Origin of the sequence: Pseudarthrobacter sp. YAF2 (assembly GCF_052113345.1) — a bacterium.
Lineage (GTDB): Bacteria > Actinomycetota > Actinomycetes > Actinomycetales > Micrococcaceae > Arthrobacter.
In genome coordinates this window covers 1-114,180 of record NZ_JBFRDA010000006.1, presented here as the reverse complement: position 1 = coordinate 114,180, position 114,180 = coordinate 1, and the positions used below count along the sequence as shown (strand labels likewise).

At 65.8% G+C, this 114,180-nt stretch carries 100 protein-coding genes and 1 pseudogene; 59 read left to right on the top strand and 42 right to left on the bottom strand.

Features of this window, described 5'->3' with window-relative positions:
- Positions 1-132 precede the first annotated feature (132 nt).
- Entirely contained in the window at positions 133-1,176 is a 1,044-nt protein-coding gene (locus AB4Y79_RS08205; protein WP_441860352.1) for a LacI family DNA-binding transcriptional regulator, read from the bottom strand.
- A gap of 44 nt (positions 1,177-1,220) precedes the next feature.
- Positions 1,221-1,754 (bottom strand): hypothetical protein, encoded by a 534-nt coding sequence (locus AB4Y79_RS08200; protein ID WP_441860350.1) that lies wholly within the window; start codon positions 1,752-1,754, stop codon positions 1,221-1,223.
- A gap of 148 nt (positions 1,755-1,902) precedes the next feature.
- Between AB4Y79_RS08200 and AB4Y79_RS08195 the strand changes: the two genes are divergently transcribed.
- Entirely contained in the window at positions 1,903-2,106 is a 204-nt protein-coding gene (locus tag AB4Y79_RS08195) for a hypothetical protein (RefSeq protein ID WP_441860349.1), read from the top strand.
- On the opposite strand, the gene AB4Y79_RS08190 is transcribed toward AB4Y79_RS08195, so the two are convergent.
- From AB4Y79_RS08190 to AB4Y79_RS08175, 4 genes are all read right to left on the bottom strand, one after another.
- Positions 2,103-2,384 carry a hypothetical protein gene (locus tag AB4Y79_RS08190; RefSeq protein WP_441860348.1) on the bottom strand — a complete coding sequence of 94 codons (282 nt, stop codon included), beginning with the start codon at positions 2,382-2,384 and terminating at the stop codon, positions 2,103-2,105. The genes AB4Y79_RS08195 and AB4Y79_RS08190 overlap by 4 nt on opposite strands.
- A gap of 39 nt (positions 2,385-2,423) precedes the next feature.
- Positions 2,424-3,341 (bottom strand): GGDEF domain-containing protein, encoded by a 918-nt coding sequence (locus AB4Y79_RS08185; protein WP_441860455.1) that lies wholly within the window; start codon positions 3,339-3,341, stop codon positions 2,424-2,426.
- The gene (locus tag AB4Y79_RS08180) at positions 3,341-6,733 is read right to left on the bottom strand and encodes a response regulator (protein ID WP_441860347.1); all 3,393 of its coding nucleotides are present in this window, start codon (positions 6,731-6,733) and stop codon (positions 3,341-3,343) included. The genes AB4Y79_RS08185 and AB4Y79_RS08180 overlap by 1 nt, the downstream gene beginning before the upstream one ends.
- A gap of 242 nt (positions 6,734-6,975) precedes the next feature.
- Positions 6,976-7,446 carry an ATP-binding protein gene (locus tag AB4Y79_RS08175; protein WP_441860346.1) on the bottom strand — a complete coding sequence of 157 codons (471 nt, stop codon included), beginning with the start codon at positions 7,444-7,446 and terminating at the stop codon, positions 6,976-6,978.
- 28 nt (positions 7,447-7,474) lie between these two features.
- Between AB4Y79_RS08175 and AB4Y79_RS08170 the strand changes: the two genes are divergently transcribed.
- The 6 genes from AB4Y79_RS08170 (at position 7,475) to AB4Y79_RS08145 (ending at position 13,413) form a co-directional block, all read left to right on the top strand.
- Positions 7,475-7,777 carry a hypothetical protein gene (locus AB4Y79_RS08170; RefSeq protein WP_441860345.1) on the top strand — a complete coding sequence of 101 codons (303 nt, stop codon included), beginning with the start codon at positions 7,475-7,477 and terminating at the stop codon, positions 7,775-7,777.
- A gap of 435 nt (positions 7,778-8,212) precedes the next feature.
- Positions 8,213-9,238 carry an ABC transporter substrate-binding protein gene (locus tag AB4Y79_RS08165; RefSeq protein WP_441860344.1) on the top strand — a complete coding sequence of 342 codons (1,026 nt, stop codon included), beginning with the start codon at positions 8,213-8,215 and terminating at the stop codon, positions 9,236-9,238.
- A complete protein-coding gene (locus AB4Y79_RS08160; protein ID WP_441860343.1) occupies positions 9,235-10,137 on the top strand; it encodes an ABC transporter ATP-binding protein in 903 nt (300 codons plus the stop codon). The genes AB4Y79_RS08165 and AB4Y79_RS08160 overlap by 4 nt, the downstream gene beginning before the upstream one ends.
- Positions 10,137-11,048, top strand: coding sequence for an ABC transporter permease (locus AB4Y79_RS08155; RefSeq protein ID WP_441860341.1), 912 nt, complete (start codon positions 10,137-10,139; stop codon positions 11,046-11,048). Before AB4Y79_RS08160 ends, AB4Y79_RS08155 begins: the two co-directional genes overlap by 1 nt.
- Before the next feature lie 74 nt (positions 11,049-11,122).
- A complete protein-coding gene (locus tag AB4Y79_RS08150) occupies positions 11,123-12,073 on the top strand; it encodes a TauD/TfdA dioxygenase family protein (protein WP_441860340.1) in 951 nt (316 codons plus the stop codon).
- Positions 12,070-13,413: an LLM class flavin-dependent oxidoreductase gene (locus AB4Y79_RS08145; protein ID WP_441860339.1), complete on the top strand. Its 1,344-nt coding sequence runs from the start codon at positions 12,070-12,072 to the stop codon at positions 13,411-13,413. The genes AB4Y79_RS08150 and AB4Y79_RS08145 overlap by 4 nt, the downstream gene beginning before the upstream one ends.
- A gap of 193 nt (positions 13,414-13,606) precedes the next feature.
- Here the strand turns inward: AB4Y79_RS08145 and AB4Y79_RS08140 are convergent, their stop codons facing one another.
- From AB4Y79_RS08140 to AB4Y79_RS08120, 5 genes and pseudogenes are all read right to left on the bottom strand, one after another.
- Complete coding sequence (locus AB4Y79_RS08140; RefSeq protein WP_441860337.1) at positions 13,607-14,209, bottom strand: TetR/AcrR family transcriptional regulator; 603 nt, start codon at positions 14,207-14,209, stop codon at positions 13,607-13,609.
- Between the two features lie 254 nt (positions 14,210-14,463).
- Complete coding sequence (locus tag AB4Y79_RS08135; protein ID WP_441860336.1) at positions 14,464-15,330, bottom strand: alpha/beta fold hydrolase; 867 nt, start codon at positions 15,328-15,330, stop codon at positions 14,464-14,466.
- Positions 15,331-15,376: 46 nt separating this feature from the next.
- Complete coding sequence (locus tag AB4Y79_RS08130; RefSeq protein ID WP_441860335.1) at positions 15,377-16,375, bottom strand: NADP-dependent oxidoreductase; 999 nt, start codon at positions 16,373-16,375, stop codon at positions 15,377-15,379.
- A 194-nt stretch (positions 16,376-16,569) separates the two neighbouring features.
- Positions 16,570-16,865: pseudogene (locus tag AB4Y79_RS08125) on the bottom strand (SDR family NAD(P)-dependent oxidoreductase); the annotation flags it as partial.
- Between the two features lie 46 nt (positions 16,866-16,911).
- On the bottom strand, positions 16,912-17,646 hold the full coding sequence (locus tag AB4Y79_RS08120) for a FadR/GntR family transcriptional regulator (protein WP_441860334.1): 735 nt from the start codon (positions 17,644-17,646) through the stop codon (positions 16,912-16,914).
- 155 nt (positions 17,647-17,801) lie between these two features.
- On the opposite strand from AB4Y79_RS08120, the gene AB4Y79_RS08115 reads away from it, so the two are divergent.
- Positions 17,802-19,208: a GntT/GntP/DsdX family permease gene (locus AB4Y79_RS08115; protein WP_441860333.1), complete on the top strand. Its 1,407-nt coding sequence runs from the start codon at positions 17,802-17,804 to the stop codon at positions 19,206-19,208.
- Positions 19,205-19,819 (top strand): gluconokinase, encoded by a 615-nt coding sequence (locus AB4Y79_RS08110; protein ID WP_441860332.1) that lies wholly within the window; start codon positions 19,205-19,207, stop codon positions 19,817-19,819. Before AB4Y79_RS08115 ends, AB4Y79_RS08110 begins: the two co-directional genes overlap by 4 nt.
- A 76-nt stretch (positions 19,820-19,895) precedes the next feature.
- Here AB4Y79_RS08110 and AB4Y79_RS08105 read toward each other — a convergent pair whose 3' ends face one another.
- The 4 genes from AB4Y79_RS08105 to AB4Y79_RS08090 form a co-directional block, all read right to left on the bottom strand.
- Positions 19,896-20,510, bottom strand: coding sequence for a carbonic anhydrase (locus AB4Y79_RS08105; protein ID WP_441860331.1), 615 nt, complete (start codon positions 20,508-20,510; stop codon positions 19,896-19,898).
- A 131-nt stretch (positions 20,511-20,641) separates the two neighbouring features.
- Positions 20,642-21,790 carry a hypothetical protein gene (locus AB4Y79_RS08100; RefSeq protein ID WP_441860330.1) on the bottom strand — a complete coding sequence of 383 codons (1,149 nt, stop codon included), beginning with the start codon at positions 21,788-21,790 and terminating at the stop codon, positions 20,642-20,644.
- 272 nt (positions 21,791-22,062) lie between these two features.
- Positions 22,063-22,572 carry a hypothetical protein gene (locus AB4Y79_RS08095; protein ID WP_441860328.1) on the bottom strand — a complete coding sequence of 170 codons (510 nt, stop codon included), beginning with the start codon at positions 22,570-22,572 and terminating at the stop codon, positions 22,063-22,065.
- A 179-nt stretch (positions 22,573-22,751) separates the two neighbouring features.
- Positions 22,752-23,267: a nucleoside kinase gene (locus tag AB4Y79_RS08090; protein ID WP_441860327.1), complete on the bottom strand. Its 516-nt coding sequence runs from the start codon at positions 23,265-23,267 to the stop codon at positions 22,752-22,754.
- A gap of 55 nt (positions 23,268-23,322) precedes the next feature.
- Here AB4Y79_RS08090 and AB4Y79_RS08085 point away from each other — a divergent pair, with 55 nt between their 5' ends.
- Together AB4Y79_RS08085 and AB4Y79_RS08080 are read left to right on the top strand one after the other, a co-directional pair.
- Positions 23,323-24,075, top strand: a complete 753-nt coding sequence (locus AB4Y79_RS08085) for a lytic transglycosylase domain-containing protein (RefSeq protein WP_441860326.1) — start codon at positions 23,323-23,325, stop codon at positions 24,073-24,075.
- A gap of 68 nt (positions 24,076-24,143) precedes the next feature.
- The gene (locus AB4Y79_RS08080; protein WP_441860325.1) at positions 24,144-24,680 is read left to right on the top strand and encodes a GNAT family N-acetyltransferase; all 537 of its coding nucleotides are present in this window, start codon (positions 24,144-24,146) and stop codon (positions 24,678-24,680) included.
- 57 nt (positions 24,681-24,737) lie between these two features.
- On the opposite strand, the gene AB4Y79_RS08075 is transcribed toward AB4Y79_RS08080, so the two are convergent.
- Genes AB4Y79_RS08075 through AB4Y79_RS08055 form a run of 5 tightly spaced genes read right to left on the bottom strand, consistent with a single transcriptional unit; the run spans position 24,738 to position 29,723 of the window.
- Positions 24,738-25,487, bottom strand: a complete 750-nt coding sequence (locus AB4Y79_RS08075; RefSeq protein WP_441860324.1) for a hypothetical protein — start codon at positions 25,485-25,487, stop codon at positions 24,738-24,740.
- The gene (locus AB4Y79_RS08070) at positions 25,484-26,428 is read right to left on the bottom strand and encodes a carbohydrate ABC transporter permease (protein WP_441860323.1); all 945 of its coding nucleotides are present in this window, start codon (positions 26,426-26,428) and stop codon (positions 25,484-25,486) included. The genes AB4Y79_RS08075 and AB4Y79_RS08070 overlap by 4 nt, the downstream gene beginning before the upstream one ends.
- Positions 26,428-27,366 (bottom strand): carbohydrate ABC transporter permease, encoded by a 939-nt coding sequence (locus AB4Y79_RS08065; protein ID WP_441860322.1) that lies wholly within the window; start codon positions 27,364-27,366, stop codon positions 26,428-26,430. The genes AB4Y79_RS08070 and AB4Y79_RS08065 overlap by 1 nt, the downstream gene beginning before the upstream one ends.
- A 9-nt stretch (positions 27,367-27,375) precedes the next feature.
- Positions 27,376-28,656, bottom strand: coding sequence for an extracellular solute-binding protein (locus tag AB4Y79_RS08060; protein WP_441860321.1), 1,281 nt, complete (start codon positions 28,654-28,656; stop codon positions 27,376-27,378).
- Positions 28,657-28,709: 53 nt separating this feature from the next.
- Positions 28,710-29,723, bottom strand: a complete 1,014-nt coding sequence (locus AB4Y79_RS08055; protein WP_441860320.1) for a hydroxyacid dehydrogenase — start codon at positions 29,721-29,723, stop codon at positions 28,710-28,712.
- A gap of 161 nt (positions 29,724-29,884) precedes the next feature.
- Here AB4Y79_RS08055 and AB4Y79_RS08050 point away from each other — a divergent pair, with 161 nt between their 5' ends.
- The 7 genes from AB4Y79_RS08050 (at position 29,885) to AB4Y79_RS08020 (ending at position 41,973) form a co-directional block, all read left to right on the top strand.
- Positions 29,885-31,894, top strand: a complete 2,010-nt coding sequence (locus AB4Y79_RS08050; protein ID WP_441860319.1) for a heparinase — start codon at positions 29,885-29,887, stop codon at positions 31,892-31,894.
- Positions 31,891-33,036: a LacI family DNA-binding transcriptional regulator gene (locus AB4Y79_RS08045; protein WP_441860318.1), complete on the top strand. Its 1,146-nt coding sequence runs from the start codon at positions 31,891-31,893 to the stop codon at positions 33,034-33,036. The genes AB4Y79_RS08050 and AB4Y79_RS08045 overlap by 4 nt, the downstream gene beginning before the upstream one ends.
- A gap of 68 nt (positions 33,037-33,104) precedes the next feature.
- On the top strand, positions 33,105-35,027 hold the full coding sequence (locus AB4Y79_RS08040) for a DUF2264 domain-containing protein (protein ID WP_441860317.1): 1,923 nt from the start codon (positions 33,105-33,107) through the stop codon (positions 35,025-35,027).
- Between the two features lie 188 nt (positions 35,028-35,215).
- Positions 35,216-38,962: a hypothetical protein gene (locus tag AB4Y79_RS08035; RefSeq protein WP_441860316.1), complete on the top strand. Its 3,747-nt coding sequence runs from the start codon at positions 35,216-35,218 to the stop codon at positions 38,960-38,962.
- A 178-nt stretch (positions 38,963-39,140) separates the two neighbouring features.
- Complete coding sequence (locus tag AB4Y79_RS08030; protein WP_441860315.1) at positions 39,141-39,920, top strand: SDR family oxidoreductase; 780 nt, start codon at positions 39,141-39,143, stop codon at positions 39,918-39,920.
- 113 nt (positions 39,921-40,033) lie between these two features.
- Entirely contained in the window at positions 40,034-40,927 is an 894-nt protein-coding gene (locus AB4Y79_RS08025; protein WP_441860314.1) for an SMP-30/gluconolactonase/LRE family protein, read from the top strand.
- Between the two features lie 14 nt (positions 40,928-40,941).
- A complete protein-coding gene (locus tag AB4Y79_RS08020; RefSeq protein ID WP_441860313.1) occupies positions 40,942-41,973 on the top strand; it encodes an aldo/keto reductase in 1,032 nt (343 codons plus the stop codon).
- 21 nt (positions 41,974-41,994) lie between these two features.
- On the opposite strand, the gene AB4Y79_RS08015 is transcribed toward AB4Y79_RS08020, so the two are convergent.
- From AB4Y79_RS08015 to AB4Y79_RS08000, 4 genes are all read right to left on the bottom strand, one after another.
- A complete protein-coding gene (locus tag AB4Y79_RS08015) occupies positions 41,995-42,237 on the bottom strand; it encodes a hypothetical protein (protein WP_441860312.1) in 243 nt (80 codons plus the stop codon).
- A gap of 10 nt (positions 42,238-42,247) precedes the next feature.
- On the bottom strand, positions 42,248-43,681 hold the full coding sequence (locus AB4Y79_RS08010) for a flotillin family protein (protein WP_441860310.1): 1,434 nt from the start codon (positions 43,679-43,681) through the stop codon (positions 42,248-42,250).
- Between the two features lie 232 nt (positions 43,682-43,913).
- Entirely contained in the window at positions 43,914-45,194 is a 1,281-nt protein-coding gene (locus AB4Y79_RS08005; protein WP_441860309.1) for a serine/threonine protein kinase, read from the bottom strand.
- 23 nt (positions 45,195-45,217) lie between these two features.
- Positions 45,218-46,750, bottom strand: a complete 1,533-nt coding sequence (locus AB4Y79_RS08000; protein ID WP_441860308.1) for a S8 family serine peptidase — start codon at positions 46,748-46,750, stop codon at positions 45,218-45,220.
- Between the two features lie 90 nt (positions 46,751-46,840).
- Here AB4Y79_RS08000 and AB4Y79_RS07995 point away from each other — a divergent pair, with 90 nt between their 5' ends.
- From AB4Y79_RS07995 to AB4Y79_RS07985, 3 genes are all read left to right on the top strand, one after another.
- Positions 46,841-48,013: a serine hydrolase domain-containing protein gene (locus AB4Y79_RS07995; RefSeq protein ID WP_441860306.1), complete on the top strand. Its 1,173-nt coding sequence runs from the start codon at positions 46,841-46,843 to the stop codon at positions 48,011-48,013.
- 157 nt (positions 48,014-48,170) lie between these two features.
- Positions 48,171-48,995: a DUF1206 domain-containing protein gene (locus tag AB4Y79_RS07990; RefSeq protein ID WP_441860305.1), complete on the top strand. Its 825-nt coding sequence runs from the start codon at positions 48,171-48,173 to the stop codon at positions 48,993-48,995.
- Between the two features lie 245 nt (positions 48,996-49,240).
- Complete coding sequence (locus AB4Y79_RS07985; protein WP_441860304.1) at positions 49,241-49,972, top strand: SGNH/GDSL hydrolase family protein; 732 nt, start codon at positions 49,241-49,243, stop codon at positions 49,970-49,972.
- 7 nt (positions 49,973-49,979) lie between these two features.
- On the opposite strand, the gene AB4Y79_RS07980 is transcribed toward AB4Y79_RS07985, so the two are convergent.
- Together AB4Y79_RS07980 and AB4Y79_RS07975 are read right to left on the bottom strand one after the other, a co-directional pair.
- Positions 49,980-50,681, bottom strand: coding sequence for an SCO1664 family protein (locus tag AB4Y79_RS07980; protein WP_441860303.1), 702 nt, complete (start codon positions 50,679-50,681; stop codon positions 49,980-49,982).
- The gene (locus tag AB4Y79_RS07975; RefSeq protein ID WP_441860302.1) at positions 50,663-50,842 is read right to left on the bottom strand and encodes a hypothetical protein; all 180 of its coding nucleotides are present in this window, start codon (positions 50,840-50,842) and stop codon (positions 50,663-50,665) included. The genes AB4Y79_RS07980 and AB4Y79_RS07975 overlap by 19 nt, the downstream gene beginning before the upstream one ends.
- Before the next feature lie 90 nt (positions 50,843-50,932).
- Between AB4Y79_RS07975 and AB4Y79_RS07970 the strand changes: the two genes are divergently transcribed.
- Together AB4Y79_RS07970 and AB4Y79_RS07965 are read left to right on the top strand one after the other, a co-directional pair.
- The gene (locus tag AB4Y79_RS07970; RefSeq protein ID WP_441860301.1) at positions 50,933-52,321 is read left to right on the top strand and encodes a sigma 54-interacting transcriptional regulator; all 1,389 of its coding nucleotides are present in this window, start codon (positions 50,933-50,935) and stop codon (positions 52,319-52,321) included.
- A 15-nt stretch (positions 52,322-52,336) separates the two neighbouring features.
- Positions 52,337-54,337, top strand: a complete 2,001-nt coding sequence (locus AB4Y79_RS07965; protein WP_441860300.1) for a vWA domain-containing protein — start codon at positions 52,337-52,339, stop codon at positions 54,335-54,337.
- Positions 54,338-54,341: 4 nt separating this feature from the next.
- On the opposite strand, the gene nrfD is transcribed toward AB4Y79_RS07965, so the two are convergent.
- From nrfD to AB4Y79_RS07940, 5 genes are all read right to left on the bottom strand, one after another.
- On the bottom strand, positions 54,342-55,286 hold the full coding sequence (gene nrfD, locus AB4Y79_RS07960; RefSeq protein WP_441860299.1) for an NrfD/PsrC family molybdoenzyme membrane anchor subunit: 945 nt from the start codon (positions 55,284-55,286) through the stop codon (positions 54,342-54,344).
- On the bottom strand, positions 55,283-56,110 hold the full coding sequence (locus AB4Y79_RS07955; RefSeq protein ID WP_441860298.1) for a 4Fe-4S dicluster domain-containing protein: 828 nt from the start codon (positions 56,108-56,110) through the stop codon (positions 55,283-55,285). The genes nrfD and AB4Y79_RS07955 overlap by 4 nt, the downstream gene beginning before the upstream one ends.
- Entirely contained in the window at positions 56,107-59,349 is a 3,243-nt protein-coding gene (fdh, locus tag AB4Y79_RS07950) for a formate dehydrogenase (RefSeq protein ID WP_441860296.1), read from the bottom strand. Before fdh ends, AB4Y79_RS07955 begins: the two co-directional genes overlap by 4 nt.
- A gap of 102 nt (positions 59,350-59,451) precedes the next feature.
- Positions 59,452-60,366 (bottom strand): sugar phosphate isomerase/epimerase family protein, encoded by a 915-nt coding sequence (locus AB4Y79_RS07945; RefSeq protein ID WP_441860294.1) that lies wholly within the window; start codon positions 60,364-60,366, stop codon positions 59,452-59,454.
- A 132-nt stretch (positions 60,367-60,498) separates the two neighbouring features.
- Positions 60,499-61,791, bottom strand: a complete 1,293-nt coding sequence (locus AB4Y79_RS07940) for a BNR-4 repeat-containing protein (RefSeq protein WP_441860293.1) — start codon at positions 61,789-61,791, stop codon at positions 60,499-60,501.
- A gap of 265 nt (positions 61,792-62,056) precedes the next feature.
- Here AB4Y79_RS07940 and AB4Y79_RS07935 point away from each other — a divergent pair, with 265 nt between their 5' ends.
- The 6 genes from AB4Y79_RS07935 (at position 62,057) to AB4Y79_RS07910 (ending at position 67,701) form a co-directional block, all read left to right on the top strand.
- Positions 62,057-62,995: a 5'-3' exonuclease gene (locus AB4Y79_RS07935; protein WP_441860292.1), complete on the top strand. Its 939-nt coding sequence runs from the start codon at positions 62,057-62,059 to the stop codon at positions 62,993-62,995.
- A 212-nt stretch (positions 62,996-63,207) separates the two neighbouring features.
- Positions 63,208-63,723 (top strand): flavin reductase family protein, encoded by a 516-nt coding sequence (locus AB4Y79_RS07930; RefSeq protein WP_441860291.1) that lies wholly within the window; start codon positions 63,208-63,210, stop codon positions 63,721-63,723.
- 135 nt (positions 63,724-63,858) lie between these two features.
- Positions 63,859-64,161: a hypothetical protein gene (locus AB4Y79_RS07925; protein WP_441860290.1), complete on the top strand. Its 303-nt coding sequence runs from the start codon at positions 63,859-63,861 to the stop codon at positions 64,159-64,161.
- Positions 64,151-64,738 carry a hypothetical protein gene (locus AB4Y79_RS07920; RefSeq protein ID WP_441860288.1) on the top strand — a complete coding sequence of 196 codons (588 nt, stop codon included), beginning with the start codon at positions 64,151-64,153 and terminating at the stop codon, positions 64,736-64,738. Before AB4Y79_RS07925 ends, AB4Y79_RS07920 begins: the two co-directional genes overlap by 11 nt.
- Before the next feature lie 44 nt (positions 64,739-64,782).
- The gene (hrpB, locus tag AB4Y79_RS07915; RefSeq protein ID WP_441860287.1) at positions 64,783-67,383 is read left to right on the top strand and encodes an ATP-dependent helicase HrpB; all 2,601 of its coding nucleotides are present in this window, start codon (positions 64,783-64,785) and stop codon (positions 67,381-67,383) included.
- Positions 67,384-67,536: 153 nt separating this feature from the next.
- The gene (locus AB4Y79_RS07910; RefSeq protein WP_441860286.1) at positions 67,537-67,701 is read left to right on the top strand and encodes a hypothetical protein; all 165 of its coding nucleotides are present in this window, start codon (positions 67,537-67,539) and stop codon (positions 67,699-67,701) included.
- A 4-nt stretch (positions 67,702-67,705) separates the two neighbouring features.
- Here the strand turns inward: AB4Y79_RS07910 and AB4Y79_RS07905 are convergent, their stop codons facing one another.
- Positions 67,706-68,383, bottom strand: a complete 678-nt coding sequence (locus tag AB4Y79_RS07905; RefSeq protein ID WP_441860285.1) for an alpha/beta hydrolase family protein — start codon at positions 68,381-68,383, stop codon at positions 67,706-67,708.
- 68 nt (positions 68,384-68,451) lie between these two features.
- On the opposite strand from AB4Y79_RS07905, the gene ligD reads away from it, so the two are divergent.
- Positions 68,452-69,474 (top strand): non-homologous end-joining DNA ligase, encoded by a 1,023-nt coding sequence (gene ligD, locus AB4Y79_RS07900; RefSeq protein ID WP_441860284.1) that lies wholly within the window; start codon positions 68,452-68,454, stop codon positions 69,472-69,474.
- 54 nt (positions 69,475-69,528) lie between these two features.
- On the opposite strand, the gene AB4Y79_RS07895 is transcribed toward ligD, so the two are convergent.
- On the bottom strand, positions 69,529-70,149 hold the full coding sequence (locus tag AB4Y79_RS07895) for an L-threonylcarbamoyladenylate synthase (RefSeq protein ID WP_308931052.1): 621 nt from the start codon (positions 70,147-70,149) through the stop codon (positions 69,529-69,531).
- 163 nt (positions 70,150-70,312) lie between these two features.
- On the opposite strand from AB4Y79_RS07895, the gene AB4Y79_RS07890 reads away from it, so the two are divergent.
- The 5 genes from AB4Y79_RS07890 to AB4Y79_RS07870 all read left to right on the top strand — a co-directional run bounded on the left by AB4Y79_RS07890 (position 70,313) and on the right by AB4Y79_RS07870 (position 73,904).
- The gene (locus tag AB4Y79_RS07890; protein WP_441860283.1) at positions 70,313-70,744 is read left to right on the top strand and encodes a VOC family protein; all 432 of its coding nucleotides are present in this window, start codon (positions 70,313-70,315) and stop codon (positions 70,742-70,744) included.
- 121 nt (positions 70,745-70,865) lie between these two features.
- The gene (locus tag AB4Y79_RS07885; RefSeq protein WP_441860282.1) at positions 70,866-71,552 is read left to right on the top strand and encodes a hypothetical protein; all 687 of its coding nucleotides are present in this window, start codon (positions 70,866-70,868) and stop codon (positions 71,550-71,552) included.
- 257 nt (positions 71,553-71,809) lie between these two features.
- Positions 71,810-73,063, top strand: coding sequence for an inorganic phosphate transporter (locus AB4Y79_RS07880; protein ID WP_308931049.1), 1,254 nt, complete (start codon positions 71,810-71,812; stop codon positions 73,061-73,063).
- Entirely contained in the window at positions 73,060-73,281 is a 222-nt protein-coding gene (locus tag AB4Y79_RS07875) for a hypothetical protein (protein ID WP_441860281.1), read from the top strand. The genes AB4Y79_RS07880 and AB4Y79_RS07875 overlap by 4 nt, the downstream gene beginning before the upstream one ends.
- A 56-nt stretch (positions 73,282-73,337) precedes the next feature.
- Positions 73,338-73,904, top strand: coding sequence for a dihydrofolate reductase family protein (locus tag AB4Y79_RS07870; protein ID WP_441860280.1), 567 nt, complete (start codon positions 73,338-73,340; stop codon positions 73,902-73,904).
- 1 nt (position 73,905) lies between these two features.
- Here the strand turns inward: AB4Y79_RS07870 and AB4Y79_RS07865 are convergent, their stop codons facing one another.
- Positions 73,906-74,370 (bottom strand): hotdog fold thioesterase, encoded by a 465-nt coding sequence (locus AB4Y79_RS07865; protein WP_441860279.1) that lies wholly within the window; start codon positions 74,368-74,370, stop codon positions 73,906-73,908.
- 217 nt (positions 74,371-74,587) lie between these two features.
- Here AB4Y79_RS07865 and polA point away from each other — a divergent pair, with 217 nt between their 5' ends.
- From polA to rpsA, 3 genes are all read left to right on the top strand, one after another.
- On the top strand, positions 74,588-77,230 hold the full coding sequence (gene polA, locus AB4Y79_RS07860; RefSeq protein ID WP_441860454.1) for a DNA polymerase I: 2,643 nt from the start codon (positions 74,588-74,590) through the stop codon (positions 77,228-77,230).
- Positions 77,231-77,303: 73 nt separating this feature from the next.
- Complete coding sequence (locus tag AB4Y79_RS07855; RefSeq protein ID WP_441860278.1) at positions 77,304-78,602, top strand: GNAT family N-acetyltransferase; 1,299 nt, start codon at positions 77,304-77,306, stop codon at positions 78,600-78,602.
- A 236-nt stretch (positions 78,603-78,838) separates the two neighbouring features.
- Positions 78,839-80,314, top strand: a complete 1,476-nt coding sequence (gene rpsA / locus AB4Y79_RS07850; RefSeq protein ID WP_255175508.1) for a 30S ribosomal protein S1 — start codon at positions 78,839-78,841, stop codon at positions 80,312-80,314.
- Positions 80,315-80,433: 119 nt separating this feature from the next.
- On the opposite strand, the gene AB4Y79_RS07845 is transcribed toward rpsA, so the two are convergent.
- Both AB4Y79_RS07845 and AB4Y79_RS07840 read right to left on the bottom strand, forming a co-directional pair.
- Positions 80,434-80,934, bottom strand: a complete 501-nt coding sequence (locus AB4Y79_RS07845) for a GNAT family N-acetyltransferase (RefSeq protein ID WP_441860277.1) — start codon at positions 80,932-80,934, stop codon at positions 80,434-80,436.
- Positions 80,918-81,607, bottom strand: coding sequence for an IMPACT family protein (locus AB4Y79_RS07840; protein ID WP_441860275.1), 690 nt, complete (start codon positions 81,605-81,607; stop codon positions 80,918-80,920). The genes AB4Y79_RS07845 and AB4Y79_RS07840 overlap by 17 nt, the downstream gene beginning before the upstream one ends.
- Positions 81,608-81,713: 106 nt before the next feature.
- On the opposite strand from AB4Y79_RS07840, the gene coaE reads away from it, so the two are divergent.
- Positions 81,714-82,937, top strand: a complete 1,224-nt coding sequence (gene coaE / locus AB4Y79_RS07835; protein WP_441860274.1) for a dephospho-CoA kinase — start codon at positions 81,714-81,716, stop codon at positions 82,935-82,937.
- Positions 82,938-83,018: 81 nt separating this feature from the next.
- The gene (gene uvrB / locus AB4Y79_RS07830; protein ID WP_441860272.1) at positions 83,019-85,118 is read left to right on the top strand and encodes an excinuclease ABC subunit UvrB; all 2,100 of its coding nucleotides are present in this window, start codon (positions 83,019-83,021) and stop codon (positions 85,116-85,118) included.
- 109 nt (positions 85,119-85,227) lie between these two features.
- On the opposite strand, the gene AB4Y79_RS07825 is transcribed toward uvrB, so the two are convergent.
- Complete coding sequence (locus AB4Y79_RS07825; protein ID WP_441860271.1) at positions 85,228-86,547, bottom strand: ABC transporter substrate-binding protein; 1,320 nt, start codon at positions 86,545-86,547, stop codon at positions 85,228-85,230.
- Between the two features lie 292 nt (positions 86,548-86,839).
- On the opposite strand from AB4Y79_RS07825, the gene AB4Y79_RS07820 reads away from it, so the two are divergent.
- Together AB4Y79_RS07820 and AB4Y79_RS07815 are read left to right on the top strand one after the other, a co-directional pair.
- A complete protein-coding gene (locus tag AB4Y79_RS07820; protein ID WP_441860270.1) occupies positions 86,840-87,868 on the top strand; it encodes a TerC family protein in 1,029 nt (342 codons plus the stop codon).
- A gap of 99 nt (positions 87,869-87,967) precedes the next feature.
- Positions 87,968-89,311 (top strand): MFS transporter, encoded by a 1,344-nt coding sequence (locus AB4Y79_RS07815; RefSeq protein ID WP_441860268.1) that lies wholly within the window; start codon positions 87,968-87,970, stop codon positions 89,309-89,311.
- On the opposite strand, the gene AB4Y79_RS07810 is transcribed toward AB4Y79_RS07815, so the two are convergent.
- From AB4Y79_RS07810 to AB4Y79_RS07800, 3 genes are all read right to left on the bottom strand, one after another.
- Positions 89,297-90,580 (bottom strand): alpha/beta fold hydrolase, encoded by a 1,284-nt coding sequence (locus AB4Y79_RS07810; RefSeq protein ID WP_441860453.1) that lies wholly within the window; start codon positions 90,578-90,580, stop codon positions 89,297-89,299. The genes AB4Y79_RS07815 and AB4Y79_RS07810 overlap by 15 nt on opposite strands.
- 64 nt (positions 90,581-90,644) lie before the next feature.
- A complete protein-coding gene (locus AB4Y79_RS07805) occupies positions 90,645-91,160 on the bottom strand; it encodes a GNAT family N-acetyltransferase (RefSeq protein WP_441860266.1) in 516 nt (171 codons plus the stop codon).
- 26 nt (positions 91,161-91,186) lie between these two features.
- Positions 91,187-93,730, bottom strand: a complete 2,544-nt coding sequence (locus tag AB4Y79_RS07800) for a DEAD/DEAH box helicase (RefSeq protein WP_441860265.1) — start codon at positions 93,728-93,730, stop codon at positions 91,187-91,189.
- 96 nt (positions 93,731-93,826) lie between these two features.
- On the opposite strand from AB4Y79_RS07800, the gene AB4Y79_RS07795 reads away from it, so the two are divergent.
- The 17 genes from AB4Y79_RS07795 to AB4Y79_RS07715 all read left to right on the top strand — a co-directional run bounded on the left by AB4Y79_RS07795 (position 93,827) and on the right by AB4Y79_RS07715 (position 113,183).
- The gene (locus tag AB4Y79_RS07795; protein WP_441860263.1) at positions 93,827-94,606 is read left to right on the top strand and encodes a trans-aconitate 2-methyltransferase; all 780 of its coding nucleotides are present in this window, start codon (positions 93,827-93,829) and stop codon (positions 94,604-94,606) included.
- A 141-nt stretch (positions 94,607-94,747) separates the two neighbouring features.
- On the top strand, positions 94,748-96,535 hold the full coding sequence (locus tag AB4Y79_RS07790; RefSeq protein WP_441860261.1) for an ABC transporter ATP-binding protein: 1,788 nt from the start codon (positions 94,748-94,750) through the stop codon (positions 96,533-96,535).
- Positions 96,532-98,343 (top strand): ABC transporter ATP-binding protein, encoded by a 1,812-nt coding sequence (locus AB4Y79_RS07785; protein WP_441860258.1) that lies wholly within the window; start codon positions 96,532-96,534, stop codon positions 98,341-98,343. The genes AB4Y79_RS07790 and AB4Y79_RS07785 overlap by 4 nt, the downstream gene beginning before the upstream one ends.
- Entirely contained in the window at positions 98,340-98,720 is a 381-nt protein-coding gene (locus AB4Y79_RS07780) for a GntR family transcriptional regulator (RefSeq protein ID WP_308931031.1), read from the top strand. The genes AB4Y79_RS07785 and AB4Y79_RS07780 overlap by 4 nt, the downstream gene beginning before the upstream one ends.
- 47 nt (positions 98,721-98,767) lie before the next feature.
- Positions 98,768-101,692, top strand: coding sequence for an excinuclease ABC subunit UvrA (uvrA, locus tag AB4Y79_RS07775; RefSeq protein ID WP_441860256.1), 2,925 nt, complete (start codon positions 98,768-98,770; stop codon positions 101,690-101,692).
- Between the two features lie 82 nt (positions 101,693-101,774).
- The gene (locus AB4Y79_RS07770) at positions 101,775-102,491 is read left to right on the top strand and encodes an HAD hydrolase-like protein (protein WP_441860254.1); all 717 of its coding nucleotides are present in this window, start codon (positions 101,775-101,777) and stop codon (positions 102,489-102,491) included.
- On the top strand, positions 102,478-103,146 hold the full coding sequence (locus AB4Y79_RS07765; protein WP_441860252.1) for a lysophospholipid acyltransferase family protein: 669 nt from the start codon (positions 102,478-102,480) through the stop codon (positions 103,144-103,146). The genes AB4Y79_RS07770 and AB4Y79_RS07765 overlap by 14 nt, the downstream gene beginning before the upstream one ends.
- A gap of 45 nt (positions 103,147-103,191) precedes the next feature.
- Positions 103,192-105,192, top strand: a complete 2,001-nt coding sequence (gene uvrC / locus AB4Y79_RS07760; RefSeq protein ID WP_441860250.1) for an excinuclease ABC subunit UvrC — start codon at positions 103,192-103,194, stop codon at positions 105,190-105,192.
- 68 nt (positions 105,193-105,260) lie between these two features.
- The gene (gene rapZ, locus AB4Y79_RS07755; protein ID WP_285246023.1) at positions 105,261-106,184 is read left to right on the top strand and encodes an RNase adapter RapZ; all 924 of its coding nucleotides are present in this window, start codon (positions 105,261-105,263) and stop codon (positions 106,182-106,184) included.
- Positions 106,184-107,203: a gluconeogenesis factor YvcK family protein gene (locus tag AB4Y79_RS07750; protein ID WP_308931025.1), complete on the top strand. Its 1,020-nt coding sequence runs from the start codon at positions 106,184-106,186 to the stop codon at positions 107,201-107,203. Before rapZ ends, AB4Y79_RS07750 begins: the two co-directional genes overlap by 1 nt.
- A gap of 9 nt (positions 107,204-107,212) precedes the next feature.
- A complete protein-coding gene (gene whiA, locus AB4Y79_RS07745) occupies positions 107,213-108,193 on the top strand; it encodes a DNA-binding protein WhiA (protein WP_015937022.1) in 981 nt (326 codons plus the stop codon).
- A gap of 99 nt (positions 108,194-108,292) precedes the next feature.
- A complete protein-coding gene (locus AB4Y79_RS07740; RefSeq protein ID WP_308931024.1) occupies positions 108,293-108,919 on the top strand; it encodes a superoxide dismutase in 627 nt (208 codons plus the stop codon).
- 258 nt (positions 108,920-109,177) lie between these two features.
- Positions 109,178-110,188, top strand: a complete 1,011-nt coding sequence (gap, locus tag AB4Y79_RS07735) for a type I glyceraldehyde-3-phosphate dehydrogenase (protein ID WP_285243102.1) — start codon at positions 109,178-109,180, stop codon at positions 110,186-110,188.
- 10 nt (positions 110,189-110,198) lie between these two features.
- Positions 110,199-111,425 (top strand): phosphoglycerate kinase, encoded by a 1,227-nt coding sequence (locus AB4Y79_RS07730; RefSeq protein WP_441860245.1) that lies wholly within the window; start codon positions 110,199-110,201, stop codon positions 111,423-111,425.
- A 103-nt stretch (positions 111,426-111,528) separates the two neighbouring features.
- Positions 111,529-112,344 carry a triose-phosphate isomerase gene (tpiA, locus tag AB4Y79_RS07725; protein ID WP_441860243.1) on the top strand — a complete coding sequence of 272 codons (816 nt, stop codon included), beginning with the start codon at positions 111,529-111,531 and terminating at the stop codon, positions 112,342-112,344.
- A gap of 48 nt (positions 112,345-112,392) precedes the next feature.
- Positions 112,393-112,650 carry a preprotein translocase subunit SecG gene (secG, locus tag AB4Y79_RS07720; protein WP_018761260.1) on the top strand — a complete coding sequence of 86 codons (258 nt, stop codon included), beginning with the start codon at positions 112,393-112,395 and terminating at the stop codon, positions 112,648-112,650.
- 137 nt (positions 112,651-112,787) lie between these two features.
- On the top strand, positions 112,788-113,183 hold the full coding sequence (locus AB4Y79_RS07715) for an RNA polymerase-binding protein RbpA (protein ID WP_441860241.1): 396 nt from the start codon (positions 112,788-112,790) through the stop codon (positions 113,181-113,183).
- On the opposite strand, the gene pgl is transcribed toward AB4Y79_RS07715, so the two are convergent.
- Positions 113,136-113,954: a 6-phosphogluconolactonase gene (pgl, locus tag AB4Y79_RS07710; protein WP_441860239.1), complete on the bottom strand. Its 819-nt coding sequence runs from the start codon at positions 113,952-113,954 to the stop codon at positions 113,136-113,138. The genes AB4Y79_RS07715 and pgl overlap by 48 nt on opposite strands.
- The coding region (locus AB4Y79_RS07705; protein WP_441860237.1) for an OpcA/G6PD domain-containing protein at positions 113,944-114,180 on the bottom strand (237 nt) is incomplete at its 5' end. The genes AB4Y79_RS07705 and pgl, both read right to left, overlap by 11 nt.

The following is a 114,180-nucleotide window of genomic DNA, read 5'->3' as shown; positions in this document are numbered from 1 at the left end:
GTGGTTCAGTGAGGTTGAATCACGAGCGCGAACTGCCTGGCCATACGCGGACGGCGTGCTCCCGCCGGGGGCAGGGATAGGACGTCCCTGTCATAATGTTTCGGCCAGGCGTTGAGGAAACTGTCCGCCAGGTTAGCCGGCCGGAACCGCTGCAGTGGACGCGCGCGGAATGATCCGGCAGGGCATGTAGAGAGTTCCTGCTTCCAAATCCTCAGCTGCCGGGACTTTTCCTTCGACCGCGTCCAACAGCAGGGACATGGCCGCTGCTCCGATTTCGGCGTGCGGAAGTGCCACCGTCGTGAGGGCGGGAACAAGGTTGGCGGCCAGGTTCTGCTGGTCGTCGTAGCCCACCACCGACAGATCCTCCGGTACGCGCAGTCCCGAGGCCGCGGCATACAGCAAAACACCGGTGGCAACCCTGTCGTTGGAGCAAATGATCGCTGTCGGCCGGTCTCTGCCACCCAGAACGGAGGAAGCGGCCCGGTAGCCGTCATCGATGTCCCATCCGGTCGCATGGACATGCTGTTGTTCGAGGCCCAGCCCCGCTTTGGCCATGGCCTCACGGTAACCCTGTTCACGCTGCGGGGCGGCGGGGGAGCTGAGAGTTCCGGTCAACAGGGTGATGCGGCGATGGCCCAGGTCAATCAGCAGCTGTGCTGCCGCTCGTCCGCCGTCGACCTCTGCCGGTATTACCGACTGGAGCTGCGAGCCGGCATCAGCGCAATTGGCCAGAATGGCTGGCAGGGTGAGCATGGCCGGCGGGGCGGTAATTTCACGCAGGCTGCCGGTGGCGTACATGATTCCGTCGACCTGCCGGTGCACGAGTTGCTGCGCCGCAGCGCCATCGCGGGCCGCGTCATGTTCTGTGTCGACCACCAGGACCATGTATCCGCGCGCCAAGGCCGTGCGTGAGGCGCCGCTGATCAGCCGGCCGGCGAAGGGGCTGGTGACGATGTCATCCGTGATGACGCCGATCGTCGATGTCTGCTGGTTGCGCAGGCTGAGGGCAACGGAGTTGGGCGTGTAATTTAGCTCCGCCGCGGCGCGGAGAACCCGCTCCTGGCGTTCAGCGGTGACGTTGCCGTTTGCCCTGCCGTTTAGTACCAGTGACACTGCACTGCGGGACACCCCTGCCCGCCGTGCCACGTCCAGTGCCGTCGCTTTACGTATGGCCATACCGATCCATCACCTGCCTTTCGGCTTAGCATACCTAACTCGTGTCAGGCTCTGAGGTGTCCCTGGATATTAAGGGTACGGGCAGCGCAGGCGCCGGTGATGACGAGCAGGCTGCCGAGCCAGCCCAGTGCCAGGAAGGACATGGTCATTCTGTCGGTGGCTTCGAAGGGTGCCAGGGACTGCCCTGCGACGACGACCTTGCCCGCCGCTTCCTTCGCGACGATGGCCATCCGCAGGTTCGGCTCTGGCTGCCAGGTCACGGTGTCAGTACCAAGGGACCTCGCGGTTTGGAGCACACCGTCGGGGACGGAAGGGACAGTGCCATGCAGGGTAACGGTAGTGGAAATTGGGACATCGCCAGCGTCGTAGACAATGAGGAAGATCCCGCTGTCCGGTGTCAGTTCCAACCGGGGCCCGGCCATGACGTCGGATCCCATGTGCTGGAGCTGGGCTGCGGCAGCAGCGGCTGGTGCCATGTTTGCCGTGTGCCGGCCGATTTGTTGGAACGCCACGTACACGCTCCCAAAGATGAGCGTGGTGACGATAGCGGCCGTCAAGCACCAAATGTTCCTGCGCATGGGCTAATCATGCGCCCAATTGGCCTTAAAAGGGGCGGACCCAGGGTTCTGCCCCCACGCCACCAATGGCGTTGGCGCCGTAGGAGCAAACCTCCCGAAGCGACAGTCTCAAGGAGTAGGGTGTGCCGTAGCCGACGAAGGGGTCACGATGAGCTACAAATATCGAACTGTTCGGGTTCGCGGTACCGAGCTGGTTGGAACAATTGCCAGAAAACATGGGGGTGCGCCTGAAGTCTACGAGACGTCCAAAGACCTGAGCACGTCAGTAGTTCCGGTGTTCTTCGAGGAAACGGGCGAGATCCGTTTCTTTGACAGGTCAGTGCTGGAGGACGTTGTGGCACCAGCCACCTAAACCGACTGGGCGTACCGGGGCGAGGGCCACGCTGGCCTGGGCGTCGACGCGGCGGCCGATCCAGTGGGCACGGACGAAACCGTGGGCGTGGTGGCGGGGTGTCGTGGCGCGCCGACCCGGTCCGCTGACTCACTCAGGTGGTCGAGTAGGGCCCGCAGGTGCGCGGGCGCATCCGCTCCAAGGCCTTCGGTAATGCTGCGTTCGACGTCGGCGATCACTTCGTCGGCCGCGCGCATCGCTTCCCGTCCGGCGTCGATGCGAACCAAAGGTGACGGCATCCTTTCCAAGGTCGGTGTTGGCTGAGCCCCAACTGCTGCTCAGCCCCGCCTTTCCGGAGCCAGCTCCACCCGGTTCCGGCCAGCTGATTTGGCGGCGTAGAGAGCGGCGTCGGCCTCACCCAAAACGCTGTCGGCCTCAGCGTGAAGCCCGGGGGTGAATGCCGAAATACCTGCGCTGATTGTCAGGTGACCCGTCGGAGCCCCCGAGTGGATGATGTCCAGCGTCCGGACCGCGTGCAATGCTCGTTTCAGCATGTCTTTGGCACCCTGTTGTGACTGCTTCGGGAGGACCAGCAGGAATTCCTCGCCGCCGTACCGGTACACCCCATCACTGCTGCGTGCCGCTTTGGCAAGAACAGCGCCCACGGCCCGCAGCGCCAGGTCGCCTGCCTGATGCCCGTAAATGTCGTTGTAGCTTTTGAAATTGTCCACGTCGCACATAGCCAGGCAATACTCCTCCTGGTAACGCTGGCTGCGGGCGTGCAACTGTTCCAGGTCTTCATTAAGCTTCAACCTGTTGTTCAGACCCGTCAGAGGATCGGTCCGGGCCTGCTGAGAGAGCACCTTACGATAGTGCGCCAAGTCAGCGTGCAATGTGGTGACCCGCCTTGCAACCAGCAGCCGGGCATGCAGGACGAAAGGGTCCAGCGGCTTGGTGACATAGTCGTCTGCCCCCGCCTCAAGCCCGGCGAGGACGTCGTTACGGGACCCTTGCGAGGTAAGCAGGACGATATAGGTGTACAAATCGGCGGCGCGCGCTCGAATGGCGCGGCATAATGCCAGGCCGTCCAGGCCGGGCATCATCCAGTCCGTGACCACCACGTCCGGCTGGTGCTCCAGATACATGGCCCACGCTTCGTCGCCGTTTCCCGCCGTGAGGCAATCATGACCTGAGCGTTCAACCGCTGCCTTTGCTACCAGGAGCGAGCCAGGATCATCGTCTGCCACCAGGACCATCACGGCGCACTGCCCAGGGCCTGATCGAGTTCGATATCTACTTGCGTAAGCGCCGCTTCCAATCGACTGACAAGGTGCAGGGCATCGTCCTGCTTTCCGGTCCGCCCAATGGCTTCCAGCTCGCCGCACAGGGCTGCGGCGGTGGTGGCGCCGATGTTGGCCGCGGCACCCCTGAGTGCGTGGGACGCCTGCGCCAGGGCCGGACCGTCGCTGTCATTGATCGCTTGATGCAGGGCGGCAATCCGGTCCGGGATGTCGTTTCGGAAAGCTTCTGCTGCCGCAGGCAGCAGGCCCAGACCGTCCGCAGGTCCAAGATCACGAAGAATGGCCAGCCGGCCCTTGTCGAGCCCCCGGATAGAATGCTCGCCGCCGGGGCCCTGATGTTCACCGCCCGTGACGGCCAGGGGTTGCCCGGGCAGGAAACTTGCCGTCTGATCAGGGACCCACCGGGACAGGGCTGCTTCGAGTTCAGAGGCGTCGACGGGTTTGGCGAGGTAATCGTCCATGCCGGCAGCGAGGCAGCGTTCCCGGTCCCCGTCGAGGGCACCGGCCGTCATGGCGATGATGGGTAGCCGGTTGTTCCCTTTCTCGCTCCGGATGATCCGGGTGGCTTCGAACCCGTCCATCACCGGCATGTGGCAGTCCATCAGGACGGCGTCATACCGTGTCTTTTCGACGGCGGACACCGCTTCGGCGCCGTTGCCGACGACATCCACCAGATAGCCGAACTTCGCCACTGTTGACCGGGCCACGAGCTGGTTGACTTCATTGTCCTCGACGACCAGGAGCCGTCCACGGACCAGACCCGTGTAGGAGGGTGCGGATACTGACCGCCCAGCCACAGCCGCGCTGGTCGTGCTCGTCAGACTTTCACCTGGCGGGCGTTTTTCGCTGGTGGACATCAGTCGGATCAGGCGGTTGTAGAACTCAGAGCTGCGGACAGGTTTCATCAGCCATTCCCGGACTCCGGCCTCGGCTATTGCTGATCCTTCGACCTGCATGGTTGACGTGAGCATGATCAGTTCGATGTGGTTCAGGGCCGGGTCAGCCTTGATGGCCCGTGCCAGTTCCAAGCCGTTCATTTCCGGCATGCAAAGGTCCAGTACCGCAAGATCGAACGGTGCTCCCCGCCCTGCCGCTTCCCGGGCCCGGGCGAGTGCGGTCTTAGCGTCCGGCACGGCGTCTGGTTGCAGCCGCCAGCCACGTAGCTGTGATTCCAGTACCAGGCGGTTGGTGGTGTTGTCGTCAACCACCAGTACCCGCATACCGGTGAGGACATCTGCGGTCGGCAAGGGATCTGTGGACGCGGGTGCCACCGGCAACGGGATACGGAACCAGAAAGTACTGCCTTCACCGGGCACGCTTCTCATCCCGATCTCACCGTTCATGGCTTCGGTCAGGCGGCTGCAGATTGCCAGCCCCAGGCCCGTGCCGCCATAGCGGCGGGTGGTGGAGGCGTCGGCTTGCGAAAACGATTCGAACAACCGGGCGTGTTGCGTGGGTGCGATACCGATTCCTGTATCCCGGACTTCAAAATAGACGCCGGCAGCGGATTCGGGCCCGGTCTCCGGTGTTTCGGTTCCTATTCGGAGGGCCACTTCGCCTTTGGGTGTGAACTTCACCGCGTTGGAGGCCAAATTCAGCAAGATCTGGCGGATCCTGCCTGAATCTCCGATCAGCCTGCCGGGAACGTTGGGCTCACAAAAGGCGATGAGCTCCAACCCCTTGGCTCGTGCCGGCTCTGCCAGCAACCCCGCGACTTCTTCCACCAGGAGGCGGGGATCGAAGGGGCGCAGGTCCAGCTCCACCTTGCCCGCCTCCAGTTTGGAAAAATCCAGGATGTCATTGATCAAGGCCAGCAGCGCATCGCCGGCGCCTTTGACCCCGTGGGCGTATTGCTTCTGTGTTTCATCCAAAGAGGTTTCGAGCAGAAGTGCCGTTAATCCCACAACGCCGTTCATCGGCGTACGGATTTCATGGCTCATGGTGGCCAGGAATTCGGACTTGAGCCTGCTTGCCTCCAAAGCGGCAGCCCTCGCGGCCCTCAGCTCATCCTCAGCGGCCCGGCGGAGCGTTATGTCCCTGGCGATGACTGCGACCCCACGAAGGTTCCCGTCTTTTTGGATCGGAGAGACCGTCACTGACACCGGGATGACCGTCCCGTCTTTCCTCACGTGTTCGGTTTCAAAGTTCATCGCGTCGCCGCTTTCCCGGAGCCGCTCGAATATCTCCTCGGTCCCATCGGAGCCGCCCGGCGGCAGGAGGATTCGTCCGTCCTTGCCGATGGCTTCCTCGGCAGGGTAACCGTATTGCCGCTCCGCTCCGGGATTCCAGCTGGTGATGACGCCCTCCGGGGTGGTGCTCAGGATGGCGTCCGTGGAGGAATTCACAATGGCGCCCAAACCCTCGAGCTCGGCAGTACGGACGGCCACTTCCTCCTCCAGTCCGGTGGCAAGAGTGATGTTCTGAACGACGATCAGCACCTGCCGGATCAGGATGAGGACCACAGTTGTTCTGGCCACTACCAGCAGGAAGGTACCCAGTTCCTGTACATGGGGGCCGGCAACGACAACCAGTGCCGCCAGGATGGGGGCGTAGGGGAGCAGCTCCAGGGCAAGTGCGAATGCCTTGCGCTCGGGTTGCGGTTTTTGCGCATAGGGGAGAAGCGGTGCAAGCGCAATCAGGAGGAAGGCGCCGATCCATCCCAGCGCAAGGGGCGAACCCGTGACGCCCGTGACGCCGTCGAACGTCAGCCTGACGTAAGTGCTGTCGGTGATGGTGAGGGCGAGCAGGCCGCTGCCGAAGCATAACCACGGAAGGCGCTCGCCTGGTTGCCGGCGCATTCCGAGGACCAGCACGAGGGATGACATAACCACGTCCACGACGGGGTAGGCGACGCTGACGAGCACGGTCAGGATGTCGCCTTCGGAGCTTAAAGCCGGCCCCAGTGCCGTGTACCAGCTGATCGCTAATACGGAGCCGGCAATCACCGAGGCATCGAGTGCCGACCTGACCCAGCCCACCTTTGTGGTGCCGGCCGGCCGCTTGAAGCTGAAAAGCGCCGCGGCGGCGGGGATGGAGTACGCGAGGAACAAGCCGTCGGCCGGCGAGGGAAAGGGGTAAGTGCTGTTGTTGGTCAGGCCGAAGTAGGTCCAGAGTGCCTGGCCCCCGGCCCACGTAAACGAGGCCACTGCCATGAAGGACCACGCCCGTGCGTTCTCACCGCGACGTGCGGCCATGCTGCAGCTGGTACCGGCCACCAGGGAGGCCGCCAGGATGAGGCAGTCGCCCGTGACCCTCGCGGGTGCGGTTCCGTTGTTCCAAACAAAATACAATGCCAGAACCGCCAGCACCACGGCGGCAGAAGCGATTAGCCCAGCCAGCCGGGCCATGCTTCCGCCAACCGGCCGTCGCGGTTCAAGGAGACCTCTCTGAGACACGTGCAGCCCTCCCAATAGGGCGCCCCTTGCCCGTAAGAAATTGAGACCCGGGCCGCCCGAAGACCCGGGCGGAGACGCACACCCAAAATATATCCCTCTTAACTCAATTCCGAGGGCATCGTGAACCTGGGATTCCGCGTTTCAGCCGGAGCCGGGATGGCCCATCGCGTCCATCTGGTCCCCGAGAAACAGGCTCACGCTCGTCCCTTCATCCTGGTTCCCTGCAATTTCAAGCCGCCCCCCGTGGGCTGCTGCGATGCGAGCACAAGTGGCCAACCCCAACCCGGATCCTGCCGGGCCCCCTCCCGGTGCAGACGCACGAGCGGTTCTACTACCCGGCCGCGGTCTCCCGCGGCGATTCCCTTACCGTTATCCGCTACGCACAACACGACTCCGGCACCGGTTCGCTGCCCCTGGACACGAATCACCGGACGAACTCCGGAACGGGCATAGGCGACCGCGTTCTGAATCAAGTTTTGCAGCGCTGTGCGCATCTGTTCCTCGTCAGCCTCGAAGACAAAGTCATCACACTCAATGACCGCGCCCGCCTGCCGTAACCCGAGGTTCAAGTCAACCGTAACCGCCTCCACCAGCTTCGCCAGCGAAAGTTGCCTTCTCTCCAAAGAACCACCGATGGAGGCGAATGCGAGAAGTTCCTCAACCATGAATTGTGGTCAACGGGGTACGGAGGTCATGGCTGACCCTTCCGGTAAAGGCAGCCAACCTCTCGTTGCCGACGGTTGCGGCACCCAAGGCTTGAGCCAGGTCGGCGTGCAGGGCTGTCACCCTGTGGGCGGCGAGGAGGCGGATATGCAGGAGAAAGGGATCCAGGGGCTTGGTGACGTAATCATCGGCTCCAGCCTTCATGCCGGCGAGGACCGCCCAGGTTCATGCGCCGACCAGCGAGGCGGCCGGGTCTTTCCCACAAACCGGGCCATGTGGATCACGAATACTGAAAACAGCGTTCAGGGTGATGATCGATCCTGTGACGGGTGAGACCTCTCGATCAGCAGGAAGCTTGCATGTAATCTTTCGTGCTCCCGTCGAAATTTTTTTTGCATCCCGGAAACGCCATTAATCGAACGGGTCGGCGCCGATGAAGCGTGTGCCCGCCGTGCGCCCGCTTCACATTTCGTCCTCGGACCGCATCCGCGGCAGGTGCTTAAGGCAAAAGTTGACGGCGAAAGACCGCGTACTTGTAAGTAGGTTTCAGTGCATTGCCCTGCGTGTCGCAGCGTGACCGTAAGCGTCCAGGTTTCTCCGGGCGACGCCGCATGAGCTGGCCGTTACTCCCGGTTTCCCAGCATGAACAGCGCCCTTCTGCCCGCGTTTCATCTCTGCTCTCATGGTGGACACAGCCCGGCCGGAGGAAGCGCCGGCCAACAGAATCCACACCGAAGCCCAGAAAGTCCCTTTATGAAAAATCCGCACATGTCCCGAAGAACCTTCTCCGTCCTCGGCGTGGCCGCGGCCATGTCCGTCTCCTTGGGAGTCTCCGGCTGTGGGGGACCGGCAACTGCTCAGAACGGCTCCGGAGCGCCCGAAGTCACGGAACTGCGCTACGAAGGAGCAGCCAACAGCGTCAGCCTTCCCGAGCTCGCTGAGGACCTCGGCTACTTGGGCAGCGTGAAGCTGAACTGGGTGGGAAACACCATCAGCGGCCCGGCCAGCATCCAATCGGCCGCGACCGGTGCCACTGACTTCGGTGGCGCATTCTCCGGCGCCGTCGTCAAGCTCATCGAGGCCGGCGCACCGGTCACGGCCGTCATCAACTACTACGGGGAGGACGAGAAGACTTTCAACGGCTTCTACGTCAAGGACGACAGCCCGATCCGGTCCCCGCGTGACTTGATCGGCAAGAAAGTCGGCGTCAACACCTTGGGTGCACACTCGGACGCAGTCCTGAACAGCTACCTGAAGAAGAACGGTCTAAGCCAGGACGACATCAAACAGGTCCAGCTGGTCGTGGTTCCCCCCAACGACACCGAGGAAGCCATCCGCCGCGGCCAGGTCGACGTCGGGGTCCTGGGCGGGGTGCTTCAGGACAACGCCGTCGCCAAGGGCGGCCTTCGCTCCCTTTTCAGCGATTTTGAGCTGTTCGGAACGTTTGCCGGCGGCCAGTACGTCCTGCGGAAAGACTTCATCCAGCAGAACCCGGAGACCACGAAGATCTTCACCACCGGCGTCGCCAAAGCCATTGAGTGGGAACGCAGCACCCCGCGCGATGAGGTCACCGCCCGCTTTACCAGCATCATCGAGAAGCGGCAGCGGAATGAAAGCACCGCGACGTTGAAGTACTGGAAAAGCGTTGGCGTGCCGGACAGGGGAGCCATCACCGACCAGGACTTCAGCCGCTGGTCAGACTGGCTGAAGGACACCGGCATCGTCACCGGCGACATCACACCGTCCAAGTACTACACCAACGAATACAACGGATTGCTGAAGGCCTCATCATGACGCAGAGTTCCGCACCCAAAATCAGCCTGCAGAACGTCGGGAAGACCTTCACCGTCAGGCCCACCAAGGACGCCCCGCCCGGTTCGACACTGACGGCCCTGGACGGGATCACCCTCGACGTCGCTGCCGGCGAATTCCTCACATTGGTGGGTCCCAGCGGGTCCGGGAAAACCACGCTCCTGGACCTGTTGGCCGGGCTGACCCGGCCAGATACCGGAAGGGTCCTGCTGGACGGCAAAGAGGTCACCGGGCCGGGCAAGGACCGGGCCGTCGTCTTCCAGCAGTACGCATTGTTTCCCTGGCGCACGGCCGCGGCCAACGTCTCCTTCGGGCTGGAAGGCCCAGGAAAGGACGGTAAACGGCTCAGCCGCAGGGAACGCGCAGAGAAAGCGCGCACCTACCTTGACCTTGTGGGCCTCGCGGGCTTCGAAGACCGCTACCCGCACGAACTCTCCGGCGGCATGAAGCAGCGCGTGGCCATCGCCAGAAGCCTCGCCTACGAGCCGGACGTTTTGCTGATGGACGAGCCGTTCGCAGCCCTCGACGCCCAGACACGCGAACAGCTGCAGGAAGAACTGCTGCGGATCTGGCGTACCACCGGAAAAACCATCATCTTCATCACCCACGGCATCGATGAAGCGGTCTACCTGGGTCAGCGCGTCGCCGTGCTCAGCTCACGCCCGGGACGGCTCAAGGAAATCGTCCCGATCAACCTCGGAGACCGGACCGGCGACCGTGACATCCGATCCGACGCGGCGTTCGTGGAGCACCGGCACAAGGTCTGGGCGCTCCTTCACGACGAAGTCCTCAAGGCCCGGCAGGCCGGTCACGCGAAGATCCTCCCCGATGGCACCGCCCCCGATGAAGCCCAGCAACCTCTCCGCGGAAAGGCAGCCTAATGAGCGCCCCAACCCTGACCACAGACATACACCCCACCGCCCACGCCCCCGCAACCGCGCCGGCAGCCGGTGAACCGGACCGGCACAGAAGCCCTGCCACCGCCGTCGGTCTTTCCCGGATCAAACGCGGAGCCCTCAGCGGCGGCCGGGCCCTCTGGAGGACCGGTGCGATCCTGCTGTTCCTGCTCTTGTGGGAATTCGGACCGCTCTACCTCGCCCCCGCCTCCACCCGGGTGTTCCTGCCGCCACTCCACGATGTCCTGGCCGCGCTGGGCTCATTGATCGCCAAAGGCCAGCTGCAGAACCACCTCGGCGCCAGCCTCACCCGGTCCGCGAGCGGATTCGGCATCGCCGTGGTTTCCGCCGTCGTACTTGGCCTGCTGGTGGCCTGGTACGGAGCCCTTGACCGGTTCCTGAACCCCCTGCTTGAAGTGTTCCGGAATACCGCCGCGCTGGCCCTGCTCCCTGTGTTCACCCTGCTGCTCGGGATCGGCGAAACCTCAAAGATCAGCATCGTCGCCTACGCCGCGTTCTTCCCGGTGCTCCTGAACACCATCGCCGGAGTGAGGACCGTGGATCCCTTATTGATCCGGGCGGCCCGGTCGCTCGGACTGTCGAACTTCACGCTCTTCCAGAAAGTCATCCTTCCATCAGCAGTCCCAACGATCTTTACCGGCATCCGAATGGCCGGCACTTCATCAATCCTGGTCCTCATCGCCGCCGAGATGGTCGGGGCAAAGGCAGGCCTGGGCTACCTCATCGTCAACTCACAAAGCAGCTTCCTCATCCCCGACATGTACGCCGGCATCCTGACCGTTTCACTGCTCGGCCTGGCCGTGAACTACCTGCTCGTCGCGGTCGAACGCCGATTCTCCCGCTGGCGCACCGCCGTCGGCTCCGGAAACGGCTGACCATACACGCAAGCACCATCCCCTGAACCACAAACGCACAGAACCAAACGTACTGAACTGCAAAGGAACCCATCATGGCCGCCATCACTGAAACCAAACTCGAATTCACCAAACTCGGCTCCCGCATCGGCGCGGAAATCCGCGGACTGGACCTCAGCGCCGATCTAAGCGACGCCACCATCGCCCAGATCCGCGACGCCTTGAACAAGCACAAGGCCCTCGTCTTCCGGGAAGCAAACGTGCTCGACGACGACGCGCAGGTCCGCTTCGCCAGCCGCTTCGGCCCGCTCACCAACGCCCACCCCACCGTGGCGTCCGTGGACGGCAAACCGGCCGTCCTCCCGGTGGACAGCGAAAACGGCAGCGCCAACAACTGGCACACCGACGTCACCTTCGTGGTCAACCCGCCCCAGGCCTCCACCCTGCGCAGCATCACCCTGCCTGCCTACGGCGGGGAAACCCTCATTGGGTCATCCGCCGGGGCCTATCAGGACCTGCCGGACGAGCTCCGTAATTTCGCGGACACGCTCTGGGCCATCCACACCAACGACTACGACTACTCGGTACCCAAGAACCTCGAACACGCCAGCGCCGAGGAACGCCGCAAAGAATTCACCCGCATCCTCTTCGAGACCGCCCACCCCGTCGTCCGCGTCCACCCACTGACGGGGGAGCGGGGCCTGTTCATCGGCGGGTTCGCCCAGCGGCTCAGGATCGTGGGCCTCTCCAACACCGAATCCAAAGACATCCTCCGGCTCCTCCAGGCCTACATCACCCGGCCGGAGAACGTGGTCCGGGTGAACTGGGAACCGGACCAGCTTGTCCTCTTCGACAACCGCATCACCCAGCACTACGCCCCCGACAACTACGACGGCCAGCCCCGCCAACTGAACCGGGTGACCGTTGCCGGCGACATCCCCGTGGGTGTGGACGGGCGCCACAGCACACCTATCAAGGGAGACTCGTCCTCCTACTCCGAAACCGTCGTCGTTGACGAGTCCGCGTTCACCGGGGCACAGCGATGACCGCCGGGCGCAGGCAGCTTCACCTCAACGCCTTCCTGATGAGCACCGGCCACCACGAGGCATCATGGCGGCTACCGGAAAGCGACAGCCACGCGGGAACCGATGTGGCCCATTTCCAGCGGCTGGCGCAGAGCGCCGAACGGGGGAAACTGGACTCCATCTTCTTCGCTGACTCCCCGGTGTTGCACGGCGACGTAACCCAACGGCCATACGGGAGCCTGGAACCGACCGTCCTGCTTGCGGCGATAGCCGCCGTCACGGAACGGATCGGGCTCATTGCCACCGCGTCCACAACGTACAACGAACCGTATAACCTGGCGCGGCGCTTTGCTTCGGTAGACCAGATCAGCGGTGGCAGGGCGGGATGGAACGTGGTCACCACAGCCGGGGACGCAGCGGCGAAGAACTTCTCCCTGGCCGGCCAGCCTGCACACTCTGAGCGCTACGAACGGGCCGCGGAGTTCCTGGACGTCGCCAAGAAGCTCTGGAACAGCTGGGACGAGGATGCCGTCGTAGCGGACAAGGCAGCCGGCGTCTGGGCGGACAACACCCGGGTGCACCCGGCCGGGCACGTCGGCCGTTACTTCCAGGTGGAGGGCGCCCTGGACGTCCCGCGATCCCGGCAAGGACACCCCGTGATCGTGCAGGCCGGCTCCTCGGAGAACGGCAAGGACTTCGCCGCCCGCTACGCCGAAGCGGTCTTCACCGCACACCAAACCCTCGGGGACGCCCAGGCCTTCTACTCAGACTTGAAGCAGCGGACATCAGAAGCCGGCCGGAATCCGGAAGCGATCAAGATCCTGCCCGGCATCGTCCCGGTCATCGCCTCAACCCAAGAGGAAGCGCGCCGGCTTGAGCAGGAACTCGATGACCTCATCCTGCCTGAATACGCCCGCAATCAGCTCGCAGGGGTGTTGCGGGTTCCGGGCGAGTCCCTGCAACTGGACGCCGAATTACCGGCCGGGCTGCCCTCGGAGGACCAGATCGAAGGTGCCAAGAGCAGGTACACCTTGATTGTGAACCTCGCCCGGAGGGAGCACCTCACTGTACGCCAGCTCATTGGGCGGCTCGGCGGCGGCCGCGGGCACCGGACCTTCGCCGGCACCCCCGACCAGGTGGCCGACACGATCCAGGAATGGTTCGAAGCCGGCGCCGCGGACGGGTTCAACATCATGCCACCCGTCCTGCCCTCCGGACTGGACATCTTCGTGGACCATGTCGTTCCCATCCTGCAGGACCGGGGACTCTTCCGGCGCGAGTACTCAGGACGGACCCTCCGCGAGCACTTTGGGCTGGCCAAACCAGCCAATACTTTCAGCCCAGTGCCGCTACCCGTCTAAACGAGAGGAGGTAACAACTGCACCTCCTAAAGCAGCGCGCGGAATACCGCGCACAGCTTGGGAGGTGCGGTCTTTTAAGAGGTCGTCAGATTCACGCCGCCGAGCTGGGAAGACTCATCTGGCTTTAGTTGGCTTGGATGGGTTTGGGGATTAGGTGGAGGTCGGGACCTGGCCTGTGGGAGCCCCTAACCCGTCAGCGGTTTAGCAGCAGGCTGACTTGTGTCTTGATGTCCTGCACCAGTGCTTCAAGTTCCAATCCGGCGTTCACGCTTGCCGCCATGCTGACGAACATGATCGCAGAGACGACGCGGGCCGTCGTCGCAGCATCGCCGGCATCGCTCACCCCGTCGCGGCCAAGTATGGCGGCAATGGCCTCTTCGGTTTGCCCAACGATGGAGAGAGCAGCGCTGTGGTGTGGCTCCGTAGGGTCGCCGAAGACCATTTCCCGCAGGTAGAAGCGTCCGTTATCAATCTGGATCCGGTTGCACTCCACGATCGGCCGCACCACGGCCATCACCGCACCGAGGGTATCCCGGATGCTTTCAGCATCAGCCCGGCCTCGTTCAAGAGCTTCGGCGTAGTGGGCGTTTTGAACGAGGAGGAGGAGTTCTCCCTTGGTTTTGGCGTAGAGGAATAGGGTTCCGGTGCCAATGTCGGCTTTGTCGGCGATTTGCTGGGTGGTGACGTCGTCGACCCCGTGTTCGGCGAACAGTTCGGTGGCTGCTGCTGTGATGCGGTCCAGCTTCTCCTGCTTGTTCCGCTCGCGCCGTCCGAGCGGCTGGGAGGTGGCAGGCATGTGGTTTCCTCTGGACGTAAACTGACTGAACTCAGTATTGAGTATAACGGAGGTGCGGTGATCAGGCCCTCCGGTTGGCGCCGCTACTTTTCGCGTTGGGGGAGGATCCGGCCACTCTTGACATACTTAGTGCTGCTTCGACGCCACATCTTCTGAATCCATGGCATGAAGGAGCGGAGGGAGTGAGAGTTTTCTTCTTGCGGTCCGGTTGTCGGGGGGTTCCCCTGAGTGCCTTCTTGTTGCGGGCGTGATGGTCAGGGGGCGAGGAATTCGACGACGGCGGGTGCGAGCCGGGTGTGGTGCTGGAAGATGCCACCGTGGCCGGAGTCGGGGTAGATGATCAGTTCGGATCCCTTGATGCGGCGATGTAGTTCTTCGGAGAGCACGGAGGGCACCATGCGGTCGTTATCGCCATTGGCGATGAGCGTGGGCTGACTGATGGTGGACAGGTTTGACGGGGCCGAGCGGCCGTACTTCTGGATTGCCTTCAGCTGGGTTCGAAATGCGCGGGCTGTGATCGGCTTGTCACGGTTCTCGGTTCGCTCCTGAAGGCGTTTGATGAACGCTTTCGCAGCGGTCTTGCCGGTGGGGTTGCGGTTGAAGAAGAGGAATTCCTTGGGGTCGGACCGGGTCAGGGTTGCCCGGAGGATGTCCCAGTAGGTGGTGCCGAGGACTTTGTCGATGTCTTTGCCTCCGCGCGGGCCGGTTCCGGTCAGGACGAGTTTTCGGACGAGGCTGGGATGTTTGATGGCCAGGTCCTGGGCGACCATGCCGCCCAGTGAGAAGGCGAATACATCTATCGTGTCGAATCCGAGGGCCTTGATGAAGGTGTAGGCGTCCTCGGCCATTGCTTCGATGCTGTTGGGAACTTGGCCGGTGGAAGCGCCGACGCCGGGCTGGTCGAAGGTTATGACGTGGCGGTTCTGGGCGATGGGATCGATAATACGGGGGTCCCAGTTATCAAGCGTGGCTGCCAGGTGCACTAAGAACACGACGGGGATGCCGCCTTTCGGCCCAAGCTCGCGGTAGGCGTAACTAACGCCTGCGGCGGTGACAGTTTTGGCTGGTGCTTTTGCGTACGAAGTGACCACTGGTTCGTTCTGGGGATCGGTGTTGTCCATGACGGTTGTTCTCCTGGATTGTGCGTGAATAGTGGCTGGCAATGGGTCAGTTGGTGACGGTGAGCACGGCTTTGCCCCGGAAGCCCCCTGCGGCCAGTGATTGCAATGCCTCCGGTGCCTGGTCGAAGGTGAAGACTTTGCCGACGATGGGGCGCAGCACGCCGGCGTCGACGAGGGTGCTGATCTGACGTAGTTGGTCGCCGCTGGCTCGCATGAAGAGGAACTCATAGCTGACGCCGAGCTTCCTGGCTTGCTTCCGTATTTTGCTGCTGAGCCCGGTGACTGCCAGGCGCAGCGCAGGGTTGAGGCCTGCCTTACGGGCGAAGGCTGGATCGGGTGGGCCGGCGATCCCGATCGCCTTCCCGCCGGGCTTGAGGATGCGCAGTGATTTCTGCAGGTTTTCCCCTCCGAGGCTGTCGAGTACCAGATCGTATCCGCTCAGGAGCTGCTCGAAGTCCTGGGCGCGGTAGTCGATCACGATGTCAGCGCCGAGGTCCCGTACGAAGCCGGCGTTGGAGCTGCTGGCGGTGGTTGCAACGGTCGCGCCAAGATGCTTGGCGAGCTGGATGGCGATGGAACCGACCCCGCCGGCGCCGGCATGAATGAGAACCTTCTGTCCCGGCTGCACATTGCCCTGCTCCACGAGGGCCTGCCATGCCGTAAGAGCTACCAGTGGCAGCGAAGCGGCCTCCTCCATGCTGGCAGATACGGGCTTGAGCGCAAGGTCTTCCTCGGCGATGGCAATACGTTCGGCAAAGGTGCCGATGCGGTCCTGGTGGGGACGGGCGTAGACCTCATCGCCGGGCTTGAACCCGTTCGCTTTTTCCCCGACGCGCAGCACGGTGCCGGCTACGTCGTTGCCGAGGATCAACTGGAGCTTGTAGGGAAGGATCTGTTTGAACTCACCCAGGCGGATCTTCTCGTCCAGCTGGTTCAGGCCGGCAGCCTGTACCTGCACGAGCACGTCCCGTTCACCGACCGCGGGCTCTGCAACCTCGGCTTCCCGCAGTGGTTCCTTGTACTTGTCGATAACGAATGCCCGCATTCCGCGATGCTCCTTTTGGTTGATGTCCTGGTATCTGGCCCCGGTTGCGACGATGGCCTCGCCCCGACCCGCAAGCATTCAGTGACTACAATCAATTATGACTACACTCATGTTAATGTCAAGGAGCAATAGGAAAGCGCCGTGGTGACGTGCTGGATCCGTCACCACGGCGCAGCCGCTTCTCTAGTACCCGGCGGGTCCATCTTGGGATCGGTGGCATGCGCGGCCATCGCAGTATCGACATAGCCGACATGTACGCCCGCCACATGTACCCCTTTGGGGGCAAGCTCCAGGCGCAGCGAGTTGGTGGCGGACCAGAGGGCTGCCTTGGTGGCACTGTAGATGCCGGCCACGGCGTACCAGCTCAAGGCGGAGTGGATGTCGATGATTGCGGATTTCTCCTTCGCTGACAGGATTGGGGCGAGGCGCGGGCGAGGAAAAGTGGGCCGAGGAAGTTCGTCTCCACGTTGGTCCGGATTTCGGCATCGGTGTCCCGGTTAGCAGCCACACGACTTTCGAACGATGAGCGCGGTGGATTACTTGGGGTCCGACCCGCTGTCCAAAATCGCGTCCATTTCCTGGCCGGCGATGTCCACAATGCGTTGCATGGCCGCATATGCCGCGGCCGGCTCGCTGGCGACAACGGCCCTCGCGACTTCGAGGTGCAGGCGCAGCGGCTCGGGTTCCGGCCGGTCGGGCATCAGCCCGTGCTGGGTTCGCCCTGTCAGGACCTCTCCGATCGCCGATTCCAGGTTGAGGAGCATCTCATTGCCCGATGCTTTAAGGATCAAGGCGTGGAATTGGATGTCCAGGGGAAGAAAGGCAGCCAGGTCGCCTGCTTCGGCTGTGATTTCAAGTCCCGAGGCAAGTTCCAGCAGTTGGCGCGCGTCCTCGGCAGCTATCCGCGTGGCTGCCAGTTTCGCGGCCAGCGGTTCGACGGCGGAGCGGAGCTCGGTCAGCGACCGAAGCTGGGCGGCCCTGCCAGAGCCGTTGAGGCGCCACCGGACCACGAGTGGATCGAAAACATTCCACTCGGCTTGAGGGCGGATGGATACGCCCACGCTGCGCCGGGAGGTCACCATTCCCAGTGTTTCCAGCACACGCAGGCCTTCGCGGAGCACTGACCGGGTGACCTCGTACTGTTGCTCCATATCTTCGGAGCGGAGCACCAGGCCCGTGGCCAGCTTGCCGGATGTAATGTCGCTGCCGAGCCGCTCGACGATCGCAGAATGCCTGCTGATATGTCGGGCGGTCCCCGGTTGATCAGACATTGCAGGGTCCCCCTTAGGTCAGGGGCACCCCAGTGTGCTGGCAGCGCCGCCCGGATTCCATAAATCGTATTTAGTGTGTACCGTGATCCACAGCATATTTGGAGGACCGGTCAAAAACAAAAAGTTCCCGGCTCCACCCCAACCCAAGGAAAACCATGACACCCCTTCTCCTTCCTGCGGCAGCGCAGCCCTGGAACGGCCACGACACCCAGCTTGTGGTGGTCGCCGCGATCGGCATCGCCCTCATTGTGCTGCTGATCGTCAAATTCAAGCTTCATCCATTCCTGTCACTGGTGCTCGGCTCCGCCTTTGTCGGGCTGGCGTCCGGCGTCGGCTTCGACAAGGTCATCAGCAACTTCGAAGACGGCGTGGGCAACACACTCAAGGAAGTGGGCCTGCTCATCGCCCTCGGCGCGATGCTGGGCAAACTGCTGGCCGATTCCGGCGGAGCAAACCGGGTGGTGGACACCTTGCTCGGCAAGGTCTCCCCGAAGCTCCTGCCGTGGGCCATGGCACTGGTCGCGGTGATCATCGGCCTCCCAATGTTCTTCGAAATCGGCTTGGTGCTGCTGTTGCCCGTCATCGTGCTGGTGGCCCAGCGCTCCGGTGGGAAACTGATGCGCGTCGCCATTCCGGCACTTGCCGGCCTGTCCGTGCTCCACGGACTGGTCCCGCCGCACCCCGGCCCCCTGGTTGCCATCTCCAGCCTGAATGCGCCGCTGGGCATCACCCTGGCCCTCGGCCTCCTGATTGCGATCCCCACCGTCATCATCTGCGGACCGCTCTTCGCGATCTACGCCGCACGCTGGGTTCCCGTGGACGCCCCAAAGCAGGCAGGTGGCATCGACACCGAACATACGCAAGCCGACCCGGACGCGAAACGCCAGCCGTCCTTCCTCATCACCCTGCTGACCATCGTCTTCCCGGTGGTGCTCATGCTCCTCAAAGCCGTCGTGGACATCGTGTCCCCGGACGCAAAGAACCCGAGCGCGGCACGCGTCTTCTTTGATTTCATCGGCGAACCCCTGGTCGCCATGACCCTCGCAGTGCTCCTGGCCCTGGTGACCTTCGGCTACGCCGTCGGGTTCTCCGGCAACAAGATCGGCGGCAAGATCGGTGCCTCCGTGGGACCGATCGCCGCAGTGATCCTCATCGTCGGCGCGGGCGGTGGGTTCAAGCAGACGCTGATCGGCGCCGGAGTGGGCGACGCCGTGGCGAAATGGGCCACCGGAGCGAACATTTCGGTGCTGGTCCTTGGGTTCCTCATCGCCGTGGCGATGCGCCTGGCCACGGGTTCAGCCACGGTGGCAACTGTCACTGCCGCCGGCATCGTCGCCCCTTTGGCCACGTCCCTCTCGCCGGCACACGCCGGCCTCCTGGCCCTGGCAGTCGGCGCAGGCTCGCTGTTCCTCTCCCACGTCAACGACGCCGGGTTCTGGCTGGTCAAGGAACTCTTCGGCCTTACCGTAGGCCAGACGTTCAAGACCTGGTCCGTGATGGAAACGCTGATCTCCCTCGTCGGCTTCGGCCTGGTGATGATTCTGTCCGTGGTGATTCCATGACGTCCCAGGACACCGCACCCGCCAGGTACGACCAGCAGCCTGTCCTCGTCATCATGGGCGTGTCCGGATCGGGCAAGTCCACGGTGGCGGGCATCCTGGCCGGCCAGCTTGGCTGGGACCTTGAGGAAGGGGACGACCTTCACTCGCCGGAGAACGTCGAAAAAATGGCGTCCGGCATACCACTGACGGATGAGGACCGCTGGCCCTGGCTCGACACCATTGCCTCCTGGATCATCGAGCACACCATGGCCGGAATACCGGGCATCATTACCTGCTCAGCCCTCAAGAAGATCTACCGCGACCGGCTCCGTGAAAAGAACGTAGTCTTCGTGCACCTTTCCGGTTCCAAGGAGCAGATCGCACGGCGCCTGACAGCACGCATGGACCACTACATGCCGGCCACCCTGCTTGACTCGCAGATCGCCACACTGGAACCCCCGGGACCGGAAGAAAACACCATCGTCATTGACGTGGGCCGCACTCCGGCGGAGGAAGCAGCCGAAATCGTCAGGCGGCTGGGCCTTTCCCCCGCCCCCGGCTCGTCGGCGCTCGGCCACCCCCGGCCGGGCAGTTCATCCGCCGACACGTCCACCCCAGGCAGCGGCGGCTGACACGCCCCCTCCGATCGAACACAATATGCAGCGCGCCAATGGCGCGCTGCATATTGCTTTGCCCACATTCTTCCTCTTAGAGGACGCCGGCTGTGGAGACGAGCTGCGCCCTGCCCTCTTCAAGTTGGTACGTGAGGCCAACGACGGCTGTGGAGTAGTTGTCAACCGCGTCGAAAACCACCCGGGAATTCTCCAGCAGCCGGCGCACGGTCTGTTTCACGTGTTCGATGACCATTTCGTTGACGTCCGTCTTGTCCTGACGCATCGTCTTCAGCACCGACGGCGTGATTCTTTCAACCAGGCCGCGGATGTGGCCCTGCGGCGTTGCGCCGGTTTCCACCGCTTCCTTCGCCGCCGTTACGGCGCCGCAGTTGCCGTGCCCCAGGACTGCGATCAGTGGAACATGGAGCACCGAGATTGCGTACTCGAGCGAGCCGAGAACAGCGTAGTCGAGCACGTGCCCCGCTGTCCGCACCACGAAGACGTCGCCGAGGCCGACGTCGAAAATAATCTCCGCGGCGAGGCGGGAGTCAGCACACCCAAAGATGACGGCGAACGGATTCTGGGTGGTCACCAACTCGCTTCGCCTTGCGGCGTTTTGGTTCGGATACAGGGAATCTCCCGTGACGAAGCGCTGGTTGCCGTCAAGCAGGAGCTGCCACGCCTCGTACGAACCGATTCTGTTGCCCACGTGCTTACTTTAAGGGCGCAGCGACGCGGAAAGGGAGTATCAGTCGCCTCCAATTCGGCTGATGCGGGAACTTCGGGCGCGGAGGCGCAGCCGTCCCGGTGAAGGACGTTCAGCTTGTAAACGTATTCCTGTCAGGACGTGGAGGTCGACGCCGGAAGGGCGGCGATGTCCCTGTAGAGCTCCGAGTTAAGCGTTGTATGGCCTTGGTCGTCGGTGACGTAGACCTCGAACGTGAAGGTGCTGTCGTTGTTGTCGAGAGTGAACTCGATCGTGGGGTCCTTTACGGAGATGGTGCCCTGCGAGACGATTCGGCCGTACTTCTGCTCGGGACCACTGAGCTCCGTACCGTGCTGCGCAGGGTCACGGATGAAATAACGAACTGTATACGGTGCTGATGGCAGCGATTTCACAATTGGGAAGAAAGTGAATTCCCTCGTGCCTGTGGCGGGATAGACCTTGGCACGCCACTGGTAGGCGGTGACGCCTGGAGTGAGAGCGTCGTCGAGGTCGCGGACGCCGGTGCGGTTTGTCTGGGTGTCGAAACTGGTGTTGTGCCCCAGGACTTTGGCGACGGGTCCGAGCCCAAAACCGAGGCTGAGGCCGAGGGAGACAGAGGCAACGGGGACCGCTATCGCCCAGATGCGCGAGCGTCGCTGCAGGCCGGTCCGGACGGCCTGCCGGTGCGTCGAGACATTCCCGGGGATGGCGTGCAAGTGCATTGCTCTGGAGTACGGGTTGCTACCAGCGCGGGCCCAGGCCTCAATGTAGCCAGCATGGGGAGGCAGCGAAGCTTCCGTGCCTCCGACAGGGTTCCAATAGGACAGGAACGGGATCGGCACGTCCCGGAGCCGATCGTACCAATCCCTGGTGGTTAGGGTGGGCACCATGCGGTATTGAGGACCTCCACTAGCCGGATACTGGTGGAGGTAGGCGTGGAAGTCTTCAAGCTGGGCGCGTTCGACACGGACATGGACGACGAACGCCCTCGTCAAAACCGCCGCGTCGGGTGTGAGCGTTACCCACTCCCCGGCACGCCAAAACAGGGCGGTGCCAAGAAACGACGAAATTACCGCTCCCGCCAGTATGAGCGCCTCGACCCAAAAGGGGATGATCGTGCCGTCGCTCTCATTTATGAAGATCGAACCGGCCACCGCCGCCATCGGGACCACCAGGAGGCCCGCGCCGAGTGCCACCCCTGCCCAGCCCGGCATCCGCAATGCACGAATCCGAGCCGGCAGATCAACCTCGCGATAAGGGTCACCGGTACTCGGAACAAACATCGCTACCCCCGCATCCGATAACAGAAAGACAGCAGGGCCGCCTTCATCTGCCAGGCTTGGGATGGCTGTGGGAAGCCCAGAAGGATGATGCTTCCATACGTGTTCACTGTCCGGATGTGTGCTTGGCGGAACCTTCGTAAATCTTTGGCGATCCTTGCGCTGTGGGCCGGTAGCCTCAGACGTCGGGGATCGCCTTGCAGCAGCGGGCGCCGGGGGATTGTTTCTTACGCGTCGACGTGGGAGTCCGCACACCTCCCTGTTCTACCCGCCAGTCAGCAGTCGTCGACTATCTTGCCGAGGACACCGCCGATGGCGCCGCCGACCGCCGCTCCGCCTGGACCCCCAAAGTATCCTCCGATGATGGCTCCCGCGCCGGCCAGGGTCCCTTGCCAGTTGCCGCCCGATTTCTTGTAGACCACTGTGGTTTGTCCCCCGGAGCTGGTTGGTACGTAGGATCCCATGGCGCCCGACGCATATGACAGTGCCACGGGGCTGGCGTTGCCGGCGACCAGGAGTTCCTCGTAGGCCTTCTTGACCTCGGTGTGGGCCTCCGCAGCGTCGTGTTTGCCGCTGGTGACGGCGTATCCCAGTTCGCAGACGCGCGTCAGTACGGTGAGTTCTGATTCAGTGATGAACTGGAGTTCAAGGAGTTTGTCGAGAACGATTTTGTCGGCCTTGAGACGGTCGCCGCCTGCTTCGGCCATGATCCTTTTGACTTCCCTTCCCGCGGCGCTTTGCATCTCGCTAACGCCTATCCCGAGGACAGGTTCGAAACTGGTCATTGGAACGCCTTTCTGCTGGATTGGGTGTACGCGGGCAGCCGCGTTCTCGAAGTTTGCTCCCGCCGGGCGCGCAATGGAAGACCGCACTGAAACTCCTCGGCGCTGATCAGGAGGCACAACCCGGCGCATGGCGCGGACCCCGGGTTACCGCCTTCCTCAAGCCGGCAACCCCGGGAAGATCAGGCCGAATCGGTCGCCCGGACCCGCCGCAGGATCTCGTCCACTACATCCTGGAGCGGTGCGGTGGCGTCGATCGCAATGCCGGCCGGCGGGATGTCCTCCCGTGTCCTGTGCAGGTGCTCAATCAGGGCCCGTTCCGCCGGTAGCCCACCCCATTCGTCACGGGGCCGCCCGTCAAGCCGTCGGTTCAACGTCTCCAGGTCCACCTCAAGGACGAAGACGCCGTCAAAGAGGTCGATGAACTTCCCGAAGTTCCTTGAGCCCCCGCAGAAGAACGTCACCTCCTCACTGCGGTCCGAGATGAGGGCTTCCACGTCGCCTACCCGCCAGATGTGGTGGTGATGCGCCGAGACGCCGGTGATGCCTGCTTGTGGTTCGCCGGTTTCCGGATCACCCTGATAGGCCAGTTCCCGGTCGCCGTTGATGGCGTGGAAGCCGCGCCGCCGCAATTCGTTGCACACCGCAGTCTTGCCGGTCCCTGAACCACCCTCCACCAGGTAATTCCTTCTGCCCATGCCTGATGGTACCCAGCCGTACGGCAGACGTGGCGGGGAATGGTTTGATTGGTCAGTGCTCCGTTTCAAACGCTACCTGGTTCTTTGCCTGTTCTTGGTGTGCGTCCTGACGGCATTGTCGTTCTGGGCCATCCGGCAGCCGGCCGCTGATGCCCATGGGGTCTTTTCGCCGCCGCCGCGGGCGGACGTGAAGCTTGACGTGTTGTCCGCCGGCATGACCACCGCGGTGAACGTGACCAGGACCCCGGATGCAGGGTGGCTTGAGGAGGCTGCCGCGCGGACCGGGATCCCAGCTTCCTCGCTCCGCGCCTATGTTGCGGCAGCCGCCACAGCCAACGATTCCAATCCGGGGTGCGGGATCGGCTGGAACACGGTGGCGGCCGTGGGCTTCGTCGAATCAGCGCACGGAACTTACGGCGGCGGGAGCCTGGACAACGAGGGCCAGGCATCCGGCCCGATTGTGGGCCCAAGCCTCAACGGCGCCGGCTTCGCCGCCATCCCGGACACGGACGGCGGCACCTTGGACGGCGACGCCCGCTGGGACCACGCCGTGGGACCGATGCAATTCATACCTTCCACCTGGAAGATTGCGGGCCTGGACGGAAATGGCGACGGCGTTGCGGACCCGTTCAACCTCGACGACGCCGCCCTCGCCGCCGCCACGTATCTGTGCGTCCACGGCCGGGACCTGACCACCCCGCAAGGGTGGACGGACGCCATTTACTCCTACAACCAATCCGATGCCTACATCCGGCAGGTACGCGCCCAAGCCACTGCCTATGCTGCGAAGACGGGCACTCCGAGTTAGCACGGGCACCGCGCAGTAACACCGGCCGACGAAGACCGGCAGACGCACCCGGCGGGTAGTCTGGGCGCGTGGACTTCTCCTGCGAACTCGCCAACGGCATCGTCCTCCGTCCCGTCCACTTGTCCGATGCCGCGCCGCTGGCCACAGCGTTCCAGGCCAACCGCGCCTACCTGGCACCGTGGGAACCGGTCAGGCCCGAGGAGTTCTACACGGTCCAGGGCCAGCATGAGGTCCTTACCCGGCGGCTGAAGGACCTCGACGACGGCACCGCACTTCCCATGGTCCTTGTGGGAGGCAATGCAGTTGTCGGCCTGCTGAACCTGAGCTCGATCGTCCGCGGCGCCTTCCAAAATGCCCATGTTGGCTACTGGACCGCCCAGGACGCCCAGGGGGGAGGACTCATGACGTCGGCGCTGGCCGCGGCGATGATCATTGCCAAGGCCCAACTCGGCCTGCACCGCCTCGAGGCCGCCACGCTGGTCCATAACAGGGCATCGCAAAGGGTGCTGGAAAAGAACGGCTTCGAGGCCTACGGCACCGCCCGGGCATACCTGCGGATCGCCGGCCAGTGGCAGGACCACCGCATGTACCAGCGGATCCTCTAACGACGACGGCCCGCGGCATCCGTCGCCGGCCTCCGCAGTTGCCTCCGGGCCAGGGACCTACTTTTCGTCCGGGCCAAGGTCCGGCAGGACGGAGGAATAGGTGTAGGCGGCGTTGCTCCAGGCCACGAACAGCAGCGGTGCCGGCGCCAGCGCCACGCCCAGCACCGGCTGCAGCAGGGCCGCGGAAGCAATGATCCCCAGCAGCACCAGCATGGCCAGGCTCAGGTACCAGCGCTGGACGGACAGGAAGAGCGACGCCTTGAGCAGGCTTTTCAGCCCGTTGCCGGGAAGGAGCACGACGCCGGCAATCGCCATCACGGCGACGTTCACGGTCATCGCGGCAGCCACCACGACCACCGGCAGCAGGAGTGCAGCGGCCGGCATGGACTGCACGATGGCCAGGTCCACGCCAAGGAACAGCAGCACCGCCACGGCCGCAAGCCCCATCGGGGCCGCACGCCGGAAACCGCGCCGGTAGCCCCGCAGGAAGGAAGCCACCGGTCTGGCCGCGGCGCCGTCGTCGTGCAATGCCTGGAAGGAGGCGAAGAGCCCGGCGAGCGACGGCGCGACGGTGACGGACAGCGCCAGGAAGAAGGGCCATGCTGCTGCCGGGTCCGCCACCAGGGCAAGGCACAGCACCAGCGGGGCGTTGGCGAGCGCCATGAGCACATTCCCGGCCAGGAACGTGTAGATGAAGCCGAAGATGCTGCCAAACGCGTCGAACCCGGGGCTGGGAATACGCCCGGCCAGGCCGCGCCGCGCAGACTCTCCCTGCCGGGGCGTGGGATGCCGTGCCACGGATGTCATCCTTTCATCCCGCTCGTGGCGATGCCCTGGATGAAGTACCGCTGGCCGAGAAGGAAGATGGCCAGGATGGGGATCACCGAGATGACGGATCCCGTCATGATCATGGCGTACTCGGCGTCGAACTGGCCCACGAAGGAACGCAGCCCCAGCTGCACGGTCCAGAGCCGGTTGGAGGTGAGGTAGATGAACGGGCCCATGTAGTCGTTCCAGGTGTTCACGAACGTCAGCAGCGCCAGGCTGGCCAAGGCGGGCTTGGACAGCGGCAGGATCACCCGGGCCCAGATCCCGTATTCGCTCAGGCCGTCAATCCGGGCGGCTTCGCACAGTTCGTCCGGGATGGTCATGTAGTACTGCCGCATCAGGAACACGCCGAACGCGCCGAACGCCTGGAGCAGGATCAGGGCGTTGAAGCTGTTGGTCAGGCCCAGGTTCTGCATCATGATGTACTGCGGCACCATGTAGGCCTGCCACGGCACGGCGATGGTGCCGATGTAGCAGAGGAACAGGACGTCCCGGCCAGGAAAACGGACCTTGGAGAAGCCGTAGGCGGCCAGTGATCCGGTGAGCACCTGCAGGCAGGTGATGATCACTGCCAGGTACAGCGAGTTCTGCAGGTACCCCATCATGGGGATCCGGGTCCAGATGTCCGTGTAGTTGCTCCACACGAACTCGCTGGGAATCCACTGGATGGGCACCGTGAGGACCTGGTTGTTCTCCTTCAGCGAGGAGGACACCATCCAGATGAACGGCACCAGGAGTGCCACCACCAGCACGGCCAGCGCTGCGTAGATGATGGCATTGGTGGTTCGCTTCTTCCGCTCGCGGCTGGGGCGCCTGCCGTTCCGGGCACCGGGCGGACGACGACGGCCGTCTGGATCAGGTGCCGGGGCGGCGCCGTCCACCGGTGCCCCGGCCTTGAGGTCTTCGGCCATGTTGGTCATCAGCGTTCCCTCCGCTGTTGGATCTTGAACTGCAGGACGGTGACCGTCAGCACGATCAGGAACAGCACGAGCGAGATCGCGGACGAGTAGCCGAACTTCCCTTCGCCGATGCCCTCCTGGTAAATGAGCTGGGACAGCACCGTGGTGGAGCGGCCGGGACCGCCGTTGGTCATCACCACGATCAGGTCGAAGACCTTGAAGCTGGAAACCGTCAGCATGACCACCACGAAGAACGTGGTGGGCCGCAGCGACGGAATGGTGACATTCCAGAACCGCTGCCAGGCGCTGGCGCCGTCAACCTCCGCTGCCTCGTAGAGTTCCGTGGGGATGGCCTGCAGACCCGCCAGGTACAGCACCATGTAGTAGCCCATGTCCCGCCAGACGCTGGTGATGATGACGGCGGGCAGCGCCCAGTCGGAGCTGGAGGTCCAGCCCGGCGCGTTGGCGATGCCGATCGTGTGCAGGAACTGGTTGATGGGTCCGTTGTCCGGGCTGAAAAGCATGTTCCAGACGACGGCGACCGCCACCAGGGAGGTGATGTAGGGGAAGAAGATTGCAACCCGAAAGAAGCCGATGCCTTTGAGCTTCCGGTTCAGGAGTATGGCCAGCAGCAGGGCCAGGGCCATGGTCAGCGGGACGTGGCCGATCGCGTAGGCCACGGTGTTCCGCAGGGCCACCCAGAAGGAGTCGCTGGCCAGCATCCGCTGGAAGTTGGCCAGCCCCGCCCACTTGGGGGCACTGAAGGAGGTCCATTCCATGAAGGAAAGGGCGAACGCGGCCAACACCGGGATGAGGGTGAAGGCCAGGAATCCCAGGAAGTTCGGCAGGATGAACGTCCAGCCGATCAGCGTGTTGCGCCGCGCCTGTTTCCGGTTGCCCCGGCCGGGCGCCGGAGCTGCTGCAGGCGCGGCGGCCGGGGTGATGGTTTTGGTTGTCATGGCTGCCTGTTACTGGCCCAGGACTTCGCTCTTGACACGCTTGCCCATCTCGGCAATTCCGTCGGCAACCGACTTTTCGCCGACCATGATGAGGTCGTGCTCCTGGTTCAGGATCTTGTCCGTGGCCGCCGACTTGTCGCTGACGGGCATTTCCAGGGCGGTGCTGTCCGGTGCGAATGCCTTCTTGGACAGGCTGTCCGTGGGCATGCCGTCCAGCTTGAAGTAGGCGTCCGTCACGGCGTCGTCCTGCAGTGCCGGGACCACGCCCACCTTGGAGATGGCCTTGGCTCCCTCTTGCCCGGCGGCCCACTCGATGAACTTCCTCGCCTCGTCCGAGTGGGTGGCGTTCTTGTTCACGGCGAAGGCGGTGGGGGAGCCGAAGGTGGTGACTTTGCCGTTCGAGTCCTTCTGCGGCATGGGTGCCAGGCCCCAGTTGACGTTGGTCTTGCCGTCCTTCTTGGCCTGCAGCAGGCCGGCGATGTACCAGGTGCCCATGGGCATCATGGCGGCCTGGCCGCTCTCGAACATGGTCCGGTAGCTGGTCTTCTGGCTCTTGGCCGTTGCGTAGTCCAGGGTGGCGCCGCTCTTCTGCAGGTCAAGGGCCATGGTGTATTGGTCATTGAAGTAGCTGTAGTCGCCGCTGTTCTGGTCCTTGCCGTTCTGTGCAGCGGAGACGGCTTCCACCACCGAGCGCCAGATGTGCTGGTACGTGCCGTAGACCTTCTTGCCGTCGGGGGCGGTCCCGCTGAGTTTCTTGGCGATCTCTGCGTACTTGTCCCAGGTCAGGTCTTTGGGGTCATCGATACCGGCCGCCTTGAAGAGGTCTTTGTTGTAGTAGAGCAGCCAGAAGTCCTGGCGGTAGGGGGCCGCGTAGTACTTGCCGTTGATGTTGAAGGCGTCAAGGGTTGCCAGCTTGTCCTTGCCCACGGTGTCCAGCACGCTGTTGATTTCCTGCAGCTGCCCGTTGTTGGCGTAGCGTGCGTAGTCGATGACGTTCTTCATGGTCAGGACGTCGGTGGTGTCGCCGCCTGCCAGCATGGTGGTGACTTTCTGCGGGTAGTCGTCGGCCAGGATGTCCACGGGTTCGATGTGGACGTTTGGGTGGCTGGCTTCGTAGCCGTCGAAGAGGGCCTTGAATTCAGGTGTTCCCTCGTAATTCCACACGGATACGGTCAGCGTGGTCTTGCCGTCCTGGGCCTGCGGTGCCGTGCCTGCGGCTCCGGCGCATCCGGACAGGCCGAGCCCTGCGGTGACGGCCAGCGCCATGGCGGTGAAAGTCCTGCGCTTCATTGCGTTCTCCTTTGAGGTTTTGGTTGTGTGCCGCGTGTGCGGCGTGGGGCTGTTCAGGCGCTGAGGGAGAGGTCTGCGGAGACCACTTGCGCTGCGGGTCGCTGACCGGTCAGGTAGCGTTCAAGGTCGTTCAGTGCGGCATCGGACATCCGCCGGGTTTCCGTGCCCAGGGAGCCGGCGATATGCGGGGTGATCTCCACGTTGGGAAGGTCGTAAAGAATCGAGTCCGCCGGCAGCGGTTCGGGTTCGGTGACATCCAGCAAGGCCTGGATCCGGCCCGTGGCGCACTCCGCTTCGAGGGCCTTGGTGTCCACCAGTGAACCCCGCGCTGTGTTGATCAGTGTCGCGTGGTCCTTCATGGCCTGCAGCTCGGCGGCCCCGATCATATGGCGGGTCTCCGGCAGGGCAGGGGCGTGGACCGTCACGATGTCCGAGGATGCCAGCAGCTCATGCAGGGACACCAGCTTCCCGCCGGCGGCCGCCACGGCCGCGGGGTCCGCATGGGGGTCGCTGACCAGGCAGGTCACGTCCTGCAGTTGCTGGACCAGCCGGACCACCCGGCGGCCGATGCGGGAGAACCCGATCACGCCGATCACCCGGCCGATATTGCCCAGTTCCCCGCGCGCCGTGGCATAGCCCCAGTCCTCGCGGTGCATTCTTGCGTCGTTCGCGAGCACGTGGGCCTTCTTGCCGGCCAGCACGATGGAAGCGAAGGTGAATTCGGCCACCGGGATGGCGTTGGCGTCCGCGCCGTTGGTCACCAGGATGCCGCGTTCCCACAGTTCCGGGGTGACGAAGCTGCGGACCGTACCCGCACAATGGAACACCGCGCGCAGGTTGGGCATCCGCTCCAGTGCAGGTGCATCGAGGCGGGGCACCCCCCAGCTGGTCAGCAGGATCTCGACCTCCGCCAGGTGGCCGGCGAACGCCGGGTCTTCCAGTGAGTCGGTCCACGGCGCTTCGCCGAGGTCCACCAGGCCCGCCAGCCGTTCGAGCCGCACGGAATCGAACTGGTCGGCAAATGTTCCCTGGTTCATGACCAGCAGGGCCTTGGGGTTACGCGACATTCGGGCCTCCTTTCTTCATTGGTTGGAGAGCGGATCGGACCGCTGTTCATGTCTTGCATCACATCTAACAATCAGTACATACTCATGAACAAGACAGAACAACCAAGATAGTCTGTATCGTTCTTAAACGATCAAGATCGAACAACAGAAGCGATTTTTTGATGCCAGCTCAGCTGACCCCCGCCGTGGCACTGCCGCCCCGCGCCCCCCTTGCCTCGGCGTGGGGAACGCACGCCCACCCTGATGAACTGCTGCGCGCACTCGATGGCGGAAAGGCCCGCATACCCGTCCGTCCGGCAGGCGATCCGGCCTGGCACTCTGTAGCCGGCACCAGCCTGACGGCACTGCAGCATCAGGCAGCCCGGGAACGCGGAACCGCCTGGCCGCAGCCCCTGGTTTCCCAGTACGCGCGATACTTCCGTGACGGCAACCGCACCGCTTATGAGGATCTGGTGGCCGCCCGCCAGCAGAGGCTCACCCGTGCCGTGGTTATGGCCCTGACAGCCACTGACCGCGGTGAAGCCGAGCTGTGGCTTGACGAGGTTGTGGACGGCGCCTACCTTCTCTGCGAACAGAGCTCCTGGTGCTGGGCGGCACACGATGACGTGTTCCGCCGCTCCGGGGAGGTGGTGCCGGACCAAGGGCAGCCGTTCCTGGACCTGGGCGCGGGTGAGGTGGCTGCCCAGCTGGCTTGGCTGGACCACGTCCTGGGCGCCGGCCTGGACAACCGGGCCCCCGGCCTGCGGCGGCGCCTGCGCGAGGAAACCCACCGGCGTGTGATCCGGCCCTTCCTGGAGCGGCTCGACTGGCACTGGCTGGGCCTGGACGGTGATGTCCACAACTGGAATCCGTGGATCCACTCGAACCTCATCGCCGCCGCGCTGTTCCTGGTGGACGATCCCCGCCTGCGGGCCCGGGTCCTGGCCCGCTGCATCGAGGGCCTGGACCGTTTCCTGGCCTCCATCCCCCCGGACGGCGCCATCGACGAAGGATTCGCCTACTGGTGGAACGGGGCGGGCCGGGCCTTGGAGGGCCTGGCGCTGCTGGAGGAGGCCACCGCCGGCGTTCTCGGTGCCGGCCTGCCGGTAATCCGGGAGCTCGTTGCCTTCCCGCACCGGATGCACATCGGCGGCACCTGGTTCCTGAACGTTGCAGACGGTCCCGCACGCGCCGCCGTGGCACTTCCGTGGGACATGCTCCACCGCTGGGCGGTGCGCCTGGGGGACGGGGACGCGGCACAGCACGCAGCCTCGATGATCGCCGGGGCGCCGGATGCGGCCGCCGGGCTGGGCCGTGTCCTGCACTCGCTGTTCCTCGGTTCAGCGGCGCCCGAGCCTCAGCGGGACGGACAGGGCACCGTCCCGCCGGTGCCGTTCACGTACCTCCCCTCCGTCCAGATCATGGTGGCCAGGGAAACTTCGGGTTCCACCCGCGGCCTGCTCCTCGCCGCCAAGGGCGGCCACAACGGCGAACACCACAACCACCGCGACGTCGGATCGGTGGTGGTTGCCGTGGACGGCACGCCGTTGCTGGTGGATGCGGGCCAGCCCACCTACACCGCCAGGACGTTTGGTCCGGACCGCTACGAAATCCGTGCCATGCAGAGCAACTGGCACAATGTCCCCGCTCCCCTCGGAATGGAGCAGGGAACAGGCAGCCAATTCGCGGCGGAGGTCCTGGAGCAGCCCACGGCGGAGCGCCCGGGCCTTCAGCTCGCGCTGGGCGCCGCCTACGGAATGCAGCCGCACCAGTGGGTCCGCACGTCCACCCTGGACCGGGCCACGGGCCGAATCACCATTGCGGACCGCTGGGACCTCCCGGCCGGGCCGCACGGAGCAGTCTCGCACAGGACAGCGCCGCACGGAGCGGCGTCCGACGTCGACATCACCTTCCTGGCGGCCGGCACCGTCCGCGTCGGTCCGGAGGGCACCGCGGACATCCACCCGGCCGGTATTCCCGGGGCGGACTCCGGATGCGCCGCCGCAACCGCCCGGGGAGCCGCCCTGCAATGGAAGCCGGGATCCGCCGTCGTCCTCGTGGACGAATGGCACCTTGAAGACCCGCTGCTGTCCGCTGTCTGGGGACCGAAGCTCACCCGCCTGCGCTTCCGCGTGCCAACCCCGTCCGGCACCGCCGGAGCATTCACCCTCACTGTGGAGGCAACACCATGAGTCCTGAAAAATCCCCCGGCGCGGAAGGAAAGTCGCTGTTTTCGCTGCAGCGCAGGGAACGGCTCATGGAGGAGCTGCGCGCGCACGGCGCCATCACCGTCAGGGACATTGCGGCCAAGCTCGGGGTCAGTGAGCTGACCATCCGCCGCGACGTGAACACCCTGGCGGATGAAGGGCTGGTGTCCCGGGTCCACGGCGGTGCCACACTGCCCAGCCCCCTGGACCGCTCCGCGGCGGGCCGGCCCGCAAACCACAGCTATTCGATCGGCATGGTGATCCCGTCGCTGGACTACTACTGGCCGCAAGTGATCAGCGGGGCGCGCGCCGAAGCGGAAGTTCAGAACCTCCGGATCCTGGTCCGCGGCTCCGCCTATGACGCGGCAGACAACCGCCGGCAGGTCCAAGCCCTCCTGGATACCCAGAACATCGACGGACTGATCGTGGCGCCGGACATGGGCGGGGAGCAGGGACAGGAACTGCTGCGGTGGCTTAATGCGCTGCCCATCCCAGTGGTGCTGGCCGAGCGGCGCTCGCCGCCCGAGGTTCCGGCGCACCGGCTCGAGTGGGTGGCCACGGACCACGCCTTTGGCGCCGGCATGGCCGTACGGCACCTGTGGCAGGAAGGGCACCGGCGGATCGGCTGCCTGACGGACTCCTCCAGCCCCACCAGCCCGCACGTTGTCCGGGGCTGGCAACAGGCCCTCACCGCGCTCAAGATTCCGGTCCAGGGGGCGGTCCTCGAAGACTCGGTGAAGCACGTCAACGGTGAACGGGCAAAGCACTTCGACCAGGTGCTGGCACTGTGCACCAGCAGCGGTACCACCGCCATGCTGGTGCATTCGGATACCCAGGCGGTCGCGTTCGTCCAGCACTGCGTGGACCGCGGCCTGGCCGTGCCTGGGGACCTCGCAGTGGTGGGATACGACGACGAGGTGGCCTACCTCGGCGAACCCGCCATTTCAGCCGTCCGCCCGCCCAAGCAGTACGTGGGCAAGGTGGCGGTGCAGCTCATGGCCGCCCGGCTCGCCGAAGGACGGATGCGGCCGGTGCACCGGGTGGAACTGAATCCCGACCTGATCCTGCGTGATTCATCGGTGGGGGCGCCGCGCGCTGCCACGGGTGCGCTACTGGACTCGCTGTAAACATGATGCCGCCCCGCAGCGGCCACCCACTGCCCGGCCCGCGGGCAACCAACCCAACCTAGGAACCCATGCCTGTCCCTGCACCTCCCGTTGCCCTTGTCCTTCCTCCGCTGGACCGGGAATTGTCGCCATTCACCGGGCTCACCCGCGACCACTGGTGCGCCTATGCAGACCACCTGCTGCGCTCGGCGCACAGATTCGCCACCGACGACCACGCCAACCTGTTCCTTCCGGGCGCCACCAGCGCCTACGGTCCCCGAAGCGACTCGCTCGAAGCGTTCGCCCGGACCTTCCTGCTCGCCTCCTTCCGGATCGCCGGAGACCCGCAAGGCACCCGCTGGCTCGCGGACTGGTACGCGCAGGGGTTCGACGCCGGCACCGACCCCGCCAACCCCGGCCGCTGGCCCACGCCGGGCGAACTGGACCAGGCCAAAGTGGAAGCCGCATCGCTGGCCGTCGGCCTGGCCCTGACCCGCGACGTCCTCTGGGACACATTGCCCCGCCGGGTCCAGGAACAGCTGATCGCCTGGTTCGAGACGGTGATTGGCGAAACATACCCGCCGATCAACTGGGTGTGGTTCCAGATCGTCGTGGAAATGTTCCTTGCCGGCGTTGGCGGCAGGTCCTCCGACGCGGACATCGACGCCGGCCTGGCCGTCCACGACTCGCTCCACCGCGGCCACGGCTGGTTCGCCGACGGACCGGAGCGCGCGTACGACCACTACGTGGGCTGGGCCTTCCAGGTGTATCCGCAGTTGCTGCAGCTCATGGCGCCCGGGGATCCCCGGGTGCAGGCACGGGCGGCGCTGGACGGCGGGCGGCTGGCGGACTTCCTTGACGACGCCGTCCACCTGGTGGGGGCCGACGGTGCGCCTCTGGTGCAGGGCCGCAGCCTGATCTACCGCTTTGCGGCCGCGGCCCCGTTCTGGAGCGGCCAGCTGCTGGGCCATACCCGCTTGAGCCCAGGTGTTTCGCGGCGGGCGGCGTCCGGTGTCCTGGCGTACTTCATGGGCCGCGGGGCCACGAACGACGACGGCCTGCTCACCATTGGGTTCCACGGCGAATTCCCGGCAATGAAGCAGTCCTACTCCGGCGCAGGCTCACCCTACTGGGCGGCCAAGGGGATGCTGGGCCTGGCCCTTCCGGCGGAACACCCGGTGTGGACCGCGGTCGAGGAGCCGCTGCCGGTGGAAACCGGAGACACCCGGCTGTTCATCACCGCCCCGGGCTGGCAGGTGGACGGCACGGCAGCGGACGGCGTAGTCCGGGTCCGCAACCATGGAACCGACCACGCCAACCCCGGAACCCGGGTGGCCGACTCACCGCTGTACGCCCGCCTGGGATACTCCACGGCCACCTTCCCGGACCTGGAGTCCGAGTCCCTGGACAACGCCGTGGTGTTCGCCGATGCCGGCGGGCGGCTGACGCACCGCACCGGTTTTGAGTTCCTGGGCCAGTTCCGCGCCGGCGGGGTGCAGGTGGGGGCCTCCCGTGCGGCCACGCACTGGATCACCATCGATCCCGACGGCGGTCCGGACCACGGCAGCGGAGCTGCGGGGTCCGCCACGCCCGGGCCGGAAGTGACCGTGGTTTCGGTGACGCGCGGCGCCGTCGAACTGCGCCTGGTGCGTGTGCGCGGGGCGTCCGGCGCGGGCGCACGGCTGCGGATCGGCGGGTGGCCTGTCCCCGCCGGGTCCGTGCTCAGCAGCATGGTCCGTCCCGTGGCTTGGGGCCAGGACCTTGATGACACCGGCACATGGCTGTCGGCCGCACCGCACCCGGTGGGGGAGCATGTGGCCGTTCCGTGGGCCGGCACCGCCGCTGCGGCAGCTGACGGAGACTATGCGGCCGTCGTCGGACTCGGCGGGAGCGGACTCACCGCGGAACTGGACGCCGCCGGGTTCCGCCCGGATGGCGTGTTCGTGTTTGCCGACGGCACCTCCATGGACCCGTCCGACGTGTGGGGGAAGCTCCGGCCCCAGTCCGCCTGACCGGACACGTGACCGGGGCGGATCGAATCTGATCAACCGCGACTACTTCGTGGATCGAACGTGACAGCACATTTAGTGTTTGGGAGCGGGGCACACCCAGCCGGCCGCCTGCTTCAAGGCACCGCACCTGCCGCAGCCTGACGCACCCCCGCACCCACGTTCATTGACACAAAGGAGTTGTCGAACAAATGATCTCAACCACCCGCGGACGGCCGGCAGTCCTGCTGCTCACCGCCACCGCCCTGGCCGCAGGACTGCTGGCGGCTCCCACCGCCCAGGCGGACAACGCTCCGGTCCAGATCCTCGTGGACGGGAACGACGTCCTGGCGGACAACGCCAATGGCCTCACCTACAAGGGACTGGGCCTCGTCAGCGCCAACTCGACCAGCAACTTGCTGATGGACTACAAGGCGGAGCACCCGGACCAGTACTGGCAAATGATCGACACCATGTTCGGCGGCCCCAACCCCCTGATCGACCACGTGAAGATCGAAATGGGATCGGACACCAACAACTCCACCGGCTCCGACCCCGCCACCATGCGCACCGCGGACGAACTGGCCGACTCCTCCCGGTCCCCGGGCTTCCAGCTGGCCGCCGACGCAAAGACCGTCAACGCCAACCTGAAGGTATCCATCCTTCGCTGGACCATGCCGGAATGGGTCCAGAACGCCTGGAACCAAGGTTCCGGCCCCGGCTACGACGCCGTCTACAAGTGGTACAAAGAGACCATCCTCGACGCCTACACGCGCTACGGCTACATGGTGGACTACGTGGACCCCGATACCAACGAGACCAGCAAACCGGACACGGCGTTCGTCAAGTGGTACAAGGGCGCCATCGTCTCCGACACCGACTTCGCGGATCCGCGCTACGGCATTCCGGCGAACCGCCAGGACGATGCCGCAGCGGCCTACAAGGCCATCAAGCTCATTGCCTCGGATGAAAACACGTCCAAGAACATCGGCCCTGCCATGCTCACCGACGCCGAGCTCTTCAAGGCGGTGGACGGCGTCGGCTACCACTACACCACGGCAGACAGGTACGACGGCGCGGCCGACAGCAGCACGAACATGCCTTACACCAAACTGGCCCAGGGCCAGACTCCCACCGGCGCAGATAAGGAAGTCTGGTACAGCGAGGGGGTGGCCACCTTCGGCAAGACCGAATTCAGGGAAAACAACACCGAGGGCCCGGGCGGTGCCAGCACCGGGATCGGCGGCGTCCAGAGCGCGCTCGATGTCGCCAACCGCCTGGTCAAGGGCTTCGCGGACTCCAAGCGAAGCCACTACATTTTCCAGCCGGCCATTGGCTCGTTCTACGACGGCGCCCAGTACAGCGGCAAGCAGCTCATCACGGCCAACGATCCCTGGTCCGGCAGCATCCACTACGACGCATCCCTGTACGTGCTCCGGCAATTCACCCAGTTCGCCACCATGGGCTGGGAGAACAGCGCCAACAGTGCGGGGATCTGGCGTGCTGTGCCGCAGGCCAGCTACAGCGGAGTCAGCGGCACCGAAAACCTCGACGGCGCCAACGGGGCACCCAGCTACCTGACCCTTGCGGCGCCGGACAAGAAAGACTTCTCCACCGTGGTGGTCAACGACAGCGACCAGGTCAAGACCTACAGCATCAAGGCGCGGAACATGAAGCTCGGCAACAACCGGATGGAGGTGTGGGAGACCCGTGCCGCGGATCCCGGCCAGGCCGGCGACGCCAACTACCTGCACCTGGCAGCCACAGTCAAACCCGACGCTGACGGCAACTACTCCTATACGGTCAACCCACGGTCCATTGCCACGTTCACCACACTGAACAAGAGCAGCGACCCGGCAATGGCCAAGCGGCTCCCGCAAACTCCGGCCCCGTCCGTCCTGGATACCGACGAGACCGGCAAAAAGTCCAACACCTCGGATGAATTCCTGTACGCGGATGATTTCGAATACACCGAGGAAGGACCCGTCCAGGTCGGGGTGGCCAACGGTTCCGGACGGGCCATCGCCCCCTACGGCAACTCGCGCGGCACCCTGCCCGCAGCCCCGCAGGGCAGCACCCAAGGCGCCACCCGGTCCGTCCAGGGCTACCTGGAATCCAGGGGAAACCAGCCCCGCTACATGGTTGACCAAACCGGTGCCTGGGAAGTTGGTGCCGGTGCGGCCGGCGGCCATGTGCTCTACCAGTACCTCGACCAGTCCATGAAGGACACCAAAGCCTGGAACCCGGCCTCTCCCAACACCCTCATGGGCGACTACCGCTGGCAGAACTACACCGCCGCCGTCGACGTCTCCTTCCCCGACCCGGCCGGCGGCCTGGGAACCCTTGGCATCCGCCAGCAAAACGGCATGACCATCGGCGGCGCCGCCTATAACATCCGCGTCCAGGCATCCGGCGCGTGGACGCTGTACAAGCACGACACTGCCGCACAGAGCGGCACGGTCGCCCCGAAATCCGGATACAACCTGGCCCTGACTGGCGCAGGCAATACCATCAGCGCAGCGATCGACGGCAAGGTTGTTGCCACCTACCAGGATGCCGCTCCCGAACTCGCCGGCCGGGTGAACCTCGGCTCCGGCTTCTACAAGACCGGCTTCGACAACCTCACGGTCCGGACCGTCCCGGGTTACACCGCGTATGCCGGCGGCCTTATAGACAACATGGACCCGGCCATTCAGCACGCCGGGACGTGGGCCCGCCAGGCAGCCAACGGTGATTCGATGAACTGGAACCGCACCACTTCAACCAGTTCCACTGCCGGTTCCACCATCACCGTGCCGTTCACGGGCACCGGCGTCGATGTCATGGGCGGAAACAACGGCACTGCCCTCCTGGACGTCTCGGTGGACGGCGCCCCTTTGGCGAGGAACGCCGCGACGATGGCCTCGGGCAAGCGGCAGGCGGCCTACGCCCTCCGCGGGCTGCCCGACGGGGCCCACACCGCCACCTTCACCCTGAAAGCCGGGACGCTCGTTGTCGACGCCTTCGAACCGATTGCCGGTGTGGTGAACGGATCGGTGGACACCGCACCGATCACCAACGCACTCGATGCCGTCGGCACACCCACAGCTGCGGAGTATTCGGCGGCCAGCTGGAGCGTTTTCGCGGCCACGCGTTCCGCTGCCCAGGCCGCCTCCAACGGACAGCCCGGACTGGACACCACAGGCGTGGCCCAGCTCGTCCAACGGCTCACGAACGCCTGGAACGCCCTCACTCCGGCCAACGTCACGGACACCCAGAAGGACCTGGGCCTCACAGGTGCCCTGACCACTACCGGCAGCCTCCCAGCCACGGTTGTCATCGACGGCCAGAGCCATCCCGTTACCTGGTCCAACGCCAGCAAGTCTGCCGCGCGGACGGCATATTCGGCCTTCCCTGCTACCGGATGGACCAACGACGCCTACGTGGACGGCAAACAGCAGCTGTTCACGGCCAAGTTCGAGGTAGTCCCCGCCGGACTTGCCTACTACATAGACTCCGGCGTCACCGTCGCCCAGTCCTCGCCGCAGTTCAAGGCCGTCGCCGCGTTGCTGCCGCTTCGGAACGGCAACGCCGACCAAGCCTCCGCGGCGGCAACGTCCTGGGGCTACGTTCCCAATGGGATCACCGTCAAAGGCGGTACAGACTTGGCGGACAAATACTCCACCGGACTCTGGGCAGGCTCCGGCAAACCCATCCAGTACCGCCTCCCGCTTGACGCCGGCACGTACACGCTGACCGCCGGATTCAACGAATGGTGGGGAGTCAACCGGCCAATGTCGCAGGCAGTAACTATCGGAACGACAACCATCAACGGCACGCCCGTGAACCTCACCCCGGGCTCGACGGCCACCGGGACGGTGTCGTTCACCCTTGCCGAACCTGCCACTGTCACCTACACGGTCTCGAAGGCCGGAGCTTCGGACCCTGTCATCAGCTGGCTCGCGGTGGCGAAAGGCTGACAGGCAGCTGGCCCCTGACCATTGCAGGGGGCCACGTGAGTCCGGCGACGCCGTTGTAGTCGAGGCGCGCAGCCTCATACCCAGGGTCGTCCTTGGGGTCGTTGGACCCTGTCCTCCCCGGCAACACCCCGTTTACGGTGAAACCGGAAACGGTCAACGCAATGCGCAAGGGGATTCCATGACCCGGATATCAGTCGTCACAGGCGCCGCCTCCGGCATCGGCAAGGCCACGAAGGAACTGCTGGAGCAACGGGGCGGCCGCGTCATCGGCGTGGACATCCACGGCGCTGACGTGACCGCCGACCTTTCCACCTCCGCTGGGCGGACAGCGCTGGTGCAGGGAGTCCGGGACCTGGCGGGGCAGGTGGACGCCGTGTATGCGGTCGCCGGCGTGGCCACCCCCACGCCCGCCACCGTTGCCGTGAATTTTTTCGGCACTGTCGCCACCCTTGAAGGCCTGCGCCCGCTCCTGGCCGGATCCCCGGCCCCGCGGGCCGTGCTGGTCTCCTCCATGGCCGCCCTCCTGCCCAGCGACTCCGAGCTCGTTTCCCTGCTCACAGCAGAGGACGAAGCCGCGTCGCTTGCCCGGGCTGAAGTCCTTGCACGGGAACCTGAAACCACCGGGGGACTCATCTATGCCTCCACCAAGCTCGCGCTCTCACGCTGGACCCGGCGGCAAGCCGCCACCCCGCCGTGGGCCGGCGCCGGCATCCCGCTCAACGCCGTCGCCCCGGGCATCATCGCCACCCCGATGACGGCAGGCATGATCGAAACACCCCAAGGCCGCGAAGCCCTCCTTACGGTGGTCCCCATGCCGTTGAACGGCATCGCCGAACCGATCGCCGTAGCCCGGCTGCTGGCCTGGCTGGGCGGCGAGGAAAATACCCACCTGTGCGGGCAGGTGGTCTACATCGACGGCGGCAGTGACGCCGTCCTGCGCGGTGACTCCGTCTGGTGAGCCTGTAGCCCACCCGGGCCGACCGGCGCCCTTAGTGGTTCACGGCCTCGGCGCGGGAACGACGCTGTGCCCGGGCCGTGGCGATATCGTGGTGCCTATGCGAAGGTGCGCCGATGGCTGATGGACTGACGACTGGACCCTTGGAGTGCCTGTACACGGGCTCGATCTGGGCTGAGGGACCCTTGTGGGTGCCGTCGACGCAGACGGTGCGCTGGAGCGACATTCCCAACAACCGCATCCTGGAATTCGACCCCGCCACCGGCACTGCGGGCGAGTACGCGCGGGACGTCGAATTCACCAACGGCCGCACGCTCGACGTCGACGGCAGCGTGGTGCAGTGCAGCCACGGACGGCGCCGGGTGGAGCGGGACCGGGACGGCACCGTGACCGGCCTGGTTGCCTCCTACCAGGGCCGCCGGCTGAACTCGCCCAACGACGTCGTCGTTGCCAGCGACGCTTCCATCTGGTTCACCGACCCGCCCTACGGGATCCTTCCAGGAACCAAAGAAGGGCACGAGGGGGAGCAGGAGTACGGAGGCTGCTACGTGTTCCGGCTGGACCCGGCGTCGGGGACCCTCGCCGCCGTGATCACCGACCTCGTGCACCCCAACGGTCTGGCGTTCTCCCCGGATGAGACCCTCCTGTACGTAGCGGACACCGCCGGGGCCCGCTACGGGGTGCCGCTGAGGATCGTTGCCTACGGACTTCGCGACGGCGCATGCGGACCCGGCCGGGTCGTCGTCGAATTTCCCGACGGCCAGGCAGCCGATGGTCTTAGGGTGGACGTCGAGGGCAGGATCTGGACCTCCGCAGGCCCCGCAGTCAGGGTCTACTCACCCTCCTTCGAGCTGCTGGATTCCGTTGACGTCCCGGAAACCGTCTCGAACCTATGCTTCGGCGGCCCGGACGGCCAGGACCTCTACATCACCGCAACCACAAGCCTGTACCGCATCCGCACCGCTACCCGGGATGCGGCCGGCCGTCACTTTGCACCCACCAACCATTGAGCGTGAGGACAACCATGCAGTACAGAACCTTGGGCCACAGCGGCGCAGTCGTGACCAACTACGCGCTGGGAACCATGACCTTCGGCGCGGAAGCCACCGAGGAAGATTCCCACGCCATCCTGGACAACTACTTTGCCGCGGGCGGCAACTTCATAGACACCGCCGACGTCTACAGTGCCGGGACCTCGGAGGAGATCATCGGGCGGTGGCTCGCCCAACGGCCTGCGCTGCGGGACATGGCGGTCATCGCCACGAAGGGACGTTTCCCGATGGGAACGGCACCGAACGACGTCGGAACCTCCCGCCGGCGCCTGACCCGCGCCTTGGATGATTCCCTCCGCAGGCTGGGAGTGGAACAGATCGACCTCTACCAGCTGCATGCCTGGGACCCGGTCACGCCCCTGGAAGAGACCCTGCGCTTCCTCGACGACGCCGTGAGCCGTGGCAAGATCGCCTACTACGGCTTCTCCAACTTCCTGGGGTGGCAACTGACCAAGGCCGTCCACACAGCGCGTGCGCAGGGCTGGAATCCGCCCGTGAGCCTGCAGCCGCAGTACAGCCTGCTGGTCCGGGATATTGAATTCGAGATTGTCCCGGCGGCGCTTGATGCGGGGATCGGCCTGCTGCCGTGGTCCCCGTTGGGCGGCGGCTGGTTGTCCGGCAAGTACAAGCGGGACCGGCGTCCGGCCGGTGCAACGCGCCTCGGGGAGAACCCCGAACGTGGCATGGAGGCGTGGAAGGCGCGCAATGACAACCCCCGCACATGGACGGTCATTGACGCCGTGGAAGACATCGCCGCAGGCCATGGGGTAAGCCCGGCACAGGTCGCGCTGGCCTGGCTGGCGGACCGGCCGGCAGTCACCTCGGTGATTCTGGGAGCCCGGACCACCGGACAGCTCGCCGATAACATGGCGGCGGCCGATCTGCGGCTCAGCGACGACGAAGTCAGCCGCCTGACCGAGGCCAGCCTGCCGCAGGCCGGTGTTTACCCCTACGGGCCGATGGCGCAGGAGCAGCGCAGCCGCAAGATGGAGGGCGGCCGCTAGCCAGGCCGGCCGGCTCAGGCCTCACGCCGAGTGCTTCAACACGTCCGGCAGTTGGTCCACGTAGACCGTCTGCGGCGGGTCGTAGTAGATCACCAACACTTCCTCGCCCACCGCAAAGCCGCTTGTCTTGTCGTACGGGTAGGCGTGGAAAGCCATGATGCCACCCAGGTAAGGCAGCATGACTTCACCGATGGTGCCCGGCCCGATGCGGCCGGTCACCCGCCCAATCCTGCCCGTCAGGCTCCGGTCCACCTCTTTGTGCATCGACTGCCCTCTACGCGCCGGGAGCCTTGGGCGGGCGCTTGCCCTCGTCGCCCTTCCGGAGCGCGGAGGAGAGGGCCGGCAGGTAATCACCCACCTGTGCCAGGATCCCGCCCAGCATCTTGTTGACGCCCTCGCCGCCGTTCAGGACCGTCATCTGGCCCACATGGGAGAACGGCTCGGCCGCCGCGGCGATGATCGCGGGCATGTTCTCTGCGAGCTGCTGCGAAATCACGGCGTCCTGGTTGGTGCCCAGGGCTTCGGCCCGGGCCTTGATACCGTCTGCCTCGGCCAGGGCCTTGGCCTTGATGGCCGAGGCTGCCGCGTCACCCTTGGCCTTGGTGGCCGCTGCCTCGGCCTCGCCGGTGACCTTGGTAGCGCCGGCGGCAGCAGCCGCGGCGTTGGCGTTGGCCTGGGCCTGCAGTTCCGTTCGGCGGGCATTGGCCGTGGCCTCAAGCTCGGTGCGCCGGGCAAGGGCCTCCGCGGCGGAGATGTCGGCAGCCTTTTGGCCTTCCGCGTCGGTGCGTTTGGCGTACGCCTTCGCGTCTGCGGGCTTCCGGATGGTGGTCTGGAGCTTCTGCTCTTCGCGGTCCGCCTCCAGTTTGGCAACTTCGGTTTCCTGCACCACCACCTGTTGCCGGGCCGTGGCGTCGGCCAGTGGACCCGCTTGCGCAGCGTTGGCTTTGGCGCGTTCGGCGTTGGCCTGCGCCACTGACTGCCTGATCGCCGAGACGCTCTGCGCGTCGGCGATCAGCGCGGCAGCCTCCGCCTCCTTCTCGGCGGCCTCGCGGTTGCGGGTGGCCTCGGCAATGCGGGCTTCCATCTTCACCTGCGCGATGTGCGGCTTGGCGATGTTCTGGATGTAGCCGGTGGGATCCTGCAGGTCCTTGATCTGCAGCGAATCCACCACCAGGCCCAGCTTCTCCATCTCCACGCCGCTCGCGCTGCGGACCTGCGAACCGAGCTTGTCCCGCTCACGGATGATCTCTTCCATGGTCATGCTGCCGATAATGGAGCGCAGGTGGCCCTCAAAAACGTTATAGACCTGGCTTTCCATTTTGGGCTGCTGGCCCAGGAAGCGGCGGGCCGCATTGGCAATAAACGGCGGGGCATCGCCGATTTTGTAAATCACAACCCCCTCCACGATCACCTGGATGCCCTGGGAGGTAACGCAGGACACCTTGAGCTCGGTTTCATTCAGCGTGAGCGATAAGGTCCGCACCGTCTGGAGTCCGGGCAGCACCAGGGCGCCTTTGCCGGTGACGATCTTGAAGTCCATTCCGGCCCGGGTTTCCAGGGTTCCGCGCGTCAGCCCGGAAATGATCAGGGCTTCGTTGGGTTCGGCCACTTTCCACATCAGTTTTGTTGCCACCCAAATAAAGCCGACGGCAACAAGCACCCCCAATATGGTGGCAATAAGCGGGAAGAATGCGGTGAAATCCGGCATGAGCAGGTCCTTTCAATGCCGCGGAACAGGCATCACGGTAAAGCCCCAATAAATGCAGCCGCCCATTTCGCGCCGTAGAAATTTCCTTCGACTTCGGCGCGTCAGGCCAGCTGTTGTAGACAGTCTGATTGGGCCCCGCCCAAGAGTCCAGAGCTGGGCCGATATTTGCCTGCGGCAACGGAAAAGGGGCGGCCGGCAACGAGTCCGCACCGGTTCGGCCTTGGCCGGAGGCTCAACGTCCGGCAGCGGCGGCAGTAAAGGCGTCGACGGCGGGCCACAGCACCTCGGCGTGCCGGATATCGCTGTGGGCGCCGGCGAACGGGTTCTGGTCCTGGGAAATCACGGCATTGGCATCAAGGCAATAGAACCCGCCTGCAGTGAACCCGTAGGACTCACCCGGCTGACGCATGGCCACCGTGGTTGCCCCGGCCTGCTGGTAGCCGTCATGGCCCATCCCCTCCCAGCGGTACATGAAGTCGTGGACGTCCTCGTTGTCCTGGCGCTGGAGGAAGCTTGCCGTCGGATACCAGGTGCCCACCGCGCGGTCGGCTTTGCTGAAGGTGGCGAGGAACGGGCCATCCACCCGGTCGGTGCAGGATGCCAGGAGGCCCGTCCGTGCGGGATTGGTGGGCAGCGGGGACGCGAAACTGAAATGCGAGAAGGCCCCCTGGATGAGGTAGACAAGCTTGACGGCGCTGGCGGGGCCCGCGGCAGGCAGCCCGGCGAGCGCGTTCGCAACCAGCCGGGCCCCGAAGCTGTGTCCCATCAGGTAGATGCGGGGTTGGCTGCCGGGGCCCGCGAGTGAACCGAGGTAGGGGCCCAGTCCCTGGCTGCCGATGACGCCGGCACGGTTCTTCATTTCGTAATAGCTGAACGCACGCAGTACCTCACGGGCCCCTTTCCACAGCATGCCGAACGGGTTCCCGATGTCCTGTGCGCTCGACTGTGAAGGGGCGGCGAGCGCTGCGGCATGGGTCAGGAGCGGCGCTGTGGTGGCCGCCAACGCTGCCTGCAGGTTGGAGTCCTCGGACTCGGGCGGCGGCACGGGGGAGCTGACCAACCCGAGGGCAAGGCGGTGGAAGCGTTCCAGTTCGTGCGGATCCTCCGGTTGCCGGTCCAGCAAGTCTCCGATCGCGCCGAGGTCCTGCTCCTTGCTGGGGAACGCCGGGGCAAGGTGCGCCGCCAGTGTTGCCCCGGTGGAAAGGGCCCCCGGTGTTGCGGACGCCTGGTCCTCGGGAAAGAGCAGGGAGGGCCAGATGATTCCGACGGCGGCGCAGCCTTCCGCCTGCTGCCCCAGCTGGTCGGACAGATTGCCGAACATCCACTGGTAGAGGCTGCGCGCGGACTGGACATCGCTGTTCCAGCCGTGGGAGAGGACGAAGACGTCACGGATGCCGCCGTCGGCAACTGCGGCGGCCAAGGCAGCACCGTCCGCCGGGTTGTCCGGATCGGCGCTGCCATCGGCGGCGAACGCCAGCTCGTAGTAGTCGAGGTTCCCGATGCGACCGGTCATGGCTGCTCCTGGCTGGTGGGTGGTTAGATCGAGTTCAGGACCCGCATCAGGTCCACCAGGCCGCTGCCCTGGAAGAACGGGTGCCGGCCCAGGGAGCTTGCATTCTGCATGAACAGGTCTTTGACCACCTCCGGCTTGCCGATGAATTCCGGCCGTGCCGAGAGGAACGCCGCGATGGCGCCGGAAACGTGCGGGGCAGCCATCGAGGTTCCGCTGTCCTCGACGTAGCAGGGCATGGGGGCCGTTGCGTCCTTGAAGCCCGGCACCTGGCTGCGGTTCTTCCCGGCTGCTGCCGAGGTGATGCGCTCGCCGGGGGCCACGAGGTCCGGCTTCAGGCGCCCGTCAAGGGTGGGTCCCTTGGAGGACGTGTATGACACCCCGAAGACGTGCGGCTGGTCGCGGTGCGTTGAACCGACCGTAATAGCCTTGGCCGCGTTTCCCGGGTCCGTGATGGTGGAGAGCCGGCCGTAGAAATCACCGTTGTCGTCCCGCGCGTCGCCGCCGTTGCCGGCGCTGACCACCACCACGACGCCGGAGCCCACCAGCAGGTCGATCTCCCGGCACAGGGGGCTTTGGCCCGCAGCGAAGTCACCGGGATACCAGTCGCAGCCGAGTGAAAGGTTGACGCCGTGGATCACCAGGTTGCGGCCGTAGGAGTTGACCGCCCTGACGTAGTTCAGCGCGGCGATGACCGCGCTGGACAGGGTGTGTTCCTGGGTGTTGAGGACCTTCAGGCTCACCAACAGGGCCTCCGAGGCCAGGCCTGACAGGGACCGGCCGGGGTCCAGTTCCCGCGGTGTCCATTCCGGCAGCCCGTCCGGCGTGGACCGGCTCATCATGATGAGGGCGGCGGGGGGAGCGGAGCCGGCGATGATCCCTGCGACGTGTGTTCCGTGTCCGACGTCGTCCACCAGGGCGGGTGCGGGGTCGTCCGGGACCAGGTCCCCGGCTGAGCGGACGGCGCCTGCGTCCTGGGGAGCCGAACCGTCGGCGTCGGGTCCGTTGACAAGTACCGTGAAGTCGCGGTGGAGGTCTGCCACCCGCGGGTCATGCAGGTTGCCCGTTTTTCCCGCGGGGCCGGGCAGGAAATGCGGATGCGTGCCGTCGATGCCCGAGTCGATGACGGCCCACACGCTTCCGCGGCCGGAGGCCCCGAAGGTGCGGAGGGCGGCATCGGCCTGCACCGTGGCTGCGGACCTGTCGATGTGGGGACGGACAATGTAGTCGGGCCACACGCGGTAGATGGTGCGTTCGGTAATTCCGTGTGCGGCATCGGCAGCGAGGAGTGCGGTCAGCTCCTGCGGCCGGAGCCGGCATTGCAGGTACAGGGTGGATACCTGCAACGGAGCGGCCGGGGGATCGTCAACTGCCGAAAATGTGTCGCTGAAGAGTGCTGCGAACCGGGCCCCCGCGGACGTGGCCAGCGTCCCATGCCCCACCTGCAGTTCCACCAGGACCGCCTGTCGCTCGTGGGCGTCGGTGTGGACCAGAAGGTCGTGTCCGCGCTGCTCTGAGTTGTTGCGGGGCCTCAACAGTGAGCTCACCAAACGCGTCATGCCATTCTCCGGTCTCACTGAAGTGCTGCCAATAATTATGGGCGGCGGCACCCGCATGTCAATAAGGCGGAGGCCGCCCTACCATTAGTTGTGGGCTCGAAAAACCGCATCGTGAGGCGGGCGGCGCTCGCGGTGGCCCTCGCCGTCTCCGGCTGCACCTATACTGACGACTCCCTCCCGCCCGGGACATTTCCGCCTGCCCTTGAGCCCATGGTGCAGCAGATCCAGCTGTTCCTGGACCAGGGCGCCGTCTCGGCCGTCGTCCAGGTCCGCTGGCCGGGCGGCGAATGGTCGCAGGGCTTTGGCGTGCGCGACCTCGACTCCCTGGACCCGGCGCAGCCCACGGACCGGGTGAAGATAGCCGGCGTCACCCAAGCCATGACCGCCGTCGCAGTGCTCAAGCTCGTGGACGACCACCTCATCGGCCTCGACGAACCGGTCAGTGACGTCGTCCCGGAACTCACGGATCTCCTGCAGCCACCAGGACCACTCACCGTGCGCCAACTGCTCAGCCACACCTCCGGGATGCCGGACGCCGCCGCCGCGTTGCCCCGTGACGTGGACTTCCGCACCGCGCTGACGCACACCGCCACCCTGGAGCAGCAGGTGCAGGCCGCCGGGGCGCTGCCCTGGCCCGCCTCCGACGTCGGATTGTTCAAATACGCCACCACGAACTACCTCGTTCTGGGCCTTGTGGTGCAGGCCCTGCGCCACAAACCGTTCGCGCAGGTCATGCAGGAGCAGGTGTTCTCCGCGCTGGGACTGAAGGACAGCACCCTGGACCGGCCAGACCCCCGTGCCCCCGATCTCCTCCATGGCTATGCCACCCTCCACGGCGACCGCATCGACACCACTGACGACGCGTCAGTCGCCGGCTCCCCGGCGTCAGGAGTGATGTCGACGGTGGCGGACCTGAATCTCTTCATGGCTGCCCTCCTCCAGGGGCGGGCCATTTCCCCGTCCTCGCTCCGGGAAATGAAGACCAGTCCCGGCTTTGGCCGGTTCGGGCTGGGACTGTGGCGCTTCGCGGACCAGTGTTCACCGGCCATGCGGCAGGAAGGCAAGGGCTCCTTCCGGGACTTCCAGACCGTTGCCGTCAGCAGCGACGACGGGCGGTACCAGGCGGCGATGACAGTCACGGCGGCACCCATGCCCGGCGAGGTGGAGGACCCCGCCAGCACCGGCAGGCGGGACCTGCTCAACGGCCAGATCGAGTCCACCCTCAACGAGGCGCTGGACAGGCTCTGCCAACCGGCACGCTAAAGGCATACCCGCCGGTCAGCCGCGTACAAAGGCCGCACCAGGGGCCTGTCGGGATGGTGCCGGCGGATCTACACTGAAGCATTCCGCGACGCGTTGCGGCCGGGGGGAGCTGGCGGGGAATAGAAGACCAACTACATAGCTGGAAGGGCGGACCATCATGGGCAACGCGTCGCAGGGAGCTAACCGGGCAGTATCAGAGGCGGCATCGGCAAGCCGCAGTCCGGCGTTACGCATTCTGGCCCGTGCCGGCTTCGTGTTCATCGGCCTGGTCCACGTGCTGATCGGGGTCATCGCCCTGCAGGTCAACAGTGGCCAGGGCGGTGAAGCGGACCAGTCCGGGGCGATCGGATCCCTTGCCTCAAAGCCCGGCGGCGTAATCCTGCTCTGGGCAGGTGCTGTTGCCTGCGCGGCGCTGGCGCTGTGGATGGTCAGCGAGGCCGTGTTCGGTGCCCGCGCCGGGACCGACTCGAAGAAGAAGCTGAAGGAAGCGGCGTCCGCTGCAGGGAAGGCCGTGGTGTTCGGCTTCCTTGCCTTCACGTTCGGCGTATTTGCTGCCGGCGGCTCCAAGAGTTCCAGCCAGTCAGCCAGTGACTTCACCGCCAAACTCATGGGCGCGCCCGCCGGAGTAGTGCTGCTGGTCGCCGTCGGCCTGGCGATCATCGGGGCCGGTGCCTACTACGCCTACAAGGGCTTCACCCGAAAGTTCATGGAAGACCTGCAGGACCCCGGAGATGCCCGCACTGTTGTCCAGTGGATCGGCACCATCGGCTACATCGCCAAGGGAGTGGTACTCGCCGTCGTCGGTGTGCTGATCATCGTGGCCGCCGCAACTGCCGACCCGTCCAAGTCTTCAGGCCTGGACGGCGGCCTGAAGACACTCGGCTCACAACCGTACGGCGTGTTCCTGCTCGCAGCCATCGCCGCGGGCCTCATCTGTTATGGCGTGTACTCCATGGCGCGGGCCAGGTACGGCAAGTTCTAGGGGGCAGGCCTGTCAGCCGATGGGGCCACCCGCCCCACACAGGGCCGGGTGGATGGGGCCGGCCATCCGGCGGCCGCCGTGGCGAAGGTGTGAATTGCCTGTGGAGTTGCTGTGTGATCTGTCGCAATGGCCCCGCGGGCACTAAAGTATCTTCACTGATTGCCTACGATGGGACATGGACACACGACACTAAGGTGGCGGCCGGCGACCAGCCGCCACCCGATTCCAGGCAGGAGGCGGCACCCATGCAACACGATGTGCCGCTGCGCGGACATCCGGCCAGGCTCGTGGCTGCCGGTACCTTTGGCGTCCTCCTGGCCGTCACGTCCGGGAGCGCGGCGCAATCCCAGCCCCGGGCCACGGGCGAGGCCCCGGTTCGGGTGGTGGTTGTTGGGGACTCATTAAGCACCGGCCACGGAACGTCGCCGCAGGAGGCTTGGCCGGCCCTGATGCGCAACGACCCCCTGGGCGCCGGCCTGGAAGTGGTCAACGCCGCAGAGGACGGCAGTGGTTATGTCAGCCCCGGCGACTTTGACGGAACCTTTGGCACCCAGGTCGAAGACCTCGTTAACGCAAACACCGGCATCGTGGTGTTCTTCGGCTCGGAGAACGACCTCGGCTACGCCTCCGGTGAGATTGGCGATGCCGCCCTCGCTGCAATGGACCGGGCCGAGACGCTGGCCCCGGAAGCAAAAATCATTGTGGTGGGACCGCCGTCGTACTCAACAGACCCGGACCCCGGGCTCCTGGAGATCAGCAGCCAGCTCAAAGCCGCCACGGCCCGCGCCGGTGGTGAGTTCGTGGACCCCATCGCCGAGGGCTGGATCAGCAGCGACTTCGATGACTTGATCGGCCCCGACGGCGACCACCCCACGGTGGCCGGGCAGCACTACCTGCTGGAGCACATCGGCGCCTACCTCGAGCAGGCAGCGCCGGCGGCCGCGGCGGCCGTGCAAGGGCGCCCGGAACCGCAGTGACGCCGGCTCACACCAGCGGCCACGGGTAGCGCATCCCGGTGCGGTCCACGGGCAGCACCGTTTCCTGCAGGATCCGCTGGACCCTGCGCTGAAGGGCCGACACTTCGGCGTCGTCGAGCAGCGTGGCAAGCTCCCCCGGCACGGCACCCGCCAGCGCTCCGATGTCATCGAGCAGGGCCTGCGGAATGGGGTCGCCGGCAAAATCCCAGATCACCGTGCGCAGTTTGAAGGGCGCCGCGAAGCACAGGCCGTGGTCAATACCCCAGATGTGGCCGTCAGAGCCCCGCAGCACGTGCCCGCTCTTGCGGTCCGCGTTGTTGGCCACGTAGTCGAAGAGGGCAATTTGCGCCAATGCGGCATGCGTTTCGGGAGCGTCCTCGTAAAGGGTGAAGTAATGCTCCTGGTGGTCGTCCTCAATGAACCATTGCAGTGATCCCACCCCCAGCGGCGCGTCCTCGCGCACCACCGTGGACGGCACGATTCCCCATCCCAACGCTTCGCTGAGCAGGTAGGCGGCGCGCTCCCGCCGGTACAGGCCGGCGTCGAAATCCGAGAGTGGCCGTTCCCCGGCCTCCGGTTTGTAGACCGCCCAGGCCGAGTCCACCCCGCAGGAAACTTCCACCAGGAAGGTGGCATTGCTGCCGCTCATAATGCGGCCCAGGACCTCCACCCGCCCCGCGGTGAGGAGGGTCAGTTCCGGCCCGGACACCAGGTTCCCCTTCCGCATCCGTTGGCCATCACGCGGACCGCAGCCCGCTCAGGGGTTTCGGCGCCGGATTCACGCCCCTGGGCCAGCCCCGGCAGGACGGCACCGGCGGTGGGCGTCCAGCCGTACCGCACCAGGAGGATCAGTGTGCTCTCCGCAGTCATCAGCAACCAGACTAAGCCGCATGGCGGGGACCAGGGAGGAATCTGGAGGAATCTATCGATTAGCCACAAGGTGGGGATTACGGTAGAGGAGTGACTGACCGCCCCGAAATCTACACCGTTGGTGAACTCCGCGCAGCAGGACACGTCCTCAAGGACCTGCGGCACGAAATCAGAGACAATCTCCTCGCGGCCCTGGCGGAAGGGCGTGACCCGTGGCCGGGCCTCTACGGGTTCAGCCGGACCGTCCTTCCCCAGCTTGAGCGTGCCCTGATCGCCGGACACGATCTGGTGTTGCTGGGTGAGCGCGGACAAGGCAAGACCCGCCTCCTCCGTACCCTGGCCGGGCTGCTGGACGAATGGTCGCCGGTGATCGAGGATTCGGAACTGAACGAGCACCCCTTCGAACCGATCACCGAACAATCCCGGGCCCGCGTCCGCGCCGACGGGGACCGGTTGAGGATCGCCTGGCGGCACCGTTCAGAGCGGTACGTCGAGAAGCTCGCAACGCCGGACACGTCCGTGGCGGACCTCGTCGGCGACGTCGACCCCATGCGCGTTGCCGAGGGCCGCCGCCTGGGGGACCCGGAAACCATCCACTACGGCCTGATTCCCCGGTCCAACCGCGGCATCATTGCCATCAACGAACTCCCTGACCTCGCCGAACGCATCCAGGTGTCCATGCTCAACGTGATGGAGGAACGGGACATCCAGATCCGCGGCTACGTGCTGCGGCTGCCGCTCGATGTGCTTGTTGTCGCCTCCGCCAACCCGGAGGACTACACCAACCGCGGCCGGATCATCACCCCGCTGAAGGACCGCTTCGGCGCCGAGATCAGGACGCATTACCCGGTCGAGCTCGAAGACGAGGTCTCTGTCATCCGGCAGGAGGGCCGGCTGGTGGCTGACGTCCCGCCCTTCATCCTGGAAATCCTTGCCCGCTATACCCGGGCACTGCGGGAGTCCCCGGCCATCAACCAGACCTCCGGTGTCTCGGCCAGGTTCGCCATCGCCGGCGCCGAAACGGTTGCCGCCTCCGCGCTCCGCCGGGCCCGGCTACGTGGCGAGAACCAGGCCGTTGCCCGGATCATCGACCTCGAGCCCGCCGTGGAAGTCCTGACCGGCAAGATCGAGTTCGAATCGGGGGAGGAAGGCCGGGAGCAAGGCATTCTCGATCACCTCCTGCGCACCGCCACCGCCGAGGCCGTCAGGGCACACTTCCAGGGCCTGGACATGGGTCCGCTCGTGTCCGCGCTGGACGGCCACCGTACCGTCACCACCGGCGAGCAGGTCACCGCGAAGGAGTTCCTCGGCAACCTCCCGTCCCTGAACGGATCCGGCCTCTACGACGAAATCGGCCGCCGCCTGGGTGCGACGAACGACGGACAGCGGGCCGCCGCCGTCGAACTGGCCCTCGAAGGGCTGTACCTGGGCCGGCGGATCTCCAAGGAGTCCGACGACGAGGAAACCATTTACGGTTAAGGCGCAGGAGGCAACATGGCCATCCACAAGAGGTCCGCCAAGTACGGCCGGTACACCGGTGGTCCGGACCCGCTGGCTCCGCCGGTGGACCTGGCGGAGGTGCTCGACGCCGTAGCCGAAGACGTGATGGCAGGCTACTCGCCGCGGCATGCCCTGCAGGAGTTCCTGCGGCGCGGCGGACGGAACCGTGACGGCCTGGACGAGCTTGCCCGCCGCGTGCAGGAGCGGCGGCGCGACCTGCTCAGCCGGCATCGGCTGGACGGCACCCTGGATGAAGTGAAGAAGCTCCTGGATACCGCCGTGCTGGAGGAACGCAAGCAGTTGGCCCGGGACGCCATGATGGACAACACAGAACGCGCCTTCCGGGAGATGCAGCTACAGAACCTTCCGCCCTCCACGGCCGCGGCGGTCAACGAGCTCGCGTCCTACGACTGGCAGTCCGCAACCGCGAAGGAAGCGTACGACCGGATCAAGGACCTGCTGGGCCGGGAGGTCCTGGAACAGCGCTTCGCCGGAATGAAACAAGCGCTGGAGAGTGCCACCGATGAGGACCGCGAGGCCGTCAGTGCCATGCTCCGGGACCTCAACGGGCTGCTGGCGAAGCACCGCCGCGGCGAAGACACCGAGGCCGATTTTCAGGAGTTCATGGCCAAGCACGGCCAGTTCTTTCCGGAGAACCCGCAATCAGTGGAAGAACTGGTGGATGCCCTGGCGCAACGTGCCGCAGCGGCCCAGCGGCTCCTGCAATCCATGTCCCCCGAACAGCGCGGGGAACTGATGCGGTTGTCCGCCCAGGCCTTCGGCTCACCGGAATTGATGGCCCAGCTCAGCGAACTCGATGCCTCCTTGCAGGCGCTGCGTCCCGGGGAGGACTGGAACGGATCGGAACGGTTCGAGGGCCAGGAAGGACTCGGCCTCGGCGACGGCACCGGCGTCCTGCAGGACATCGCCGAACTGGACGAACTCTCCGAACAGCTCTCCCAGTCCTACAACGGGTCCCGGCTCGACGACCTTGACCTTGACGCGCTGGCCCGGCAACTTGGTGAGGGTGCGGCAGTCAGCGCCCGCACCCTGACCGAAATCGAGCGGGCCATGCAGGACGGCGGCTACCTGCGTCGCGGTGCCGACGGCGACCTCCGGCTGTCCCCGCAGGCCATGCGCCGGCTGGGGAAGTCGCTGCTCCGGGACACCGCAAAACAGCTCTCCGGACGGCAGGGAAACCGGGACACCCGGACCGCCGGGGCAGCGGGGGAACAGGCCGGTTCCAGCCGGCAGTGGGAGTTCGGCGACGCCGAGCCCTGGGACGTCACACGCACCTTGACCAACGCCATCCGCCGCACCATGGCCGACGGCGGCGATCCGGCCCGCGGACTGCGGCTCGCTGTCGGAGACATTGAGGTGACCGAAACGGAGGCCCGGACGCAGGCCGCCGTGGCATTGCTGGTGGATGTGTCCTTTTCCATGGCCGCGGAGGGGCGGTGGGTCCCGATGAAACGCACGGCGCTGGCGTTGCACCACCTGGTGTCCACCCGGTTCCGTGGCGACCGGCTGCAGCTGGTCACCTTCGGCCGCTATGCCCAGTCCATGGACATCGCGGAACTGACAGCCCTGCCGGCGCTCCGGGAACAGGGCACCAACCTGCACCACGGCCTGCTGCTGGCCGGCCGCTTCTTCCGCCGGCACCCGTCCATGCAGCCCGTCCTGCTCGTCGTCACGGACGGCGAGCCCACCGCGCACCTGCTGCCGGACGGTGACTCATGGTTCAACTGGCCGCCGGATGCGGAGACCATCCGCGCCACGGTTGGCGAGCTGGACCGGTTGGGAAGGATGGGGGTCCAGACCACGTTCTTCCGGCTCGGCAACGACCCCGGACTGGAACGCTTCATCCAGCGGATGGCCCGCCGCGTGGACGGCCGCGTGGTGGCGCCCGACGTCGGTGACCTGGGCGCGGCGGTGGTGGGCGAATATCTCCGGGCGCACGTTCGGAGCACCTACGCCGACGGTGACTGGTTCTGACGGCTTAAGCGGCCGCTTCGATGCCGGCGGCTTCACTTCTGGCGGCTTCGGCCGCGTCGAGGCGCTCCCGCTGGGGAACCACCACGTACTTGGGGTCGCGCGTTGACGCTTTTCCGGCCTCGAAGACACCGAACCTCAGCAACGCTGAACCCGCAGCCACGGCGAGGCCGCCCACGACGCTGACGGTGCGCGACCGATGGCCGCCGAGCGCCAGCCCCACCGCGCCGCCGATGCTGAAAGCCTTGGACAGACGCATCAACGTACCGCCCCGTCCCTCCCGCAGCGTCTCCGTGCTGAGGTGGCCGCTGCCTTCCATCCGCATGCTCATCACCGTTTCCAGCAGGGCGCCTGCAACGGCCATCCGCCGTGCGGGACCGGCCTCCACCACGGGTGCCAGGGCGGCGGCGATGCCGCCGCCGGCAGCCGCAGCCGAACTGGCAAACACGAACGGGAGGACCTCGTGGGCGTCATGCCAGGTGGGAACCGCGGTGTCGGCCAGCAACACGGCCGTGTACGTCGCCACCGCGGAGCCGCTGACAGCCGCGGCCAGGCCACATGCCCGTCCGGCCCCCGGGAACAGTCCCGTGAGGTTGGACGCCGCACTCGCCCCGGCGAGCGGGCCGTACACGGAAAGGATCCACGAGCCCACGCTCATGGGCGAGGTGGGCTTGGCTACGCGCAGCATGTTCAGGAACCGTTCGGGCCGGCCCAGGTCATGCACCAGGGCCGCCGCGGACACGGAGATCGCGGTCAATGCCGTGAATTTCGCCCGGCGTTCCAGGGCGGGCCGCCCGCTGTATTGGGCGCCTGCGGCCAGCAGTGAGGAGGCGGCAGCCACGCCGCCGGCGAAGATGTACCCGGCGATGTCGGCCGCCTCCCATGTGGGTTCCTTGAGGATAGGCCGGCCATAGTAGGAGGTGAATTCCTCACGCTCCCGGCGGCGGCTCATTTCCTCGCTCCCCAGAAGACGACGGCGGCACCCGCCAGGAGCCCGGCCGCAGCACCCGCGGCCCGCCGCCACATGGCGGGCAGGTCCCGGGTTGTCACCACCGGGTCCGGTGGCAGCCCGTAGGTTTCGGGTTCATCGAGCAGCAGGAAGAAGGCACCGTCACCACCCACACCGCCGTCGGGATCCCTGCCGTAAAGCCGTGCCTCCTCCACACCCCGCTCATGGAGCTCCGCGACGCGGGCGTCGGCCCGTTCCCGGAGCTCATCGAGCTCGCCGTACTGGATGGACTGGGTGGGGCACGCTTTCGCGCAGGCCGGCTCTTCGCCGACGCTTAGCCGGTCGTAGCACATGGTGCACTTGAAGGCCCGGCCGTCGTCGGGCCGCTGGTCGATCACGCCGTACGGGCAGGCTGAAACGCAGTAACCGCAGCCGTTGCAGATGTCCTGCTGGACCACTACGGTGCCGTGTTCGGTGCGGAACAGCGCACCGGTGGGGCACACATCGAGGCATGCGGCGTTGGTGCAGTGCTTGCAGACGTCCGAGGACATGAGCCACTTGATGCCCTCGGTTCCGCCTGCCGCCGGAGCCGGAACCTTCTTCTCTATGAAGGCGACGTGCCGCCACGTGTCCGCGCTGAGCCTGGAGGTGTTGTCGAAGGACTGGCCGGTGAGTTCCAGCGGCCTGTCTGCCGGAAGCGAGTTCCACTCCTTGCAGGCCACCTCGCAGGCCTTGCAGCCGATGCACAGGCTGGTGTCGGTGAAGAAGCCCTTGCGCGCTTCACTGGGTGCTCCGATGGCGGGCATTCCCAACTGGGTGACGCTCATGCCTTGATTCCTTCCTGGCCTGTGTGCTCGTCGATTCCTGCCCGCTGGCGGTATTCCGCCACCAGAGACGGCAAGGCCGGACCCTGCGGCCTCCGTCCGGGACGGATGTCCACCGTCAATGCCTTGACCTCCTGGATATGGACGTTCGGGTCCATGGCGATCGAGGAGAGTTCATTCATCGCATCGCCACGGCTGAGCCCGTTGGGGCCCCAGTGGTAGGGCATCCCGATCTGGTGCACGGTTCGGCCCTGTACGGTGAGGGGCTTCATCCGGCCGGTCACCAGGACCCGCGCCTCGATGGCTCCGCGGGCTGAGACCAGGGTTGCCCAGCCGTTGTTGGTCAGTCCCCGCTCGGCCGCCAGTTCCGGTGATACTTCGCAGAACGACTCCGGTTGCAGCTCGGCAAGGTAGGGCAGCCAGCGGGTCATGGCCCCGGCGGTAAAGTGCTCCGTGAGCCGGTAGGTGGTCAGCACGAACGGGTACACCTGCGCCCCGGGTTCCCGGCCGCTGGGTTGGTACCGGTTGCCGTCATGCTTCAGGAGCTTCCGGACCGGGTTCCGGTTTTGGCCGTAGAGGGCATTGTCGAAGGGCGACTCCTGCGGTTCATAGTGCGTGGGGAGCGGCCCGTCGGTCAGGCCGGCGGGCGTGAAGAGCCAGCCCTTGCCGTCGGACTGCATGATGAACGGGTCCACGCCGGAGAGGGCATCGGGGCCTTTGGCGGCCTCGTCGGGCCGGTAGGACGGTGGTTTGGTCGGCTCGCAGTCGGGGACGTCGTCGCCGGTCCATTTCCCGGCGTCCGCGTCCCACCAGATGAGCTTCTTCCGCTCGCTCCATGGCCGACCCTCCGGATCGGCGGAGGCCCGGTTGTACAGCTCCCGTCGGTTGGCCGGCCATGCCCAGCCCCACTCGCGGCTGGAAATACTCTGTTCGGTGTGGGGCTTGCGCCGCGCTGCCTGGTTGACGCCGTCTGCCCGGCAGCCGCAGTAGATCCAGCAGCCGCAGGATGTGGAGCCGTCGTCCTTGAGCTCGGTGTAGGCAGAGAGCGGGCTGCCGTCCGCACCACGGCCGTTGATCTCAGCGAAAACCGCGTCTGCGTCCGGCTCGTCCTGGGTGCCGACAGTGGGGTAGTCCCACGTCAGGTGCAGGATGGGGCGGTCGACGTCGTCGCGCGAGTCCGCCAGCAGCTTCCGGATGCGGTTGCCAAGGTGCCAGATAAACCAGAGGTCGCTGCGGCGCTCGGCTTCCGGTTCCACGGCCTGCTCACGCCATTGGACCAGGCGGTTGGTGTTGGTGAAGCTGCCGGCCTTTTCCGTGTGGGCTGCGGCGGGGAAGAAGAAGACTTCCGTGCCGATGTCCTCCGTGCGCATCTGGCCCGTGGCGATTTCCGGACCGTCCTTCCACCAGGTGGCACTTTCGATCAGCGAGAAGTCGCGGACCACGAGCCAGTCGAGGTTGGCCATCCCGGCGCGCTGCAGATGGGTGTTGGCGGAGCCGACGGCGGGGTTCTCACCCATGAGGAAATAGCCCTTGCAGATTCCTTCCAGCTGCGCCATGACGGTGTCGTAGGTGCTGTGGCTGCCGGTGATCCGGGGAAGGTAGTCGAAGCAATAGTCGTTGTCCGCTGTGGCGGCGTCCCCCCACCACGCCTTGAGCAGGCTCACGGTGTAGGCGGACATGTTGGCCCAGAAGCCCTGCTTGGCGGAGTCCGCCTCCACGTACCCGGCCAGGTCCAGGTGCTGCTTGGCGTGCGGCATGGGCAGATAGCCGGGCAGCAGGTCGAAGAGGGTGGGGATGTCGCTGGAGCCTTGGATGCTGGCGTGCCCGCGGAGTGCCATGATCCCGCCACCGGGGCGGCCGATGTTGCCCAGCAGCAGTTGCAGGACCGACGCGGCCCGGATGTACTGCGTCCCCGTGGTGTGCTGCGTCCAGCCGACGGCATAGGCGAAGGCCGTGGTCCGGTCCCGGCCTGAGTTGCTGGTGATGGCCTCTGCCACCTCCTCGAACAAGGCCTGCGGGACCCCGCACACCTGTTCCACCATCTCCGGCGTGTACCGCGAGTAATGCCGGCGCAGGACCTGGAACACGCAGCGCGGGTCCTGCAGGGTCTCGTCCCGGTGCCACTTCCCGGCCACGCCCGGGCCGCCGGAACCATGGGACTGGGCGTGCGAGGATTCACCCAGCCTGCTGCCTTCCTGCTCGTCGGCGTCCCGTTCGCCCGAGGATGCAGCCGCGAAGCCGCCCTCGTACTGCCAGGTTTCGGTTTCATAGGAGGAATCGTCCGGGTTGAACCCGGAGAAGAGGCCGTCAAGGTCTTCGGTGTCGCGGAAGTCCTTGCTGAGGATGGTGGCGGCATTGGTGTAATTGACCACGTACTCGTGGAAGTAGGCGTCGTGGCCAATGACCCAGTTGATCAGGCCACCCAGGAAGGCGATGTCCGTACCGGCGCGGATCGGAACGAACGTATCGGCCATGGCGCTGGTGCGCGAGAAGCGTGGATCCACGTGGATGATTTTTGCCCCGCGTTCCTTGGCTTCCATGACCCACTGGAACCCTACGGGGTGTGCTTCGGCGAAGTTGGATCCCTGGATGAGGATGCAGTCGGCGCGTTGCAGGTCCTGGAGGTAGGTGGTGGAGCCGCCCCGGCCGAAGCTCGTGCCAAGGCCCGCCACCGTGGAGCTGTGGCATACCCGGGCCTGGTTCTCCACCTGGACGATGCCCAGGGAAGTGAACAGCTTCTTGATCAGGTAGTTTTCTTCATTGTCCAAGGTGGCGCCGCCAAGGCTTGCGATGCCCATGCTGCGGCGGGTGCGGAGGCCCTCGGATTCCCATTCCCAGGTCTTACGGCGGGTGTCCACCACGCGCCGGGCCACCATGTCCATGGCTGTTTCAAGGTCGAGCCGCTCCCAATCAGTCCCGTGGGGCCGGCGGTACAGGACGTACTTTTCGCGGGAGTCGCCGGTGGTCAGCTGCAGCGAGGCCGAGCCCTTGGGGCACAGCCGGCCCCGGCTGATGGGGGAGTCCGGGTTGCCCTCGATCTGGATGACCTTTTCGTCTTTGACGTAGACCCGCTGGGCGCACCCCACGGCACAGTAGGGGCACACCGAATGGACCACGTGGTCAGCGGCGGCGATGCGCGGGGTGAGGTTTTCGGTGGCGGGCGATTTCACGGCATGGTGCCTGCCCGTGGGATCGTTTTCGAGAAGTTGGCGCAACACTGGCCATTGCAGCGGATTCACCATGGGGCACCCCTTGTGGTCGTCGAATCTACATGCCTGTGGCACGGGTCACACGCACGTGAGGAAAATGCTAACAGGGGCTTAGCATTTCCGCACCGGCTGGAATTAGCGCAATGGTTGGCCGGGAAGGTGCGGCGGGGCGGCGTCGTCGGCTCCGGACCGGCCGGGCCAGTGTCGCCGGAACCACCGCGCCGCGGATCCGAGTGCTTCGTCCAGGCGGGGCGCGTCGGGGTGCCACGCTTTCTCCCACTCCAGGCAGACGGGCCCGGCGTAGCCGGTGTCCCGGAGCAGTCCCGCAAAGGCGTCGACGGGGAGGGTGCCGGTGCCGATGAGCGCCGGGGTCCGGCTGGCGGGCAGCCGGGCGTCCTTGACCTGGACGCTGCCCGGTCGTTGGATGAGCCAGGGGTTCAGGGCCCGCCAAGTTTCGTCGAGGGTTTCGCCGACGCGCCACGGGTGCATGAGGTCCCATACTGCGCCTACGGGCCCGTCGACCATATCCAGGATGGCGGCGATATCGCTGCCCCGGGGATGGGAATCGTGCGTTTCAAGCGCCGGGTACGTTCCCAGGTCCCGGGCGAGGCGGACGACGGCGTTGAGCCTCCCGGCTGCCAGGGCGTTGCTTTCCTGCCTGGGCTGGATGGTTTCGGGAACCCGGTGGTATCCGCAGGGGTGTGCAGGGGCTCCGGGGAAGACCCTGACGGCCGGCGCACCGAGATCATGGGCAAGGATCAATGCCGCTTCGAGTGCTCCCACCACCAGCTCATCGGCAACCGGTTCCGCGACCCTGATGTAGCTGGCCACCCCGGTGACGGCCAGGCCTGCACTTTCGATGCGGGACCGGAGTTCGGAGCGTTCGCGCCGGGTCATGGCCGGGGCGGCGATCTCGCCGCGGCCCAGCCGCAGCTCCACGCCCCGTGCACCGTGCTCCACCAACCAGGACAGGACCGTTTCCAGGCTTTCGCCGGGCGCCCCCAGCGTTGATGCCGTCAGTATGGGTTGGATCCCCTCCGGATGGCGCATTTGTCTTCCTGGCTGTTCGCACACACTAATAACGTTTCAACCCTGATGCACAGGGCGCGGCGCGGTCAACGGCCCGCGCCGATTCGATCAGACTCGGTCACCGGCCCGGGCCGCGGTCCGGACGCGACGGCCTCAGTGCAGGACCACCACTTCTGTCTTATAGGCCTGTGACGAGTCCATACTGCCGCGGAACCAGCAGACAGCGTGCACGGACGGATCCCCGGGCGGCACCATGGGCCGGAGATTGTCGACTGCGGAGCTTTCGGTTACCGCGTCCCAGCCAAAGGTGGCACCGCCATCCCGTGTCCTGCCCCGGTAGATCTCGTAGTGTCCGGTGGCCTGCCCGGTCCGCGGGTCGATGGGAGTGGAGATGTACACCTGGTTGAGGTCGTGCGGGTCAACCGCGCCTAAGCCCGTATAGTCCTGTTCGTGCGGCAGCAAGGCTGAGCCTGCGGCCGCCAGCGGGTGCAGGTTCCACTGCCTCCCGTCGAAGCGGGCGTACATCAGCCGGTGATCATCGACGTCGAGCGGCTGCTCCCGCAGCAGCGCGCCGTTGACGTCGTTGGCGCGGCAGCTGATGATGGCGGCCAGGTCCTGCCCCTGGCCGCGCAGGTCCACGGTCCAGCCGTGGGTGAGGGTATCGCCGTCAATGTCCGTGCCTGCCGCGAACACTGTGGTCAGGGCAGCCTGGTTGATCCCCGGCGAGCCGATCAGCGGCTTGCTGACCACCCGGCCCTGGGCGTCGTGCAGGGCGTCATCGCGGATGTAGCCGTGGTAGATGCTGTTGTTGAAATCCCGCGGGTGGTGGTCGGTGGTGATGAGGTCAATGCGGTCCGTGCCGTTTCCGGAGTAGCGGGTGTAGCCGTTGACGTAGCCAATCTTGGGTCGGGTGAAGAGTTTTCCGCCGAACCGCCATGTGGTTCCGTCATCCTCGGACACCAGAAGGCTGGGGTCATCGTTGATGGCACGGACAAAGTTGTACACCCGGGACTCCGCAGCGAGCCGGTGCAGGTTGGAGTAGGTCGCGCCGCGGCCGCCGGCCAGCTCCGTCCAGTCGAAGTGTTCCTCCGGGCCCCATTCGGAGGCGTCATGTGGCCGGGTGGAGATCCGCCAGCGGGAATGGTTGTCCGTTTTGTGTTTGGCGTACATCGCCAGGTATCGGCCGTCAGGCCTGATGAGGAGGGCCGGGGCGTTGTGGTCGTCCGGCTCCAGCCTCCGGTGGACAACGTGGACCTGGCTGTCCCCGGTGGCGAGGTCCAGGACCGCGACCTCGATGTTCCCGCCCCGGCTGTCACCGCCGGCGCCTTCGGGAGCGGCCACGGAACCGACCAGCAGGGTGTTGTTGGCCGGATCCACCAAGGCCCGTTCGTCCTGGTACCAGCACCAGGCTCCGTTGTCATTGATGGTGGTTTGCATGCCGGTCATCGGAATCCTGCTCTCGTTGTGGGGTGGGTTCCACCGGTGGGCGCGCCGCCCGGCGCCAGCCACGGAGCGGTCAAGGACTGTGTGGTTGGACCATCTGGAAGTATCGGGGCCGCCGGGTCGGGTGGTCAAGGGCGGGAGCGAAACCGGTCTGATTCGAACGTCCAGCAAGGTGCGACTATTCCGGACATAATACTTGAATCTTTAACTAAAGCGGGCTGTTCTTGCGGGTGCAGCCCCGGAAGCCAAATCCGTGTCAGGATCAGGTATGCCCCGGCGACTGATGCTGCTCGACACTGCCTCCCTGTACTTCCGTGCCTTCTACGGCCTTCCGGACAGCATCCGGCGGCCGGACGGTACGCCGGTAAATGCCGTCCGCGGCCTGTTGGACATGATTGCGCGGCTCACCACCGAGTACCAGATAACCCACTTGGTGGCCTGCTGGGACAATGACTGGCGGCCGCAGTGGCGGGTGGACCTGATCCCCACCTACAAGGCCCACCGCGTGGCGGAGGAGGTACCGGGCGGGACCGACGTCGAGGTGGTTCCCGAGGGGCTGGAAGCCCAATTGCCCATGATCCGCCAGACCCTGGAGCTCGCCGGCATCGCCATCGTGGGGGCAGCCGAACATGAGGCCGACGACGTCGTGGGCACCTACGCCAGCCATGCCGCCTTCCCGGTGGACGTGGTCACGGGGGACCGGGACCTGTTCCAGGTGTGCGACGACGAACGCAACGTCCGGGTCATCTACACGGCGCGCGGCATGAAGAACCTCGAGGTCGTCACCGAAGAAACGGTGGTGGCCAAATACAAGGTCCTGCCCCAGCAGTACGCCGACTATGCCACCCTGCGCGGGGATGCCTCCGACGGGCTGCCCGGCGTTGCCGGGATCGGCGAGAAGACAGCCTCATCCCTGCTGCTGAAGTACGGCACCCTCGAAGGGCTGCTGGCAGCGGCGGATGAGCCCGGCGCCGGGGTATCCGGTCCGGTCCGGGCCAGGCTGGAAGCCGCCGCCGAATACCTGGAAGCAGCCCCCGCCGTCGTACGCCTGGTCCGCACCCTGGAGCTGCCCACCCTTGACGAGGCGGGCGCCCAGCTGCGGCCCGTGACCGGCCACCGGCGCGCCGAGCTGGAGCAGTTGGCCGCCGAGTGGAACCTCGGCGGCTCCGTCCGCCGGCTGCTGGCCGCACTGGACCAGCACGCCTGACGGACACGCCGGTCCTGCGTGGACTGGGCCGGGAAGACCATTTGTTGCGTTAATGCGGAGACATGCTGGACGTCCCGGAGCGAGGTTTCGATGACGCCGGGTGTGCGGCCGTGACATTTCGTTGCGGCGCGCGTCGGCGCATGTCAGAGGGCTTGAACGCGGCAATTCGCTGGTGGTTTGGTGAGGTATCGATCCAAACGAGAGGCCATATCATGACTGCCACACCAGACCTCGCCCCACGCCGGCTTCGGGATATTTTTGGAACCTTTGCCAGCGGACTGACGGTAATTACGGGTTCCACACCAGAGGGGCCGGCCGGCTTTACCTGCCAGTCATTCGCGTCCCTGTCCCTGGAGCCGGCGCTCGTCACCTTCAGTCCGGCGCGCACGTCCACCACATGGCCTGCGCTGCGCCGTGCCGGCTCTTTCACCATCAACATCCTCCCGGCCGAACACCAGCACCTCGCGGGCCAGTTCGCCCGCTCGGGGGCGGACAAATTCGCCGGAGTCGGTTACAGATCGTCGCCCCTGGGCAACCCCGTCCTGGATGACGCGCTGGCCTGGCTCGACTGCGAACTTCACGCAGAGCACGACGGCGGCGACCACACCATCGTCGTGGCTGCGGTGCGGCATCTGGATGCCCGGGGGGACGCTGAGCCACTGTTGTTCTTCAAGGGCCGCTACGCAGGGATCGCGCCGGCGGAGCGCCTGCTCGAAGCCGCGGGCTGAGCGGTCACTTCGGTTCTTGGGCGCGGCTGCCATCCGGGTGGCAACCGTCCGTGCTGTTGATTCAATCCCGTCAAGTAGTAAGCTTGCTGAGCAATACAAGTAAGTGTGCTGACTAAATGGGATGGAGCAGGTGCCATGGGCGTGATCTTAGGGACGGCCCTGTCGGTGATGCTGACCGTTGGCGGCGTGGCGGTCGCAGCGGAGGGCGCCCCGGGAGCCGTGCAGCACTACGCGGCAGGACACGTGCTCCTCGGGATGGGGATCGGACTGTTCCTCACCACGCTGATCCGCGCAGGCGCCCGCCATGTCCTGGCGAGGTCGACTTCCACTTCGCGGAGGGCGCAGGCACCGCAGGACTATGCGGACCCCGCCACTGTAACCGTCCTGCCCCTGCGGGCCGCATCCGTCGTCCCGCTCCGGGGCCGGCATGCTGCCTGATAGCGGGCCCGTCACCGGACGCGACCCGGCTTTGGCATCGGGCGCCAAGGGGGCCGTTCACGGCCGCCGCCGCGGAACGCGTGTCCTGGTCCTCGTGTGCATCGCTGTCGCGGCCTCGCTGGTTGCAGGGGCAGCGGCCACCGGTCCCGGCCGCACCGACCAAAGCCTGCTGCGCGGCTTCCAAGTCCGGGTGCTGGGCATCAGCCAGGCGGCGGCCGAAAACAGGATGGACAGCGCCCTTGCCGCGCTCCAGGCACTGGAGAATGACCTCGGTAAGGCGGCGGCGGACGGGCGGCTTTCGGCCGAGCGGTACAACGGTATCGAAAGCGCATTGGCCTCAGTCCGTGCTGACATCACCGCGCAGGTGGCGGCAGTGGCGCCTCCCGAAGCGTCAGGGGCTGATGCAGCGGCTGCCGATCTGTCCGGGGCGCCGGTGGACACCGGGCCCGTTCCTGCTGAACCTGCCGTGGCGGCTGTCGCGCCGGAACCTGTGCCCGCCCCCGACGCTCCGGGAGCAGGACGTTCGAACACGGCGAAGGAAGCCAAGGGCAAGGGCAAGGGCCAAGGCAAGCCCTGACCCTGGCGCCAGCGAACCCTTCCCGGTCAGGGGAGAATGGACGGATGAATCCTCCTGGCGGACACCCCGACGACGGCTTTGACCTGCGTGCCATTGGCGCCGGGCTTGCCTTCGCGGCGTCCCTCCCCGGGTTGCGGCTAGCGCTTGAAACCAGTCCCGGTGCCGCCGCCGTAGTGCAGGCCCCGCCGGGGACAGGAAAGACCACCCTCGTCCCGCCGCTGCTGGCTAACCTTGCTGGCTGCTCGGGCCGCGTCGTCGTCACCCAGCCGCGGCGCGTCGCGGCGCGGGCAGCAGCCCGGCGGCTGTCGGAACTTGACGGTGGCCCGGCTGCAGGCCGGGTGGGCTATACGGTCCGCGGCGAACGCCGGGCAGGCCCGGAGACCCGGATTGAGTTCGTCACCCCCGGTATCCTCCTGCGCCGCCTGCTGGCGGATCCGGGCCTGGACGGGACGGCCGCCGTCGTCCTGGACGAGGTGCACGAACGCGGCCTCGAAACTGACCTCCTCGTCGGGATGCTCGCCGAGGTCCGCCAGCTGCGCGGCGACCTTGCGGTCGTCGCCATGTCAGCCACCCTCGACGCACCACGGTTCGCTGCGCTGCTGGGCACCTCCGGCGGCCCGGTGCCCGTGGTGGACTGCCCGTCGGTGCACCACCCGCTTGAGGTGCAATGGCTCCCGGCACAAGCGCCACGCCTTGACGCCAGGGGAGTGGCGCGGGCATTTCTTGACCAAGTCGCCGCCACCGCCGCGGAGGCCCACGCCGCGTCTGACGGCTCCGTGGACGCCCTCGTGTTCGTTCCGGGTGCCCGGGAGGTCTCCCACGTGGCAGCGGCCCTGCGTGGCAGGCTGGGCAGCGGTGTGGATGTCCTGGAACTGCACGGCCAGGTGGGTTCGGCGGAGCAGGACAGGGCGGTGTCCGGACGCCGTCCTGGCGGCAGCCCAAGGATCATCGTCTCCACGGACCTCGCCGAGTCCTCCCTGACGGTGCCCGGCGTACGGTTGGTCATCGATTCCGGCCTGGCCCGTGAACCGAGGCGCGATTCGGGCCGCGGGATGAGCGGGCTGGTCACGGTGTCCTGCTCCCGGGCATCCGCCGAACAACGGGCAGGACGCGCCGCCCGGCAGGGCCCGGGCACGGTGGTCCGCTGCTACAGCCAGCAGGCCTATGGTGCAGCGCCGGCGCACGTCACGCCCGAAATCAACGTTGCGGATCTGACCAGCGCCGCACTGACCCTGGCCTGCTGGGGCTCACCCGGCGGGGAGGGCTTGCCCCTGCCGGATGCGCCGCCCCGGCAGGCCATGGACGACGCCGTCGAGGTCCTTCGGGAGCTTGGCGCCGTGTCCGACGACGGCCACGTGACGGCCGAGGGCCGGCTCCTCGCCGCAATACCCGCCGATCCCCGGCTGGCCCGGGCGTTGCTTGAAGGCGCCGCCTCCGCCGGGACCCGGCTGGCCGCCGAGGTGGTGGCTGCACTCTCCGGGGACCACCGCGCGCCCGGTGCGGACCTGCCCGGCCTCCTGTCCCAGCTCCGGGCCGACCCCGGGCCCGCCGGCCGGCGTTGGGCCGAGGAAACCAAACGCCTTGCGTCCCTGGCCCGCCGGCGGCCGGACGGCCGTGCCCCGGTTCCTCCGGCCTTGCCCGGCCCGGGCGAAGCTGTTGGTGCGGTCGTCGCCCTCGCCTATCCCGACCGCGTGGCACGCCGCGTGCCTGGCAGCGAGGGGTCCGGGCAGTACCTGTTCACGTCGGGCACCCGGGCGGGACTCCCCGGAGGCAGTACCCTGTCAGGCCACGAATGGCTGGCCGTGGCCGAAGTTTCGCGGGCGGAGGGCCGGGATGCGGCCGGAACCGGTGCCGTGATCCGCGCCGCAGCACCCCTATCCGCCACCATGGCCGAAACGGCAGCCGCGCACCTGCTGGCCGATGCCATGGACACGCACTTCAACGCAGGGCGCCTGACGGCCCGCAAAACCAAGCGGCTGGGTGCGATCGTGCTGTCCTCGACACCGGTGCGTCCCACGGCGGCCCAGGGCAGGACAGCGGTGGCAGCCGCTTTCCAGTCGGGCGGGCTGGCAGCCCTTTCGTGGCCGACGACGGCGGCCTCCTTCCGGAGCCGGCTCGCCTTCCTGCACCACCAGGTGGGGGAGCCGTGGCCCGATGTCTCGGATGCGGCGCTGCTGGCCCGGCTGGAAGAGTGGCTGGGAACCGGGTTGGAAGCCCTCGCCGCCGGGGCGCCGGTGGATTCCCTTGACTTGGCCGGGGCGCTGCGCGGGCTGCTTCCCTGGCCCGAGGCCGCCAGGCTTGACGAACTCGCCCCGGAATGGCTTGACGTGCCCAGCGGTTCGCGGATCCGGATCGAATACCCGGAGCCGGGTGACGACGGCGCCGCGCCCGTGGTGGCGGTGAAACTCCAGGAGTGCTTCGGGCTGGCCGAATCACCGCGGTTGGCCGGCGGCAGGGTGCCGGTGCTCTTCCACCTGCTGTCCCCGGCCCGCCGCCCGCTGGCCGTCACGGATGACCTGACCTCCTTCTGGTCCGGCCCGTACGCCCAGGTGCGCACCGAAATGCGGGGCCGCTACCCCAAGCACCCCTGGCCGGAGGATCCATGGTCAGCCCCGGCCACCGCACGCGCCAAACAGCGCAGCTAGCGCCGGTTGCGGGCGGTGCACAGCGCCCGCGGCCTGCCCGTGAGATCTCCGATACACAGCCGAAACCTCCTGTCGCCGTGGTGAAACATCCGCTGGCTAGGCTCCTTGCTACATGGACGGCGTTGTCCATTCACCACCAGGAAGGACGGAACCATGTTTCTCTTGAACAGCCTGAACCTTTTGCTCGATGTCCGGCGCGGCGACGACGGCCGGCGCCACGAGGGCCAGTCGGGGGAAGCCGCCACGGCGGGTGCTTTCCCTGCCGGGGAGCTCACCTCCGCTGCGTGGGAGGGCTGGTGGCACGAGGACGCCGCTTAGCGTCCTAGGCGTGCGCGGCGATAAACCGGGACACCGGTGCCGCCAGGGACGCGCCTACTTCATCGGCAGGCCGCTTCTTTCCCGCCACCGCGAAGGAGTGGTCGCCACCTTCCACCCACTCCAGCACGGCGGTTGGTCCGATCCGCGACACAACGCCTGACAGGAGGGCCGGTGTGGCAAACGTGTCGCGGGTTCCCTGCAGGAACAACATGGGCGTGGCCATGCCATACAAGTGTTCGTCCCGGAGTTTCTCCGGCTTGCCGGGAGGATGCAGCGGGTAGCCCAAATACACGAGGCCCGCTGCGTCCATCCCCTCGGCAACAGCCATGGACGCCATCCGGCCGCCAAAGGATTTCCCCGCTGCCCAGATGGTTCCGGGATCCCCATGGGCTTCAGCCTGGGTCGAGGCAGCGGCCATCGCGGCCCGCCACGCGGCGATGGCTGCCGGCGGGCGGTCAGGGAACTTCCGCCCCGCCTCCCGGTAAGGGAAGTTGAAGCGCAGCGTCGCCAGTCCCAGGGAGTTCAGGGCGTCCGTGAATCCGCGCAAAAACGGGTGGTCCATCCCGGCACCCGCGCCGTGCGCCACCACAACTGTTGCCGTGGGATTCTCCGGGCGTGCGTAGCTGGCCGAAAACGTTGCGTCACCTGCGGTGATGACGAGCTGCTGGTCGGGGTGGGGCATGGGTCCATCATGCCTGAGAGTAACCGCATATGCCGGTCCGCGTCCGCGGCCGGGTGTACGTTGTCCCCATGGCGAGTGAACAAACCACCATCACGGTTCCCGGTCCCGAAGGTCCGCGCGAAATGCGCATTTCCAGTCCAAGCCGCGTTCTCTGGCCCGACCTCGGATTGACCAAACTGGACCTGGTGAACTACATCTGCGACGTCGGCGGGGCGTTCATCGCAGCGAACGGAGACCGGCCGGTGGCACTGCAGCGGTTCTCCGGCAACATCGACGGCGAGCAGTTCTTCTCCAAGAATCCGCCCAAGGGCACCCCCGATTTCATCCGGTCCGTGAAAGTCGTCTACCCCAGCGCCAGGTCCCACCCGCAACTGGTGTTGGACGAGCCCGCGGCCGCGGTCTGGGCCGTCCAGATGAACACGGTGGTGTTCCACCCCTGGCCGTCCCGGGCAGAAAACACCGACAACCCGGACCAACTGCGCATCGACCTTGACCCGCAACCCGGAACAGACTTCGGCGACGCCGTCCCCGCCGCCCTGGTGCTCAAGGACGTCCTCGGCGAAGCGGGCCTTACCGGCTTCATCAAGACCTCCGGAAACCGCGGCCTGCACGTCTACGCACCCATCGAACCAACCCGCGAGTTCCTCGATGTCCGCCACGCCGTCATCGCCGCGGCCCGTGAAGTTGAGCGCCGCATCCCGGACAAGGTCACTACCGCCTGGTGGAAGGAAGAACGGGGGCGCCGGGTGTTCCTGGACTTCAACCAGGCCAATCGGGACCGGACCATCGCGGGCGCCTACAGCCCGCGCGCGCTGCCGCACGCCCCGGTGTCCTGCCCCATCACCTGGGCGGAACTGGAACACGCCGATCCGAAGGACTTCACCGTCCTCACCGTCCCGGAGCGGCTGAAGACCGTCGGCGACCCCTGGGCGGACTTCCACGCCAACCCCGGCACCATCGACACCCTGCTGCAGTGGTGGGACCGCGACGGCAAGGATGGCCTGGGGGAGATGCCCTTCCCGCCGGACTACCCCAAGATGCCGGGCGAACCACCCAGGGTGCAGCCCAGCCGGGCGCGCAAGCAGGACTGACGGCGCCGTCCGAAAGGGCACCGTCACCAACGGCCGCCGTGGCCGGGGAGGCCGTTACTCGAAGCGGGACGCGTCGCCCATGCCGTGCCGGACAACTTCCGCCACGCCACTGGAGAAATCCACCACGGTGGTGGGCTCGGCTCCGCAGTCCCCGGCGTCGATCACGGCATCCACTTGATGGTCCAGCCGCTCCTTGATCTCCCAGCCCACGGTCAGCGGGTCCTCCTCGTCCGGCAGCAGGAGCGTGCTGGAAAGCAGAGGCTCACCGAGTTCGGCAAGGAGCGCCTGGACCACGCGGTTATCCGGAATCCGTACCCCCACTGTCTTCTTCTTCGGGTGGAGCAGGCGCTTCGGAACCTCCTTGGTGGCAGGGAGGATGAACGTGTAGCTGCCCGGAGTGACTGCCTTGATGCTGCGGAAGACGTCGTTTCCGATGTTCACGAGCTGTCCCAATTGGGCAAAATCCCGGCACACGAGAGTGAAATGGTGCTTGTCATCCAGGTGGCGGATGCTCCGGATCCTGTCCAGGGCCTCCTTGTTGCCCATCTGGGCGCCCAGGGCATAGCAGGAGTCCGTGGGGTAGGCGATCAGGCCGCCGTCGCGAATGATTTTGACTGCCTGCGCAATGGCGCGCGGCTGCGGGTCGTGCGGGTGAACATCAAAGAATCTGGCCATGACCCGAGCCTACGTTCCCGGGGCCGCGCCGCACCATCTCCGGGCTGTCTTTCCGGGTCCGTGAAACACGGGATGAACAGGGGAGGCATCCCCTACCGGGCCAGGGCCGGATCGGGCAGGATGGTGTGTGCACCCGTTCCGGTCACGTGAAGGAGAACCCGCTATGCCCACCATCCTCAATCCCTACCTGAGCTTCCGGGACAACGCCCGCGAGGCAATGAACTTCTACCAGTCCGTCTTCGGCGGCGAACTGACAATGAGCACATTTGCCGAGTTCCAAGCCAGCGACGATCCTGCGGAAGCCGAGAAGATCATGCACGGCATGCTCACCACCACGCAGGGCATGGTCCTCATGGGCGCCGACACCCCCAACAGCATGGAATACCACCCGGGTTCGTCGATTTCCGTTTCCCTCAGCGGCGACGACGAAGCAGAGCTGCGCGGCTACTACGAGAAGCTCAGCGGCGGGGGCGGCACGGTGACAGTCCCCATGGAAAAGGCGCCCTGGGGCGACGTTTTCGGCATGTGCAGCGACCGTTTTGGCGTGTCCTGGCTGGTCAACGTCAACGGCGCCCAAGCCACACAGGCTCCCTGAGCGGCGGCCCCTGCAGGCCGACCAGGCTGGGACGGCAGGCTACCGCTGTCCCCGCCACGGCCTGCTGAATCCCCCCGCCCAACTCCTTGAGGCGGGCCCCTCGTCCTGCGAGGATGGACACGTGAGTCCCCTCCTGGATTTTCTTGCCGACAAGTGGTGGCTGGTTTTCCCGCTGATGGCGTTCGCCGGCCGCTGGGCCGGCGGCTGGCGCCGCGCCGCCGAGCGGCGCCATCGGCGCCGGGTCGAACTGTACAACCTCAAGAACCAGGCACGCGAAGCCGAGAGGGCGTCCATGGCCGAGGTGCGGGCGCTGATGGCTGCCCATGACGCCACCAACAAACGGTGGCTGGACTACGAACTCGATGTCGGCAAGCTCATCGATTTTCCGCTCATGACCGACGTCCGTGAGCCGCTTACGGTCGCGTTCCTGCGGGCCAAGCGTGAAGCTGACGGCCAGCGCCCGGCCTCTGCGGCGGATCTCACGTCTGCGACCGGCTTTGAGGCGTACCGGCAGGCCGTCAACAACTTCGCGGTGGCGCTGGACGTGGCGGAACGGGAAGCCAAGCGGATCAGGGACAGCAAGTTCAGCGGTCCCGAACGTGAACGGCTGGCTACGGCACGGAAGCTGCTGATGATTGCGGAGAACCAGGCCGCGACGCCCGCCGAACGCCAGGCCGCCTACAAGCGGGCCCGGCGGGAGCTGGACGGCCTGATCGTCCTGCCGGATGTGACCGTCGCCGCCATCGAGGAGAAGATCGCTCCGGAACTGGACGCGCCGCCCCGGCCGGCGCAGTTCCACCAAGGCTGACGCCGCGGTGCACGGCACGCGCCTCGTCCCGGCCGCGTTGCCGCGGAAATGCGTCCGCCGGAAGTGGACAGCCGCTCGTTTTCCGGGCCCGGCCACTGTTTTGTCCTCATGCCGGGTACGCGTACGATCGATAAGGTTTCCCGCCGGTCCTGGCCCCCGCCGCAAGTCATTCCACGCAAACTGCTGGTGAACTATGCTGTGCAAGGCAGCCTGGTAGGAGAAACTGCTGAACGTCGACTCTGCAGATTGGGCAACAGGTGGATATCACCTTCATGGTGGCGCTGGTCATAGCACTGGCACTATTTTTCGACTTCACGAACGGGTTCCACGACACCGCAAATGCCATGGCCACACCCATCGCAACGGGCGCCATCAAACCGCGGACAGCGGTGGCCCTGGCTGCCGTCCTGAACCTGGTGGGTGCCTTCCTCTCAACAGAGGTGGCCAAAACGGTGTCGGGCGGAATCATCCGCGAAGGATCCGGCGGCGTGCAGATCACCCCGGAGATCATCTTTGCCGGGCTCATGGGAGCCGTCCTGTGGAACATGGTCACCTGGCTCAAGGGCCTCCCCTCCAGCTCATCGCATGCACTTTTCGGCGGCCTGATCGGCGCCGCCGTGGTCGGGGCAGGATTCAGCTCCGTCAACTTCGAGAGCCTGCTGCAGAAGGTCATCCTTCCCGCCGTCTTTGCCCCGGTCATCGCCGGCCTTGCAGCTTATGTCTGTACCCGCTTGGCCTACGCGCTCACCGCCCGCCACGATCCGGAGACGGGCAACAAGCTCACCCAGAAGCGCGGCGGCTTTCGCACCGGCCAGATCTTCACCTCCAGCCTGGTGGCCCTTGCCCATGGCACCAACGATGCCCAGAAGACCATGGGCATCATCACCCTGGTCCTGATCGCCGCCGGCAGCCAGGCTCCCGGCTCGGGTCCGCAGCTCTGGGTCATCACGGCCTGCGCGCTGGCCATCGCGATCGGCACCTACGCCGGTGGCTGGCGCATCATCCGCACCATGGGTTCGGGCCTTACGGAGGTCAAACCCGCCCAGGGCTTCGCGGCTGAGACCAGCACCGCGTCCGCCATCCTCGCCTCCTCCCACCTTGGCTTCGCCCTCTCCACCACCCAGGTGGCATCAGGCTCGGTCATCGGGTCCGGAATGGGGCGCCGTGGAACCACCGTCCGCTGGAATATGGTGGGCAAGATTGCGCTGGGCTGGCTCTTCACCCTGCCGGCAGCGGGTATCGTCGGCGCCTTGACGGCCCTGCTGGTGGAAACCGGCCCCGTGGGCGTGCTCATCGCGGCAGTGGCCGGCAGCGCCGCGGTGCTGTTCATGTTCTTCTACTCCCGCAAATCCTCTGTGGGCCACCAAAACTCCGTCGAGGTCGAGGAAGCCGGCCAGGCCGTCCGCTTCGCCAAGAAGAAGGCCATGGCACGCGCCCGGGCCAAAGCGAAAGAACAAGCCAAGGCCGAGGCTGACGCCGCTGCCAACACCCCCAAGGAGAATCAGCGATGAAGTGGTTGGAACTCCTGACTGTCGCAGGCACTACCCTTATGTCGGCCGCCGTCGTGGTTACCCTTTATTCGCTCGGCGTCAGGTTTACGGCCATCGCCGCTGATGCCCAGCAGTCATCCCCCGGAGTCAAACGCTCCGTCGCCTACCTGTGCTTTGGCCTCTGCGGCGTGGCTGTGCTGCTCGGGCTGTACCTGATCATCCCGTACTTCACCAAGTAGCAGGCCCGGTTGGCCCGGTCCTGGGCAGCGCCGCCGGCGTTGGCTAGGCTGGGCCCATGCCGCGCATCCAATACTTCGTCGCCGCCTCCCTGGACGGGTTCATCGCCACGTCCACGGATGATCTCGGCTGGCTCCTGCAGTTCGACGGCTTCGAGGGCGGAGCGGAAAGCTACGACGCCTTCATGGCCGGGGTGGGATGCATTGTCATGGGCGGGGAGACCTACGCCTGGCTGCAGGAGCACGACGCCGGCACCTGGCCATATGCGGGCACGCCGGCCTATGTTTTCACGCACCACGAGTACACGGCTCCCCATGGCGCCGACGTCACGTTCGTCCGCGGAGACGTGGCTGAATTCATTCCCGACTTCCGGGAGTCCGCGCAAGGCCGGAACATCTGGGTGGTGGGCGGCGGCAACCTGGCGGCCCAGTTTGCGGACGCCGGCCTGCTGGATGAGATCATCCTCTCCCTTATTCCGGTGGTGTTGGGGGAGGGTAAGCGTCTCCTGCCGCTGGCGGGCCCGACGCCGCCCCTTGAGCTGGCTGCCTGCCGCACCCTGGGCAGGGGGATTGTCGAGTTGCGCTACCTGCTGGCCGGGGGAACAGCCGGTCCTGGCACTGCCTGACTCAGCCGGCGTTGTCCCGGAGCATGTTCGTGATCCGGGCGGATGACAGCCGCCGCCCCAGGGCATCGGTCATGACCACTTCATGCGTTGTGAGCGTGCGGCCCAAATGGATCGCGGTGCACGTACCCGTTACCAGGCCATTCGCAATTGACCGGTGATGGGTGGCGTTGACCTCGATGCCGACGGCATGCCTGCCCGGGCCCGCGTGCATCCCGGCGGCGAACGAGCCAAGGGTTTCCGCCAGCACCACGTGGGCGCCGCCGTGGAGGATTCCCGCCACCTGCGTATTGCCCTCCACCGGCATGGTGGCAACGGTCCGTTCAGGGCTCATCTCCAGGAAATGGATCCCCATTTTGACCACCAGGGCGCCGACGCCGAACGTGCCCAGCCAGTCGTGCATGTGGTCGGGAATACCGGCGGCTGCCAGCTCCTCGGCGAAGGGGCCCGGCGTGTAATTGTCTGTCATGGCAACTAGGCTGGCACCTGTGAGTGAAACAACCAAACCGGCCCCTTTCCCGTCCCAGGTCCTGGAGGAAGAGCCCGCGGCACAGCCCTCTTCCACCCATCAGGGCCCGGCAGCCCAGGACGCTGCCCCTGCTGCCGGCGGGTCGGTTTCCGCCACTGTTGCCCCCGTTGTCCCCATCACCGGCCAGCCGCGGCTCCTGGTGCTTGACGGGCACTCCATGGCTTTCAGGGCTTTCTTCGCGCTTCCGGCGGACAAATTCTCCACCGCCAACGGCCAGCACACCAACGCCATCCACGGGTTTACGTCCATGCTGATCAACCTCATCAAGGAACAGCAGCCCACCCACGTTGCCGTGGCCTTCGACGTCTCGGACGAATCCACTCACCGCAAGGCCGAGTACAGCGAATACAAGGGCGGCCGGAATGAGACGCCGCGCGAGATGAGCGGGCAGATCGACCTCATCGGGCAGGTGATGGAGGCCTGGGGGATCAAGACCATCAAGATGCCCGGGTATGAGGCCGACGACATCCTGGCCACCCTTGCCGCCATGGGGGAGAAGGCCGGCTTCGAGGTCCTCCTCGTTTCCGGTGACCGGGACGCCTTCCAGCTCATCACGGACAACGTCTTCGTCCTCTATCCCAAGAAGGGCGTCAGCGACATCCCCCGGATGGACGCCGCCGCCATCGAGGCCAAGTACTTCGTCAGCCCGTCCCGTTACTCGGACCTCGCCGCCCTGGTGGGGGAGACGGCGGACAACCTGCCCGGCGTGCCCGGTGTCGGGCCTAAGACGGCGGCCAAGTGGATCAACCTCTATGGCGGCCTCGAAGGGGTCCTGGAACACATCGATTCCATTGGCGGCAAGGTGGGCGACGCCCTGCGCGAAAATGTCGACGCCGTCAAACGCAACCGCCGGCTGAACCAGCTCCACACCGACCTCGACCTGCCGGTCACGCTCGATGATCTCTTCCAGCCGCGGCCGGACCAGGCAGTCCTGGAGGACCTCTTCGACCAGCTTGAGTTCAAGGCCATCCGCGGCCGGCTTTTCGCCCTCTACGGCGATTCCGATGCCCCCGCGGCCGAGCGGGACAGCATCGAAACCCCCGAGTACAGCAGCCCCGCGGACGCCGCGGAACTTGCCGCGTTCCTGGGAGCCGGAGCCGGCCACCGCTCCGCCCTCGCCGTCGACCTCGTGCCCGGACGGATCGGCGAGGATGCGGCGGCGCTGGCGATCGTCCGCGGTGATGCCGCCGTCTATGTCGATCTCACCGGCCAGGATGCCGAGACCGAAAACGTGCTGGCAGCGTGGCTCCGCGACCCGGAAGCGCCCAAGGTGATGCACGGCTTCAAAGCGGCGCTGAAGGCACTGGCAGCCCGCGGCCTTGAACTGGACGGCGTGGTGGACGACACCTCGATTTCCGGCTACCTGATCGAGCCGGACCGGCGCACCTATGAGCTCGCGGAATTGGCCCAGCACCACCTCAACGTGGGTATCTCCGCCGCCACCGCCAAAGCCGGGCAACTCGAGTTGTCGTTTGACGGCGGGGACACCGCCGCCGCCGACGCCCTGGTCCAGGCCGGTGCCGTCGTGCTCGCCCTCAGCCGCTTCTTCGAAGACGAACTCAAGGAGCGTCGCGCCGAAGAGTTGCTGTCCACCCTTGAGCTTCCGGTCAGCCGCGTCCTCGCGGACATGGAGCGCGCGGGCATCGCCATTGACATGGACAAGATGGACGAACAGCTCGCCGATTTGGCGCGGGTGATCGACCAGGCCCAGGAACAGGCGTTTGCCGCCATCGGGCACGAGGTCAACCTGGGCTCGCCCAAGCAGCTCCAGGCCGTTCTGTTCGACGAACTGCAACTGCCCAAGACCAAGAAGATCAAGTCCGGCTACACCACGGACGCCGCATCCCTGAAGAACCTCCTGGAGAAAACCGGGCACGAGTTCCTGGTGCAACTCATGGCCCACCGCGAGGCTGCCAAGCTGCGCCAGATGCTGGAGTCGTTGAAGAAGTCGGTGGCCGAGGACGGCCGCATCCACACCACCTACGCCCAGAACGTCGCGGCCACCGGCCGCATCTCCTCGAACAACCCCAACTTGCAGAACATCCCCATCCGCAGCGAGGAAGGCCGCCGGGTCCGCGGCATCTTCGTGGTCAGCGACGGCTACGAATGCCTGTTGTCAGCGGACTACTCCCAGATCGAAATGCGCATCATGGCGCACCTCTCCGGCGACGAAGGCCTGATCCAGGCTTACAAGGACGGCGAGGACCTGCACCGGTTCGTCGGCTCGAACATCTTCCACGTCCCCACGGACCAGGTCACCAGTGCCATGCGGTCCAAGGTGAAGGCCATGTCCTATGGGCTGGCCTACGGGCTGACCTCCTTCGGCTTGTCCAAGCAGTTGGAGATTTCCGTCGACGAGGCGCGCACCCTCATGAAGGACTACTTCGACCGCTTCGGTGCCGTCCGTGACTACCTGCGGGGAGTAGTGGACCAAGCCCGGGTGGATGGCTATACGGCCACCATCGAGGGCCGCCGCCGGTACCTCCCGGACCTCACCAGCACGGACCGCCAGCTGCGCGAAAACGCCGAACGCATCGCCCTGAACAGCCCCATCCAGGGCTCCGCCGCGGACATCATCAAGCGCGCCATGCTGGGTGTGCAGGACGAGCTTAAAGCGCAGGGGCTGAAGTCCAGGATGCTGCTCCAGGTCCATGACGAACTGGTCCTCGAGGTGGCCGCAGGGGAGCGGGCTGCCGTGGAGAAGCTGGTCACCGAGCAGATGGCAGCCGCCGCCGAGCTCAGCGTGCCCCTGGAAGTCCAGATCGGCGTCGGCCCCAGCTGGTACGACGCCGGCCACTAGGCTTCCGGCGGACCAGCAGGCCAGGTGTGTTCGTGCTGGTCAAGTGCCGGACTCATTGGCTAGGCTCGGGTAAATGGGTGATCTGAGCGGAAACTATGAAATCCGGCGCTTTCCGGCCGTGTCCAAAGGCAAAGCAGGGTACGCCGAGGCCGCGACCTGGGCCCAGGCCGTGGGGTTCGGCTTCCACGAGTCCACCCGCACCCCTGAACACCGGGAACGCTCCCTGGCCACCTATGAGGCGGATGGCCGGATCTTCACCGGGGCGTACCAGACCGGTTCCGTGGCCCCCTCCTCCCTGCCGGCGGAGGTACCCGTTGCCACGTTCGGGACCTTCCGGAAGACCCTGAACATCGGGTTCGGCCGCATGCTGGAAACCCAGATGGTCACAGCCGTGACTGTCCGTACGTCCCACCGCCGCCGCGGCCTGCTGCGCCGCATGATGACCGAAGACCTGCAGGCCGCCAAGGACGACGGCATCGCCGTGGCCGCGCTGACAGCCTCGGAGGGAAGCATCTACGGCAGGTTCGGCTACGGCGTGGCAAGCCTCGAACGCACCGTCAAAGTGGACACCACCGCCCGGTTCGCCCTGCGGCACCAGGCCACAGGCACCGTGGAAGTCGCGGACCCCAGTGTCCTGCTGGAGGTGGCTCCTGTGGTGTTCGACCGTGTCCACCGCCACACACCCGGGTCCCTCGGACGGCAGGAGTGGTACCGGCAGCTGGCCTCGGGGACGCTGGGACGCGACGGCAAGGAGGATCCCGCCATCAAGGTGGCGCTGCACTACGGCCCCGACGCAACCATCGACGGCTACGTCTCTTACAAGTTCCTGGGCTGGGACACCACGCCGTTTACCGTGGAAGTGGTCGACCTCGTTGCCGCCACCGATCACGCCTACCTCGAGCTCTGGCAGTACCTGGCCGCCATCGACCTCGCGGAACGGGTCACCTGGAACGAGGCGCCGGTGGACGATCCCCTCGCCTGGGCATTGGCGGATGCGCGCTGCATCGACGCCTCGGACAGCCGCGACATGCTCTGGCTCAGGGTCCTCGACATCCCGCAGGCCCTCGCCGCCCGGCACTACCCGGCCGATGGCCGGCTGGTGCTTGGCGTCGACGACCCGCTGGGCCTCACGCCGGGGACCTTTGCGCTGACCGTCCAGGGCGGCCAGGCCGCCGTCGAACGCCTCCCGGAGGGCGCCGCGGCCGATCTCGAACTGGATGTCTCTGCGTTGTCCTCGATCTTCCTGGGTGGAGTCTGCCCCGTGACACTGAAGGCTGCCGGTGCGATCGTCGAGCCAACGCCCGGGGCTGCGCTCACGGCGCGGCAGATGTTTGCGGTGGAACGGGCAACGCACTGCCTGACACACTTCTAGACCCCGTCCCGCCCCTGCCGCCCGCTTTGACCCGCATTGCCGGCACCGACTAGAATAAACGGGCGTGTACCACGTGCACGTCCTTGCGGTCTTATCAGGCTGCATTGAAAGTAATCCACAAAATCAGGATGACCCGGAGGATCCGTCGGATTCACCGTGAATCGCGCCTGCGTTCCATAACGCGGGCGCGCCGGTTTGCCTGACCGACTAACTATCCACAACGGAGCCCCTACTACATGACCATCACCTCCACCGAGAAGCCCGGTACCCCCGTAGTCGCCATTAACGACATCGGTACCGCTGAGGACTTCCTCGCAGCTGTCGACGCCACCATCAAGTACTTCAACGACGGAGACCTCGTCGAAGGTACCGTCGTCAAGGTCGACCGCGATGAAGTCCTGCTCGACATCGGTTACAAGACCGAAGGTGTCATCCCCTCCCGCGAGCTGTCCATCAAGCACGACGTTGATCCCGGAGACGTAGTCTCCGTTGGCGATCAGGTCGAAGCCCTGGTGCTCACCAAGGAAGACAAAGAAGGCCGCCTGATCCTCTCCAAGAAGCGCGCTCAGTACGAGCGTGCCTGGGGCGACATCGAGAAGGTCAAGGAAGAAGACGGTGTTGTCACCGGTACCGTCATCGAGGTTGTCAAGGGTGGTCTTATCCTCGACATCGGCCTGCGCGGCTTCCTGCCCGCATCCCTGGTCGAGATGCGCCGCGTGCGCGACCTGGCTCCGTACATCGGTCAGCAGATCGAAGCCAAGATCATCGAGCTGGACAAGAACCGCAACAACGTTGTGCTGTCCCGCCGTGCATGGCTCGAGCAGACCCAGTCCGAGGTCCGCTCCACCTTCCTCAACAAGCTGGAAAAGGGCCAGGTCCGTCCCGGCGTCGTTTCCTCCATCGTCAACTTCGGTGCCTTCGTGGACCTGGGCGGCGTAGACGGCCTGGTTCACGTTTCCGAGCTGTCCTGGAAGCACATCGACCACCCCTCCGAGGTTGTCGAAGTTGGCCAGGAAGTCACCGTCGAGGTTCTCGAGGTGGACCTGGACCGCGAACGCGTTTCCCTGTCGCTCAAGGCTACGCAGGAAGATCCGTGGCAGACCTTTGCCCGCACCCATGCCCTGGGCCAGGTTGTCCCGGGTAAGGTCACCAAGCTGGTTCCGTTCGGTGCGTTCGTTCGCGTCGAAGACGGCATCGAAGGCCTGGTCCACATCTCCGAGCTCGCCGTGCGCCACGTTGAGCTGGCCGAGCAGGTTGTCTCCGTTGGCGACGAACTGTTCGTCAAGGTCATCGACATCGACCTCGAGCGCCGCCGCATCTCGCTGTCCCTCAAGCAGGCCAACGAGGGCGTCGACGCCGACAGCACCGAATTCGATCCCGCCCTGTACGGCATGGCCGCAGAGTACGACGAAGAGGGCAACTACAAGTACCCCGAGGGCTTCGACCCCGAGTCCAACGAATGGCTCGAGGGCTACGAGAACCAGCGCGCAGCCTGGGAGCAGCAGTACGCTGACGCCCAGACCCGTTGGGAAGCACACAAGAAGCAGGTTGCCCAGCACGCTGCCGACGACGCTGCAGCTGCAACGTCCGGTGACAGCGATTCCGGCGCAACCAGCTACTCCTCCGAGCCTGCTGCCACCGATTCCGGTGCTGGCACCCTGGCTTCGGACGAGGCACTTGCTGCCCTGCGTGAGAAGCTGACCGGCAACTAATTGCCGCCGGTGCCGGGTTCATCCCGGCACCACGGAAAACAGGCCCCCTGCCTCTGGCAGGGGGCCTGTTTTCTTTAACGCTGCCTAACGCTGCCGCGGCGACATTGCCGCCGCAGCCTTCAAAGGTCGACGACGGCGTGGACCGTTCCGTCGTCGTCGGGCGTCAGGACGGCGCCTGCTGCCTCCAGGAGGCGCTGGGCGCTGAGGTTCCCGGCCAGGGTGCGGGCGGTGACGCGCTGGACGCCCGCCAGGCGGGCTTCTGCGAGGACGAGCGCGAGGGCGGCTCGGGCGATCCCGCGGGAGCGAAAGCTCCGGCCCAACCAGATGCCGGTTTCGGCGGAAAGCGTATCCGGGCGGGGTTCCCGCTTGAGCCGGACGGAACCTGCCACGTCACCGCCGCTGAACACCGCCCAGGACTTCTCTGCCGCGGGTCCATCAAGCCCGGTGGCAGCGGCGTGGTGGTAGCTGAAAAACCAGGCGGTGCGCTCAAGGTTCCAGCCGGGGCCGCCGAGCGGGGGAGCCACTTCATCGGGGGAGGCATCGCGTTTGGCCAGTTCCAGCAGCTGTTCCGCGACCGCTGCGTCCACATCCACGATGGTCACCTCAGGTGGTGCGTTCATCAATCCACTCCGTTCCTTCGGGAGCCAGCGCCGCGGACCCCGAGGTCAGCTGCTGGATCCGTTCTGTTGCGGCCGCAATGGCTTCGGCATGGTCAGGTACGGCAACGCGCAGTACTGTGAGGCGGTCCTGGTAGGTCGTTTCCGCCATCACCAGGCCGACGGCGCGCAGGTCGTTCTCGAGCCGCCCGGCTACGGCGTGCGGCACCGCCGCGGAACAGATCCGCAGCCTGCTGCGGCGGATCAGGGGTGCCAGCTCCAGGGACGCGGAGACCGATTCCGAATAGGCGCGGACCAATCCGCCCGCGCCCAGCAGCACACCGCCGAAATAGCGCACGACGACGGCACTGATGTCGCTGACGTCCGTCACACCGGGCGCCGTTTCCCTCTTCAGCAGGGCTTCGAGCATGGGGATCCCGGCGGTGCCGGCGGGCTCTCCGTCGTCGCTGGAGCGCTGTATGGTGCGGTCCGGGCCGATGACGAACGCGGAGCAATGATGGCGGGCATCATGGAACTCGCGCCGGAGTCCGGCGACGAGGTTCCGGGCCTCGTCCTCCGTGCCGGCCCTGCCGAGGACGGTGATGAACCTGGACCGCTTGATCTCCAGCTCGTGCCGGAAATCCCTGCCGGCCTGCAACGTGGTGTAAGTGGTGGTTTTGCTGTCTTGCGCTTGCACCCGCCCCAGTCTAGCGGCGGCGTGGAGTTGCGCCGCGGGGGCGGCCGAGGGGCTGATGGTGATTCAAACGGAGCGTTGCCCGGCCACGGTTCAGTAGGGTGGGAGGGTGCTGAAAATCGGGTTGACGGGCGGGATCGCTTCAGGGAAATCGGTGGTGGCGGCGCGGCTGAAGGAGCGCGGCGCCGTCCTGGTGGATGCGGATGCGCTGGCAAGGGAGGTGGTTGAGCCCGGGACCGAGGGACTGGCACAGGTTGCTGCGGAGTTTGGTGCGGACATGCTCGACGACGGCGGGCGGCTTGACCGCGCGCGCCTCGGCGAGGCAGTGTTCGGCCATCCGGAGCGCCTTGCAGCATTGAACGCCATCGTCCACCCTTTGGTGCGGGCCCGTGCGGCGGCCATCACGGCGGCGGCCCCGAAGGACGCCGTCGTCGTGCAGGACATTCCCCTGTTGGTCGAGACCGGGCAGGGGAGCAGCTTCCACCTGGTGCTGGTGGTGGACGCCCCCGACGACGTCCGGCTGCAGCGCATGCTGGAGCTGCGGGGGATGACTGCCGAGGCGGCGCGTTCGCGCATGGCAGCCCAGGCCACGCGCGCGGAACGCCTGGCGGCTGCCGACGTCGTCCTGGACAACTCCGGCACCATGCAGCACGTGCTGGACCAGGTGGACAGGCTGTGGGATCACCGGCTGCAGCCCTATGCCCGCAACCTTGCTGCCGGAACCCGGGCGCCGCGCACGCGCGGGCCGGTCCTGGAACCGCATCGCGAGGACTGGGCCCGGCAGGCGGCCATGATCGCGGCCCGGTTGGCGGTGGCTGCGCCGGATGCCATCCTGGCGGTGGACCACATCGGTTCCACGTCCGTCCCTGGTCTCGCTGCCAAGGACGTCATCGACTTGCAGGTGGCAGTGCCTGACCTGGAAGCGGCGGCCACGATCGCACCGCTCCTGGCTGCTGCTGGCTTCCCGGCGGTCCGGGGGATTGAATCCGATATGCCGAAGCCCGATGCGCCCGATCCCTCGGCATGGCTCAAGCGTTTCCATGCCAACGCAGATCCGTGCCGGGCTGTGAATGTGCATGTCCGGCCGGCCGGCTCGGCCGGCTCGGCCGGCTGGCGTTATGCGCTGATGTTCCGGGACTGGCTGCGGGACGATCCCTCCGCGCTCAAGCTTTACGAGGAGCACAAGGCGGACCTCGCCCGGCGTTTCGCCGTCTCCGCCGGAACCGGCGCCTACGCGGCGGCGAAGGAACCGTGGTTCACCGACGTCGCCTGGCCGCTGATGTCCGCCTGGGCGCAGGCAACCGGGTGGGCGCCGCCGTCGTACGCTTCCTGAAATTGCCCGCGCACCCCGGTGGTTGTTCGCCCGTAACGGATTGGACCCTTCGCTGTCGGTGCCCGGCTGTAAATTAGATCCATGAGCCTTGCGCAGGAGATCAACCGTGTTGTAGCGCCCTTCGAAGTCATCAGCGAATTCAAGCCCGCGGGTGACCAGCCGGCCGCCATCGCGGAGCTGACCGAACGCATCAGGAACGGCGAAAAGGACGTGGTGCTCCTGGGCGCCACCGGTACCGGCAAGAGCGCCACCACCGCTTGGCTCATCGAGCAGGTCCAGCGGCCAACCCTGGTGATGGTCCAGAACAAGACCCTTGCCGCCCAGCTCGCCAACGAGTTCCGCGAACTGCTGCCCAACAACGCCGTGGAATATTTCGTCTCCTATTACGACTACTACCAGCCCGAAGCCTATGTGGCGCAGACGGACACCTTCATCGAGAAGGATTCCTCCATCAACGAGGAAGTTGAACGGCTCCGCCACTCCGCCACCAACGCCCTGCTGACCCGCCGCGACGTGATCGTCGTGGCCACCGTGTCGTGCATCTACGGCCTGGGAACCCCGGAGGAATATATCTCCGGCATGGTCACCCTGCGCAAGGGCGCCGAGATGAACCGCGACGACCTCCTGCGCAAGTTCGTCTCCATGCAGTACGCCCGCAACGACGTCGACTTCCACCGCGGCACCTTCCGTGTGCGCGGCGACACCGTGGAAATCATTCCGATGTACGAGGAACTGGCCATTCGGATCGAGTTCTTCGGCGACGAAATCGAGAACATCCACACCCTGCACCCGCTCACCGGTGAAGTCCTCCGCGACGAGGAAGAGATGTACGTCTTCCCGGCTTCCCACTACGTGGCCGGACCCGAGCGGATGGCGCGGGCCATCAAGCGGATCGAGGATGAACTGGCGGACCGGCTGAAGGTACTGGAAAGCCAGAACAAGCTCGTCGAAGCCCAGCGGCTGCGGATGCGCACCACGTACGACCTCGAAATGATGCAGCAGATGGGTTTTTGCAACGGCATCGAGAACTACTCCGCGCACATTGACGGGCGCGGGCCCGGCACCGCCCCGCACTGCCTCCTGGACTACTTCCCGGACGACTTCCTGCTGGTGGTGGACGAGTCCCACGTGACCATTCCGCAGATCGGCGCCATGTATGAGGGCGATATGTCCCGCAAGCGGAACCTGGTGGACTTTGGTTTCCGCCTGCCGTCCGCCATGGACAACCGGCCGCTGAAATGGGACGAGTTCCTCCAGCGGGTGGGCCAGACCGTCTACCTTTCGGCCACCCCCGGCAAGTACGAGCTCGGCAAGGCGGACGGATTCGTACAGCAGATCATCCGTCCCACCGGCCTGGTGGATCCGGAGGTGGTGGTCAAGCCCACCAAGGGCCAGATCGATGACCTCCTCGGCGAGATCAAGACCCGGGTGGAGAAGGACGAACGCGTCCTGGTGACCACCCTGACCAAACGCATGGCGGAGGACCTCACGGACTACTTGCTGGGCCACGGCGTGAAGGTGGAGTACCTGCACTCAGACGTCGATACCCTGCGCCGCGTGGAACTCCTGCGCGAGCTGCGGATGGGGTCCTTCGACGTCCTGGTGGGCATCAACCTCCTCCGTGAGGGACTCGACCTTCCCGAGGTGTCGCTGGTCAGCATCCTGGATGCGGATAAGGAAGGCTTCCTGCGTTCGTCCACGTCGCTGATCCAGACCATCGGACGTGCGGCCCGTAACGTCTCAGGCCAGGTGCACATGTATGCGGACCGGATCACCGACTCCATGGCCCTCGCCATCGACGAAACCAACCGCCGCCGCGCCATCCAGGTGGCCTACAACACCGAACATGGCGTCGATCCCCAGCCGCTGCGGAAGAAGATCGCGGACATCACCGACCAGCTGGCCAAGGAAGACGCCGATACCCAGGAACTGCTGAAGAACAACCGCCTGGCCAAGGGCGCCAAGCGCACGAAGTCCGGCGCCAAGGGTGCGGCGCAGGTCCGTGCGGATGGTTTGGCCGCAGCGCCGGCAGAGGACCTGGTGGGCCTGATCGAGCAGCTCACCGAACAAATGCACGGGGCCGCCGCCGAACTGCAGTTCGAAGTGGCAGCGCGGATCCGTGACGAGGTCAGCGAACTGAAGAAGGAGCTCCGCCAGATGCAGGCCGCGGGCCACGCGTAGGGGCGTACACCCTGCAGGGCTGCCCGGAGATCCGTTTGGGTGTCCCACAAAACGGCGGGCATCTCCTTTGGGGAGGTGCCCGCCATTCTTGCCATGAGGTATTGTCGCGCTACTTCCTGGCGGAGTCGATCATGGACTGCGCCTCCTGCATCAGGCCCTTGGCTGCGTCGGAGGGTGACTTGCGGTCGAAGAGGACGTCCGTGCAGTACCGCTGGATCAAGGCCTGCACCCCTGATGAACCGGTCGGGGGCACCGGCGGGCCGCTCTTAAGGTCCGGCTTGATGTCCTTCAGGAACGCCGCCGCGGACTTGTCCGCGGGGGTCAGCAGCGGGTCGATTGCCGTCTGGACCTCTGAGTTCGTGGGGAAGCCACGCTCGGTCAGGATGGTCTTGGCCGAATCCAGGTTGTTGAGCATGTAATTGACAACCTCGGCAGCTTCCTTGGGATGCTTGCTGCGCGAGGACACCGACCAGAACATGGACGGCTTGTACGACATACCGTTGTCCTTCGCACTGCCTGTGGAACTGGGGGCTCGCAGGATCTTCACGTCGGTCTTCAGCGCGGACTGGAGTGCGTTGACCTGGTTGGTCCACCACCACGACATCGCGGTCTTGCCAGTGGCGAACAACGTCTGTTCCACCGGGGCGCTGACGTCCTCGGTGGCAATGTTGGCCGGCGGGGCGGCCCCGGCATTGCGCAGGTTCAGCAGGTTCTGGAAGAAGGACGTGGCGGTGGCTTCCTTGAAACCGAGTCCGCCGTCCGCCGAGTAGAGCGATTCGCCGTGCTGCATCGCCCACGTGTTCAGGTCGGAGTCCGTCAGCGAGTAGGAACTGCCGTAATTGGTCTGCCCGGCCTTGGCAGCCGCCTTCGCTATCTGGGCGGCGGTCTTGGTGTAATCGTCCCAGGTCCAGGTCTTGTCGTCAGGGATGGGAACACCGTAGTCCTGGAACATCTTGGTGTTGATCATCACGGCTTTGGCGTTCTGCCCAGTGCTCAGGCCAAACTGTTTGCCGCTGACCTGGCCCGAGTTGAGGGCGTCCTGGTCGATCTTGGAGGTGTCGATATTGCTTTGCTTCGACAGGTCCAGGAGTGCGCCCCGGCCACCGTACTCGGCTATGTAGGCCTGGTCCATCTGGATCACGTCGGGAGAATCGTTGGCCGCCGTGGTCGTGGCCAGTTTGTCCCAGTAGCTGCTCCAGACTCCGGGCTCGGCCTGGATCTTGATGTTGGGATGGGAGGCTTGGAACGCGTCTATGACCTGTTGTGTTTCCTTGTTGCGAAGGTCGTTGCCCCACCACGTGAAGCGGACCGTGACGTTCCCGCCGCTGTCGCCGGACGAGGAGGGAGAGCAGCCGGTGGCAAGCATGGCGAGGGTGGCCGCAGCGGCGAGCGACTTGACCACCGTGCTGGTGCGAAGCGAAGTCTTCATTGACCGTGACTTTCTGGAAGGTCTAACAGAGGGGGCGAGAAACCGCTTTCTCACTGAATGTGATTATGACAGCAGCGCTCGACGGCGGTCAATGGTTTCGGGAAACCGTTATCCAATGACAGGTGTGGGGTAGAGTTGTATGCACGTAGGGGAGTATCCCAAGCGCTACGATCGTCAACACGCAGGGCATGGTTGCCCCGCCGGGCGTAGCGGGCCGCCGCATCAGCACCAAGTGCACTGGCAGGCCGGAGAGACTTACACCATTTTGTGTACCCCGCGAAAGGCTGTCCCTGTGCCCGACTTGCCCGTATGGTTCGAGGTTGGCTCCTTTGTCATCCTCGGCCTGATCCTCCTGACCGACCTTCTCTTAGTGGTCCGCCGGCCGCATGAACCCTCCATGAAGGAAGCCGGCCTCTGGGTTGCCTTCTATGTCGCCCTGGCCATGGCCTTCGCGGGCGCCATGTTCGCCTTTACCGGTCCCGAATTCGGCAGCCAGTTCGTCGCCGGCTGGGTCACGGAATACAGCCTCAGCATCGACAACCTGTTCGTCTTCATCATCATCATGGCCAGGTTCTCCGTGCCGCGGAAATACCAGCAGGAAGTATTGATGGTGGGCATCATTATCGCGCTCATCCTGCGTGGCATCTTCATCCTGCTCGGCGCCATCGTCATTGAACAGTTCAGCTGGGTGTTCTACGTCTTCGGCGCGTTCCTGCTGTGGACAGCCTGGAAGCAGGCACAGGACGAGGGCGAAGAGGAAGAGGACCGCGAGAACCCCCTTATTGCCAGGATCCGCAAAGTCATCCCCATGTCGGAGAAATTCGACGGCGGCAAGCTGCGGACCAGCGTGAACGGCAAGAAAGTCTTCACCCCCATGGTGATCGTCTTCATCACCATCGGCCTCACGGACCTCCTGTTCGCCGTGGACTCCATCCCGGCAATCTTCGGCCTCACCCAAAGCCCCTTCATCGTCTTCACCGCCAACCTGTTCGCCCTGATGGGGTTGCGGCAGCTGTACTTCCTCCTGGGCGGGCTGATGAACCGGCTGATCTACCTCAAGCACGCCCTGTCCTTCATCCTGGCGTTCATTGGCGTCAAGCTCGTCCTGCACGCCATGCATGTCAACGAACTCCCCTTCATCAACGGTGGACGCCACATCGAATGGGCACCTGAAATTCCCACGTTCGTGTCCCTTGCGGTCATCGTGGGAACCATCATCGTTGCCGTGGTGGCCAGCCTGCTCAGCTCCAAGGCCAAGGCTGCCGCGATCGATCCGCGACTTGAGGAAGACGCCCGGAAGAGCCACAGCGACATCGACTAGGCGCCCATACGCTTCTGTTCAACTGGTCATCCCGGCCTTGCCGGGATGACCCGTTTAAGCCCCCTGCAGCACGCGCCGTCACAGGACTATGCTCGGATCATGGCCCGCACAGCTGCGGAACAGCGCGTACGCCAGGTGCAGCGGCGCACCGTTGTGCTCCTGGGCACAGCCCAGGTTTTCGGCGGCATCGGCACGGGCGCCACCGTGTCGATCGGCTCCATCCTGGCCGTGGAACTGTCCGGCTCCAGCGCATGGGCGGGTGCCGTGGCAACCGTCATGACACTGGGGGCCGCTGCTGCCGCACTTCCGCTGGCATCACTGGCAGACCACCGTGGGCGCAGGGCCGGCCAGGTGGCTGGCCTCTTGGCAGCCTTGGCAGGTGCGCTGCTCATGGTGCTGGCCGTCGTGTCCGGGCTCTTTATCCTGCTCGTCCTCGGCGCCGCAGGCATCGGCGTCGGTACTGCGGCCACCCTGCAGGCGCGGTTTGCTGCCGTGGACCTTGCGGCCTCCGAACACCGCGGGAGGGCACTCTCGGCGGTGGTCTGGGCGGTCACCGTTGGCGCCGTAGCCGGGCCCAACCTCATCCAGCCCGGTACGCTGGTGGGGGCGGCGCTGGGTCTGCCGCCCGTGGCAGGCCCGTTCGTCATTGCCGCGGCCGGACTGTTAATTGCCACCGTGCTCCTGTTCGCCGGGCTTCGCCCCGACCCGCTGCTGCTGGCACGCCGGCTCGCGGCCGCCGGGAGCAGCACCGCCCAGGACCTTGATCAGGCAGCTCCCGCCGGCGCAGCAGCACCTCACGCCGGCGGCTCACTGGTCCGCGGGCGCCATGCCATCAGTGACTCCCGGACAGCGGTCCTGGCGGTGACCGCCGTCGTCTGCGCCCACGCGGTGATGGTGGGCGTGATGTCCATGACGCCGCTGCACCTGCAGCACCTGGTGGAAGGCCCGGCGTTCCACCCCGGGCACGCCGCGGAGGGGGACGTGCTGGTGATTATCGGCTTCACCATCTCGCTGCATATCGCCGGGATGTTTGCGCTCTCGCCGGTCATGGGCTGGTTGACGGACAAGGCCGGCCGGATCGAGACCATCATGATTGGCTTCGTGGTGTTGATCGCAGCGGTGGTGGTTGCCGGTTTTGGACAGTCTTCGACTCCCGCCGTGGCGGCAGGCCTTATCCTGTTGGGCGTTGGCTGGTCGGCGGCCACGATCTCCGGGTCCACCCTGCTGGCCGAAACCGTGGGACGGGATGCCCGGGTGGCAGTGCAGGGTGTCTCTGACATGCTGATGGGTGCTGCCGGAGCGGCTGGAGGTGCGGTGTCGGGGCTGGTCCTGGGTGTCGCCGGCTACCTCGGCCTGAACCTGATCGGAGCTGTCCTCGGCGCGGCCGTGCTGGCGGCAGCCATCCTTACCCGCACCTCACGCCGCCAGTCAGCGGCCGCCTGAACGCGCCATCCCAAGCAGGCGGGCAAAAATCCGCTCACCATCGTCGGCGATTCCGTCATGATGGAAGTCGGGGGTTTCCCACGCCTGCAACCCGCGGACCGCTGCCGCCGTCCGGAGGGAGAGGTCCCGGTCAACATAGATGTCGTGGGTGTACACGGCCGCTGCCACGGGTACGGTATTGGCCGCCAGCACCCGGGGGTCGTACAACGGCTTCCAGTCCTGCTTGGCGGCCAGCAGTTCGGCCACGTCCCGCAGCGGCTGGAGGGCGGGATCCTGCTCGAAGTACCACGGATAGATCATCTCGCCGGTCAGGAGCAGCGGCTCGGCATCCGGCCTGAACCAGGGGTTTTCGCCGAGCATCCGCCACGCGGACCAGTTGGTGGCCTTCCCTTGGCCGTAGATGGATTCGTGCATCAGCGCGTACAGCGGGTTGGAGCCGCGGGAGACTACGGCCTGGACCTGTTCCAGGAAGGCATCGGACAGGCGGGGTCCACCGGGCGTGTCCACGAAGGCGTCTTCCAGCAGGTAGTGGAGGCTGTCCACGCGCGTGTTGCCGCCCAGGAATGCCCCTGCCATCTGGAACCGCTCCACGGTGAGGGGCGCGCCGTCGGGCATGATCTCGGGGGTGGACCGCAGATGCCGGGCAATCCGCTCCACCCTCTCCCGGTCCTCGGGGTACCAGCCGAAGTATTCCTCGTTCCGGGCAGCGACGCGCTGGAACGTGGCTCGGTAGACGACGTCGGCGCTGCCGGTGAGCGGTGCCAGGCCCCCGGTGATGAGTGCTTCACGGAGTCCTTCGGGCGCGAAGGAAAGGTAGGTCAGGGCGCAAAAGCCGCCGTAGCTTTGGCCGTAGATGGTCCAGGGCGGTGACTCGAGGGCGGCCCGGATCAGTTCCGCGTCCGCCACGATCGAATCGGCCCGGAAATGCTCCAGGTAAGCGGCCTGTTCCGCCGCGTCGCCACGTGCCGGCAATGTATGCCGGTCGATGGGGGTGGACAGCCCCGTGCCCCGCTGGTCCAGCATCAGGATGCGGAAGTCCGTCGCCGCCGCCTTCCCCCAGCCGCCCAAAGAAGCCCACCTGTTGCCGCGTCCGCCGGGGCCGCCCTGGAGGAAGAGGAGCCAGGGCAGTGCGGCCGCTGCCTCCTCGCTGTGCGCGGCGGACACGTACTCACGCGCGAAAACGGTGATGGTCTCAGCCGCCGGGGCTGAAGGCTCAACTGGGGCGAAATGGTCCAGGGGGACGGTGAACCAGTGTTCCACCGTCCGCATGCCCCGGAAGGCGTGCCTGGCACCAAGGTGATGCCTGGCGGCCAGTGCCGCGCCGCTGTGCCGATCAGCCACGGACGGCTGCGGGGACGGAGGTGCTGGCCTGCACCCGGCCGAACCGGTCCAATGCCTGGCCGCTGAGCCGGAAGGTTGACCATCCGTCCATGGGGGCGGCGCCGACGCGGCGGTAGAAGTTGATGGACGGCTCGTTCCAGTCCAGCACGCTCCATTCCACGCGCGCGTAGCCGTTCTCGACGGCGATCCCGGCCAGGTGCTGCAGCAGGGCCTTGCCGTGTCCTTCGCCCCGTGCCCCGGGACTGACGTAGAGGTCCTCCAGGTAGATCCCGTGCACGCCCTCCCAGGTGGAGTAGTTCAGGAACCATAACGCGAAGCCCTGCACATCGCCGGCGGCGTTCTCAGCCATGGCCGCGAACACGCTGGGGTTGCCGCCGAACAAGGCCCGCTCCAGCAGTTCGGGAGTGTTCCGGACGGCGTCGGGTTCCTTCTCGTAATCGGCCAATTCGTGGATCATCCGGAGAATGGCGGGAACATCGTGCGGTGTGGCGGGGCGGATAACACTCATTGTTCGAGCTTACCGCCGGTCCTGCGTCAGAGCCGGTTCACGTCCGTCACCCTGACCACGGCGGTCCCGGTGTCATCCGATTCGGCCAGGTCCACCTCTGCCGAGATCCCCCAATCGTGATTGCCTGCCGGGTCGTCGAAGATCTGGCGGACCTTCCACGTGCCGCGCTCCTCGGTGATGATGAGCAGGCCCGGCCCGCGTGCATCCGGGCCAGTCCCGATGTCGTCGTGTTCGTCGAAGTAGTCGTCCAGCGCGTCTTCCCAGCGTTCGGCACCCCACCCGGATCCGGCGTCGAGCTCGCCCAGCGCGGCGGCGTCCTCGTCGGCGAACAGCTCCACGCGGCGGAACATCTCGTTGCGCACCATCACCCGGAAGGCACGGATGTTCGAGGTCAACGACGGCGGGGGAGGCGGTGGCGCATCGTGCGGCGTGGGTGCCGCACCGGAGGCCAGTTCCTCCCACTCGTCCAGGAGGCTGGAGTCCACCTGCCGCACCAGCTCGCCCAGCCAGGCGGTCAGGTCCTCAAGGTCTTCCCGCAGCATGTCCTGCGGTACGGTCTGGCGCAGGGCCTTGAAGGCGTCGGCCAGGTAGCGCAGCACGATCCCCTCGGAACGGGCCAGCCCGTAGAACTGGACGAATTCGCCGAAGTTCATGGCGCGCTCATACATGTCGCGTACTACCGACTTCGGCGCGAGCTCGAAGTCGCCCACCCACGGTGCGGCCTTCCGGTACACCTCGAAGGCCTCGCCCAGGATTTCCGCAAGCGGCTGCGGGTACGTGACCTCCTCCAGCATGGCCATCCGCTGGTCGTAGTCGATGCCGTCCGCCTTCATGGCGGCCACCGCCTCACCGCGTGCCTTCTTCTGCTGCGCGGAGAGGATCTGGCGCGGTTTTTCCAGGGTCGCCTCAATCACGGACACCGCGTCCAGGGCGTACGACGGCGACTCCGGGTCGAGGAGGTCCAGCGCGGCAAGTGCGAAGGGAGAGAGCGGCTGGTTCAGGGCGAAGTTCGGCTGCAGGTGGACGGTCAGCCGCACGGTGCGGCCGTCCGGTCCCTGCTCTTCCGGAGGGATGCGTTCCACGACCTCGGCGGCGAGGAGCTCCCGGTAGATGCCCAGTGCCTTCTTCATCAGCCGCAGCTGGGAAGACCGTGGCTCGTGGTTTTCGGTCAGCAGCCGCCTGGCCGCGGCGAACGGGTCCCCGGGCCGCTCCATCAGGTTCATCAGCATGGCGTGCGTGACCGTGAAACTGGACGTCAGCGGGTCCGGCACCGATTCCACCAGCCGCTTGAACGTCGGCTCGCCCCACGAGACGAAGCCTTCGGGCGGCTTCTTCTTCACCACCTGGCGCAGTTTCTTCTGGTCATCGCCGAACTTGGCCGTGGCCTTGGCCATCGCCTTGACGTTCTCGATGACGTGCTCTGGTGCCTGCACCACCACCGTCCCGGCGGTGTCGTACCCCGCCCGTCCGGCACGGCCGGCAATCTGGTGGAACTCACGTGAGTTGAGCAGCCGGGTGCGGACGCCGTCGTACTTGCTCAAGGCAGTGAGAAGCACCGTCCGGATCGGGACGTTGATGCCTACGCCCAGCGTGTCCGTGCCGCAGATGACCTTCAGCAGCCCCGCCTGCGCCAATTGCTCCACCAACCGGCGGTACTTGGGCAGCATGCCGGCATGGTGCACGCCTATCCCGTGGCGCACCAGCCTGTTCAGCGTCTTCCCGAATCCGGCGGCGAACCGGAAGTTGGCAATCAGCTCGGCAATCTTGTCCTTTTCCTCCCGGGTGCACACGTTGATGCTCATCAGGTTCTGGGCGCGGTCGATCGCTTCGAGCTGGCTGAAGTGCACCACATAGACGGGCACCTGCCTGGTGTTCAGCAACTCTTCCAGCGTCTCGTGCACCGGACTCTGGTGGTAGTAGTAGTGCAACGGGATGGGCCGCTCCGCCGAACTCACAGTGGTGGTGGGCCGGCCCGTCAACTCCGTCAGGCCCTCTTCGAAGCGGGTCACGTCCCCCAGCGTGGCGGACATGAGCAGGAACTGTGCCTGCGGAAGCTCCAGCAGCGGCACCTGCCAGGCCCAGCCGCGCTGCGGGTCCGAGTAGAAGTGGAACTCGTCCATGATGACCGCGCCCAGTTCGGCCGCGGAGCCTTCACGCAGCGCGATGTTGGCGAGGATCTCGGCCGTGCAGCAAATGATGGGCGCGTCCTGGTTGACGCCCGAATCGCCGGTGATCATGCCCACGTTCTCCGCCCCGAAGATGTCGCAGAGCGCAAAGAATTTCTCTGAGACAAGAGCCTTGATGGGCGCCGTGTAATAACTGCGTCGGTTTTGGGCCATGGCCTGGAAGTGCGCCGCGATGGCCACCAGTGATTTTCCGGAGCCGGTGGGGGTGGCCAGGATGACGTTCGCCCCGGTGGCCAGCTCCATGATCGCCTCGTCCTGTGCCGGGTAGAGCGAGAGCCCCCGGGTTTCCGTCCACTCCACGAACCGGGTGTACAGGGCGTCGGGGTCGACGGCGGAGGCCGGGTTGGGGGCGGACAGATCGGACAGCTGGTCAACGAGTTTCATTGACTTCCACCTTAGTGCCACGTTGCGGGCGTGCTCCCTCCCGCGGCCGGGTTAGGCTCGCCCTGGCCGTATGCGCAGCAGAACCTGGAGAACCTCATGAAATGGAACCCCGACAAGTACTTCCAATTTGGCGATTACCGGAACCGGCCATTCTTCGACCTCACCGCCCGGGTCCTGGCCAGGCACCCCGCCAAGGTGGTCGACCTGGGCTGCGGGCCGGGGAACCTGACGGCGACGCTCAGTGACCGCTGGCCCGGCGCCGAGGTGGTGGGGGTGGACTCGTCGGCGGAGATGCTGGCCAAGGCGGCGCACGTGGCGCAGGAGCGCCCGTCGTTGCGGTTTGAGCTGGCGGACATCGCTGACTGGGCGCCCTCGGCGGACACGGACGTCGTGGTCAGCAATGCGGCGCTGCAATGGGTCCCCGGCCATCAGGACCTGATGCGGGGATGGCTTGCGGCACTCCGTCCGGGGGCCTGGTTCGCCCTGCAGGTTCCGGGCAACTTCGACGCTCCCTCGCACGCGCTGATGCGGGAACTGGCGTCGTCAGAACCGTGGGCCGGCAAGCTTGACGGGGTACTGAGGGGCTCGGAGTCCGTGGGGGAACCGGGGGATTACCTCGGCATCATGCTCGACGCCGGGTGCGTCGCGGACGCGTGGGAAACCAGCTACCAGCAGGTCCTGCCGGGACCGGACCCGGTCCTGGAGTGGGTCCGGGGCACGGGGTTGCGTCCCGTTATGGCCGCCTTGGCGCCGGATGACGCCAAACTGTTCGAAACCGAGTATGCCGCTGCGTTGCGGGAAGCCTACCCGCGGGGCCCGCACGGCACCGTTTTTCCGTTCCGCCGGATCTTCGCGGTGGGGCGCAAAGACGGCTGAACGGGGCGCCGGCCCGCGTTGTACCAGGTAGTCACACGGCGTGACAGCGGCGGAAAGTGATCTGGCTTACAATGTGGTCTGTGGTTTAGGGGTCAAGTCGCCGGCCCGCTTCGTCGACCGTATGCACTTACGGGGGTTGGTTTGCTGGTCGGTCTCATCAGGCGGCAACTTGCGGGTCAGTACGCCCAAGTGTGGGCCCTCGTCGTTCTCCAACTGGTCCAGGCTGCTGCGAATCTACTCCTGCCAACAGTGAACGCGGCGATCATCGACGACGGCATTGTTCCCGGTGACACTGCCGTGATTGCCAGGCTGGGCACGGTGATGGCCGTTATGGCTGTCGTGCAGGCCGCCTCCGCAATCGCTGCAGGTTATCTGGGGGCTGTGGTGGCCATGCGGATCGGGCGCCGGCTGCGGGCGGAAGTCTTTGCCCGCATCCAGTCGCTGTCCTCACAGGATGTGGCACTGTTCGGAACGCAAAGCCTGACCACGCGCGCCACCAACGACGCCCAGCAGATCCAGGCTTTCGCCGTCCTTGTCTTCACCATGCTCTTGGCCGGCCCCGCCATGGGCATCGGCGGAATCGTCCTGGCGGTGCAGCAGGACGTAGCGCTGTCCGTGGTAGTCATCGTCATCGTGCCGCTGCTCCTGCTGATCATGTACCTGATCGTGCGCCGTTTGATTCCGCTCTACCGGGAGGGGCAGGACCTGCTTGACCGTTCGGGCGGCATCCTCCGCGAACAGATCATCGGGGTGGATGTCATCCGTGCCTTCGTCCGCCAGGACCACGAAGCACAGAGGTTTGCCCGGGCCAACGCCGGCCTGACCGCGAATAATCTACAGTCTGCGCTGCTGGTGGCCGGGATGCTGCCGATGATCATGCTGGTGGTCAACCTCAGTTCGGTGGCCGTTGTCTGGTTCGGGGGGCACCGCATCCAGGCCGGCCTGATGAACCTCGGTGCCCTCACCGCCTTTATCGCCTACATCATGCAGATCCTCCTCGCGATCATGATGGCCATGTATGTCCTGATGACGGCGCCGCGTGCCGCCGCCTGTGCCGAACGCATCCAGGCTGTCCTGGACACTGAACCGTCGGTACGCGACGCTGCCTCCCGAGCGCCAGGCACCGGCAGTAGGACTTCCCGGCCCGCGGTGCAGGGACCTGACGCAGGCATACCGGCAGGCGAGCCTGGCCTCCTGCAATTCCACGGGGTTGGTTTCAGCTACCCGGGAGCTGAGGCGCCGGTGCTTGCGGACATCAGCTTCACCGCGGCGCCGGGTACCACCCTTGCGATCGTCGGCTCTACAGGAAGCGGAAAGTCGACGCTGCTGAACTTGATTCCACGTTTCCTCGACCCCACAGGCGGCCACATCACCGTGGGCGGCCGCGACGTCCGGGACCTGCCCCTGAATATTTTGCGCGGAGGCATGGGCATCGTGCCGCAGCACTCGCACCTCTTTACCGGAACCATTGCAGAGAACCTGCGGATGGGCGCGCCGGGGGCTACCGATGAGGAATTGTGGGCCGCCCTGGAGACGGCGCAGACCATGCGGTTCATGCGCGACCTTCCGCTCGGTCTTGCCACCCCGGTCGGGCAGGGCGGGGCAAGCCTGTCGGGCGGGCAGCGGCAGCGGCTGTGCATTGCCCGGTCCCTGTTGCGTCAGGCGCCCCTCTATCTCTTCGATGACAGCTTCTCCGCCCTGGACTACCGTACCGACACCAGGCTGAGGCTGGCCCTGGACCAGGTTTTGGCGGCGGCCACGGTGGTCGTCGTTGCTGAACGCTTGTCCGCCGTGGTGGATGCGGACCTTATCCTGGTGCTCGACGACGGCCGGCTCGTCGCACAGGGCACGCACCCGGAGCTGCTGGAGGACTCGGCGACCTACAGGGAAATTGCCGAGTCGCAGCTCGCACTGGACGGCACCCCGTGACGGCGGCAGGAGAACCCGGGGCGGCTGCCCACAGCTTCCGGCCCACCGCGGCCAGGCTCCTCGGCCTGCTGCGCCCGTTCCGGCTGCACGTCCTGGGCGCCATAGGCGCCACCTGCGCCTTCGCCGGCCTCAACGTTGCAGCCCCCAAGTATCTTGGTGACGCCACTGACCTGGTGGTGGACGGCGTCGTCCAGGGCAGCCTGGACCAACGCCTCGGAACCCTGCTGGCAGGCGTGGCCGGCATGTACGTCCTCGCCTCGCTGTTCAACTGGTTCCAGGGGGCGCTGGCAGCCCGCGCCGTCCAGGGGCTCATGTTCAGGCTCCGCGCCTCCGTGGAGGACAAGCTGCACCGCCTGCCCTCCACCTACTTCCGGGTGCGGTCCCGGGGCGATGTCCTGAGCCGTGCCACCAACGACATCGACAACATTGCCCAGGCGCTGAACCAGGTCCTGACGCAGCTGATCGTCTCAGTCCTTATGCTGTGCGGTTCGCTTGCCATGATGCTGTGGATTTCGCCGCTGCTCGCAGCAATCGCCGTCGCCACGGTTCCCGTCTCAACGTGGATCACAGTGCTGGTGGCGCGCCGCTCCCAGGAGCATTTCGCCAGCCAATGGAAGGAGACCGGCGAGCTCAACGCGCACGTGGAGGAATTCGTCAGCGGCCATGAGGTGGTCAAAGCTTTTGGCTGGCAGGACCAGGCAGCGGAAGTCTTCGGCCAGAGCAACGCACGCCTGGCCCGTGCCTCCCGCAAAGCCCAATTTTCCGCCGGGGTGGTCCAGCCGCTGATGGTCCTCATGGCCAACCTCAACTACATCGCAGTGGCGGTCGTGGGAGCCCTGCAAATCATTGCCGGGTCCATGACCATCGGCGGAGTCCAGGCATTCATCCAGTTCAGTCGGCTGTTCACCCAGCCGGTGGGGCAGATTGGCGGCCTGCTCAGCGTCATGCAGTCCTGCGCGGCGTCCGCGGCCAGGGTCTTCGCACTCCTGGATGCCGGCGAGGACCCCCTGGAGCCGGCCGGACCGGCCACCGCTGGGCCGGTTGCGGGCCGCATCATCTTCGACGACGTCACGTACCGCTACCCGGGTTCCGTCCCCGCTGTCCGCAGCCTCACCTTCACGGTCGAACCGGGGCAGGCGGTGGCCATCGTAGGCCACACCGGTGCCGGCAAGAGCACCGTGGTGAACCTGTTGATGCGCTTCCTGGAGCCTTCCTCGGGCCGGATCTCCATTGGCGGAAGGGACACCGCCTCGGTTCCGCGCGACCTGCTGCGCGCCCAGTTTGGCGTGGTGCCCCAGGATGCGTGGTTGTTTGCCGGGACCATCAGGGAAAACATCGCGTACGGCCTTCCGGGGGCAACGGATGCCGCCATTGTCGCCGCAGCGGAGGCCACGCATGCCGACCGTTTCATCCGGTCCCTGCCCCACGGCTACGGCACCGTGCTGGAAAACGGCGGCGAGCCCCTGAGCCAAGGCCAGCGGCAGCTCATCACCATTGCCAGGGCGCAACTGGCCGGACGCTCGGTACTGGTCCTGGACGAGGCAACCAGCTCCGTGGATTCCAGGACGGAGCTCCTGATCCGCCAAGCCATGCAGCAGCTCCGGGGCGGCCGGACCAGTTTCATCATCGCGCACCGTTTGTCCACAGTCCGGAACGCTGATCTAATTCTGGTCATGGACCACGGACGCATCGTTGAACAGGGAACGCACCGCAGCCTCCTGGCCGCCAACAGCTATTACGCCACGCTCTACAACGCACAGTTCGCCGCCCGCGACGGCCGCACCGGCGTCCTGGAGAGGGGCCTGTGAGCGCCCCGGCAGATTTCCCCGGTGCCTGGCGGCCGAACCCCGCAAGCACGGTGGCCCTGTTCGAGCAACTGCGGCTGCAGGTCATCCACCTGGCGGACAACGGCGCCCTGGCCCCGGGGGCCAGGCTTCCGGCCGTGCGGGCCCTGGCGGAAAAGCTCGACGTCGCCCCGCACACCGTGGCCAGGGCGTACAAGGAGCTCGAGGCGGCCGGGATTGTGGCCACCCGCGGGCGGAACGGGACGGTGGTTTCGGCGCGGGATGAAAGACTGGGCGGGCTGGCCGCCGCCGCGGCAGCGTATGCGGACGTGGCCAAAGCGCAGGGGGCAAGCTTCGCGGAAGCAGTCAAGCTGCTCGCGGCCGCCTACGATGTTCCCTGAGGGCGGAACCGCGCATGTTCGAAGAAGTTTTCGATTAGCATTATGGGGTGCCTAAAGCCGTAGCTGAAGAAACCTCTGCCCCCGTCACCTCCTTCACCGCCGCCCCTGCTGCCGTCCCGCAACGGCCGGACCTCTCCAGGCTCGTCGTGAAGGGCGCGCGGGAGCACAACCTGCGCAACGTGGACCTCGATCTTCCCCGTGACGCCATGATCGTTTTCACAGGCCTCTCCGGATCCGGAAAATCGTCCCTCGCATTCGACACCATCTTCGCTGAAGGCCAGCGGCGCTACGTCGAATCGCTGTCCGCCTACGCGCGCCAGTTCCTGGGCCAGGTGGACAAGCCTGACGTCGACTTCATCGAGGGCCTGTCTCCGGCGGTCTCCATCGACCAGAAGTCCACCAGCAAGAACCCGCGGTCCACTGTGGGCACCATCACCGAAATCTACGACTACATGCGCCTGCTCTGGGCACGTGTGGGCAGGCCGCACTGCCCCGTCTGCGGTGAGCCCGTATCCAAGCAGACGCCGCAGCAGATCGTGGACCAGCTCCTTGAACTCGAGGACGGCACGCGCTTCCAGGTCCTTGCGCCGGTGGTGCGCGGCCGCAAGGGCGAGTTCGTTGACCTCTTCAAGGAGCTCAGCGCCAAGGGTTACTCCCGGGCACGGGTGGACGGCAACCTGGTCCAGCTGAGTGATCCGCCCAAGCTGGGCAAGCAGTTCAAACACACCATCGAGGTGGTGGTGGACCGCCTGGTGGTCAAGGAAGGCATCAGCCAGCGGCTCACCGACTCCATCGAGACCGCCCTCGGGCTGGCAGAAGGCCGTGTCCTGGCCGAATTTGTTGACCTCGACGCCGACGATCCCGGACGGATCCGGGCCTTCTCCGAAAACCTCGCGTGTCCCAACGAACACCCGCTGGCCATTGACGAGATCGAGCCCCGCTCGTTCTCCTTCAACAACCCCTTTGGCGCCTGCGCGGCCTGCAGCGGAATCGGTACCCGGCTCGAGGTGGACGAGGAACTCATCGTCCCCAATCCGGAGCTTTCCCTGTCCGAAGGCGCCATCGCCCCCTGGTCCCTGGGAACTGCCACCACGGAATACTGGAACCGGCTGCTTGAGGGCCTCGCCAAGGAAGTGGGTTTCTCCATGGCCACGCCGTGGGAGAAGCTGGGCAAGGATGTCCGCCAGACCATCCTGCACGGCAAGGACCACAAAGTGGTGGTGCAGTACCGCAACCGCTTCGGCCGCGAACGCAAATACAGCACCGGCTTTGAGGGTGCCATCCAGTATGTCCACCGCAAGCACGGGGAGACCGATTCCGACTGGGCCCGCGACCGTTACGAGGAGTACATGCGGCAGGTGCCGTGCCCTTCCTGCAATGGAGCCCGCCTTAATCCGGCCTCCCTCTCGGTCCTCATCAACGGAAAGTCCATTGCCGAGGTCGCGGCCCTGCCCATGCGGGACTGTGCGGAGTTCCTGAACAACCTGGTGCTGACCGGGCGTGAAGCGCAGATCGCACACCAGGTCCTCAAGGAGATCCAGGCGCGCCTTACCTTCCTGTTGGACGTCGGCCTCGAATACCTCAACCTTGAGCGTCCGTCCGCCACCCTCTCCGGCGGCGAAGCGCAACGCATCAGGCTCGCCACGCAAATCGGTTCCGGCCTGGTGGGCGTCCTCTACGTCCTGGATGAGCCCTCCATCGGCCTGCACCAGCGCGACAACCGCCGCCTCATCGAAACCCTCACCCGGCTCCGCGACATGGGAAACACCCTCATCGTGGTCGAACATGATGAAGACACCATCCATGTGGCTGACTGGATCGTGGACATCGGACCCGGCGCCGGTGAACACGGCGGCCAGGTGGTCCACTCAGGAACATACAAAGAGCTGCTGGAGAACAAGGAATCGCTGACCGGTGATTACCTGTCCGGCCGGAAGGCCATTGCGGTGCCCAAGAAGCGCCGCAAATACGACAAAAAGCGCGAAATCAAGGTGGTGGGCGCGCGGGAGAATAACCTCGTGAACGTTGACGCCGCCTTCCCGCTGGGCCTCTTCACCGCGGTGACCGGCGTGAGCGGCTCAGGAAAGTCCACGCTCGTCAACGAAATCCTCTACAAGGTGCTCGCCAACAAGCTCAACGGCGCCAAGCAGGTTGCGGGGCGGCACAAGACCGTGCAGGGCCTCGAACACCTGGACAAGGTGGTCCACGTGGACCAGAGCCCCATCGGACGCACCCCGCGATCCAACCCGGCGACGTACACAGGCGTGTTCGACAACATCCGCAAGCTCTTCGCCGAGACCACCGAGGCCAAGGTGCGCGGCTACCTTCCCGGCCGGTTCTCCTTCAACGTCAAGGGTGGCCGCTGCGAGGCATGCTCGGGTGACGGCACGCTGAAGATCGAAATGAACTTCCTGCCTGACGTGTACGTCCCCTGCGAGGTATGCCACGGTGCCCGCTACAACCGGGAAACCCTGGAGGTCCATTACAAGGGCAAGACCATCGCGGACGTCCTCAACATGCCCATCGAGGAGGGAGCCGAATTTTTCGCGGCGTTCTCACCCATCGCGCGGCACCTGAACACCCTCGTGGACGTCGGACTGGGCTACGTGCGGCTGGGCCAGCCGGCCACCACGTTGTCCGGCGGTGAAGCGCAGCGCGTCAAGCTCGCGGCGGAACTGCAGAAGCGGTCCAACGGGCGCAGCATCTACGTCCTGGACGAGCCCACCACAGGGCTGCACTTCGAGGACATCCGCAAGCTGCTCATGGTCCTCCAGGGTCTTGTGGACAAGGGCAACACGGTGATCACCATCGAGCACAACCTCGACGTCATCAAGAGTGCGGACTGGCTGGTGGACCTTGGGCCCGACGGCGGTTCGGGCGGCGGCCAGATCGTAGCAGCAGGAACCCCCGAGCAGGTGGCCAAGTCCAGCACCAGCCACACGGGGAAGTTCCTGGCCGAAATACTGGGCTGACCAGCAGCGGAATCCGTTCCGAAATATTCCTGCACGGGAATGCGAGTTTCAGGCACTCGCGCTGTCGTGAGAAACTAACCCGGTGACTTCAACAACAGTGCCCGTGATCTTTGACCTGGACGGCACTCTTGTCGACCCGGCCGGTGGAATAACAGAGGGCATTGCATCGGCCCTCCGCGGGCTGGGGCTCCCCGTTCCGGCCCAGGACCTGCTGGAGGCCATGATCGGCCCCAAGCTGAGCGACTCACTGCTCAACGTGGCGAAGGTGCCGGCGGACCGCCTCGAAGAGGTGGTGCGCCGCTACCGTGAACACTATGTGTCCACCGGAATCGCCCAGAGCCGGCTGTACCCGGGAATCCGCGAAATCCTCGAATCCTTTGCAGCTGCGGGACGGCCCGTTGCCGTCGCCACCCAGAAGCCGCAGGGCCTGGCCCACACGGTACTGGCCCACCACGGCATCGACGGCTTCTTCCACGGCATCCACGGCTCCGCCGACGACGAAGCCGCGGTGGATGGCGTTCCGCTCGGCAAGACCCAGATCATCGCCGCCGCCCTGCGGAACCTGGATACCCGGCACGCCATCATGGTGGGGGACCGGGCCCAGGACGTTTCCGGGGCGATCGCCAACGGCCTGGACTGCATCGGGGTCGTCTGGGGATTCGCGCCGGACGGCGAACTTGAAGCGGCGGGGTCGGTCGCCGTCGTCAGCACCGGTGAGGAACTGGTCACGGTCATCGACCGGCTTCAAGCCATCCACACCGCGGCAATGAGCGGGGTGAGCAACGATGGAAATGTTTGATGCCGTCCGCTGGACCACGCGCAACCTGATCTCCGGCACCTGCCGGCCCACCGTCGTCGGACTCGAAAATGTCCCCTCCGACGGCCCCTTCATCGTGGCTCCCAACCACCTGTCCTTTTTTGACAGTGTGATCGTGCAGGCACTGATGCCCCGACCGGTCGCGTTTTTCGCAAAAGCCGAGTACTTCACCACCGGAGGCGTCAAGGGCAAGGTCATGAAGGCCTTCTTCGAGTCCGTTGGCTCCATTCCGGTGGAGCGCGGCGAACAGGCGGCCAGCGTCCAGGCGCTCAAGACACTCCTGGACATCCTCGAGTCCGGCCGCGGCATCGGCATCTACCCCGAGGGCACCCGCTCCCGGGACGGCATCCTCTACCGGGGCCGCACCGGCGTCGGCTGGCTCGCCCTCACCACCGGGGCCCCGGTCATCCCGGTGGGACTGATCGGGACCGAGAAGCTCCAGCGCGCCGGCGAGAAAGGTGTCAGGCCGCAGCACTTCACCATGAAAGTGGGGGAGCCGCTGTACTTCGACAAGACCGGCCCGGACCACTCCCTTCCCGCACGCCGTGAAGTCACGGACCGGATCATGGACGCGATTGCTGTCCTGAGCGGCCAGGAGCGTTCCACCAGCTACAACCAGAGCCAGTCCGCGGAGTAGCCCGGACTGGCAAAGATGTCCGGCGCGCCTTAGTAGACTTGATAGGTGGCAAATCCAGCAAGTTACCGGCCCAAAACCGGTGAAATCCCCACCAACCCGGGCGTCTATCGGTTCCGTGACCCGCACGGCCGGGTCATTTACGTGGGCAAAGCGAAAAGCCTCCGGTCCCGCCTGAACTCCTACTTCGCCAACCCGGCCGGCCTGTTGCCCAAGACCTATGCCATGGTCCACGCCGCCAGCAGCGTTGAGTGGACCGTGGTGGGCAGCGAACTGGAATCGCTGCAGCTCGAATACACCTGGATCAAGGAATTCAAGCCCCGGTTCAACGTGGTGTTCCGGGACGACAAGACCTACCCCTACCTCGCCGTCACCATGGGCGAGAAATACCCCAGGGTGCAGGTCATGCGGGGGGACAAGCGGAAGGGGACCCGCTACTTCGGCCCCTATACCGCGGGCGCGATCCGGGAAACCATGGATACCCTGCTGCGGGTCTTCCCCGTCCGCAGCTGCAGTGCCGGCGTGTTTAAGCGGGCCGAAGCCACCGGCCGGCCGTGCCTGCTCGGCTACATCGACAAATGCGCCGCACCGTGCGTGGGCCGGATCTCGCCAGAGGACCACAGGGCCCTGGCAGACGATTTCTGCGCCTTCATGGGTGGTGAAGCCAAGCGGTTCATCACCAAGCTGGAAAAGCAAATGGCGGACGCCGTGGCAAAACTGGACTACGAGCACGCAGCGCGGCTTCGTGACGACATCGCAGCCCTGCGGAAGGTCTTCGAACGCAATGCGGTGGTGCTGTCCGAGGACACCGACGCTGACGTCTTCGCCCTGCACGAAGACGAGCTCGAAGCCGCCGTCCAGGTGTTCCACGTCCGGGGCGGCCGGATCCGCGGCCAGCGCGGCTGGGTAGTGGAAAAGGTGGAGGACTTCACCACCCCGGACCTCGTGGAGCACTTGCTCCAGCAGGTCTACGGTGAAGACGGCGAAACCCACGGCAGGCTGCCGCGCGAGGTCCTGGTGCCCGTGGCGCCCAGCAACGCGGAGGACCTCGCCACCTGGCTTGGCGGCATCCGCGGGGCCAAGGTGGATATCCGGGTCCCGCAGCGCGGAGACAAGGCGGCGCTGATGTCCACGGTGCGCGAAAATGCCGAACACGCGTTGAAGCTCCACAAGACCCGCCGAGCCGGGGACATCACTGTCAGGTCGCAGGCCCTCCAGGAACTGCAGGAAGCCCTTGACCTGCCGGTGCCGCTGCTCCGGATCGAATGCTTCGACGTCTCCCACGTCCAGGGCACCAACGTGGTGGCCTCCATGGTGGTGGTGGAGGACGGGCTGCCCAAGAAGTCCGATTACCGCAAGTTCTCCATTACCGGACCCGCTGCCTCCGACGACACCGCGGCCATGCACGACGTCCTGACCCGGCGCTTCCGCCACTACCTGCAGGACAAGTCCGCGCAGGTTGACGAGTCCGTCCTCGCAGCGGACGGCCGGGACGCCGTCACTGACGCCGCCGTGCTGGACACCACCACGCCGGCGCCCAAAGCCAAGTTCGCCTACCCGCCCAACCTGGTGGTGGTGGACGGCGGCCAGCCGCAGGTGAATGCGGCAGCCCGCGCGCTGGCCGGCCTGGGCATCGATGACGTCTACGTGGTGGGCCTGGCCAAGCGGCTGGAAGAAGTTTGGCTGCCGGACAGCGATTTTCCGGTCATCCTGCCCCGAACCTCGCAGGGCCTGTACCTGCTGCAGCGGATCCGGGACGAGGCCCACCGCTTCGCCATCACCTTCCACCGGCAAAAGCGCGGCAAGGCCATGACCGTCTCGGCGCTCGACGCCGTCCCGGGGCTGGGTGCGTCCAAGCGCAAAGCCCTACTAGCCCACTTCGGCTCCGTCAAGGGCGTCAAGGCCGCCTCCGTCGAAGAGCTCTCCCAGGCCAAGGGGATCGGCCCCGCCCTGGCCGGCGCCATCGTGAACCACTTCGCCGCCGACAGCCCCGATGCTGCGGCCGTACCGGCGATCAACATGGCCACCGGCGAAATCATTGAAACTTAGCTAGGGTAAGTGACGGGGCGGCGCCACTGCGGTCGCCCTTGGCACAACAACGAAACGGGGCGGACTTCATGGCAGACACGACGGCGGGATCCGAAGACGGGCAGGACGGGCTGGAGACAGTCAAGCCGCTCGAAGCGGAGCTGCTGGTGGTCACCGGGATGTCCGGCGCCGGGCGGAGCACCGCCGCCGATGCGTTGGAGGACCACGGCTGGTATGTCGTGGAGAACCTTCCGCCGCAGATGCTTGGCACGCTGGCCGAACTCGTCTCGCACGCACCGCAGTCCATTCCCCGGCTCGCGGTGGTGATCGACGTCCGCAGCAAGGGGCTCTTCGCCGACATCCGCGCAGCGCTGGGCGCACTTGCCGCCAGCGGCGTCACCTTCCGGGTGCTGTTCCTGGACGCCAGCGACAACGTCCTGGTCCGGCGCTTTGAACAGGGGCGCCGCCCCCACCCGCTCCAGGGCGGCGGACGCATCCTGGACGGTATCGCCGCCGAACGCGAGCTGCTGCAGGAACTGCGCGATAGCTCCGACGTCGTGCTCGATACCTCCAATTACAACGTCCACGGACTCGCGACGGCCATTACCGAGCTGTTCAGCGAAACCGGTCCCGTGGCACTGCGGTTGAATGTCATGAGCTTCGGTTTCAAGTACGGCCTGCCGGTGGACGCCAACTACGTGGCGGACGTCCGGTTCATACCCAACCCGCACTGGGTTCCCCAGCTCCGCCCCCTGACCGGCCTGGACAAGGACGTCAGCGACTACGTGCTCGAGGCCGAGGGCGTCAAGAACTTCGTGGACCGCTATGTCCTCGCACTTGAGCCCGTACTGGAAGGGTACCGGCGGGAAAACAAGCACTACGCCACCATCGCCGTCGGCTGCACCGGCGGAAAGCACCGCTCCGTCGCGGTCGCCGTCGAGCTCTCCAAGAAACTCGCTCAGTATCCGCGGGTCACGGTGACCACCGCGCACCGGGATCTGGGCCGCGAATAATGGCCCTTTTCACCGGTGCCCTGCCCCTGGTGCCACCGGCCGGCGGAACAGCGCCCGGCCAACAGGACAAGGGCCCCAATGTTGTGGCACTGGGCGGCGGACACGGCCTGGCGGCCTCGTTGTCGGCACTGCGCCTGCTCACCTCCGAGCTCACAGCGATCGTCACCGTGGCGGACGACGGCGGCTCTTCCGGGCGTCTGCGCGAGGAGTACGGCGTCCTCCCGCCCGGAGACCTCCGCATGGCGCTGTCCGCGCTGTGCGACGACACCGACTGGGGCCGCACCTGGCGCGACGTCATGCAGCACCGCTTCCGCGCCGGAAAAGGCCCGGGCGGCTCCCTGGACGAACACGCCATGGGCAACTTGTTGATCGTCACCCTCTGGGAACTCCTGGGCGACGCCGTGGCCGGACTCAAGTGGGCCGGTGCGCTTCTCGGCGCCCGGGGCCAGGTCCTGCCCATGTCCACCGTCCCGCTTACCATCGAAGGCGACGTCCGCGTCACCACCCCCGGCGGCGGAACCGGGCTGCAGACCATCCACGGCCAGGCGCGCTGCGCCGTCGCCGGCTCGCTGGAGGAAGTCCGGCTCCTGCCTAAATCGGCGCCCGCCTGCACGGAGGCCTTGACGGCTATCGAACTGGCGGACTGGGTGGTCCTGGGCCCCGGCTCCTGGTACACCTCTGTCCTGCCGCACCTGCTGCTGCCCGAGATGCGCCAGGCATTGTGCAGCACCCCGGCCAAGCGCTGCCTGACCATGAACCTTGCAACCGACACTAAGGAAACGTCCGGCATGACGGCCGCCGACCATCTTCACGTCCTCCGGCGCTACGCTCCGGAGTTCAGCGTTGACGTCGTCCTCGCCGATCCCGCCTCCGTACCGGACCGGCAGGAGTTCGAGAAGGCCGCCGGCATGATCGGCGCGGAGGTGGTCTTGGGTAAAGTAGGGGCGTCGGGACGCCGCCCGGTCCACGAGCCACTGCGGCTGGCGACGGCGTACCAGGACATTTTTGGGAACAGTTAGGAAGGTGCCATGGCACTGACAGCATCGGTCAAAGAAGAACTGTCCCGTCTGGACATCAAGAAGTCATCAGTGCGCAAGGCGGAAGTCTCCGCCATGCTCCGCTTCGCCGGGGGACTGCACATCATCTCCGGCCGGATCGTCATCGAAGCGGAAGTGGACCTGGCATCCACGGCCCGCCGCCTCCGCGCCGCCATCGCCGAGGTCTACGGGCACCAGAGCGAAATCATCGTGGTCTCCGCGGGCGGACTTCGGCGCGCCAGCCGCTACGTAGTGCGCGTCGTCCGTGACGGTGAGGCACTGGCCAGGCAGACCGGCCTCCTGGACGGCCGGGGCCGCCCCGTCCGCGGGCTGCCCTCCGCCGTCGTCAACGGATCAGCGGCCGACGCCGAAGCCGTGTGGCGCGGGGCGTTCCTTGCCCACGGATCACTGACGGAACCCGGACGGTCCTCATCGTTGGAGGTCACTTGCCCGGGGCCCGAATCGGCCCTCGCCCTCGTCGGGGCGGCCCGCCGCCTGGACATCCAGGCCAAGGCGCGTGAAGTCAGGGGAGTGGACCGCGTGGTCATCCGCGACGGCGACACCATCGCGGCGCTCCTGACGCGCATGGGCGCCCACGACGCGCTGATGGTTTGGGAAGAACGCCGGATGCGAAAGGAAGTCCGCGCCACGGCAAACCGGCTCGCCAACTTCGACGACGCAAACCTGCGCCGATCCGCGCAGGCCGCAGTGGCTGCAGGCGCGCGGGTGGACCGCGCCCTGGAAATCCTCGGCGACGACGTTCCGGACCACCTGAAATACGCCGGTGAACTGCGGGTGGCCCACAAACAGGCCAGCTTGGACGAACTGGGCCGGCTTGCCGATCCCGTGATGACCAAGGACGCGATAGCCGGCAGGATCCGCCGGCTGCTGGCCATGGCGGATAAACGCGCCCTCGACCTGGGCATTCCCGGAACTGACGCCAATGTGACGCCGGAAATGCTGGACGAGTAAGCGCCCCATAGAATCAAAAAGATTCCGGGTGCCAGCCGCCCGGATGCACAATCCGAGAGTCACCAACCGGACCGAGCGTCCACGATATTGGAGGATTTTGTGACTGAGTACGTATTGCCCGAACTCAAGTACGACTACGCCGCCCTTGAGCCGCACATCTCTGCGCGGATCATGGAGCTGCACCACAGCAAGCACCACGCAGCCTACGTCACCGGCGCCAACAACGCGCTGGCCCAGCTTGCCGAGGCACGGGAAAAGGGCGACTTCGCCAACATCAACCGTCTCTCCAAGGACCTCGCGTTCCACACCGGCGGCCACATCAACCACTCGGTCTTTTGGAACAACCTGTCCCCGGACGGCGGCGACAAGCCCGAAGGCGAGCTGGCGGCTGCCATCGACGACGCTTTTGGTTCCTTTGATGCTTTCCGCGCCCAGTTCAGCGCTGCGGCACTGGGACTGCAGGGCTCGGGCTGGGGCTTCCTGGCCTACGAACCCATCGGTGGAAACCTTGTCATCGAACAGCTGTATGACCAGCAGGGGAACGTTGCCCTGGGCACCACCCCGCTGCTGATGCTGGACATGTGGGAGCACGCCTTCTACCTTGACTACGTCAACGTCAAGGCCGACTACGTCAAGGCATTCTGGAATATCGTCAACTGGGCCGACGTCGCCCAGCGCTTCGAGGCAGCACGCACCAACGCCACGGGACTCATCACCCTCCCGTAGTGAGCTGCGTTATGCATCGATGTAACAAACTTCACATTCTGACTTAAACCGGCCGGGATGTGGACGGTCCGCCCCCGCACTTGCGGGGGCGGACCCACTTAAACGTAAGATAGGTCACGGAAGGCGGTTAGCCTTCAGCAATGAGGCTGGTCGCCCTCCGTGTAAATATCTCTGCCCAATGGCGTGCGGGATCTGTTAGTTGGCTTGAACGCCCGCTCAACTAGTAGTGCTTCTCAAAGCACCAAGGAGACTGTAAAAGTGACGACCCGTATTGGTATCAACGGCTTCGGCCGCATTGGCCGCAACTACTTCCGCGCAGCACTTGCCCAGGGCGCGGACCTGGAAATCGTTGCAGTCAACGACCTCACCAGCCCCGAAGCCCTGGCCCACCTGTTCAAGTACGACTCCGTCGGCGGGCGCCTGAAGGAAACCATCGAGGTCAAGGACGGCAACATCGTCGTCAACGGCAACGTGGTCAAGGTCCTGGCGGAACGCGACCCCGCCAAGCTCCCCTGGGGCGAACTGGGCGTGGATATCGTCATCGAATCCACCGGCTTCTTCACCAAGGCAGCCGATGCGCAAAAGCACATCGATGCAGGCGCCAAGAAGGTCCTGATTTCCGCTCCGGCCTCGGACGAGGACATCACCATCGTGATGGGCGTCAACGACAACCTGTACGACAACGCCACGCACAACATCATTTCCAACGCCTCCTGCACCACCAACTGCCTCGGCCCGCTGGCCAAGGTGGTTAACGACGAATTCGGCATCGAGCGTGGACTCATGACCACCGTGCACGCCTACACCGCGGACCAGAACCTGCAGGACGGCCCGCACAAGGACCTGCGCCGTGCACGTGCTGCGGCCATCAACATGGTTCCCACCTCCACCGGCGCCGCCAAGGCAATCGGCCTTGTCCTGCCTGAACTCAAGGGCAAGCTGGACGGCTACGCCATCCGCGTCCCCGTACCCACCGGCTCCGCCACCGACCTCACCGTCACCGTCTCCCGCGAGACCACCGTGGAGGAAGTCAACGCCGCCCTCAAGCGCGCCTCGGAGTCCGAGGAACTGCAGGGCTTCCTGACCTACACGGACGAGCCCATCGTCTCCTCCGACATCGTGGGCGACCCCGCTTCCTCGATCTTCGACGCCGGCCTGACCAAGGTCATCGGCAACCAGGTCAAGGTTGTTTCCTGGTATGACAACGAATGGGGCTACTCCAACCGCCTCGTCGACCTCACGGAGCTCGTGGCATCCAAGCTGGGCTAGGGTTAGACACATGACATCTCACACCCTCAACGAACTGATCGCTGAAGGTGTCCGCGGGCGGTACATTCTGGTTCGAAGTGACCTGAATGTGCCGCTCGACGGCTCTACAGTCACTGACGACGGCCGCATCAAGGCCTCACTGCCAGTGCTGTCAAAGCTCACGGACGCCGGTGCCCGCGTGCTGGTAACAGCCCACCTCGGACGCCCCAAGGGCGCCCCGGAGGACAAGTATTCCCTTCGTCCCGCCGTGGACCGCCTCGCCGAACTGGCGGACTTCAAGGTCACCCTGGCCGCCGACACCGTTGGTGACGCCGCCAAGCGTGACGCAGCGTCCCTCCAGGACGGCGAAGCGCTGGTCCTGGAGAACGTCCGCTTCGACTCCCGCGAGACCAGCAAGGACGACGCCGAACGCGGCACCTTCGCCGACGAACTCGTGGCACTGACCGGTGACAACGGCGCCTACGTGGACGATGCCTTCGGCGCCGTCCACCGCAAGCATGCCAGTGTCTACGACGTCGCCACCCGGTTGCCGTCGTACCAGGGCGACCTGGTGCACACGGAGGTGGAAGTCCTTCGGAAGCTGACCACTGACACCCAGCGTCCCTACGTGGTGGTGCTCGGCGGCTCCAAGGTCTCCGACAAGCTCGCGGTCATCGAGAACCTGCTCGGCAAAGCCGACACCGTCCTGGTGGGCGGTGGCATGCTGTTCACCTTCCTGGCAGCCGCCGGTCACAAGGTGGGCTCCAGCCTCCTCGAGGAAGACCAGATCCCCGTGGTCCAGGACTACCTCAAGCGGGCCGCGGATGCAGGCACCGAATTCGTCGTTCCCACGGACGTCGTGGTGGCAGAAAAGTTCGCGGCGGATGCTGCGCACGCAACGGTGCCGGCTGACGCCATCGAAAGCAGCAGCTTCGGCGCCCAGGGCATCGGCCTGGATATCGGCCCGGATACCGCTGCCGCCTTCGCGGACCGGATTAAGGGAGCCCGCACGGTCTTCTGGAACGGGCCCATGGGAGTCTTCGAATTCGAGGCCTTCTCCCCCGGTACTCGCGCCATCGCACAGGCCCTCACGGAAACCGACGGTTTCACCGTTGTGGGCGGCGGCGACTCGGCAGCGGCGGTACGCACGCTGGGATTCGCCGATGACCAGTTCGGCCACATTTCCACTGGCGGCGGCGCAAGCCTGGAATACCTCGAAGGCAAGGAGCTTCCCGGCCTCAGCGTCCTGGACCGGTAGCACCCACTGCCAGGAAGTACAGGACTGACCAGTCCTTCGGCCGGCAGGTTGCCCGCGGCAGCCTGCCGGCCGCACACATATCAAGAACTTTTATGGAGATCACGTGACTACGTCAACGAATGGCGCCTTCGACCGCAAGCCCTTCATAGCGGGCAACTGGAAAATGAACATGGACCACGTGCAGGGCATCACCCTCCTGCAGAAGCTGGCCTGGACCCTCTCCGACGCCAAGCACGACTACAGCCGCGTTGAGGTTGCCGTGTTCCCGCCGTTCACGGACCTCCGCGGCGTCCAGACCCTGGTCCAGGGCGATGACCTGCAGGTCGCCTACGGCGGCCAGGATCTTTCCCAGTTCGATTCCGGAGCCTACACCGGCGACATTTCCGGCCAGTTCCTGGCCAAGCTCGGCTGCACTTACGTGCTGGTGGGCCACAGCGAACGCCGCACCATCCACAACGAGTCCGACGACGTCCTCAACGCCAAGGTCAAGGCCGCCTTTAAGCACGGCGTCACCCCCGTCCTGTGCGTCGGGGAAGGCCTGGAAATCCGCCAAGCCGGAACCCATGTTGAGCACACGCTCCAGCAGTTGCGCGCCGGCGTTGCAGGACTCACCAACGACCAGGCCGCCGAACTCGTGGTTGCCTATGAGCCCGTTTGGGCGATTGGCACGGGCGAGGTCGCAGGCCCGGAGGACGCACAGGAAATGTGCGCCGCGATCCGTGCGGAACTCGAAACCCTCTTCGGCGCCGACGTTGCAGCCAAGACCCGCCTGCTGTACGGCGGCTCAGTCAAGGCCAACAACGCCGCCGCCATCCTGCAGGAGCGCGACGTCGACGGTGTCCTTGTGGGCGGCGCCAGCCTCGATCCCGCCGAGTTTGCTAATATTGTCAGGTTCGAGAGCCACCTGGTCACGGACTAGTCCGCAACCAGTACAAGTTCCCGCAATCCCAACTTCCGAAAGGCCGTCGTGGACGTTCTTCATGTCATCCTGCAGATCCTCCTGGGCATCACCAGCCTCCTGCTGACGCTGCTCATCCTCCTGCACAAGGGTCGCGGCGGCGGCCTCTCCGACATGTTCGGCGGCGGCATGAGCTCGGGCCTCAGCTCCTCCGGGGTTGCCGAACGGAACCTCAACCGCTTCACCATCGTCCTCGGTGTTACCTGGGGCGTTGTCATCATTGCACTGGGCCTGATCATGCGCTTCAGCGGCGGCGGAGACTCCTAAGGATCCGCTGAATAGGGTCCTGAGGCCCTCCCGCCGCCCGGATCGGGCAACTAAACTGTGGCTGTCGGTTTATCCGGCAGCCACAGTTGCGTTTAAGCTGCCGGCACCCGGCCAGCCGCTTCGAGGCAGGAGATGTCATGGTCCATCCAGCATCAGGCTTTCGGGGGACCCGCGCCGGGGTTACGGCAGGGTCCGGATCGAGCCTGCAGTCCACCGATCCTTCCTCCCAGCCCCTCCCGCGCATCAGGGTGTCCTACTGGTGCGCGAAGGGGCACGAGACCCAGCCCGTCTTCCTCAAGCTGCCCGATGACCAGATCCCCTTGACCTGGGACTGCCGGCGCTGCGGTGCTCCAGCTTCCCGTGACGGGCAGGCAGCGGCGCTGGCCGATCCCTTTGACGAGGGCTTCAAGAGCCACCTGGAATACGTTAAAGAGCGGCGCTCCGGCCAGGACGCCGAAGACGTCCTGGCCGGAGCGCTGGAAAAACTACGCGCCCGCGGCGTCCTTCCGGACGAGTTGCTGGGGGACACGTGAGGCGGCGTTCTCGTCGATCAGCCACAGGGTCCGGGACGTACCCCTCGGCCCGGCCGCAGGGACCTGGACCGGGTTGGCGCCGGCGAGGGCAAGTCCCACCGCCCCGGCCTTGTCCTCTCCAGCCACCACCATCCAGACCTCTGACGCCGTATTGATGGCAGGCAGCGTCAGGGAAATCCGCATTGGCGGCGGCTTGGGCGAGTTGCGCACTCCCACCACCGTAAGGTTCTTTTCCCGGATGCCGGCCTGCTCAGGGAACAGCGATGCGATGTGGGCGTCAGGGCCGACGCCGAGTAGCACCACATCAAGACGGGGCAACGTGGAGGGCTCATCCGGCCGGTCATCGGACATGTCGGCCGCATGTTCCGCTGCTGCGGCTTCCCGCAACTGCCGGGCGTAGTCCTCAGCCGCCTCCTCGGCAGTACCGAAGTGGTCCGCGGAACCAGGGGAGTGGACGCGCTCCGGATCCACCGGAATATGCGAGAGCAACGCATCAAACGCCTGCTTTGTGTTGCGGTCCGGATCCGCGGATCCCAGGAAGCGTTCGTCCCCCCACCAGAAGTTGACCTTGGACCAGTCGACGGCGGGCGCCGCCGGGGAATCGGCAACAGCCTTCAACGTGCCGATCCCCACGGTCCCCCCGGTGAGCACCACAGTGGCTTCGCCGTACTTGTCCTGGACATCAACGAGCTTGGTGATCAGGCGGGCCGCAATTGCGGCCATGAGGACGGACGAATCAGGATGGATGCTTACTCTGGGGTCAACGCTCACTGGGTCGGACGCTCCTTAGATTGGTACGTGGCAGTCCAATAGTAATCACTTCGCCAAACACTTCGTCGGGGTCCAGCCGGCGGAGTTCTTCGGCGAGGCAGTCGCGGAGGCTGCGGCGTGGGAGGGTGATGCGTTGGGCGGGTTGGCCGGGTTGGGTGAGTTCGGCGACGGAGAGTCCGGGGCGGAAGAGTTGGACGTCGCCGCCGGGGCGGGTGAGGCGGACGCG

What these genes read in the sequence shown, in the direction of transcription:
- AB4Y79_RS08205 (WP_441860352.1), bottom strand. Translation starts at nt 1,176, where the DNA reads ATGGCCATACGTAAAGCGACGGCACTGGACGTGGCACGGCGGGCAGGG.
- AB4Y79_RS08200 (WP_441860350.1), bottom strand. Translation starts at nt 1,754, where the DNA reads ATGCGCAGGAACATTTGGTGCTTGACGGCCGCTATCGTCACCACGCTC.
- AB4Y79_RS08195 (WP_441860349.1), top strand. Translation starts at nt 1,903, where the DNA reads ATGAGCTACAAATATCGAACTGTTCGGGTTCGCGGTACCGAGCTGGTT.
- AB4Y79_RS08190 (WP_441860348.1), bottom strand. Translation starts at nt 2,384, where the DNA reads ATGCCGTCACCTTTGGTTCGCATCGACGCCGGACGGGAAGCGATGCGC.
- AB4Y79_RS08185 (WP_441860455.1), bottom strand. Translation starts at nt 3,341, where the DNA reads ATGGTCCTGGTGGCAGACGATGATCCTGGCTCGCTCCTGGTAGCAAAG.
- AB4Y79_RS08180 (WP_441860347.1), bottom strand. Translation starts at nt 6,733, where the DNA reads ATGGCCCGGCTGGCTGGGCTAATCGCTTCTGCCGCCGTGGTGCTGGCG.
- AB4Y79_RS08175 (WP_441860346.1), bottom strand. Translation starts at nt 7,446, where the DNA reads ATGGTTGAGGAACTTCTCGCATTCGCCTCCATCGGTGGTTCTTTGGAG.
- AB4Y79_RS08170 (WP_441860345.1), top strand. Translation starts at nt 7,475, where the DNA reads ATGGCTGACCCTTCCGGTAAAGGCAGCCAACCTCTCGTTGCCGACGGT.
- AB4Y79_RS08165 (WP_441860344.1), top strand. Translation starts at nt 8,213, where the DNA reads ATGTCCCGAAGAACCTTCTCCGTCCTCGGCGTGGCCGCGGCCATGTCC.
- AB4Y79_RS08160 (WP_441860343.1), top strand. Translation starts at nt 9,235, where the DNA reads ATGACGCAGAGTTCCGCACCCAAAATCAGCCTGCAGAACGTCGGGAAG.
- AB4Y79_RS08155 (WP_441860341.1), top strand. Translation starts at nt 10,137, where the DNA reads ATGAGCGCCCCAACCCTGACCACAGACATACACCCCACCGCCCACGCC.
- AB4Y79_RS08150 (WP_441860340.1), top strand. Translation starts at nt 11,123, where the DNA reads ATGGCCGCCATCACTGAAACCAAACTCGAATTCACCAAACTCGGCTCC.
- AB4Y79_RS08145 (WP_441860339.1), top strand. Translation starts at nt 12,070, where the DNA reads ATGACCGCCGGGCGCAGGCAGCTTCACCTCAACGCCTTCCTGATGAGC.
- AB4Y79_RS08140 (WP_441860337.1), bottom strand. Translation starts at nt 14,209, where the DNA reads ATGCCTGCCACCTCCCAGCCGCTCGGACGGCGCGAGCGGAACAAGCAG.
- AB4Y79_RS08135 (WP_441860336.1), bottom strand. Translation starts at nt 15,330, where the DNA reads ATGGACAACACCGATCCCCAGAACGAACCAGTGGTCACTTCGTACGCA.
- AB4Y79_RS08130 (WP_441860335.1), bottom strand. Translation starts at nt 16,375, where the DNA reads ATGCGGGCATTCGTTATCGACAAGTACAAGGAACCACTGCGGGAAGCC.
- AB4Y79_RS08120 (WP_441860334.1), bottom strand. Translation starts at nt 17,646, where the DNA reads ATGTCTGATCAACCGGGGACCGCCCGACATATCAGCAGGCATTCTGCG.
- AB4Y79_RS08115 (WP_441860333.1), top strand. Translation starts at nt 17,802, where the DNA reads ATGACACCCCTTCTCCTTCCTGCGGCAGCGCAGCCCTGGAACGGCCAC.
- AB4Y79_RS08110 (WP_441860332.1), top strand. Translation starts at nt 19,205, where the DNA reads ATGACGTCCCAGGACACCGCACCCGCCAGGTACGACCAGCAGCCTGTC.
- AB4Y79_RS08100 (WP_441860330.1), bottom strand. Translation starts at nt 21,790, where the DNA reads ATGTTTGTTCCGAGTACCGGTGACCCTTATCGCGAGGTTGATCTGCCG.
- AB4Y79_RS08095 (WP_441860328.1), bottom strand. Translation starts at nt 22,572, where the DNA reads ATGACCAGTTTCGAACCTGTCCTCGGGATAGGCGTTAGCGAGATGCAA.
- AB4Y79_RS08090 (WP_441860327.1), bottom strand. Translation starts at nt 23,267, where the DNA reads ATGGGCAGAAGGAATTACCTGGTGGAGGGTGGTTCAGGGACCGGCAAG.
- AB4Y79_RS08075 (WP_441860324.1), bottom strand. Translation starts at nt 25,487, where the DNA reads ATGACATCCGTGGCACGGCATCCCACGCCCCGGCAGGGAGAGTCTGCG.
- AB4Y79_RS08070 (WP_441860323.1), bottom strand. Translation starts at nt 26,428, where the DNA reads ATGACCAACATGGCCGAAGACCTCAAGGCCGGGGCACCGGTGGACGGC.
- AB4Y79_RS08065 (WP_441860322.1), bottom strand. Translation starts at nt 27,366, where the DNA reads ATGACAACCAAAACCATCACCCCGGCCGCCGCGCCTGCAGCAGCTCCG.
- AB4Y79_RS08060 (WP_441860321.1), bottom strand. Translation starts at nt 28,656, where the DNA reads ATGAAGCGCAGGACTTTCACCGCCATGGCGCTGGCCGTCACCGCAGGG.
- AB4Y79_RS08055 (WP_441860320.1), bottom strand. Translation starts at nt 29,723, where the DNA reads ATGTCGCGTAACCCCAAGGCCCTGCTGGTCATGAACCAGGGAACATTT.
- AB4Y79_RS08050 (WP_441860319.1), top strand. Translation starts at nt 29,885, where the DNA reads ATGCCAGCTCAGCTGACCCCCGCCGTGGCACTGCCGCCCCGCGCCCCC.
- AB4Y79_RS08045 (WP_441860318.1), top strand. Translation starts at nt 31,891, where the DNA reads ATGAGTCCTGAAAAATCCCCCGGCGCGGAAGGAAAGTCGCTGTTTTCG.
- AB4Y79_RS08040 (WP_441860317.1), top strand. Translation starts at nt 33,105, where the DNA reads ATGCCTGTCCCTGCACCTCCCGTTGCCCTTGTCCTTCCTCCGCTGGAC.
- AB4Y79_RS08035 (WP_441860316.1), top strand. Translation starts at nt 35,216, where the DNA reads ATGATCTCAACCACCCGCGGACGGCCGGCAGTCCTGCTGCTCACCGCC.
- AB4Y79_RS08030 (WP_441860315.1), top strand. Translation starts at nt 39,141, where the DNA reads ATGACCCGGATATCAGTCGTCACAGGCGCCGCCTCCGGCATCGGCAAG.
- AB4Y79_RS08025 (WP_441860314.1), top strand. Translation starts at nt 40,034, where the DNA reads ATGGCTGATGGACTGACGACTGGACCCTTGGAGTGCCTGTACACGGGC.
- AB4Y79_RS08020 (WP_441860313.1), top strand. Translation starts at nt 40,942, where the DNA reads ATGCAGTACAGAACCTTGGGCCACAGCGGCGCAGTCGTGACCAACTAC.
- AB4Y79_RS08015 (WP_441860312.1), bottom strand. Translation starts at nt 42,237, where the DNA reads ATGCACAAAGAGGTGGACCGGAGCCTGACGGGCAGGATTGGGCGGGTG.
- AB4Y79_RS08010 (WP_441860310.1), bottom strand. Translation starts at nt 43,681, where the DNA reads ATGCCGGATTTCACCGCATTCTTCCCGCTTATTGCCACCATATTGGGG.
- AB4Y79_RS08005 (WP_441860309.1), bottom strand. Translation starts at nt 45,194, where the DNA reads ATGACCGGTCGCATCGGGAACCTCGACTACTACGAGCTGGCGTTCGCC.
- AB4Y79_RS08000 (WP_441860308.1), bottom strand. Translation starts at nt 46,750, where the DNA reads ATGACGCGTTTGGTGAGCTCACTGTTGAGGCCCCGCAACAACTCAGAG.
- AB4Y79_RS07990 (WP_441860305.1), top strand. Translation starts at nt 48,171, where the DNA reads ATGGGCAACGCGTCGCAGGGAGCTAACCGGGCAGTATCAGAGGCGGCA.
- AB4Y79_RS07985 (WP_441860304.1), top strand. Translation starts at nt 49,241, where the DNA reads ATGCAACACGATGTGCCGCTGCGCGGACATCCGGCCAGGCTCGTGGCT.
- AB4Y79_RS07975 (WP_441860302.1), bottom strand. Translation starts at nt 50,842, where the DNA reads ATGACTGCGGAGAGCACACTGATCCTCCTGGTGCGGTACGGCTGGACG.
- AB4Y79_RS07965 (WP_441860300.1), top strand. Translation starts at nt 52,337, where the DNA reads ATGGCCATCCACAAGAGGTCCGCCAAGTACGGCCGGTACACCGGTGGT.
- nrfD (WP_441860299.1), bottom strand. Translation starts at nt 55,286, where the DNA reads ATGAGCCGCCGCCGGGAGCGTGAGGAATTCACCTCCTACTATGGCCGG.
- AB4Y79_RS07955 (WP_441860298.1), bottom strand. Translation starts at nt 56,110, where the DNA reads ATGAGCGTCACCCAGTTGGGAATGCCCGCCATCGGAGCACCCAGTGAA.
- fdh (WP_441860296.1), bottom strand. Translation starts at nt 59,349, where the DNA reads ATGGTGAATCCGCTGCAATGGCCAGTGTTGCGCCAACTTCTCGAAAAC.
- AB4Y79_RS07945 (WP_441860294.1), bottom strand. Translation starts at nt 60,366, where the DNA reads ATGCGCCATCCGGAGGGGATCCAACCCATACTGACGGCATCAACGCTG.
- AB4Y79_RS07940 (WP_441860293.1), bottom strand. Translation starts at nt 61,791, where the DNA reads ATGACCGGCATGCAAACCACCATCAATGACAACGGAGCCTGGTGCTGG.
- AB4Y79_RS07935 (WP_441860292.1), top strand. Translation starts at nt 62,057, where the DNA reads ATGCCCCGGCGACTGATGCTGCTCGACACTGCCTCCCTGTACTTCCGT.
- AB4Y79_RS07930 (WP_441860291.1), top strand. Translation starts at nt 63,208, where the DNA reads ATGACTGCCACACCAGACCTCGCCCCACGCCGGCTTCGGGATATTTTT.
- AB4Y79_RS07925 (WP_441860290.1), top strand. Translation starts at nt 63,859, where the DNA reads ATGGGCGTGATCTTAGGGACGGCCCTGTCGGTGATGCTGACCGTTGGC.
- AB4Y79_RS07920 (WP_441860288.1), top strand. Translation starts at nt 64,151, where the DNA reads ATGCTGCCTGATAGCGGGCCCGTCACCGGACGCGACCCGGCTTTGGCA.
- hrpB (WP_441860287.1), top strand. Translation starts at nt 64,783, where the DNA reads ATGAATCCTCCTGGCGGACACCCCGACGACGGCTTTGACCTGCGTGCC.
- AB4Y79_RS07910 (WP_441860286.1), top strand. Translation starts at nt 67,537, where the DNA reads ATGTTTCTCTTGAACAGCCTGAACCTTTTGCTCGATGTCCGGCGCGGC.
- AB4Y79_RS07905 (WP_441860285.1), bottom strand. Translation starts at nt 68,383, where the DNA reads ATGCCCCACCCCGACCAGCAGCTCGTCATCACCGCAGGTGACGCAACG.
- ligD (WP_441860284.1), top strand. Translation starts at nt 68,452, where the DNA reads ATGGCGAGTGAACAAACCACCATCACGGTTCCCGGTCCCGAAGGTCCG.
- AB4Y79_RS07895 (WP_308931052.1), bottom strand. Translation starts at nt 70,149, where the DNA reads ATGGCCAGATTCTTTGATGTTCACCCGCACGACCCGCAGCCGCGCGCC.
- AB4Y79_RS07890 (WP_441860283.1), top strand. Translation starts at nt 70,313, where the DNA reads ATGCCCACCATCCTCAATCCCTACCTGAGCTTCCGGGACAACGCCCGC.
- AB4Y79_RS07875 (WP_441860281.1), top strand. Translation starts at nt 73,060, where the DNA reads ATGAAGTGGTTGGAACTCCTGACTGTCGCAGGCACTACCCTTATGTCG.
- AB4Y79_RS07870 (WP_441860280.1), top strand. Translation starts at nt 73,338, where the DNA reads ATGCCGCGCATCCAATACTTCGTCGCCGCCTCCCTGGACGGGTTCATC.
- AB4Y79_RS07865 (WP_441860279.1), bottom strand. Translation starts at nt 74,370, where the DNA reads ATGACAGACAATTACACGCCGGGCCCCTTCGCCGAGGAGCTGGCAGCC.
- polA (WP_441860454.1), top strand. Translation starts at nt 74,588, where the DNA reads ATGGCTTTCAGGGCTTTCTTCGCGCTTCCGGCGGACAAATTCTCCACC.
- AB4Y79_RS07855 (WP_441860278.1), top strand. Translation starts at nt 77,304, where the DNA reads ATGGGTGATCTGAGCGGAAACTATGAAATCCGGCGCTTTCCGGCCGTG.
- rpsA (WP_255175508.1), top strand. Translation starts at nt 78,839, where the DNA reads ATGACCATCACCTCCACCGAGAAGCCCGGTACCCCCGTAGTCGCCATT.
- AB4Y79_RS07845 (WP_441860277.1), bottom strand. Translation starts at nt 80,934, where the DNA reads ATGAACGCACCACCTGAGGTGACCATCGTGGATGTGGACGCAGCGGTC.
- uvrB (WP_441860272.1), top strand. Translation starts at nt 83,019, where the DNA reads ATGAGCCTTGCGCAGGAGATCAACCGTGTTGTAGCGCCCTTCGAAGTC.
- AB4Y79_RS07825 (WP_441860271.1), bottom strand. Translation starts at nt 86,547, where the DNA reads ATGAAGACTTCGCTTCGCACCAGCACGGTGGTCAAGTCGCTCGCCGCT.
- AB4Y79_RS07815 (WP_441860268.1), top strand. Translation starts at nt 87,968, where the DNA reads ATGGCCCGCACAGCTGCGGAACAGCGCGTACGCCAGGTGCAGCGGCGC.
- AB4Y79_RS07810 (WP_441860453.1), bottom strand. Translation starts at nt 90,580, where the DNA reads ATGCGGACGGTGGAACACTGGTTCACCGTCCCCCTGGACCATTTCGCC.
- AB4Y79_RS07805 (WP_441860266.1), bottom strand. Translation starts at nt 91,160, where the DNA reads ATGAGTGTTATCCGCCCCGCCACACCGCACGATGTTCCCGCCATTCTC.
- AB4Y79_RS07800 (WP_441860265.1), bottom strand. Translation starts at nt 93,730, where the DNA reads ATGAAACTCGTTGACCAGCTGTCCGATCTGTCCGCCCCCAACCCGGCC.
- AB4Y79_RS07795 (WP_441860263.1), top strand. Translation starts at nt 93,827, where the DNA reads ATGAAATGGAACCCCGACAAGTACTTCCAATTTGGCGATTACCGGAAC.
- AB4Y79_RS07765 (WP_441860252.1), top strand. Translation starts at nt 102,478, where the DNA reads ATGGAAATGTTTGATGCCGTCCGCTGGACCACGCGCAACCTGATCTCC.
- rapZ (WP_285246023.1), top strand. Translation starts at nt 105,261, where the DNA reads ATGGCAGACACGACGGCGGGATCCGAAGACGGGCAGGACGGGCTGGAG.
- AB4Y79_RS07750 (WP_308931025.1), top strand. Translation starts at nt 106,184, where the DNA reads ATGGCCCTTTTCACCGGTGCCCTGCCCCTGGTGCCACCGGCCGGCGGA.
- whiA (WP_015937022.1), top strand. Translation starts at nt 107,213, where the DNA reads ATGGCACTGACAGCATCGGTCAAAGAAGAACTGTCCCGTCTGGACATC.
- AB4Y79_RS07730 (WP_441860245.1), top strand. Translation starts at nt 110,199, where the DNA reads ATGACATCTCACACCCTCAACGAACTGATCGCTGAAGGTGTCCGCGGG.
- AB4Y79_RS07715 (WP_441860241.1), top strand. Translation starts at nt 112,788, where the DNA reads ATGGTCCATCCAGCATCAGGCTTTCGGGGGACCCGCGCCGGGGTTACG.